This window comes from Mesorhizobium sp. M0437 (assembly GCF_040321335.1).
Lineage (GTDB): Bacteria > Pseudomonadota > Alphaproteobacteria > Rhizobiales > Rhizobiaceae > Mesorhizobium.
In genome coordinates this window covers 54,177-162,500 of the sequence record NZ_JAMYRK010000006.1, presented here as the reverse complement: position 1 = coordinate 162,500, position 108,324 = coordinate 54,177, and the positions used below count along the sequence as shown (strand labels likewise).

94 protein-coding genes, 1 tRNA gene and 3 pseudogenes (2 of these 98 running past the window's edge) are annotated in these 108,324 nt (G+C 63.3%); 37 read left to right on the top strand and 61 right to left on the bottom strand.

The genetic code is table 11. The annotated features are described in order from the left end of the window. Nucleotides 1-1,908: the 3' portion of a M23 family metallopeptidase gene (locus NKI72_RS06450; protein WP_352831730.1), read on the top strand. It extends 51 nt beyond the left edge of the window; only the last 1,908 of its 1,959 coding nucleotides appear in the window; the start codon falls outside the window, past its left edge; its stop codon occupies nucleotides 1,906-1,908. 17 nt (nucleotides 1,909-1,925) lie between these two features. Here NKI72_RS06450 and NKI72_RS06445 read toward each other — a convergent pair. Next, a pseudogene (locus NKI72_RS06445) lies at nucleotides 1,926-2,267 on the bottom strand (MFS transporter); the annotation flags it as partial. 172 nt (nucleotides 2,268-2,439) lie between these two features. Further along, nucleotides 2,440-3,645: pseudogene (locus NKI72_RS06440) on the bottom strand (MFS transporter); the annotation flags it as partial. A gap of 168 nt (nucleotides 3,646-3,813) precedes the next feature. On the opposite strand from NKI72_RS06440, the gene NKI72_RS06435 reads away from it, so the two are divergent. After that, nucleotides 3,814-4,446 (top strand): TMEM175 family protein, encoded by a 633-nt coding sequence (locus NKI72_RS06435; RefSeq protein WP_352471308.1) that lies wholly within the window; start codon nucleotides 3,814-3,816, stop codon nucleotides 4,444-4,446. Nucleotides 4,447-4,467: 21 nt separating this feature from the next. Here the strand turns inward: NKI72_RS06435 and NKI72_RS06430 are convergent, their stop codons facing one another. The 10 genes from NKI72_RS06430 to NKI72_RS06385 form a co-directional block, all read right to left on the bottom strand. Continuing rightward, nucleotides 4,468-5,937: a L,D-transpeptidase family protein gene (locus NKI72_RS06430; RefSeq protein WP_352816560.1), complete on the bottom strand. Its 1,470-nt coding sequence runs from the start codon at nucleotides 5,935-5,937 to the stop codon at nucleotides 4,468-4,470. 238 nt (nucleotides 5,938-6,175) lie between these two features. Further along, a complete protein-coding gene (locus NKI72_RS06425; RefSeq protein WP_352456638.1) occupies nucleotides 6,176-6,541 on the bottom strand; it encodes an MmcQ/YjbR family DNA-binding protein in 366 nt (121 codons plus the stop codon). Between the two features lie 147 nt (nucleotides 6,542-6,688). After that, nucleotides 6,689-9,295, bottom strand: coding sequence for an ATP-dependent chaperone ClpB (clpB, locus tag NKI72_RS06420; RefSeq protein WP_352831724.1), 2,607 nt, complete (start codon nucleotides 9,293-9,295; stop codon nucleotides 6,689-6,691). Nucleotides 9,296-9,533: 238 nt separating this feature from the next. Further along, a complete protein-coding gene (locus NKI72_RS06415; protein WP_352831722.1) occupies nucleotides 9,534-10,508 on the bottom strand; it encodes a DUF4167 domain-containing protein in 975 nt (324 codons plus the stop codon). 340 nt (nucleotides 10,509-10,848) lie between these two features. Beyond that, nucleotides 10,849-11,718 (bottom strand): peptide chain release factor N(5)-glutamine methyltransferase, encoded by an 870-nt coding sequence (gene prmC, locus NKI72_RS06410; RefSeq protein WP_352491801.1) that lies wholly within the window; start codon nucleotides 11,716-11,718, stop codon nucleotides 10,849-10,851. Next, entirely contained in the window at nucleotides 11,711-12,790 is a 1,080-nt protein-coding gene (gene prfA / locus NKI72_RS06405; RefSeq protein WP_352849989.1) for a peptide chain release factor 1, read from the bottom strand. Before prfA ends, prmC begins: the two co-directional genes overlap by 8 nt. Nucleotides 12,791-12,798: 8 nt before the next feature. Beyond that, nucleotides 12,799-15,069, bottom strand: a complete 2,271-nt coding sequence (gene ptsP / locus NKI72_RS06400; RefSeq protein WP_352453081.1) for a phosphoenolpyruvate--protein phosphotransferase — start codon at nucleotides 15,067-15,069, stop codon at nucleotides 12,799-12,801. 182 nt (nucleotides 15,070-15,251) lie between these two features. Further along, nucleotides 15,252-16,505: an aspartate kinase gene (locus NKI72_RS06395; RefSeq protein WP_352471486.1), complete on the bottom strand. Its 1,254-nt coding sequence runs from the start codon at nucleotides 16,503-16,505 to the stop codon at nucleotides 15,252-15,254. Between the two features lie 163 nt (nucleotides 16,506-16,668). Beyond that, nucleotides 16,669-18,900 (bottom strand): sensor domain-containing diguanylate cyclase, encoded by a 2,232-nt coding sequence (locus NKI72_RS06390; protein WP_352471316.1) that lies wholly within the window; start codon nucleotides 18,898-18,900, stop codon nucleotides 16,669-16,671. Nucleotides 18,901-19,022: 122 nt separating this feature from the next. Next, nucleotides 19,023-19,592, bottom strand: a complete 570-nt coding sequence (locus NKI72_RS06385; RefSeq protein WP_352542483.1) for a putative glycolipid-binding domain-containing protein — start codon at nucleotides 19,590-19,592, stop codon at nucleotides 19,023-19,025. Nucleotides 19,593-19,806: 214 nt separating this feature from the next. Between NKI72_RS06385 and ubiG the strand changes: the two genes are divergently transcribed. Beyond that, entirely contained in the window at nucleotides 19,807-20,556 is a 750-nt protein-coding gene (gene ubiG / locus NKI72_RS06380; protein ID WP_254816707.1) for a bifunctional 2-polyprenyl-6-hydroxyphenol methylase/3-demethylubiquinol 3-O-methyltransferase UbiG, read from the top strand. Nucleotides 20,557-20,575: 19 nt separating this feature from the next. Here ubiG and NKI72_RS06375 read toward each other — a convergent pair whose 3' ends face one another. Next, entirely contained in the window at nucleotides 20,576-21,466 is an 891-nt protein-coding gene (locus NKI72_RS06375) for a DMT family transporter (RefSeq protein WP_352849988.1), read from the bottom strand. A gap of 101 nt (nucleotides 21,467-21,567) precedes the next feature. Here NKI72_RS06375 and NKI72_RS06370 point away from each other — a divergent pair, with 101 nt between their 5' ends. Then, nucleotides 21,568-22,053, top strand: coding sequence for a MarR family winged helix-turn-helix transcriptional regulator (locus tag NKI72_RS06370; protein WP_352633862.1), 486 nt, complete (start codon nucleotides 21,568-21,570; stop codon nucleotides 22,051-22,053). Between the two features lie 40 nt (nucleotides 22,054-22,093). Here NKI72_RS06370 and NKI72_RS06365 read toward each other — a convergent pair whose 3' ends face one another. Both NKI72_RS06365 and NKI72_RS06360 read right to left on the bottom strand, forming a co-directional pair. Then, a complete protein-coding gene (locus NKI72_RS06365) occupies nucleotides 22,094-22,747 on the bottom strand; it encodes a Vgb family protein (RefSeq protein WP_352849987.1) in 654 nt (217 codons plus the stop codon). A gap of 9 nt (nucleotides 22,748-22,756) precedes the next feature. Continuing rightward, entirely contained in the window at nucleotides 22,757-23,977 is a 1,221-nt protein-coding gene (locus NKI72_RS06360; RefSeq protein ID WP_352831719.1) for a winged helix-turn-helix domain-containing protein, read from the bottom strand. 152 nt (nucleotides 23,978-24,129) lie between these two features. On the opposite strand from NKI72_RS06360, the gene NKI72_RS06355 reads away from it, so the two are divergent. Then, complete coding sequence (locus NKI72_RS06355; protein WP_352831717.1) at nucleotides 24,130-24,930, top strand: SDR family NAD(P)-dependent oxidoreductase; 801 nt, start codon at nucleotides 24,130-24,132, stop codon at nucleotides 24,928-24,930. Nucleotides 24,931-25,003: 73 nt separating this feature from the next. Here NKI72_RS06355 and NKI72_RS06350 read toward each other — a convergent pair whose 3' ends face one another. Genes NKI72_RS06350 through NKI72_RS06330 form a run of 5 tightly spaced genes read right to left on the bottom strand, consistent with a single transcriptional unit; the run spans nucleotide 25,004 to nucleotide 28,114 of the window. Further along, nucleotides 25,004-25,699 carry a hypothetical protein gene (locus tag NKI72_RS06350; protein WP_352849986.1) on the bottom strand — a complete coding sequence of 232 codons (696 nt, stop codon included), beginning with the start codon at nucleotides 25,697-25,699 and terminating at the stop codon, nucleotides 25,004-25,006. Nucleotides 25,700-25,707: 8 nt separating this feature from the next. Next, entirely contained in the window at nucleotides 25,708-26,133 is a 426-nt protein-coding gene (locus NKI72_RS06345) for a DUF1178 family protein (protein ID WP_352743859.1), read from the bottom strand. Next, the gene (locus tag NKI72_RS06340; protein ID WP_352831715.1) at nucleotides 26,130-26,996 is read right to left on the bottom strand and encodes a carbon-nitrogen hydrolase family protein; all 867 of its coding nucleotides are present in this window, start codon (nucleotides 26,994-26,996) and stop codon (nucleotides 26,130-26,132) included. The genes NKI72_RS06345 and NKI72_RS06340 overlap by 4 nt, the downstream gene beginning before the upstream one ends. A gap of 10 nt (nucleotides 26,997-27,006) precedes the next feature. After that, on the bottom strand, nucleotides 27,007-27,276 hold the full coding sequence (gene grxC, locus NKI72_RS06335; RefSeq protein WP_352577153.1) for a glutaredoxin 3: 270 nt from the start codon (nucleotides 27,274-27,276) through the stop codon (nucleotides 27,007-27,009). Between the two features lie 37 nt (nucleotides 27,277-27,313). Then, nucleotides 27,314-28,114 carry a ComF family protein gene (locus tag NKI72_RS06330; protein ID WP_352831713.1) on the bottom strand — a complete coding sequence of 267 codons (801 nt, stop codon included), beginning with the start codon at nucleotides 28,112-28,114 and terminating at the stop codon, nucleotides 27,314-27,316. 54 nt (nucleotides 28,115-28,168) lie between these two features. Between NKI72_RS06330 and NKI72_RS06325 the strand changes: the two genes are divergently transcribed. Continuing rightward, nucleotides 28,169-29,041, top strand: coding sequence for a methyltransferase domain-containing protein (locus tag NKI72_RS06325; RefSeq protein ID WP_352577157.1), 873 nt, complete (start codon nucleotides 28,169-28,171; stop codon nucleotides 29,039-29,041). Nucleotides 29,042-29,091: 50 nt separating this feature from the next. Here NKI72_RS06325 and NKI72_RS06320 read toward each other — a convergent pair whose 3' ends face one another. The 5 genes from NKI72_RS06320 to argJ all read right to left on the bottom strand — a co-directional run bounded on the left by NKI72_RS06320 (nucleotide 29,092) and on the right by argJ (nucleotide 32,270). Next, nucleotides 29,092-29,271, bottom strand: coding sequence for a Flp family type IVb pilin (locus NKI72_RS06320; RefSeq protein WP_023677981.1), 180 nt, complete (start codon nucleotides 29,269-29,271; stop codon nucleotides 29,092-29,094). Nucleotides 29,272-29,397: 126 nt separating this feature from the next. Further along, nucleotides 29,398-29,703 (bottom strand): hypothetical protein, encoded by a 306-nt coding sequence (locus NKI72_RS06315; RefSeq protein WP_023677980.1) that lies wholly within the window; start codon nucleotides 29,701-29,703, stop codon nucleotides 29,398-29,400. A 127-nt stretch (nucleotides 29,704-29,830) separates the two neighbouring features. Further along, nucleotides 29,831-30,253, bottom strand: a complete 423-nt coding sequence (locus tag NKI72_RS06310) for a (deoxy)nucleoside triphosphate pyrophosphohydrolase (RefSeq protein WP_023677979.1) — start codon at nucleotides 30,251-30,253, stop codon at nucleotides 29,831-29,833. Further along, the gene (locus tag NKI72_RS06305; RefSeq protein WP_352471332.1) at nucleotides 30,250-31,029 is read right to left on the bottom strand and encodes a GNAT family N-acetyltransferase; all 780 of its coding nucleotides are present in this window, start codon (nucleotides 31,027-31,029) and stop codon (nucleotides 30,250-30,252) included. Before NKI72_RS06305 ends, NKI72_RS06310 begins: the two co-directional genes overlap by 4 nt. Beyond that, a complete protein-coding gene (gene argJ / locus NKI72_RS06300) occupies nucleotides 31,029-32,270 on the bottom strand; it encodes a bifunctional glutamate N-acetyltransferase/amino-acid acetyltransferase ArgJ (protein WP_352831709.1) in 1,242 nt (413 codons plus the stop codon). Before argJ ends, NKI72_RS06305 begins: the two co-directional genes overlap by 1 nt. Nucleotides 32,271-32,449: 179 nt before the next feature. Between argJ and NKI72_RS06295 the strand changes: the two genes are divergently transcribed. Next, nucleotides 32,450-33,676 carry a caspase family protein gene (locus tag NKI72_RS06295; protein ID WP_352831707.1) on the top strand — a complete coding sequence of 409 codons (1,227 nt, stop codon included), beginning with the start codon at nucleotides 32,450-32,452 and terminating at the stop codon, nucleotides 33,674-33,676. A 3-nt stretch (nucleotides 33,677-33,679) separates the two neighbouring features. On the opposite strand, the gene NKI72_RS06290 is transcribed toward NKI72_RS06295, so the two are convergent. Next, nucleotides 33,680-33,916, bottom strand: a complete 237-nt coding sequence (locus NKI72_RS06290; protein WP_352471336.1) for a putative antibiotic biosynthesis monooxygenase — start codon at nucleotides 33,914-33,916, stop codon at nucleotides 33,680-33,682. Nucleotides 33,917-34,025: 109 nt separating this feature from the next. Between NKI72_RS06290 and NKI72_RS06285 the strand changes: the two genes are divergently transcribed. Next, on the top strand, nucleotides 34,026-34,682 hold the full coding sequence (locus NKI72_RS06285) for a TetR/AcrR family transcriptional regulator (protein ID WP_352821662.1): 657 nt from the start codon (nucleotides 34,026-34,028) through the stop codon (nucleotides 34,680-34,682). A gap of 49 nt (nucleotides 34,683-34,731) precedes the next feature. Here the strand turns inward: NKI72_RS06285 and NKI72_RS06280 are convergent, their stop codons facing one another. Continuing rightward, the gene (locus NKI72_RS06280) at nucleotides 34,732-35,649 is read right to left on the bottom strand and encodes a peptidylprolyl isomerase (RefSeq protein WP_352456658.1); all 918 of its coding nucleotides are present in this window, start codon (nucleotides 35,647-35,649) and stop codon (nucleotides 34,732-34,734) included. Between the two features lie 252 nt (nucleotides 35,650-35,901). Here NKI72_RS06280 and secA point away from each other — a divergent pair, with 252 nt between their 5' ends. Further along, nucleotides 35,902-38,634, top strand: coding sequence for a preprotein translocase subunit SecA (gene secA, locus NKI72_RS06275; protein WP_352617241.1), 2,733 nt, complete (start codon nucleotides 35,902-35,904; stop codon nucleotides 38,632-38,634). A 162-nt stretch (nucleotides 38,635-38,796) separates the two neighbouring features. Here the strand turns inward: secA and NKI72_RS06270 are convergent, their stop codons facing one another. Further along, complete coding sequence (locus NKI72_RS06270) at nucleotides 38,797-41,451, bottom strand: helix-turn-helix transcriptional regulator (RefSeq protein WP_352849985.1); 2,655 nt, start codon at nucleotides 41,449-41,451, stop codon at nucleotides 38,797-38,799. Nucleotides 41,452-41,593: 142 nt separating this feature from the next. On the opposite strand from NKI72_RS06270, the gene NKI72_RS06265 reads away from it, so the two are divergent. The 3 genes from NKI72_RS06265 to NKI72_RS06255 all read left to right on the top strand — a co-directional run bounded on the left by NKI72_RS06265 (nucleotide 41,594) and on the right by NKI72_RS06255 (nucleotide 42,818). Beyond that, entirely contained in the window at nucleotides 41,594-41,866 is a 273-nt protein-coding gene (locus tag NKI72_RS06265; RefSeq protein ID WP_023677971.1) for a DUF4242 domain-containing protein, read from the top strand. Between the two features lie 67 nt (nucleotides 41,867-41,933). Continuing rightward, the gene (locus tag NKI72_RS06260) at nucleotides 41,934-42,155 is read left to right on the top strand and encodes a hypothetical protein (RefSeq protein WP_352683007.1); all 222 of its coding nucleotides are present in this window, start codon (nucleotides 41,934-41,936) and stop codon (nucleotides 42,153-42,155) included. Between the two features lie 162 nt (nucleotides 42,156-42,317). Further along, nucleotides 42,318-42,818 carry a hypothetical protein gene (locus tag NKI72_RS06255; protein ID WP_352831704.1) on the top strand — a complete coding sequence of 167 codons (501 nt, stop codon included), beginning with the start codon at nucleotides 42,318-42,320 and terminating at the stop codon, nucleotides 42,816-42,818. 145 nt (nucleotides 42,819-42,963) lie between these two features. Here the strand turns inward: NKI72_RS06255 and NKI72_RS06250 are convergent, their stop codons facing one another. Continuing rightward, on the bottom strand, nucleotides 42,964-46,881 hold the full coding sequence (locus tag NKI72_RS06250; protein ID WP_352849984.1) for an ATP-binding protein: 3,918 nt from the start codon (nucleotides 46,879-46,881) through the stop codon (nucleotides 42,964-42,966). Between the two features lie 381 nt (nucleotides 46,882-47,262). Here NKI72_RS06250 and NKI72_RS06245 point away from each other — a divergent pair, with 381 nt between their 5' ends. The 3 genes from NKI72_RS06245 to NKI72_RS06235 all read left to right on the top strand — a co-directional run bounded on the left by NKI72_RS06245 (nucleotide 47,263) and on the right by NKI72_RS06235 (nucleotide 50,762). Further along, nucleotides 47,263-48,663: a lipopolysaccharide biosynthesis protein gene (locus tag NKI72_RS06245; protein WP_352831738.1), complete on the top strand. Its 1,401-nt coding sequence runs from the start codon at nucleotides 47,263-47,265 to the stop codon at nucleotides 48,661-48,663. Continuing rightward, a complete protein-coding gene (locus NKI72_RS06240; protein ID WP_352831697.1) occupies nucleotides 48,663-49,943 on the top strand; it encodes a GNAT family N-acetyltransferase in 1,281 nt (426 codons plus the stop codon). The genes NKI72_RS06245 and NKI72_RS06240 overlap by 1 nt, the downstream gene beginning before the upstream one ends. 210 nt (nucleotides 49,944-50,153) lie before the next feature. Further along, entirely contained in the window at nucleotides 50,154-50,762 is a 609-nt protein-coding gene (locus tag NKI72_RS06235) for a hypothetical protein (protein ID WP_352831695.1), read from the top strand. A gap of 267 nt (nucleotides 50,763-51,029) precedes the next feature. Here the strand turns inward: NKI72_RS06235 and ssuD are convergent, their stop codons facing one another. The 10 genes from ssuD to NKI72_RS06185 all read right to left on the bottom strand — a co-directional run bounded on the left by ssuD (nucleotide 51,030) and on the right by NKI72_RS06185 (nucleotide 60,841). Further along, entirely contained in the window at nucleotides 51,030-52,178 is a 1,149-nt protein-coding gene (gene ssuD / locus NKI72_RS06230) for an FMNH2-dependent alkanesulfonate monooxygenase (RefSeq protein ID WP_352831693.1), read from the bottom strand. 42 nt (nucleotides 52,179-52,220) lie between these two features. Then, entirely contained in the window at nucleotides 52,221-53,069 is an 849-nt protein-coding gene (locus NKI72_RS06225; RefSeq protein ID WP_352542466.1) for an ABC transporter permease subunit, read from the bottom strand. Next, nucleotides 53,066-53,860, bottom strand: coding sequence for a taurine ABC transporter ATP-binding protein (locus tag NKI72_RS06220; protein ID WP_352471351.1), 795 nt, complete (start codon nucleotides 53,858-53,860; stop codon nucleotides 53,066-53,068). The genes NKI72_RS06225 and NKI72_RS06220 overlap by 4 nt, the downstream gene beginning before the upstream one ends. A gap of 69 nt (nucleotides 53,861-53,929) precedes the next feature. Further along, complete coding sequence (tauA, locus tag NKI72_RS06215; RefSeq protein ID WP_352471352.1) at nucleotides 53,930-54,937, bottom strand: taurine ABC transporter substrate-binding protein; 1,008 nt, start codon at nucleotides 54,935-54,937, stop codon at nucleotides 53,930-53,932. A gap of 254 nt (nucleotides 54,938-55,191) precedes the next feature. Further along, nucleotides 55,192-55,782, bottom strand: a complete 591-nt coding sequence (gene msuE, locus NKI72_RS06210; protein ID WP_352471353.1) for an FMN reductase — start codon at nucleotides 55,780-55,782, stop codon at nucleotides 55,192-55,194. A gap of 73 nt (nucleotides 55,783-55,855) precedes the next feature. After that, a complete protein-coding gene (locus tag NKI72_RS06205) occupies nucleotides 55,856-56,911 on the bottom strand; it encodes an aldo/keto reductase (protein ID WP_352471354.1) in 1,056 nt (351 codons plus the stop codon). Nucleotides 56,912-56,930: 19 nt separating this feature from the next. Further along, the gene (locus tag NKI72_RS06200; protein WP_352471355.1) at nucleotides 56,931-57,878 is read right to left on the bottom strand and encodes an ABC transporter ATP-binding protein; all 948 of its coding nucleotides are present in this window, start codon (nucleotides 57,876-57,878) and stop codon (nucleotides 56,931-56,933) included. Continuing rightward, entirely contained in the window at nucleotides 57,856-58,854 is a 999-nt protein-coding gene (locus NKI72_RS06195; protein WP_352471356.1) for an ABC transporter ATP-binding protein, read from the bottom strand. Before NKI72_RS06195 ends, NKI72_RS06200 begins: the two co-directional genes overlap by 23 nt. 2 nt (nucleotides 58,855-58,856) lie before the next feature. Continuing rightward, nucleotides 58,857-59,855, bottom strand: coding sequence for an ABC transporter permease (locus tag NKI72_RS06190; RefSeq protein WP_352471358.1), 999 nt, complete (start codon nucleotides 59,853-59,855; stop codon nucleotides 58,857-58,859). Beyond that, on the bottom strand, nucleotides 59,855-60,841 hold the full coding sequence (locus NKI72_RS06185) for an ABC transporter permease (RefSeq protein ID WP_352449708.1): 987 nt from the start codon (nucleotides 60,839-60,841) through the stop codon (nucleotides 59,855-59,857). Before NKI72_RS06185 ends, NKI72_RS06190 begins: the two co-directional genes overlap by 1 nt. Nucleotides 60,842-61,155: 314 nt before the next feature. Between NKI72_RS06185 and NKI72_RS06180 the strand changes: the two genes are divergently transcribed. The 5 genes from NKI72_RS06180 to NKI72_RS06160 are packed head-to-tail and all read left to right on the top strand — an operon-like array spanning nucleotide 61,156 to nucleotide 67,561. Then, nucleotides 61,156-62,766, top strand: coding sequence for an ABC transporter substrate-binding protein (locus tag NKI72_RS06180; RefSeq protein WP_352540160.1), 1,611 nt, complete (start codon nucleotides 61,156-61,158; stop codon nucleotides 62,764-62,766). Nucleotides 62,767-62,825: 59 nt separating this feature from the next. Continuing rightward, nucleotides 62,826-64,010, top strand: a complete 1,185-nt coding sequence (locus NKI72_RS06175; protein ID WP_352471360.1) for an LLM class flavin-dependent oxidoreductase — start codon at nucleotides 62,826-62,828, stop codon at nucleotides 64,008-64,010. A gap of 9 nt (nucleotides 64,011-64,019) precedes the next feature. Further along, nucleotides 64,020-65,057 carry an ABC transporter substrate-binding protein gene (locus tag NKI72_RS06170; RefSeq protein WP_352820131.1) on the top strand — a complete coding sequence of 346 codons (1,038 nt, stop codon included), beginning with the start codon at nucleotides 64,020-64,022 and terminating at the stop codon, nucleotides 65,055-65,057. Between the two features lie 18 nt (nucleotides 65,058-65,075). Further along, complete coding sequence (locus NKI72_RS06165; RefSeq protein ID WP_352820148.1) at nucleotides 65,076-66,293, top strand: acyl-CoA dehydrogenase family protein; 1,218 nt, start codon at nucleotides 65,076-65,078, stop codon at nucleotides 66,291-66,293. Between the two features lie 5 nt (nucleotides 66,294-66,298). Then, nucleotides 66,299-67,561 (top strand): FAD-dependent oxidoreductase, encoded by a 1,263-nt coding sequence (locus NKI72_RS06160; RefSeq protein WP_352616956.1) that lies wholly within the window; start codon nucleotides 66,299-66,301, stop codon nucleotides 67,559-67,561. A 36-nt stretch (nucleotides 67,562-67,597) separates the two neighbouring features. Here NKI72_RS06160 and NKI72_RS06155 read toward each other — a convergent pair whose 3' ends face one another. Together NKI72_RS06155 and NKI72_RS06150 are read right to left on the bottom strand one after the other, a co-directional pair. Beyond that, nucleotides 67,598-68,689: a rhodanese-like domain-containing protein gene (locus NKI72_RS06155; RefSeq protein WP_352616960.1), complete on the bottom strand. Its 1,092-nt coding sequence runs from the start codon at nucleotides 68,687-68,689 to the stop codon at nucleotides 67,598-67,600. Beyond that, on the bottom strand, nucleotides 68,686-70,047 hold the full coding sequence (locus tag NKI72_RS06150; RefSeq protein ID WP_352616995.1) for an LLM class flavin-dependent oxidoreductase: 1,362 nt from the start codon (nucleotides 70,045-70,047) through the stop codon (nucleotides 68,686-68,688). The genes NKI72_RS06155 and NKI72_RS06150 overlap by 4 nt, the downstream gene beginning before the upstream one ends. 181 nt (nucleotides 70,048-70,228) lie before the next feature. Here NKI72_RS06150 and NKI72_RS06145 point away from each other — a divergent pair, with 181 nt between their 5' ends. Next, nucleotides 70,229-71,668 carry an FAD/NAD(P)-binding protein gene (locus NKI72_RS06145; protein ID WP_352831690.1) on the top strand — a complete coding sequence of 480 codons (1,440 nt, stop codon included), beginning with the start codon at nucleotides 70,229-70,231 and terminating at the stop codon, nucleotides 71,666-71,668. An 80-nt stretch (nucleotides 71,669-71,748) separates the two neighbouring features. Here NKI72_RS06145 and NKI72_RS06140 read toward each other — a convergent pair whose 3' ends face one another. Together NKI72_RS06140 and NKI72_RS06135 are read right to left on the bottom strand one after the other, a co-directional pair. Beyond that, complete coding sequence (locus tag NKI72_RS06140) at nucleotides 71,749-73,344, bottom strand: ABC transporter substrate-binding protein (protein ID WP_352820129.1); 1,596 nt, start codon at nucleotides 73,342-73,344, stop codon at nucleotides 71,749-71,751. Between the two features lie 94 nt (nucleotides 73,345-73,438). After that, a pseudogene (locus tag NKI72_RS06135) lies at nucleotides 73,439-75,033 on the bottom strand (ABC transporter substrate-binding protein). A gap of 342 nt (nucleotides 75,034-75,375) precedes the next feature. Here NKI72_RS06135 and gcvA point away from each other — a divergent pair. Then, complete coding sequence (gcvA, locus tag NKI72_RS06130) at nucleotides 75,376-76,386, top strand: transcriptional regulator GcvA (protein ID WP_352471368.1); 1,011 nt, start codon at nucleotides 75,376-75,378, stop codon at nucleotides 76,384-76,386. Nucleotides 76,387-76,417: 31 nt separating this feature from the next. Here the strand turns inward: gcvA and NKI72_RS06125 are convergent, their stop codons facing one another. The 9 genes from NKI72_RS06125 to NKI72_RS06085 form a co-directional block, all read right to left on the bottom strand. Further along, nucleotides 76,418-77,278 carry an NADPH-dependent oxidoreductase gene (locus NKI72_RS06125; protein ID WP_352831687.1) on the bottom strand — a complete coding sequence of 287 codons (861 nt, stop codon included), beginning with the start codon at nucleotides 77,276-77,278 and terminating at the stop codon, nucleotides 76,418-76,420. 68 nt (nucleotides 77,279-77,346) lie between these two features. Further along, nucleotides 77,347-78,423 carry an LLM class flavin-dependent oxidoreductase gene (locus NKI72_RS06120; protein WP_352831685.1) on the bottom strand — a complete coding sequence of 359 codons (1,077 nt, stop codon included), beginning with the start codon at nucleotides 78,421-78,423 and terminating at the stop codon, nucleotides 77,347-77,349. A 73-nt stretch (nucleotides 78,424-78,496) separates the two neighbouring features. Next, entirely contained in the window at nucleotides 78,497-79,852 is a 1,356-nt protein-coding gene (locus NKI72_RS06115) for an LLM class flavin-dependent oxidoreductase (protein ID WP_352683050.1), read from the bottom strand. Then, nucleotides 79,849-81,030, bottom strand: a complete 1,182-nt coding sequence (locus NKI72_RS06110; protein ID WP_352616976.1) for an acyl-CoA dehydrogenase family protein — start codon at nucleotides 81,028-81,030, stop codon at nucleotides 79,849-79,851. Before NKI72_RS06110 ends, NKI72_RS06115 begins: the two co-directional genes overlap by 4 nt. 4 nt (nucleotides 81,031-81,034) lie before the next feature. After that, nucleotides 81,035-81,376, bottom strand: coding sequence for a DUF3088 domain-containing protein (locus NKI72_RS06105; protein WP_352616979.1), 342 nt, complete (start codon nucleotides 81,374-81,376; stop codon nucleotides 81,035-81,037). A gap of 7 nt (nucleotides 81,377-81,383) precedes the next feature. Next, nucleotides 81,384-82,739, bottom strand: a complete 1,356-nt coding sequence (locus NKI72_RS06100; protein WP_352471376.1) for an LLM class flavin-dependent oxidoreductase — start codon at nucleotides 82,737-82,739, stop codon at nucleotides 81,384-81,386. A 13-nt stretch (nucleotides 82,740-82,752) separates the two neighbouring features. Beyond that, entirely contained in the window at nucleotides 82,753-83,928 is a 1,176-nt protein-coding gene (locus NKI72_RS06095) for an acyl-CoA dehydrogenase family protein (protein ID WP_352540175.1), read from the bottom strand. Between the two features lie 24 nt (nucleotides 83,929-83,952). Continuing rightward, entirely contained in the window at nucleotides 83,953-85,392 is a 1,440-nt protein-coding gene (locus NKI72_RS06090) for an NAD(P)-binding domain-containing protein (RefSeq protein WP_352831683.1), read from the bottom strand. 643 nt (nucleotides 85,393-86,035) lie between these two features. Further along, nucleotides 86,036-86,120, bottom strand: a tRNA-Leu gene (locus NKI72_RS06085). Between the two features lie 456 nt (nucleotides 86,121-86,576). Here NKI72_RS06085 and NKI72_RS06080 point away from each other — a divergent pair. Together NKI72_RS06080 and NKI72_RS06075 are read left to right on the top strand one after the other, a co-directional pair. Next, a complete protein-coding gene (locus NKI72_RS06080; RefSeq protein WP_352471381.1) occupies nucleotides 86,577-87,164 on the top strand; it encodes a YqaA family protein in 588 nt (195 codons plus the stop codon). Nucleotides 87,165-87,193: 29 nt separating this feature from the next. Continuing rightward, a complete protein-coding gene (locus NKI72_RS06075; RefSeq protein ID WP_352471383.1) occupies nucleotides 87,194-87,712 on the top strand; it encodes a disulfide bond formation protein B in 519 nt (172 codons plus the stop codon). Between the two features lie 151 nt (nucleotides 87,713-87,863). Here the strand turns inward: NKI72_RS06075 and NKI72_RS06070 are convergent, their stop codons facing one another. Then, nucleotides 87,864-88,421 carry an HNH endonuclease gene (locus NKI72_RS06070; protein ID WP_023677956.1) on the bottom strand — a complete coding sequence of 186 codons (558 nt, stop codon included), beginning with the start codon at nucleotides 88,419-88,421 and terminating at the stop codon, nucleotides 87,864-87,866. Nucleotides 88,422-88,550: 129 nt separating this feature from the next. Then, complete coding sequence (locus NKI72_RS06065; RefSeq protein ID WP_352471385.1) at nucleotides 88,551-89,192, bottom strand: DNA-3-methyladenine glycosylase family protein; 642 nt, start codon at nucleotides 89,190-89,192, stop codon at nucleotides 88,551-88,553. Nucleotides 89,193-89,314: 122 nt separating this feature from the next. Here NKI72_RS06065 and gluQRS point away from each other — a divergent pair, with 122 nt between their 5' ends. Further along, nucleotides 89,315-90,190, top strand: coding sequence for a tRNA glutamyl-Q(34) synthetase GluQRS (gene gluQRS, locus NKI72_RS06060; protein ID WP_352768048.1), 876 nt, complete (start codon nucleotides 89,315-89,317; stop codon nucleotides 90,188-90,190). Nucleotides 90,191-90,317: 127 nt separating this feature from the next. After that, complete coding sequence (locus tag NKI72_RS06055; protein WP_352831681.1) at nucleotides 90,318-91,208, top strand: DMT family transporter; 891 nt, start codon at nucleotides 90,318-90,320, stop codon at nucleotides 91,206-91,208. Here the strand turns inward: NKI72_RS06055 and NKI72_RS06050 are convergent. Beyond that, nucleotides 91,175-92,029 (bottom strand): YihY/virulence factor BrkB family protein, encoded by an 855-nt coding sequence (locus tag NKI72_RS06050; RefSeq protein WP_292656768.1) that lies wholly within the window; start codon nucleotides 92,027-92,029, stop codon nucleotides 91,175-91,177. The two genes, NKI72_RS06055 and NKI72_RS06050, sit on opposite strands and share 34 nt — an antisense overlap. Nucleotides 92,030-92,086: 57 nt before the next feature. Here NKI72_RS06050 and NKI72_RS06045 point away from each other — a divergent pair, with 57 nt between their 5' ends. From NKI72_RS06045 to NKI72_RS06015, 7 genes are all read left to right on the top strand, one after another. Beyond that, nucleotides 92,087-92,953: an SDR family oxidoreductase gene (locus NKI72_RS06045; protein WP_352831679.1), complete on the top strand. Its 867-nt coding sequence runs from the start codon at nucleotides 92,087-92,089 to the stop codon at nucleotides 92,951-92,953. Between the two features lie 23 nt (nucleotides 92,954-92,976). Then, nucleotides 92,977-93,168, top strand: coding sequence for a twin transmembrane helix small protein (locus NKI72_RS06040; protein ID WP_023677950.1), 192 nt, complete (start codon nucleotides 92,977-92,979; stop codon nucleotides 93,166-93,168). Nucleotides 93,169-93,193: 25 nt separating this feature from the next. Further along, nucleotides 93,194-93,775 (top strand): cob(I)yrinic acid a,c-diamide adenosyltransferase, encoded by a 582-nt coding sequence (locus tag NKI72_RS06035; RefSeq protein ID WP_352540181.1) that lies wholly within the window; start codon nucleotides 93,194-93,196, stop codon nucleotides 93,773-93,775. Between the two features lie 25 nt (nucleotides 93,776-93,800). After that, nucleotides 93,801-94,604 carry a rhomboid family intramembrane serine protease gene (locus NKI72_RS06030; RefSeq protein ID WP_352831677.1) on the top strand — a complete coding sequence of 268 codons (804 nt, stop codon included), beginning with the start codon at nucleotides 93,801-93,803 and terminating at the stop codon, nucleotides 94,602-94,604. A gap of 208 nt (nucleotides 94,605-94,812) precedes the next feature. Continuing rightward, the gene (locus tag NKI72_RS06025) at nucleotides 94,813-95,562 is read left to right on the top strand and encodes an electron transfer flavoprotein subunit beta/FixA family protein (RefSeq protein ID WP_352831675.1); all 750 of its coding nucleotides are present in this window, start codon (nucleotides 94,813-94,815) and stop codon (nucleotides 95,560-95,562) included. Nucleotides 95,563-95,716: 154 nt separating this feature from the next. Next, nucleotides 95,717-96,646 (top strand): electron transfer flavoprotein subunit alpha/FixB family protein, encoded by a 930-nt coding sequence (locus NKI72_RS06020; protein WP_352831673.1) that lies wholly within the window; start codon nucleotides 95,717-95,719, stop codon nucleotides 96,644-96,646. Nucleotides 96,647-96,760: 114 nt separating this feature from the next. Continuing rightward, nucleotides 96,761-97,639, top strand: coding sequence for a 3-hydroxybutyryl-CoA dehydrogenase (locus NKI72_RS06015; protein WP_023677945.1), 879 nt, complete (start codon nucleotides 96,761-96,763; stop codon nucleotides 97,637-97,639). 8 nt (nucleotides 97,640-97,647) lie between these two features. On the opposite strand, the gene NKI72_RS06010 is transcribed toward NKI72_RS06015, so the two are convergent. Beyond that, nucleotides 97,648-98,286 carry an NrsF family protein gene (locus tag NKI72_RS06010; RefSeq protein WP_352831671.1) on the bottom strand — a complete coding sequence of 213 codons (639 nt, stop codon included), beginning with the start codon at nucleotides 98,284-98,286 and terminating at the stop codon, nucleotides 97,648-97,650. 1 nt (nucleotide 98,287) lies between these two features. Beyond that, a complete protein-coding gene (locus NKI72_RS06005) occupies nucleotides 98,288-98,830 on the bottom strand; it encodes a sigma-70 family RNA polymerase sigma factor (protein ID WP_023677943.1) in 543 nt (180 codons plus the stop codon). A gap of 202 nt (nucleotides 98,831-99,032) precedes the next feature. Between NKI72_RS06005 and NKI72_RS06000 the strand changes: the two genes are divergently transcribed. The 3 genes from NKI72_RS06000 to NKI72_RS05990 all read left to right on the top strand — a co-directional run bounded on the left by NKI72_RS06000 (nucleotide 99,033) and on the right by NKI72_RS05990 (nucleotide 102,872). Next, entirely contained in the window at nucleotides 99,033-100,040 is a 1,008-nt protein-coding gene (locus tag NKI72_RS06000) for an iron ABC transporter substrate-binding protein (protein WP_352831736.1), read from the top strand. Between the two features lie 169 nt (nucleotides 100,041-100,209). Continuing rightward, entirely contained in the window at nucleotides 100,210-101,793 is a 1,584-nt protein-coding gene (locus NKI72_RS05995) for an ABC transporter permease (protein ID WP_352831669.1), read from the top strand. Further along, on the top strand, nucleotides 101,790-102,872 hold the full coding sequence (locus NKI72_RS05990; RefSeq protein WP_352615997.1) for an ABC transporter ATP-binding protein: 1,083 nt from the start codon (nucleotides 101,790-101,792) through the stop codon (nucleotides 102,870-102,872). Before NKI72_RS05995 ends, NKI72_RS05990 begins: the two co-directional genes overlap by 4 nt. Before the next feature lie 22 nt (nucleotides 102,873-102,894). Here the strand turns inward: NKI72_RS05990 and ugpC are convergent, their stop codons facing one another. The 4 genes from ugpC to ugpB all read right to left on the bottom strand — a co-directional run bounded on the left by ugpC (nucleotide 102,895) and on the right by ugpB (nucleotide 107,103). Beyond that, complete coding sequence (ugpC, locus tag NKI72_RS05985) at nucleotides 102,895-103,962, bottom strand: sn-glycerol-3-phosphate ABC transporter ATP-binding protein UgpC (RefSeq protein WP_352831667.1); 1,068 nt, start codon at nucleotides 103,960-103,962, stop codon at nucleotides 102,895-102,897. Nucleotides 103,963-103,969: 7 nt separating this feature from the next. After that, on the bottom strand, nucleotides 103,970-104,818 hold the full coding sequence (gene ugpE / locus NKI72_RS05980; protein ID WP_352540185.1) for a sn-glycerol-3-phosphate ABC transporter permease UgpE: 849 nt from the start codon (nucleotides 104,816-104,818) through the stop codon (nucleotides 103,970-103,972). 8 nt (nucleotides 104,819-104,826) lie between these two features. Beyond that, nucleotides 104,827-105,711, bottom strand: a complete 885-nt coding sequence (ugpA, locus tag NKI72_RS05975; protein ID WP_352678081.1) for a sn-glycerol-3-phosphate ABC transporter permease UgpA — start codon at nucleotides 105,709-105,711, stop codon at nucleotides 104,827-104,829. 81 nt (nucleotides 105,712-105,792) lie between these two features. Beyond that, nucleotides 105,793-107,103, bottom strand: a complete 1,311-nt coding sequence (gene ugpB, locus NKI72_RS05970) for a sn-glycerol-3-phosphate ABC transporter substrate-binding protein UgpB (RefSeq protein WP_352489428.1) — start codon at nucleotides 107,101-107,103, stop codon at nucleotides 105,793-105,795. Between the two features lie 297 nt (nucleotides 107,104-107,400). Here ugpB and NKI72_RS05965 point away from each other — a divergent pair, with 297 nt between their 5' ends. After that, nucleotides 107,401-108,324 carry the 5' end (the start) of a bifunctional diguanylate cyclase/phosphodiesterase gene (locus tag NKI72_RS05965; protein ID WP_352849983.1) on the top strand. Its footprint extends 1,509 nt past the window's final position, so 924 of the gene's 2,433 nt are visible here — the first part of the coding sequence; the start codon lies at nucleotides 107,401-107,403; its stop codon lies off the right edge, out of view.

Genomic DNA, 108,324 nt, shown 5'->3' with positions numbered 1-108,324 from the left:
ATCGCGGACGGCCGCAGCGGCCCTCCCGACCGGCGCGAGGTTTCGGCGCGCTGGCTGTCGGGCACCTTCCTTACCGGCGTGACCTCGAGCGTGCTGATGGGCGTGGCGCTGTTTGCAGCGCTTGACGGCCGCCAGCAGTTGGCGACGCCACCCGAGATCGCCGAACTGATCAGCCTTGCCAGTGGCGACGATTCCGGTGAGATCGCCAAGACGACCAGGCTGGTGGCGCTGCGCCAGATCGCCAAGGCCAAGGATCGCCGGCGCATGGAAGTGTCGATGGTGACCAAGGTCGGCGACCGCGATGTCATCCACACCATGCCTTTCGTGCAGATCAAGATGGCGCTTGCCGCCGGTCACACGACCAGCCGGGCCTATCCGCCTTTCGACCCGATGCAGGTGTTTGGCAATGGCGACGATAATGCTGCCCAGCCGGCAGGCGCCGCCGCCAGCCAGATCTATGGCGCCAAGGTCGAAAGCGAGATGAGCTTGAAGACCGTCGATTTCCCGATCGAGACGGCGGCCTTCGACGAAAAGAGCGACCTTTCTGCCGACGAGGTGGAAAAGGTCGTGCGCGAGGCCGGCACCGATCTGAGCGACGGCGCTGTCCAGGTCGCTTCGCTGCATTATGTCGACCCACAGCGATTCGGTGACGGCTTCGCCGAAAGCATGGCTGGCTCCTATGACGTCAAGATCGTCCCGGAAAACGTCTCGGTGTCGCCGCGTGCCGCCATCGACGACCATGCGCCGGCTTTCGCCGAGGAAATCATCCCCTTCACCAAGGATCTCGACATTGCCGAGGCCTTCGCTGATTCGGGCTATACCGGCGAGGATGCCACCGGAATGGCCGAGGCGATCGCCAAATTGCTGAATGCGACGGCCCTCAAGGCAGGAACCGTGCTGCGCGTTGGGCTCGAGGTCCATGGCGACGCCGCCAAGATCGTTCGCACCAGCGTGTACGACAGGACCCAGCACATCGTCACCATCGCGCTCGACGACCACGACCAGTACGTGCCGGCGCAGGAGCCGGAGCCAAATCCCGAATTGCTGACGGCGTTCGACGATTCGCCTGCGCCCATAGTGCGCGGCAATCTGCCGAACATCTATGACGGCATCTACCGCACCGCCTATTCCTACGGCATGTCCAAGGCGATGACGCAACGGCTGATCAAGTTGCTGGCGTCCGGTGTCGACTTTCAGTCGCGCCTCAATCCCACGGACCGCATCGAGGTGCTGTTCTCGCAGCCCGATGGCGACGACCAGGCGTCTGACGAATCCGAGCTGCTTTACGTCTCCGCGACTTTCGGCGGCACGACGCGAAATTTCTACCGTTTCCAGACGCAGGACGGCAGCACCGACTACTTCGACGAAAATGGTAGCAGCGCCGAGCAGTTTCTGCTGCGCAATCCGTTGCCCAATGGCCGATTTACGTCAGGGTTCGGTGCCAGGCGCCACCCCATTTTGGGGTATGTGAAAATGCACACCGGCACCGACTGGGCAGCTCCCGTGGGATCGCCGATCATTGCCGCAGGCAATGGCGTCGTCGAAAAAGCCGGCTGGGCCGGCGGCTATGGCAAGCAAATCATCTTGCGTCACGCCAATGGCTACGAGACGTCCTACAATCACCAGAGCGCCTTTGCAAAAGACATCGAGCCGGGAGTTCGCGTTCGCCAGGGTCAGGTTATCGGCTATCTCGGCTCAACCGGCCTCTCCACCGGTCCGCATCTTCATTACGAACTGATCGTCAACGGCACAAAGGTCGATTCGATGCGCGTCCGCCTACCGGTCGGCAAGACGCTGAAGGGCGACGACCTCGTCGCCTTCAAGCGCGAGCGCGAACGCATCGACGACCTGCTCAAGCAGGAAGACGGCAATCAGTTGAAGGTCGCGAGCGCCAAGATCGAAGGCTGAGCCGACGTTTTTCGTCGTCAGCCGTGCTGATTCGCCGTGTCGCGCGCCCATGGCAGCCGCTCGCCGGAAACCGTCGTCCACGCGGTGATTGCCGAAAACAGGCAAAGCAGCGCGGTCACCGCGGCAACGGCGGCGAATGCCGCGTCGCTGGCGGCAAGTCGTGCCGCATCGAGGCCGGGCGCCAGGCCGGCTGGCGGCGGTTCGCCGAAACCCGGAATGCCGGAGCCGGCAGCGGTGCCGAGCACGCCAGCATAGACCCAGGCCGCCAGCGATCCCATCGCCGCCACGGCAATCAGGCCGCCGATGCGCGAGACGGCGTTGTTGATGCCCGAGGCCGCACCCGTATCCTTGTCCTCGCCCCCCCGGCTGACGGCGGTGGCCCCCGGCGCAACCCCCCGCGGGGGGGTTTTACCCACTCCGCGCCCCCGGGGCCCGGGCCGCGTGGGGCTGGGGGGGGGGGGGGGGTGGCGTCTTTTTTTTTTACCCCCCGCCCCGGCCCGCGCCCCCCCCCCCGCCCCCCCCCCCCCCCCCCGACAGCGGCGATACCACCAGTGCCATGCCGAGCCCCATCAGAGCCATCAGCGGGAATACCCCCAGCCAGAAATTGTGGATGCCCCGATAGGCCAGCAAGGCAAGTCCGGCAAAGGCAAGAGCCACAACCAGACTGCCGCTGGCGATCGGAAAGCGAGGCCCGATGCGGTCGGACCACTGGCCGACTGGTCCGGACAACACTGCGATCAATGCCGACAGCGGCAGGAAGATGAAACCGACCTCGGCCGCGCTCAGCCCCCATCCGGTGATCATGAGCATCGGCAGATAGAACAGATTGGCCGACAGCGCGAAATAAAGGAAGAAGGTCGCCACATTGGCGCCCGCGAACGCGCCGATCCGAAACAACGACAGATCGATCATCGGCTCGCGCCGCCGGCGCTCGAAGACGATGAACACGACGAGCAAAACCGCACCGGCGGCAATACTCGGGCCGGACATCAGCCCCTCCCCGTCGCCGCTCATCGAGGTCAGACCGTAAGCGAGAGCTCCGAACGCCATTATGGCGAGTGCAGCGCCGCCGAGATCGAGGCTGCGCTTTTCCGCCGGCGCGTCGGCAGGGACCTTGGCCAGCAGAAGATAGACCGAGATAAGGCCGAGCGGCAGATTGATGGCGAAGATCGCCCGCCAGATGCCGTCGCCGAACGCCGACAGCACGAAGCCGCCCAGCACCGGGCCGAGCGCCGTCGTCAGTGCTGATGCTGCGGCCCAGATGCCGATCGCCCGGCCGCGTTCCTTTTTCGGATAGGCTTTGGCGATAATGGCCAGGCTGCCCGGCACCATGATGGCCGCTCCGACACCCTGGATAGCCCGAAACGCAATAAGCACCGCCGGGTTAGGCGCCAGCGCGCAGGCAAGCGAGGCGGCAATGAACAGGACGATGCCGGCGACGAAGGAGTGGCGCAGGCCGAAGCGATCGCCGGCGGCGCCGCCGACGAGAATGAGGGCTGAGAGTGTCAATGCGTAGGCATTGGAAATCCATTGTGCCTCGGCGAGGCTGGCGCCGAGGTCGACGCGGATCGCCGGCGTCGCAATGGCCAGGACCGACCCGTCGATGAAGCCGAGCGCAGAAGCCAGGATCGCGGCGATCAGCACGAACCGCCGCTGCGCCTGCGGACAGAACGTATCGGCGGGAAGTGAGCCGGTCAGGGGAACGGCGCCGGTACCGACTTTGGTTGGCGTGTGCATGCCGCCTTACCTAGATCGCCGGCGCGCCGGCGACAACCGGCCAGTAAGCTGTTCTCGTTGAAACCAGGCCCAAACTGGCCACACAGGCAGGATCACGCCGCTCAGGGTGCAAACGGCAAGTGCCGTGCTAAGCTTCTCGCAGCGCTACAGACAAGGGGGAAATACCGCATGAAACGACCGCTCGAACCCTCGGCGGAAGGACGCGGGCGCGTCGTCGGCATCACCGACGGCGTGTTCGCCATCGCGCTCACCCTGATCGTTCTCGAGATCAGGGTGCCGGCGCATGAAACGGTGCATTCCGAACGCGAGTTGATCACAGCGATCACAGCACTGGCGCCGCGCTTCCTGACCTATGCGCTCAGCTTCCTGACGCTGACCATCTTCTGGTTCGGCCAGCAGGCGCAACACGGGCTGATTGCAAAATCCGACCGGCGGCTTGCCACGCTGAACCTCTGCTTCCTCGGCTTCATCGCCTTGCTGCCGTTCTCGACCGACCTTCTCGCCGACTTCCTCGAATTCAGGACTGCGGTGCTCGCCTACTGGTTCAATCTTTTGATGCTCGGACTGACGCTGCTCGCCAGTTGGCGCTACGCGGACAAAAACGGATTTCTGGCCGAAGGTGTCGACGCGGAGACCACCCGAACGGTCTATCTGCGCATCGTCAAGGCACAGATCCTGTGGGCCGTCGGCGCTGCACTTTGCCTGATCAGCCCGTTGCTCAGCGTCGGCTTCATCCTGGTGGTGCAGCTGATCTATGCCGCAGCGCCGCGCGCGCCACTGCTGCGCAAGGTCATCGGGTGATCCGGGCGCGGGCGTTGCGCTTTAATCGACGAACTCCACGATAACGCCGGGCGTCACGATCTTGGCAAGCTCGCGCGCGTCCCAATTGGTCAGCCGCACGCAGCCATGGCTTTCGGTCTTGCCGATCTTGGACGGATCCGGCGTGCCGTGGATGCCGTAGGTCGGCTTGTCCAGCGCAATCCAGACCGAGCCGACCGGGCCGTTCGGCCCCGGCGGGATGGTCAGGATCCTGTCGTTTTCGCCCTGCTTGAAATTGATGTTCGGGTTGTAGGTGTAGTTCGGGTCCAATGCGACACGCGACACCGCATGCGTGCCGGACGGCGACGGCGTGTCGGACGAGCCGATAGTCGCCGGATAGGCTGCGACCAGCTTGCCCGCCGCATCATAGGCGCGGACCTGCTTATTGGACTTGTCGGCGATGATGCGCGCCACCGGCGTCGCCACCAGCCTGCCGAAATTGGCGACCTTGATGATGGTGCCCGGACGATTGAAATTGGCGTCCGGATTGAGCTTGTTCAGATAGGTTTCATCCATATGGAAGCGCTCGGCCAGCGCTTCGGGTACCGACGTGTAGCCCATCCGATCGAGCTGGGCCTTTTGGCTGTAGTCCTCCGGTATCGAGGCGACATAGGGACCGGCCGCATCCTCGGGCGTGATCGTATATGAGGCGAAGGCATCGCCGCCGGATTGCGCCAGGGCCGCCTGGATGCCGATTGCGTCGGTCGATTTCAGATTGCTGCCGGTGATCTCATTATAGGCGGCGAGCGCCTTGTCGACATTCGAGCCGAAGCGTCCGTCGATGACGCCGGGCGATGCACCGGCACGGTCGAGCAGCACCTGCAGTGCCGCCACGTCCTCGCGGGCGCCGAGCGCAAGCGACGGGTCGACCGCCGTCTTGCCGCCAGTGCTTGGCGGCGGGGCTGTATCTGGCGGTAAGGCCGCCTGCTCGTTCGGCCCCGTCGGCTCGACCGGCTCGATCGAGGCCTCGTTGAGCGGCTGGCGCTCGATGGTGCGCGGCTTTGCCTCCGGATAACCATTGCCGTAGCCGTCATCCCGTGGCGCTTCGGGGAAGGCTTCCACCGAATTGTCGCCATTAAGATCGTAGTCGTCGGCCGGCGGCACGATGATCCTGCCCTCGTCTTCCAACTGCCTGCGGCGGTAGCGCGCCATGTCCTGCGGGTCGTCGAGATAATAGCGGTCGTCCTCGACCGGTCCGAGATTGCGCAAGCGCTCGCGGCGCAAGGCACGGCGGTCGAGCCTGGTCTGCGGCGGCTGGATGGCGATAACCTTGCCGGTCTCCGCATCGACGATGACGCGGTTTCCCCTGGCGTCGTAATAGATGTCGAGATTGCCGTTCTGGGCGACAAGAATGCCGCCGCCATTGGCGGCACGAACCACCCGTGGCGCGGTATCCACTATTGGCGAGGCCATCGCATTCGACGCCAGCAGCCCGGCAGCAAGCGCTGAAAGGGTGAAGATGGTGCGCAACATGATGGCCAAATTCTCCGGTCCGTAATTGCCGCCGCCGGCATTGTCTCTTCAAAGCGCCGCGCGTCTTTTTCGACGCGCAAAGGACGCTCTAACGCTTTAAATCTCCGCATCGTGCTTTGCGAAAATCAAAACTCGATTTCGGGCCGATGTGGTAGGCGAACCCCTTCGCCAGCAAATCAGTTGCCAACGATAAGGTTCCAATATGAACCGGGCATGAAGATGGCGGATTTCTGACCGATTAACCGGCAGCGAGTCCCAATTCCTTGCGCGCCTGCTTCGTCAGCTTCAGCACGACAAGACGGTGGCTTTCGCGCAGGTAATCCTTCAGCGCGCCATCATCCATGCTTTCGCCGGTCTGGCGCTGGATCCATTTCATGCCGCGTGAGGCAAGATAGGGCGCGGGCCGAAGGCCCGGCTGCTCCCTCAGCACGTCATAGGCGATGTCGGAGCATTTGAAGGTAACGAACGGCTCCTTGCCCTCACTCCAGCCGCCGATCGCGAAGACCTTGCCGCCGACCTTCCAGACATGGGCGCCGCCCCACTGCACGACATGGGTCGCCGAAGGCAGCGAGGCGCAGAAGCTGTTATAGTCGTCCAGCGTCATCTGCGCCCCGCCAGTGATGTTGGACCATGAACCGAAGGCCGGCGTAACAAAAGGGTATGCCGGTTTTTCGGAAAGGATCATGGTCGAGATTGAAGATAGGAATTCCATCCCGATTCGATCGGGATGGAACAGGTCCTTGGCTTGAGCTCAGGCGGCCGCCTCGGTTGCCACGACCGCGGGCTTCGAGCGGAAGTTCAAGCGGTCGGAGCCAGCGGTGACCTTGACGGTTGAGCCGTCGAGGATCTCGCCGAGCAGGATCTTTTCCGCCAGGGGGTCCTGCAATTCCTTCTGCATCACCCGCTTCAGCGGCCGCGCGCCATAGGCCGGGTCGTAACCCTTGGCCGCCAGCCAGTCGATCGCCTCCTGATCGAGCGAAAGCGATATCTTGCGGTCAACAAGCAGGTTTTCCAGCCGCTTGAGCTGGATTTGGACGATCTGGCCCATATCCTGGCGGCGCAGCCGGTGGAACAGGATCACCTCGTCGATGCGGTTGAGGAATTCCGGCCGGAACGAAGCCCTGACGACATTCATCACCTCGTCGCGCACGACGTCGACATCCTGGTCCTCGCCGAGATTGACCAGATATTCGCCGCCGAGATTGGACGTCATGATGATCAGCGTGTTGCGGAAGTCGACCGTGCGGCCCTGCCCATCGGTCAGCCGGCCGTCGTCGAGCACCTGCAGCAGCACGTTGAAGACATCAGGATGCGCCTTCTCGATCTCGTCGAACAGCACGACCTGATAGGGCCGGCGCCGCACCGCTTCGGTCAGCGCGCCGCCTTCCTCATAGCCGACATAGCCGGGAGGCGCGCCGATCAGCCGGGCGACCGAGTGCTTCTCCATGAACTCCGACATGTCGATACGCACCATGGCGCTCTCGTCGTCGAACAGGAAGCTGGCCAGCGCCTTGGTCAATTCGGTCTTGCCGACGCCCGTCGGTCCGAGGAACATGAACGAGCCGAGCGGCCGGTTCGGGTCCTGCAGGCCGGCGCGCGCACGGCGCACGGCTTTCGACACTGCCTGCACCGCCTCGCCCTGGCCGACGACGCGCCTGCCGATCTCGTCTTCCATGCGCAACAGCTTGTCGCGCTCGCCTTCCAGCATCTTGTCGACCGGGATGCCCGTCCAGCGCGAGACGATATGGGCGACGTGATCGGGGCCAACCACTTCTTCGACCATGCCGGCCTTGCCATCCCTGGCTTCGGCCTGCTTCAGCTGCTTTTCGAGTTCCGGGATCTTGCCGTAAGCAAGTTCGCCGGCGCGCTGGAATTCACCCTGGCGCTGGGCGATGGCAAGTTCGTTGCGCGCCTCGTCGAGCTGTTTCTTGAGGTCGGCGGCAAGCCCGAGCTTCTGCTTCTCGGCCTGCCATTTCGAGGTCAGCTCGGTCGATTCCTCCTCGAGGTTCGAGAGTTCCTTCTCGAGCCGCGCGAGCCGGTCCTTCGAGGCATCGTCCTTCTCGACCTTCAGCGCCTCGCGCTCGATCTTGAGCTGCATGATGCGGCGGTCGATCTCGTCCAGCGCCTCGGGCTTCGAATCGACCTGCATGCGGAGCCGCGACGCGGCCTCGTCGACCAGGTCGATCGCCTTGTCCGGCAGGAAGCGGTCAGCGATGTAGCGGTTGGACAGGGTTGCGGCCGCGACCAGTGCCGAATCCGAGATGCGCACCTTGTGGTGCTGCTCGTATTTCTCTTTCAGGCCGCGCAGGATCGAGACAGTGTCTTCGACCGTCGGCTCATTGACGAAGACCGGCTGGAAGCGGCGGGCAAGGGCCGCATCCTTCTCGACATGCTTGCGGTATTCGTCGAGCGTGGTTGCGCCGACACAATGCAGTTCGCCGCGGGCGAGCGCCGGCTTCAGCAGATTCGACGCGTCCATGGCGCCATCCGCCTTGCCGGCACCGACAAGCGTGTGCATCTCGTCGATGAACAGAATGATGCCGCCGGCGGCAGACGTGACTTCGGAAAGCACCGCCTTCAGCCGCTCCTCGAACTCGCCGCGGTATTTGGCGCCGGCGATCAGCGACCCCATGTCGAGGGCCATCAGCTGCTTGTCCTTGAGCGATTCCGGCACATCGCCATTGACGATGCGCAGCGCCAGCCCTTCGGCGATCGCCGTCTTGCCGACGCCGGGTTCGCCGATCAGCACTGGGTTGTTCTTGGTGCGGCGCGACAGCACCTGGATGGTGCGGCGGATTTCGTCGTCGCGGCCGATGACCGGATCGAGCTTGCCCGCGCGGGCGTCCGCCGTCAGGTCGCGCGCGTATTTCTTCAGCGCGTCGTAGCCCTGCTCGGCGCTCGCCGAATCGGCAGTGCGACCTTTGCGTACGTCGTTGATGACCTGGTTCAGCGCCTGCGGCGTGACACCCGCCTTGGACAGGATGTCGGCGGTCTTGGCCGATTTTTCCATGGCCAGCGCCTGCAATAGCCGTTCGACGGTAACGAAGCTGTCACTGGCCTTCTTGGCCAGTTCCTCGGCGGTCGAAAACACCTTTGCCAGCGGCTGCGCCAGATAGAGCTGGCCATTGCCGCCCTCGACCTTGGGCATTGCCTCCAGTGCCGTTTCGACGCCGAGCTTGACGTCACGGACATTGCCGCCGGCGCGCTCGATCAGCGACGCAGCCAGGCCCTCGTCGTCATCGACAAGGACCTTGAGGATATGCTCGGGGGTGAATTGCTGGTGATTGCGGGAAAGCGCCATGGTTTGTGCGGACTGGATAAAGCCGCGCACGCGCTCGGAATATTTTTCAAGATTCATGCCTGTCTCCTTCCGTCACCGGCCCGCTTCGCGGCACCGGATCAGATTGCGGTGACGGACCCGCCCGTTCGAGCCGGATCCTGTTCACGCAAGATATGGGACGCAAACCACGGACCCTCAAGACGCCTCGACACTGGCGAATGCATAATATTCCGAGCGCGCAAAGCAAAAACGGCGGAGATTTCTCTCCGCCGCCTGGGGTAAAGGATGCGCTAAGATCGACTGAACGTTTTTCCGATCAATTCTCGACGTCTGCGATCACAGCTTGACCGCCGGGGCCTTCAGCCGGCGCTGCATCGACATTGCCAGCGTCGGTATTGCCAGTCTCGGCATTGCTTGTCTCGGCACTGCTTGTCTCGGCACTGCCAGTCTCGGCACTGTCAGGGCCGGCGTTGTCGTTGCCGCCATTTGCCTGTTCGACATCGAGGCGCGGGCGACGCGGACGCCTGGGGCGGCGGGCCGGGCTGTTTTCGGCCGCGGCTTCGTTGAGCTCGGCCTGGGCGGCGAGACCCGCCGGCGAAAGGTTGTCGAATTGCGGTGCGGGCTCGCTCACAAAGACCGGCCCAGCGGCCGGCACGGGCTCCGCCTGCGCCGGCGTCTCGTCGCGCCGTGGCTGTTCGGCGCGCTGGCCACCCTGCTCGCCGCGCGCGCCATACTCGCCGCGCTGGCCGTTCTGGCCGTAACCGCCATTGGGGCGACGGTCGCGGTGGCGTCCGCCATTGTTGTCGCGGCCGTCACGGTTGTCGCGGCCGCCCCGATTGTCGCGGCTGTTTTCCTGGTTCAGAGCCAGCTCGGCCGGCGTGCCATCGATGACCGGCTGCGGGCCGGCACCGTGATTGGCCGCCGAACCCGACGTCTCGTTGGCATTGTTGTTGCCGGCATTGTCGAACTCGTCGCGATCCTCGTCGCCGTCATCGTCGAAATCATCGCGATTCTGCTGCGCGTTCTGGATCGGCATCTGCGCCTGAGCGGCTGCGATGATGCGGTTATAGTGCTCTGCATGCTGGAGATAGTTTTCCGCCATCACCCGGTCGCCGGAGCTTTGCGCGTCACGGGCAAGGGTTGCGTACTTCTCGGCAATCTGCTGAGCCGATCCGCGGATCTTCACGTCCGGGCCGTTGCTCTCGTAGTTGCGCGTCAGGGGATTAGGCCCCTTACGGTTGTTGTTGTTATTGTTGTTGCCGCCGCCGCCATTGTTGTTGCGACCGCGCATGCGCCTGTTTTGCTGTTGTGGCCTCATTAGACTCTCTTCACTTTGAAATTTTCGAAAAACTCTTCACGAACGGAGGCGCTCATGCGGCCAGCCGTTTCGTTCCTTCACCGGCGTTCGCCCGCATCAATTGCGTTGGCGCCACGTGCCATCCTGTTCCGGTTACTTCACTTGCCGGACGATTCCCGCACGAAGCTTGGGCGTCGTTTGCGCAAGAAGGCAGCTATTTCCAAGGAAAACCGAATCGCTAAGAGCACTGCCTGCTTCGTCTCATCCGGTTAAGGCGACCCTAGCCGCATTCCCCGGTATTGCCAAGCGCTTTTTTCGCACTGCATCACGGCTTTCACCGTTCGAACACAAGAACTCTGTCGTTTCCGCCGAGATCACGAAACACCCCGACCGAACGGTACCCGGCCGCGGAGAATATCTCCGTAACCTGTTGGTGCTGCGTATGGCCGATCTCGACCGCAATCCTGCCTTGGACTTCCAAATACGCTGCCGCTCCCGCGGCGATCTTCCTGTAGGGGCTCAGACCGTCCACACCGCCATCGAGGGCCTGGCGTGGATCGAAACCGCGGACCTCGTCCTGCAGATTTCCAATGTCGTCTGAGGGTATATAGGGAGGGTTTGCGACAATTACATGGTACCGGCCAGAAACTTTTTCAAACCAGTCGGATTTGAGCGGCGTGAACCGGCCGGCGAGCCCCAATTCCCCGGCATTACGCATGGCTGTGGCCAGCGCCTCCTGCGAAATGTCAACGCCGGTGGCGGTCGCGGCCGGAACGGCGCTGAGCAGCGCCAGCGCGATGGCACCGGTACCGGTCCCTAGATCGAGGATGCGGCAGCAGCCCTCGCGTGCCGCCATTGCCTTGACGAAGGGCAGTATAGCCTCGACCAGCGTTTCGGTATCCGGCCGCGGCTCCAGCGTTTGCGGCGAAAGCGAAAGGCGCAAGCCGTAGAATTCGCGGTAGCCAAGGATTCGGTGTACCGGCTCGCCGGCGATGCGCCGCCGCAAGGCGGCTTCGATTACCGCCGTCACGTCCGTATCGACAGCGCGCCCGGGATCGGCGATGGCCTGCGTGCGACTGGTGCCGGAAAAATGCTCGACGATCAGCCTGGCATCGAGCGCCGGATCCGCGATCCCGGCTGCGGTGAGCCGGTTTCGCGCCTCCCGCAGCAGCGGCGCCAGCGTGGCGGGCAGGCTGTCAGCCATCGATGCCGATATCGGCGAGCAGCTTCGACTGGTGATCGGCGATCAGCGCGTCGATGATCTCGTCGAGTTCGCCCATCATCACCCGGTCGAGCTTATAGAGCGTCAGGTTGATACGATGATCGGTGACGCGACCCTGCGGAAAATTATAGGTGCGGATGCGTTCCGAGCGGTCGCCCGAGCCGACCTGCGACTTGCGCGATTCGGAACGTTCCTCGTCCGCCTTGCTGCGCTCGAGGTCGTAGAGCCTGGCGCGTAGGATCTGCATGGCCTTCGCCCGGTTCTGGTGCTGCGACTTTTCCGCCTGCACCACCATGATGCCGGTCGGCAGATGGGTGATGCGCACGGCCGAATCGGTGGTGTTGACGTGCTGGCCGCCGGAACCCGAGGCGCGCATCGTGTCGATACGGATGTCTTCGGCCCTGATGTCGATGTCGACCTCTTCGGCTTCCGGCAGCACCGCGACCGTCGCCGCCGAGGTATGAATGCGTCCGCCCGCCTCGGTCGTCGGCACGCGCTGCACCCGGTGCACGCCGGATTCGAACTTCAGATGGGCAAAGACGCCCTTGCCCGAAACGGTGGCGATGATTTCCTTGTAGCCGCCGACCTCACCCTCGCTGGCCGACACCGTCTCGAAACGCCAGCCATGCGCCGCGGCATAGCGCTCGTACATGCGAAACAGGTCGCCGGCGAAAAGCGCCGCCTCGTCGCCGCCGGTGCCGGCGCGGATCTCGAGGATGGCGTTCTTGTCGTCGGCGGCATCCTTGGGCAACAGCAGGATTTGGATGTCCTTCTGCAGCGCCTCGATGTGATGCTTGACCCCTGGCAGGTCGGCCTCAGCCAAGGCCCGCATCTCGGCGTCGGTGCCCTTGTCGGCGAGCATCGCCTCCAGATCGCCCTGTTCGTGCTCGGCGGCGCGCAGCGCCCTGATCTTTGCCACCATCTCCTGGATGTCGGCATATTCGGAGGCCATCCTGACATAGGCGTCCGGCGCTGGCCCGGCCGACATCTGCGCTTCGAGCATGTCGAAACGCTTGACGACTTGATTCATACGGTCGCGGGGCAGGTTGATCATGGCGAAGTCTATAGCGGTATAGAGCGGTCGTCGGCAAAGGCTTGCAGCAGCGCCCGCATCGGCAGGCCATGCGCCGGCGCCATCAGATTGTCGTCGAAGAACGCTTCCAACTCGCTGAGCGGCAGTTCCGTCAGCATCGCCTTGACCGGGCCGATCGATGCCGGCGACATCGAGATCGAGCGGTAGCCAAGGCCGATCAGCGCCATCGCCGAGATCGGCTTGCCGGCAAGTTCGCCGCACAAGGTCACCGGCGTCTGGTTGCGAGCCCCGGCATCGGCAATTTGCTTCAAAACACGCAGGAACGGCGTCGACAGCGGGTCGAAGCGGTCGGACAATTGGGTGTTGCCGCGGTCCACCGCCATGACGAACTGGAACAGGTCGTTCGAGCCGACCGAGACGAAATCGACCGCCTTCATCAGTTCGTCGAGCTGGAACAGCAGCGACGGCACCTCCAGCATCGCCCCCACCTTGAGGCTGGTCGGCAAATGATGGGCAAAGCGCGACAGATGCCGGACCTCGCGGTCGATGATCTCGCGCGCCTGCGCGATCTCGCCGAGTTCCGTCACCATTGGCAGCATCAGTTTCAGTTCGCGTCCGCCGCACGCCTTGAGCAGCGCGCGGATCTGGGTGCGCAGCAATCCTGGCCGGTCGAGCGTCAGGCGGATGGCCCGCCAGCCGAGAGCCGGATTTTCCTCCTGGATCGAGCCCTTGAAATAGGGCAGCACCTTGTCGCCGCCAATATCGATGGTGCGGAACGTCACCGGCTTGTCGCGCGCCGCCTCGAGCACGTCACGGTACAAGCGCTCCTGGGCTTCCGCGCGCGGAAAGGTCGAGGCGACCATGAATTGCAGCTCGGTGCGGAACAGGCCGATGCCGGCCGCGCCCGCTTCGGCCAGTTGCGGCAGGTCGACCGCCAGCCCGGCATTCATCAGAAGGTCGACCTGGACACCGTCCTTGGTCACCGACGGCTTCTTGCGCAGCTCGCGGTAGACCTCCTGCCGGCGCGCCCGGAAACGCACTTTCTCGGCATAGGCCGCCTCGAGGTCGGGCTGCGGGCGCAGATGGATCGCGCCTTCCTCGCCGTCGACGATGATGGCATCGCCGTTTTCCGCCATGGAAACGGCGCCCTTCATCTGGCCGGCGACCGGTATGCCCATGGCCCGCGCCACGATGACGACATGGCTGGTCGCGGCGCCGTCCTCCAGCACCAGCCCGCGCAGCTTGTCCCTGGGATAATCGAGCAGCTCCGCAGCACCCATCGAGCGGGCGACGATGATGGCGTCCTTGGGCAGCGAGGCCGCGACGTCCTCCGGTCCGCGCCCCATCAGCTGCCGCAGCAGCCGATTGGCGAGATCGTCGAAATCGCTCATCCGTTCGCGCAGATACGGATCGGTCATGTGCAGCATGCGGGCACGCATGTCGCTCTGCACCTTTTCGACCGCCGCTTCGGCCGTCAGGCCGTTGCGGATCGCCTCCTCGAGCCGGCGCACCCAGCCGCGGTCGTTGGCGAACATGCGATAGGCTTCGAGCACCTGGCGATGCTCGCCCTCGAAGGCGACGTCGCGGCGCTCCAGCATGTCGTCGATGGAGAGCCTGAGCGAGCCGAGCGACGCGTCGAGCCGCCTGACCTCTTCCTCGCTGTCCTCGTTGAAAAGATTGGTGACGACGATGCGCGGCTCGTGCAGCACCACATGGCCGAGACCGACGCCTTCGTTGAAGGACAGGCCGGTAAAGCTTACCGGGCGGCGCAGATCGAGCTCGAGGCCGGGCCTTGTCAGCCGCTCCAGATCGCCGGTGGCGATCATCTCGGCGATCACCATCGCCGTTGTTTCCAGCGCCTCGACCTCGTCGTCGCGATAATGGCGCATGGTCTTGTTCTGCACGACCAGGACGCCGAGTGTCCGCCCTGCCCGCAGCACCGGCACGCCGAGGAAGGAATTATAGATTTCTTCCCCTGTCTCCGGCAGGTAGGCGAAGGCAGGATGCTCCTGCGCGTTGGAGAGGTTGAGCGGCCGCGCCGAGGCCGCGATCGTGCCGACCAGGCCTTGGCCCAGCCTGAGCTGCGCCAGGTGGACGGCGTTCGGGTTCAGGCCTTCGGTGGCGTAGAGTTCGAGCACCGAATCGGCGCGCAGCACATAGAGCGAGCAGACCTCGGCAACCATGTTGGAGGCGATATCGCGCACGATTCGGTCAAGCCGCTCCTGCGGCTCCAGCGGCTCTTGCATGAGCTCGCGGAGCCGTTTCAGCAAAACGCGCGGGCCACTGGCCGAATCACGCATCGCGGCTTCTTCCTCCAATAGCATTTCAACCGGTGCAGGTTGCCCTGCACAGCGGCACAAACGCAACAACTCAATTAGAGCGCTGTCGTCCAATTGGACGCATAAAGACCGCTCCAAGATTTTCGATCCGCTGCATCCTGCCTTCCGAAAATCGATTCCGATTTTCGGGCCGATGCAGTCTGCTACTGCTTATCCAGACCGTACACGGAATGCAAAGTGCGAACTGCTAGTTCCGTATAGGGACCGTCGATCAGGATCGAAATCTTGATTTCGGACGTCGTGATGGCGCGGATGTTGATCGCGCGGTCGGCCAGCGCCTTGAAGGCGGTAGCGGCGACGCCGGCATGGCTGCGCATGCCGATGCCGATTACCGAGACCTTCGACATGCCGGCTTCCGACTGCACCACGTCGTAGCCGATCGTCGCCTTCAGCCGCTCGAGCACGGCGAGCGCCTTGTCGACGTCGCCGGATGGCACGGTGAAGGTCATGTCGGTGAACTTGCCGTCCTCGGAAATGTTCTGGACGATCATGTCGACGTTGATATTGGCCTCGGCCAGCGGCCCGAAAATGCCGGCGGCGACGCCCGGCCGGTCGCCGACGCGGCGCAGCGAAATCTGCGCCTCGTCCTTGGCATAGGCAATTCCGGTGACGACCTGCTGTTCCACGATCTCTTCCTCGTCGCAAATAAGCGTTCCCGGCGGATTGAGCAAATCCCCCATTCCGGGTGCATCGGGATCGTCGAAGGACGACCGCACGAAAGTACGCACCCTGTGCACCATGGCAAGCTCGACCGAGCGTACCTGCAGGACCTTGGCCCCCAGCGAGGCCATTTCGAGCATTTCCTCGAACGAAATCTTGGCCAGCCGCCGCGCTTTCGGCTCGATGCGCGGATCGGTCGTATAGACCCCGTCGACGTCGGTGTAGATGTCGCAGCGGTCGGCCTTGACCGCTGCCGCGATGGCGACAGCGCTGGTATCGGAACCGCCGCGGCCGAGCGTTGCGATCCGGTTGTCCGGCCCGATGCCTTGGAAACCGGCGACCACCGCCACCTGGCCTTCGCCGAAGCGCTTGATCAGGAATCCGCCGTCGATATCGAGAATGCGCGCCGCGCCATGCGCGTTGTCGGTCTTGATCGGGATCTGCCAGCCTTGCCAGGAGCGGGCATGCACGCCGATATTCTGCAGGGCGATCGCCAGCAAGCCGGCGGTGACCTGCTCGCCGGACGCGACCACGGCGTCATATTCGCGCGCATCGTGCATCGGCGAGGCCTCGCGCGTCCATTGCACGAGCTCGTTGGTCTTGCCGGACATCGCCGAGACCACGACGGCGACCTCATGGCCGGCGTCGACCTCGCGTTTGACATGACGCGCCACATTGCGGATGCGGGCGATGTCGGCGACGGAGGTTCCGCCGAATTTCATCACGATGCGCGCCATAGAAGCGAAATGCCTTTGACTGGATGCCGGACCGGAGGCCGAAAAGCGGAAAAATGCGCCAAGCTGTGGCCGGGCGCTCAATGCGCGGCCTCCTTAGCCAAATGATAGCGGTTTCGCAAGGCGGTGAGGATTCCGTCGCCTTGCCCCGTCCATCAACCAGATTTCAAGCCACGCTCTTGGTGAGTTTTGGCTTTTGCTGCTCGACACGGGCGAGACCCGCTCCGGCGATGACGCGGTCACGGCCCTCAGCCTTTGCCTGATACAAAGCGCGATCCGCGGCATTGACGATCTCCGCCCATGAGGCGCCGAGCTCCGGGAAGGCGGCGACCCCGAACGACGCGGTGATGGTGCCGAGCGTGCGGCCGCGATGCGTGACATGCAGCTGCTTGATCGCCTTTCGCAGAGCTTCGGCGCGATCGGCGCCATCGGCCAGTGACGTTCCCGGCATCATCAAGGCAAATTCCTCGCCGCCGTAGCGCGAAACCACGTCGCTTTCCCTGACATGGTCGACCAGCGTGGCGGCCACCTGCTTGAGGACGAGATCCCCAGCTTCATGGCCGAACGTATCGTTGAACTGCTTGAAATGATCGACGTCGAGCATGATCAACGTCAGCGGCTGCTCGGCACGTTCCAGGCGCCTGAGCTCGCGGCTGCTGGTCTCCTCAAGGTAGCGGCGATTGTAGAGCCCGGTGTTGGGATCCCGGATCGACTGCTGCCGCAACGTCTCGCGCAGGCGCAGATTGGCAAGCGCCAACGCCAGCGTATCGACGACGCCACGCAGTATCTGCTGCCGTTCGGCAAGCCACTCCGGCTTGTCAACGGCATTCGGCTCGCACAGATGCAGGATGCCAAGTGTCTCTCCCTGCGCTGCTAGAGGCATACAGACATAACCGCGGCCGCCATTTTCGGTGATGTGGTTGCAGCGCGGCGTCAGCATGCCTGGACCGGCGACGTGCTCCTGGCCGCGCCGCAGCGCCCAACAATCTTCCGGTCCGAACTGGCCGACGCTCGACCGGATGGTGCCCCAATGCGCCATCTCCTCCACCAGGTTGCGCGACGCACTGGTCAGATGAACGGTTCCGCTCAATCCGCCGAAGAAATCAGGCATGGCGGAGCCGACGACGGAAAATGCCTCGTGAAAAGTGACGCAGGCCTGAAGCAGTTCGCCGAGCTTGACCAGGCGGGTCGTGGCCTCCGATGTCTCTTTCAGTTCACGATTGAGCCTCGCCAGTTCTTCGGCACGATCGTGCACCGCCCGCTCGGCACTGCGCAGGTCGCTGATGTCGCTGAGCGTCAGCACGATGCCGCCATCGGCGCGGTTGAGCGGATTGCAGCTGACGACCACGGGCAAGGAGGTCCCATCCGGCTTTGCCAGCCTCACCTCATTCTGGTGGCGGCGGCCGGTGGTCATGGCCAGTTCGACCGGAGATGTTCCCGACGCGGGCTTGTCTCCCGACGGCCCCCTGATATCCAGGGCCGACTGCCAGTCCTGCCCCACGACCTTGTCGCTGCGCCGCCCGATGATCTCGGCTGCCGCCGGATTGACGGACACGACCTGACCCTTGCCGTCGATGACGGCGATGCCTTCGGCAACGGTCTGGACGATGTCTTCGATGTAGGCCTTCTGATCGACAAGTTGAGCGCGCGAGGCTTCGATTTCGGAGGCCATAGTGTCGAACCCTTGCGCCAACTGTCCGAACTCGTCATCGGAGGTGCGGCCGATACGGGCCCCGGCGTCGCCGCGCGCCAGCGATTCGATGCCGCGGTTGAGACCAGCAAGGCCTTTACTGAAGCCTCGCAACAACAGGAAGGCGGAGGCCGCCGCGATCAGCACGGCTGCCGCGGTACACAGGCCCACAAGCCACAGCATATCGTTCGTGCGCTGCTGCGCGGCACGCAGCAGCGGCGTATACTCGAACAGGACGGCGCCGACGATCTTGCCGGGTGCATCCTCGATCGGCACCGCAACCAGGTCAATCGGATCGGCCACGTCGGCACTGGCCTCGACGAAGTTGCGCGGCACGCCGTCGTCAATCGTCCGGGCGATTTCATTGCCGGGATCGTAGTCGAACGTCGTGCCGATATTTTGCTCTTCTCCCGGAACGTCGGCGAAAATAACCTTGTTTTTGTCTACGATGACGAGATCGCGTTTCGAGCGGCCGTGCTGCAAAGTCACGAATTCGCGGAGCCCATCGGGTCTCTCGAATAATGAACGCGGCGCGTCCGACGCCCTGAAGGCAATAGTTTCGGCCAGCTGCCGTGCGACGCTTGTCGCCTCGGCCAGCGCCACGGATTTGGTCAGCGATATCTGCGAGACGATCGCAACGCCGCCGACCAGGCCGATCAAGGCCACGGCGCTGAACAATGTCGCGACTATCTGGGTTCTTATGCGCACCGGGCTGCCCCTACTCGGACAGCAATCTAAATGCCAAACACTGACCCAACGTTAAGAAACCGCCAATATCGTAAATTTGCCGTTAAGCCACACCGGCCAGCTGCACTCCCAACGCGGGCGGTTCAGCCCGTCCGCACGATGGCCTGCCACAGGCGCGGATAGTCGAGGACGAAACCGAGCGGCGAGACCTCCAGTGTCTCGTGGTAGCCGAACATCGGGGCGGCATAGGCGTAATGTGCAGCATCGACGCGCTGATAGGTTTGCTCGAGGCGAACGAGCCTGAGTTCGGGAAATGTCAGATAGGCTGCCGGCGCGGGCGTCGCCATACCGACATCGAGGGCAAAGCGGCGAAGCGCCAAAAGGTTTGTGGCGGGCGTGAAGCCGAGATCGACATCGATGAGACCGTCGACTTCCGCTTGATGCTCGCCGTTCAGCGTCCATTGGCGCTCGGTCAGCCGGTCGATCCTGTAATGCAGCTGTTGCGTGCCGAAAAAGCCGTCGGCGCGCGCCGATCGTGTATGCCAATCGGCGTCGCAGTCCGCCTCGTAGGCGATGCTGCACGGCTCGCCGTCCTGGACGAAAAGCGCGTGTCCCCTGAGGTTCCACCCGGAACTCGCTTCCGACAGAAGGCAAGCGTCGTGGCCTTCCTGGTCAAGCCGGCGCCAAAGAATGGAAGCAACCGCTCGCATCATTGCGCACTCCTCCGAACCCGATGTCTCTGCTTCGTCCGCCAAAGCCTAGGCGTTTCCTTCCGGCACACCATCAACTGACACGTGCTGACACAAATGCAGCCGGCAAAAGGCGGCGCCGGAAGGCATCGCGCGCATCGCACCGCCGGCGGTGAATTTCGCGCCTTGACATTCGCAGCCTCGCGCCCGACTTCCTAGCGTCCGAGGAGACCACGCCATGCCTGAGCCCCGACGATCGACGATCGATGCCGGAGAGGTGGAACGCTTTTCCGCCCTTGCCGCCGAATGGTGGAACCCGAACGGCAAGTTCCGCCCGTTGCACAAGTTCAACCCGATCCGGCTTGCCTATATCCGCGACCAGGTGGCGGCCCGCTTCGGCCGCGATCCGCGTGCGGCACGGCCGTTCGAAGGCCTGCGCTTCCTTGACATCGGCTGCGGCGGCGGGCTCTTGTGCGAGCCGATGGCGCGGCTTGGCGCCGAAGTGGTCGGCGCCGATGCCTCCGCCACCAACATCGAAGTGGCCAAGCTGCATGCGGCGGAAGTCGGCGTGAGCGTGGATTATCGCGCCACGACCGCGGAAGACCTTGCCGATGCCGGCGAAAAATTCGACGTCATCCTCAACATGGAAGTGGTCGAGCATGTCGCCGATGTCGATCTGTTCCTGGCCAAATGCGGCGAGATGGTAAAGCCCGGCGGCATCATGTTCGTCGCCACCATCAACCGCACGCTGAAGGCCCTGGGGCTGGCCATCATCGGCGCCGAATATGTGCTGCGTTGGCTGCCACGCGGCACCCACCAGTTCGGCAAGCTGGTGCGCCCCGAGGAACTGGAAAAGGCGCTTGCCGGCGCCGGCCTGACCGTCATCGACCGCACCGGCGTCACCTACAACCCGCTCGCCGACCGCTGGCAGCGCTCGAAGGACATGGACGTCAACTACATGGTGCTGGCGGAGAAGGCATCCGTCTGAAGCTTACGCCTTCTGGCCTCTATGGCCTCTGGCTTTGCGCCTTGGTGGTGATGAACACGCCGGCGGTGATGATGACGGCACCGGCCCAGGTCAGCAGTTGATAGCGCTCGCCGAGGAAGAGGGTCCCGGCAAACAGCCCGACCGCCGCCGCGACATAGCCGATCTGGCTGAGATAGACCGGGCCGCCGACCGCTTGCAGGCGGAAGAAGAAGGCGAACATCGCCGAGGCTGCTGCCACCTGTGCCGCGGCCCCCAGCGGCCCGCCGCCGAGCGAGCCGAATGCATTGCCGCCAAGCAGGACCAGAATGCCGGCAAACAGCATCAAGGCTGCTGCCAGGTGGCTGCCGACGGCGAGCTCGATCGGGCCGGTGCCTTCGGGCCAGTCGACGGTACGGTAAATGTTGCCGGCGGCGAGGCTGACCGGGATGAGCAGGCCCATCGCAACCCAGAAAAATTCGGCCGGCTGGCCCGCTTCGCCGCGCGTCACCGCCACCATGACTGCGCCGACGAAACCGACGACTATGCCGACGATGCCCAGCATGGTCGGGCGCCTGACGCCGAGCAGCATCGAGAACACCAGCGTGACGACCGGCGACAGCGTGAACATGATGCCGCTGTAGCCGGCGCCCAGATGCGGAATGGCTGAAAACATCAGCAGATTGGGGATTGCATATGAGACGGCCGCGGTGACGAAGAAATAGCGCAGCCTGTGCGGCGTAAGCCGCATGCGCTTCCCGTTGAGCAGCAATGCGCACAAAAGCACGCCGCCGGCACCAAGCGAGATGACGAAGGCCCAGACCATGGCGGCCACGCCGGCCGCCGTCGCGATCTTGCCGAACGGCAGCGTCAGGCCGAGCAGTCCACCGGTGACAACCAGAAGGCCAAGCGCCGAGTCCCAGAGAAATTTCATCGCACCGTCCCGTCGCCCGTTCGCGGCACTTGGCCAATATCGCAAGCTGAGGTAAGATAAGGTAAAGATTCTTCACGTCAAGATACATAACGGTGAGAGACATGGATCGCGCAGCAAAAGCGATCGGGCAATGGAAAAAGGAACGGCCGGATCTCGATGTCTCGCCGATGGCCGTGCTCGGACGGTTGAACGAGGCCGCCTCGCTGATCGCACGAGAGCGGCTGGCGCCGCTGTTTGCAAGTTACGGGCTGCAATCCGGAGAATTCGATGTGCTGGCGACGCTGCGTCGTTCCGGGCCGCCATACGCGCTGACGCCGACGGCTCTCTACGAGGCGACGATGGTAACGTCGGGCGCGATGACCAACCGCCTCGATCGGCTCGAGAAATCCGGCCTGATCAAGCGCGGGCCGCACCCCGACGATCGCCGCGGCATTGTCGTGCAGCTGACTAAAAAGGGTCTGGCGTTGATTGACGAGGCGGTTACCGCTCACGTCGCCAACGAGCACCAGATACTTTCCGGCCTGATACGCCCGGAGCAGATCATGCTGGCTCGCCTGCTCGAAAAACTGATAGCGAGCCTAGGCTAACCCAGGGCGGCCAAGAGGGCCGGCCGAGAGGGTGGAAAGCTTAAATCCTGGTCGCCGAGCCTCGTTTGGGCCGGCGAACAGCTCTGATCTTGCCGCTGTTTCCGCCGCCACAGAAAAACTGGTCGCCGCCATCGGATTCGAGCCCCGACACGCCTGTTCCCGGCGGCATATCGAGCTTCTCAAGGACCTTTCCCGTTTCAGGATCGATCCGTCTGACATCGCTCTCCTCACCCTCCCAGGTGCCATGCCACAGCTCGCCGTCGACCCAGCTGACGCCGGTGACGACGCGGTTGGAAACGATGGTGCGAAGGATTGCCCCTGTCTCGGGATCGACCTGATGAATCTTTCGGCCCCGATGCTGGCCGACCCAGAGTGTTCCTTCGGCCCAGGCGAGCCCGGAATCACCGCCATTGCCGGGCGCCGGGATCGTCGCCAGGACCTGGCCATTCTTCGGATCGATCTTCTGGATGCGATCCTCGGCGATCTGATAGAGGTGCTGGCCGTCGAAGGCCGTTCCGGCGTGTGCCGCGACGTCGATCGAGCGCACCACTTTGCCGCTCGCCGGATCGAAGGCGTTCAATCTGTCGCCTGAGGCAAACCAGACATGCTCACCGTCGAAGGTAACGCCGCCCACGTGGTCGACACCCGGAAAGGGTCCATATTCTCGAAGGATTTCGGCTGCGGATCGTTCCATAATTCCATCCTAGTAGCCCGGCAGTGGGCCGGGGAGTAACAAGATTGTCGGGAAACCCGTCAGCGGCGGGGTCATCCAGCGACGCGCCCGTCCGCGGCCGAACGACTGCACCTTGCCGGCCTGGGCGAGCTGCTCGAGCGCTCGCTGCACGGTACGCGAACTGGCTCCAAGCGCAATCGCCAGGGCCGAACTCGACCAAGACTCGCCGTCCGCGAGGAAGGCGAGCACGGCGGCATGCTCTTCTTCGACGGGTGGCGCCAGCACGACGACCTCACCTGCGCGGCGCGGGGCCAGCGCAAAGCCCCGCTTCGTCGCGCTCACATCCGCCAAGCTCCGAAGCTCCGCGCGAAGCCGCCCGACTTCGACGCGCAATCGTGCGCGATGTGATTCGTCCGCGTCCTTTCCGCGGAAAGCGCGCGCAATGAGCGTCGCTCTTGCCACGTCCCCCGGCCAGGCTTCGGCCAGCGCGCGGGCCAGCGCGAACAGCACCGGGCGGGTCGCCAGCGAGACGACGGTGTCTGCGACACGCACGACATTGCGGCATGCATCCACCACGAGCGCCCCCGACGCCAGGAGCGCTTCGACTTCATCGAGCAGGAGGGGCCGTTCCCCGCCACGCGCGACACGGCGCGCGGCCGGCGTGTCCAGCACCAGCGATGCGCTCTCCACCTCCGCGATCAGCGCGGGGATGCCCGCCGCGCGCGCCGCCCGCGCCGCCAGCCCGAGCGCGGCGCGCGCAGGACCGGTCCGCAAGCGGCGGATGGCGATGCCGGCGACAGCCAGCTCGTGGGCGGCCCGCGATGCCGGCGGCAGCGGCGAGGGATCGAAGCCGTCCAGCCTGCGCTCGGCTTCGTCGAGATGGCCGATCAGCAGCAGGCGCCGAACGTCGAGGTTGCGCGCATGCGCGGCGTTGACACGGTCGCCATGCTTTTCAAGCGTCGCCCGTGCGGCGTCGAGTGCCTTGGCCGGCCAGGTAAGGTCGCGCGAGACGAGCGCGATCTCGGCCTCGGCGACGATACACCGCGCGCGGGCCACGGCCTCCCTCGGGCTGAATGCGCGCGCCGCCCTCTTGAGAAGAACCTTCGCCCGAACCAGGTCGCCAAGCTGCGCCATCGCGATACCGCGCAACGCCAGTGCCGGCGCATCGTCGCGCAGCGCAACCCGCTTCAAGGCGCCGAGCGGATCGCCCGCCGCAAGCGCATGCGCCGCGGCGGTGATCAGCGAGTCCATCGGAATCCCGTCACACTTGTCACTCCCATGGCTTCGACATCCGGCGCTAAGTCCATCTCACCAACCAGTCGTATCGACAACGGCGACTGTAGCCAACCTGAGTTGCGGCGCGCCAACGCTCGAACACAACGATAAGCATTAGGAGAGACGCAATGAAGATCGAAGGTACAACCATCCTGGTGACTGGAGCCAATCGGGGCATCGGTCGGGCACTGGTCGAGGAAGCCCTGAGCAGAGGCGTAAAGCGCGTCTATGCCGCAACCCGCAAACCGATGGCTCATCCGGACCGGCGTGTGACGCCCCTGACCATGGATGTGACCAACGCTGCGCAGATCCGGGAGGCCGTCGAGAAGATCGATGCTCTCGATATCCTCATCAACAACGCCGGCGTATCGCCCATCGATGACCTCAGCGACCGTCGTGTGCTCGAACAACAGCTCGCCGTAAACCTCTTCGGCTCGTACGACGTTACCCAGGCTCTGCTGCCGTTGCTCGCCCGGTCGCGGGGAGCCATCGTCAACATTCTGTCGCTGGCCTCGATTGCCGCCGTGCCGTTCAGTCCGGCTTACTCCATCTCGAAGGCGGCCTCGTTTTCGCTGTCGCAGTCGTTGCGCACCCTTTTGGCCGGACGGGGTGTCAGCGTCCACAGGGTCCTTCCCGGCCCGGTGGACACGGACATGACACGGGGCCTGGACATCGCGAAAGCCTCTCCGGAGTCTGTCGCACGAGCGATCCTGGACGGCGTGGAGAACGGCGAAGAGGAAATCTTCCCCGATCCCATGTCGGAATCCCTGGCGGAGGGCTGGCGCAGCAGTGCAGTCAAGGCGCTTGAACGCCAGTTTGCAGCCTATGCGGAAGCAACTCCGTCAAGTGAAGCAAGCCCGTCAGGCAGTGGGCATGAAAGAAGCAGCGAAACGGTTGCCCGCGAGCCCCATCCTTGCTGCTCGGCCTGAAATTGCGGACGCTTGTGCAGGGGGCGGCATCGCCGCTCTGGGCGGAAGCGAATCCCACAAGCGAAACGGAGCATCATTTTCGCTTGTCGAAATGCGCTTCAGCTTCTTGTCGCCTGATACGCCTCTGATATCGCCGCCGGGCGAAAAAGACGATCAAGTCTGCCAGCCAACCTGGAGCATTGAGATGGAGCAAGGCATCACGCGCGCTATCAATTTGCCGACCATTCATCGCTACATTGGAAAAATCCGAGGGTTCCGTTTGTCGAGCTTCGACCCATTGACGAATACTCGCCCCGTCCGGCAGTTTCGCCGCAAAAGCCAGTTCACGTCTCATGCAAACCCACTCCACCCGGTAGCGCAATTCCTCCTCATAGCCAATGCCTCGCTGATGGAGACGCGCATGCGTCGCCTCATGCACTATCGCGCTGGCGATCTGGTCGCTCAGCGGGTGCTCGCCTAGAACAAATCGCCGATCGAGCTCGCAAGTCGAAGTCGATTTCACAAATTGCGCAGCGGCACCTGGATTGATTGTAATCCAGATCCGTTTGAGATCGCGGACCAGACGGCTGTATCGAACAGGGTCAAATTTCTGAATCAACCGCAGCGCGGCGGCAACCTTATCTGCATCTTTCCCGCCGCTCTCGCCATTATAGAAAACTGGCAACCCATCGATCGTCCTCTTGTCGATCGACTTTATAGCCAACCAGCTGAAAACACGGATCACTACCTCTGAACCACGCCGCTTTTCAGTCTTCTCCGGATGGGGCAAGACTTTCCTCAGTTGCGGTCGTCGGGGAAGCTTGGAATAGGCATGAACTCGACACCGTCTTCGGCGAGGCTCTTGGCCTCGTCCAGCGTCGCCTCGCCATAGATACCGCGCGGATCGCTTTCGCCGAAATGGATCTTGCGCGCTTCCTCGGCGAATTTGTCGCCGACATAGTCGGCATTCTCGCGCACCTTGTCGGCCATGGCCTTGAGCTGCACCAGCGCCTGCTTCTGCGCCTCGCCCATGGCCAGCGCGATGCTTTCGCGCTTGCGCCCGGTGGAGACGGCAGGCGCCATCAGCGCCTTGTCGACCTTGTGCGAGCCGCAGGCCGGGCAGTCGACGAAGCCGCGCTTCTTCTGGGTGTCGAAATCGTCGTTGCTGCGGAACCAGGCCTCGAATTCGTGCTCGTGTTCGCAGATCAGGGAAAAGCGGATCAAGAGGCGGCACCCCTGAGCGGCATTGCCTCCGCCGAACCGGCGTTTACCGCAAAATCGCGTGCGTTCTTGAGATTCGGTATCTTCTTGCGCGCGGCGACTGACTCCGCCGGGTCGATCTCGGCGACGATCACTGCCGGCTCCTCATGCGCCGCCTCGGCGATAATGCGGCCCCAGGGATCGACGATCAGCGAATGGCCATAGGTTTCGCGGCCGTCCTCGTGCACTCCGCCTTGCGCGGCGGCGACCACATAGGCGCCGTTCTCGATGGCGCGCGCCCTCAGCAGCACATGCCAGTGCGCTTCGCCGGTCTGGCGGGTGAAGGCGGCGGGCACCGAAAGCAGATCGGCGCCGGCCAGCGCCTCGGCACGGAACAGTTGCGGAAAGCGCAGATCGTAGCAGACGGCAAAGCCCAGCTTCGCGCCCTCGATTTCGGTGACGACAGCCTCGGTGCCAGGCTCATAGGCGGCGGATTCGCGCCAGCTCTCGCCATTGTCGAGATCGACGTCGAACATGTGGATCTTGTCGTAGGTGGCAATGGTGGCACCGTCCGGCCCGAACAGAAGGGCGCGGTTGGCAAGCTTGCCGTCGGCGCGCAGAATGGCGGTCGAGCCGATATGCAGGAAGATGCCGAGCTCCTTGGCCAGCTTCCGCGAAATCGAGACGATGACGTCCTTGTCTTCGGAGGTGAAGGAAGCGGCCCGCGCCTGGCTGTCGCGGATCAACGCGCCGGTCATTTCCGGGGTCTGGATGTAGCTCGCGCCAAGGCCTGCCGCCTCGCGCACCAGCCGTTCCAGATCGACCGCATTGCGCTCCGGGCTGGTTCCCGAACGCATCTGGATCGCCGCCGCCTTGAAAGCACCCATCGTCATGTCCTTATCTGGTCGAGCCGTTGGCGAGCAATCTGTCCAGCCGTCCTTCCGCCTCCAATTCGTGGAGATCGTCGGAGCCGCCGACATGCGTGTCGCCGATGAATATCTGCGGAAAGGTGGAACGGCCGTGGGCCCGGGAAATCATTTCCCGGCGCAGTTCCGGCGAGAAGGAGGCGTCGTGCTCGGTATAGGCGACACCCTTCCTGTCGAGCAGCCGCTTGGCCGCGGTGCAATAGCCGCACATCATCCGCGTGTAGATCGTCACATCGACCATCGGTCAGCAACCCTGCCTCGTTCCGCTGTCATCTAGGCTATATAGGCGCCGATTCGTCGGCCCGAAAGTCCCCCGGCAGCACACGCGCGAAGGTCAGTACGTCGACCGCGCCGGCACCGCCCTTCTTCAATGCCCTGGCGACCGCGCGGACGGTGGCGCCGGTGGTGTAGACATCGTCGATCAACAGCACCCGGCGGCCGGCGATTTCGATCTCCGCCTCATCAGGCACTTTGAATGCGGCGCGAACATTTTCCTCGCGTTCCCGCCGCTCCAGCCCGACTTGCTGGCGCGTGAGTTTGATGCGCTTGATGGCTGATGGCGCGAAAGGCCGCTCCCCGAGCTGCGCCACCGCCCGCGCCAGTTCCGCCGACTGGTTGAACTGCCGTCGGAAGAAACGCCGCCAGTGCAGCGGCACCGGCACGACCACGTCGGCCTCGGCGATGAGTTCGGCACCGGCGCGAAGCATCCAGCGCGCCATCCACGGCGCCAGATCGGTGCGGTCCTGGTATTTCAGCCCTTGCACCATCTGGCGGGCAACGCCGGAATAGGCAACCGCCGCCCGCGCGCGCTCGAACGGCGGCGGGTCGGCTATCGCCTCCGCCGAAAGGAACCCTTCACCCATATTGTGGGTGAACGGCGTGCCCATCACCGGGCACCATGGCCGTTCCAGCAACCTGAGTTTCGGCCAGCAGGCACCGCACAACACGCCGGGCTGCGAGACATGGCGGCGGCAGCCGGCACAGACCGGCGGGAACAAGAGGCGCGCTGGCCAGCCCAATGCCTTGCGGGCAATGCTCTTGATCGCAATACGCTTGATCTCTGGCATGGGATCGGCCACGTGGTTGGTCCTCCGCATCACTATATCAGAGAGCGAAGCACAAGGACCTGCCCATTGCAGCCTGTAATCGACACCTCGCTCTGGCTGGCGCGCAAGCGCCGGGCACTGGCCCGTCCCATCGCCGGCGCGGATTTCCTCATGCGGCGGGCGGCCGAGGATCTTGCCGACCGGCTCGGCGCCGTCGAACGCAGGTTCGGCAAGGCAGCCTCATTGTTTTGCCAGACGCCGGCAGCAGCAGAGGTGCTCGCCGAAAGCGGCAAGGTGACGGAAAACGTGCGCGTCGAGGCCGACGCCGCTTTCCTGGGTGGCCAGCCAGGACTGTTGGCGCCGTTGGAAACCGTGCCATTCGAGCCGGAAAGCCTCGACCTCGCAGTCTCGCTGCTGTCGCTGCAGGCGATGAACGACATTCCCGGCATGCTGGTGCAGGTCCGCCGGGCGCTGAAGCCGGACGGGCTTTTCCTCGGCGCCTTCGCCGGCACAGGCACACTCTCCGAACTGCGCGAAAGCCTGCTTGCCGCCGAGACCGAGCTCTATGGCGGCGCCAGCCCGCGTGTGATCCCGTTCACCGACGTCCGCGACGCCGGCGCGCTGCTGCAGCGCGCCGGCCTGGCACTGCCAGTTGCCGACGTCGAGACGATCACGGTGCGCTACGATTCGCTATTTGGCCTGGTCGCCGATCTGCGCGCCATGGGCGAGACCAGCGCGCTTGTCGACCGCAGCAGGCGGCCGGGCACGCGAGCGCTGTTCGCGCGCGCCGCCGAAATCTATGCGGAGCGGTTTTCGGATGCCGATGGCCGCGTCAGGGCGAGTTTCTCGGTGGTCTGGATGTCAGGCTGGGCGCCCGATGCCTCTCAGCAAAAGCCGCTGAAGCCGGGCTCCGCAAAAATATCGCTGAAGACAATCCTGGAAAACCCCGGCGGCCCCTGAGCGCATCCTTGCGCAAAAGCTAAGCGTATCCCACGCAAAAGCTAAGCAGGTCACTGTGCAAAAGCGTTGGCAAGCTTGCTGCTGTTGTCGCTGAACAACCACTGGATGGCGCCGGCAGCCTGGCCAATACCAGCGACAATGGCAAGCGACAGCACGGCGACGATCAAACCATATTCGATAGCCGTCGCACCCCTCTCGTCTTCTAAAAATCGTTGCAGCAACATTTTCATGGGCGCCTATCCCTCTTGCCCGAACCTAGCGCCGACCCGTTAAGAAAGGTTAATGCGACAGGCTTAACGCGCGGTGAACCAGCTGCATTCTAGGAAACAGCCGAATCCTAGAGATCTGTTGAGGAGTCAGCAGTCGCCGCTGCTTCTGCCATCGGCCCGTATAACGCAGACCGAACTGGGCAGCGGCTGCAGCACGCTCTTGCGTAGCGTATAGCTGTCGCGCTGGCCGATCGAGCCGGTGCTCATCGTATCCAGCCCGTCGCGGGCAAACTGCGAGCGGGTCCGGCTGTCGAGGTAGGGCGTCGCGATCAAGGCCAGAGCCACCGCGGCCGAGCCGAACAAGAGAGCGATGCGCAATATTCCCATGCCGGCATTGGCGGCGCCAGGAAGGCGGTCGGGCCAAGGCGAGTCCCAGTCCTTTTCAAGGCTCATGCAAATCGCTCCCCAGCGGTGGAATCGGCGAAACCGCCTAGCGTCAATTTTTCACGGTCAGATAAATCTTTCATTAACGCTGCTGCCGGCGCGTTGCGGCGCTGCCCGATTTACGGCAGGTCGGCGGCTACAGCAGATCGATGAGGAACTGGATCAGCGGGGCATCGGCCGGCGGCATTGGAAAATCGCGCATCTGGCGCGGCCGCACCCATTTCAGCACCTGGCCTTCCTTCGGCTGGGCAATGCCGCGGAACCGACGGCAGACGAACAGCGGCATCAGCAGGTGAAAATCATCGTAGGAATGGCTGGCGAAGGTGAGTGGCGCCAGGCAAGGGATGTCGGTTTCGATGCCGATCTCCTCGTACAATTCGCGGATCAGGCATTGTTCCGGCGTCTCACCGGGCTCGACCTTGCCGCCCGGAAACTCCCACAGGCCGGCGAGTTGCTTGCCTTCGGGCCGCTGCGCCAAAAGCACGCGCCCGTCGGCGTCGACCAGCGCGCACGCCGCGACCAGGAGCAGGCGTTTGCCGATCGTATCCAAGCCGCTCATGCGCCGGGTGGCCGGCGATAGCGATAGCGATAGACTTCGTCGAATCCGAGCGAACGGTAGAGCGCCAGCGCCGGCGCGTTGTCCGCCTCGACCTGCAGCCAGGCTTCCCGCGCCCCACGCAGCCGCGCCCATTTCAGCGCCGACCGGATGAGATGGCGGCCATGGCCCTGGTTGCGCACCGACCTGTCGGTGGCGATCTCGAACAGGCCGGCAAGGTCGCCGTCATGCACGCAGATCAACGTTGCCAGCGGTTCGCTGCCGGCCTCCAGCGCAAACAGCCCGGCCTCCGGCTGGATGGCGCCGATGATCTCCGACAGGCCCGGCCGCAGCGACACATCCGAGCCGCTCACCTTGAGCGCCGCGCCGATGAAACGGCTGATGTCCTTCAACGGAATCTGGTCCATGGCGTCGTCGAGCGCGGCGTCCGCCAGCGGCAGCCGCATGACCAGCGACTCCGCGAACGTACTCCAGCCTTCGCTGTCGAGGTACTTCGAAAGATCAGGCCCCGACAGCGGTGAGATGCGAAAGGTCAGCGGCCTGCCATAGGCGTCGAAGCGGCGGCTGGCGCGACCGATGCGCTCGGCAATGTGCTGGATGTCGCCCGGATCGAGCGGATTGACCGAGTTCAGCCGCTTGGCCGGGTGGCCGGCCGTCAGCCGCACCACCCAGGTGCCGTCATAATGGACGGCGGCCGCCGGCCAGGCGCGAAAGCCGGCCGCCTCATAGCGGCGCACGATCGCCAACACGCTTGCCGGATGTCTGGAAGCCAACGCCATCAGCTCCGATAATCGCCGTTTATTGCGACATATTCCTTGGTGAGATCGCAGGTCCACACCGTCGCCTTGCCGCGGCCGATGCCGATATCGGCGCGGATGCGGATCTCGTCGCGCTTCATATACGCCGAAGTCGCCTCCTCGGAATAGGCGGCGTCGCGCTCGCCCTGATAGGCCAGGCGGTTGTCGCCGAACCAGATCGACAGAAGGTCGCGGTCGGCCGGTTCGCCGGCCTTGCCGACAGCCATGACGACGCGGCCCCAATTGGCGTCCTCGCCGGCGACTGCCGTCTTGACCAGCGGCGAATTGGCGATCGACAGCGCGATGCGCTTGGCCGAGCGGGCCGATTTGGCTCCGGTGACGGTGACCTCGACCTGCTTGCGGGCGCCCTCGCCGTCGCGCACCACCTGTAGTGCCAGCGATTTCAGCACCTTGCCGAGGGCACGGCGGAACGCGCCGAGGCGCGCATCCTTGGGGTCGGAAATTGCCGGCGCGCCGCGCCTGGCGGCAGCACCCGTGGCGAACATCAGCAGCGTGTCGCTGGTCGAGGTGTCGCTGTCGACGGTAACCGCGTTGAAGGTCTTGGCCGTGCCGCGCGACAGGAGGTCCTGCAGCACCGGTGCTGCGATCGGCGCATCGGTGGCGATGAAGGAAAGCATCGTCGCCATGTCGGGCGCGATCATCCCGGCGCCCTTGGCGATACCGTTGATGGTGACGTCGGCATCGCCGAGCTTGACCGTCGCGGTCGCCAGTTTGGGATAGGTGTCGGTAGTCATGATCGCCTTGGCGGCTTCGGTCCACAATTCCGGCTTGCCGTCCTTGACGAGACCGGCCAGCAGATGGCTGAACTTGCCGGCGTCGAGCGGTTCGCCGATCACGCCAGTCGAGGCCAGGAACACCTCGCCCGCTGTGCAGTCGGCCGCTTTCGCCGCCACCTCGCCCGTGAGTGCCGTCGAGGCGCGGCCTTTCTGGCCGGTAAAGGCATTGGCATTGCCGGAATTGACGACCAGCACGCGTGCTTTGCCAGCCACGAGGTTCTGCCGGCAGAAATCAACTGGCGCCGACGGGCATTTCGACCTGGTGAACACGCCGGCGACGGTGGTGCCGGCGTCGAACACCATGGCCAGCAAGTCGGTGCGGTTCTTGTATTTTATGCCGGCCTCGGCGGTGGCGATGCGCACGCCCTCGATCACCGGCATCTTGGCATATTTCTTCGGCGCGAGCGGCGAAACCTGTGTGGACATGGAAGACCCCGGGCGGGAAAAATCGCGAAATGAACGCCGGTTTGCCCGATAGCACGCGCCGGCGCAAGGCGTTTCACAGCCATTACGGGTGCCGGAAGCCTGACACCGCCTCATGCAGCAAGCAGGCTGTTGCAAATTTGTTGGCGTCGCTGCGACCGATAGCGCTATGATCCTACCCCATGGGCAGGCTTGTGGTCTTGGCACTGGCGTTTCTGGGCTTTCTGCTGCTGCGCGCCGATGCGCAGACGGCGCGGCGCGTGGCGCTTGTGGTCGGCAACGGCAGCTACGCCGAAGCCGGCACGCTGGCCAATCCCGTCAACGATGCGCTCGACATCGCCGACAAGCTGCGCGCCATCGGTTTCGAGGTGATCGAAGGCAACGATCTCGGCAAGCGCGAGCTCGAACGCAAGATCGGCGAATTCTCCGATGCGCTGCAAGGCGCCGGTGCCGGGCTGTTCTACTATGCCGGCCACGGCCTGCAGGTCGACGGGCGCAACTTCATCGTGCCGGTCGACGCCCGGCTGGACATGCCGGTCAAGCTGCAGCTCGAGGCGGTGCCGATCGACGAGGTTCTCGACATCATGGAGCAGCAGACCAAGGTCAGCCTGGTCTTCCTCGATGCCTGCCGCAACAACCCGTTTGCCCGAAGTCTCAGCCGCAGCACCACGACGCGCTCGGCGACGGCTCTCGCCGGTCTTGCCCAGTTCGAGTCGACACGCGGCTCGTTCATCGCCTTCTCGACGGCGCCCGGCGCCGTCGCAATGGACGGGACGGGGCGCAACTCGCCCTTTGCGGCGGCACTTTTGCGGCATATGGCCGAGCCCGGACAGAGCATCAACGACATGATGATCGCGGTGCGCCGCGACGTCGTTTCCGCAACGCGCGAGGCGCAGCGTCCCTGGGAGCAGGGGTCGCTGCTCGAGCGTTTCGAATTCGTTCCGGGCGCAGACACTGCCCAGCAACCGAAACCGGCTGTCAGCCCGGCTCCCGCGTCGCAGGTGGCTGCGCTCGAACGCTCCGTCGGCGACAAGAGCGCCATCGAGCAGTTTCTGCGCGAGGACTATCTGGCGCCTGATGCCAAGAGAATGCGCGAAACCGTCAAGCGGCTCTACGGTGCGTCGGCCATCATCTACGGCACGCGCTACGACAGCGAGGCGATCGTCAAGGTCAAGACCGACTGGTTCGCGCAATGGGCGTCATGGTCGTTCGGTCTCGAGCCCGGCAGCCTTGAGGTGACGCCGCACGGCAAGGACCGTGCCGATGCGGTTTTCGCCATGCGCTACGACTATGTGCCGAAGGACAAATCGGCGCAGCGCCTGACCGGCAAGGCGCGGGTGACGCTGGAACTCGTGCTGGCCGATGGCGCGTGGCGCGTTGCGTCGGAAACGTCGCAAGCGCTGGAATGAACATCAGCGGACCGCTGGGTTGATGAACCCGCGAAACGCCCGCTGCACGCCCGGAATCAGTCCCCAGATCATGATCGAGACCATCAGCGGCGCGATGACCAGCGTACGCTGCCAGATTTGCCATTCCTGCGTCAGCGGAAAAACCACATACAGAATGGCAGTGATCAGCGGATACACGCCGAGCAGCACAAGCAGGGCGAAGCGCAGGCGCGAAAAGCGGGTCACGGCGGTCGAGTTCATCAAACTCTCCTTATCGTTACGGAACGTTCCGTTACATATAAAACGGATCGTTCCGTTTCGTCAAGAGTTGTATATGATGGCTGCTGAAATCGCGGGTAAGGAAGAAAAGATGGGCGAAATCACCGATCCCGGGCGCAAGTCGGCTGGCGCACGGCGCAGCCCGGAAAGCGCCGATGCCATTCTCGATGCCGCCGAGGCGGTACTGGTCGAAGCTGGCTATTCCGGCTTCTCGATCGAGGCGGTGGCGCGCCGCGCACGCGCCGGAAAACCGACGATCTATCGCTGGTGGCCAAGCAAGGCCGCCCTGCTGCTCGACGTTTATCAACGGCAAAAGCGCGTCGACAATCCCGACACCGGGAACCTTGCGGAGGATCTCGTCGGCTTCCTGAAGAGCTTGTTCGCGCATTGGCGCGACACGTCGTCGGGTAGCGTGTTCAGATCGCTGATTGCCGAGGCGCAGTCGGACGAAAAAGCCGCCGCCGCCCTCGCCGAATACGCAAGAGGGCGTCGTGTCCACACCGGCCAGATGGTCGAACGCGCCAAGGCAAGGGGAGAGGTGGCAGCCGACGTCGATGCCACTGTCGTCGCCGACCTGATTGCCTCGTTCGCCTGGACGCATCTTCTGACGAACCGCCTGGACGAGGACGAAGCAACGCTGCGCAGGGCGGTCGGCTATGTCTTGAAAGGCATAGTCGCTGACGATGCCGGCGACGCCACGGCGGTCCGGCGGCGGCGTCGACGCATCATCGCTCGCCCTACCAAATAGAAGCGACAGGGCGGCAGCGCGCCCTGTCGTAGCTCAATCTAGTCTAGCCCTATTTGGCGCTTTCCAGTGCGTCGACCGTCTTCTTCAGGTTCGCATCGGGGATGTCGACCTTGGCGTTGGCGCGCAGCGACTTGACCAGCGCGAAATACTTGTCGCGGATGACCGCCTGGCGCGCCTGGTCCTTGACCTGGTCGAACGCCGGCGGCTGCTTGGTGCGCTTGTCCTCGACCTTGATGACATGCCAGCCGAACTGCGACTGCACCGGCTGGTCGGTATATTTGCCGACCGCCAGCGCAAACACGGCCTTGTCGAATTCCGGCACCATCTGGCCAGGTCCGAACCAGCCGAGATCGCCGCCGCTGGTCTTGCCGCTCGGATCGCTGGTGTGCTCGTTGGCAAGCTTCTGGAAGTCGGCGCCGCCGTCGAGCTGCTTGATGATGGCGTCTGCCTCTTCCTTCGTCTTCACGAGGATGTGACGGGCGTGCACCTCATTGGTGGGCGGCGTGTTGGCGATTTCCTGGTCGTAGCGGGCGCGGACCTCGGCATCGGTAACCTTGTCGACGACGCCCTTCTCGACCATTTCGCCATGCAGCGCGCGCTGCTGCAGGAAGGCCATGCGGCGCTGGAAGTCGGGATCCTTGTCGAGGCCGGTGGTCACCGCCTGGGCCGCCATCACGCGGATTTCGATCGCCGCCGACAGCGCCGCGGCGCGGCGCTGCTCGGGCGGAAGCTGCGCGAATTGCTGCGACAGCTCGCCCTCGGCAAGCCCAAGGTCTGCCTCGGTCAGCGTCTGGCCGTTGATGGTGGCGACCACGGCGTTCGGATCGACCGGCTTGGCCGCCGGAGCGGGTGCTGCCGGCTGGGCAGGGGCGGCCTCCTGTGCCATCAGCGGCGACAGCGAGAGGGCCGATAGCCCGAATGCCAGACCAAGGCTGGCGAGCGACGCGCGGCGGAACAATACTGACATTACGATTATCTCCAAAGCGGGGTAGCTAGAGCGGAATGGCTTCCAGACCAGCAAGATTGTGGCGGAATTTGGCGCGGTCGACAGGGCGAGCGCGGCGTTGACATCGAATGAGCCCCCTCTTATCTGTCCAACGACTTTGCGTCCAGAACCGTTTTCCGGGCGCTTTTTGCGTTTGTCCGCGTTCACGTGGAGTTGATGGGGCCAGCCGGCGCCTGTCGCAACGACTTGGAATGCTATCGAAAGGGCCATTGGATGGTCAGTCTCGGCGGTCTCGCCCGTAAGGTTTTCGGCTCCTCCAACGATCGTCGGGTCAAATCGACCCGGCCGCGCGTCGAGGCGATCAATGCCATGGAAAACGAGATGCGGGCGCTTTCCGACGCCGAGCTTCAGGCCCGCACGGACAAATTCCGCCAGGACATCGCCAACGGCGCCAGTCTCGACGACCTCCTGGTGCCGGCCTTCGCCACCGTGCGTGAGGCCGCCCGCCGCGTGCTCGGCATGCGGCCGTTCGACGTGCAGCTGATCGGCGGCATGGTGCTGCACAATGGCGGCATCGCCGAGATGCGCACCGGCGAAGGCAAGACGCTGGTGGCGACGCTGCCGGTCTACCTCAACGCGCTCGCCGGCAATGGCGTCCATGTCGTCACCGTCAACGACTATCTGGCCACGCGCGACTCCGAATGGATGGGCCGCGTCTACAAATTCCTCGGCCTTAAGGTCGGCGTCATCGTCCACGGCCTGTCCGACGAGGAGCGCCGCGTCGCCTACGCCGCCGATGTCACCTACGCCACCAACAACGAGCTCGGCTTCGACTATCTGCGCGACAACATGAAATACGAGCGCGCCCAGATGGTGCAGCGCGGTCACAGCTACGCCATCGTCGACGAGGTCGATTCCATCCTGGTCGACGAAGCGCGCACGCCGCTGATCATTTCCGGTCCGCTCGAGGACCGTTCGGAAATGTACAACACCATCGACACCTTCATCATCCAGCTGCAGCCGCAGGACTACGAGATCGACGAGAAGCAGAAGACCTCGATCTTCACCGAGGAAGGCACCGAGAAGCTGGAGAACATGCTGCGCGATGCGGGTCTGCTCAAGGGCGAGTCGCTCTACGACGTCGAGAACGTCGCCATCGTCCACCACGTCAACAACGCGCTGAAGGCGCACCGGCTGTTCCAGCGGGACAAGGACTACATCGTACGCAACGGCGAGATCGTCATCATCGACGAGTTCACCGGCCGCATGATGCCCGGCCGCCGCTATTCGGAAGGCCTCCACCAGGCGCTCGAAGCCAAGGAGCATGTGGCGATCCAGCCGGAGAACCAGACGCTCGCCTCGGTCACCTTCCAGAACTATTTCCGCCTCTACAAGAAGCTCGCCGGCATGACCGGCACGGCGCTGACCGAGGCCGAGGAATTCGCCAACATCTACAATCTCGACGTCACCGAGATCCCGACCAACCTGCCGGTCATCCGCATTGACGAAGACGACGAGGTCTACCGGACGGTCGAGGAGAAATACAAGGCGATCGTCAAGGAAATCAAGGAAGCCCGCGCCAAGGGCCAGCCGACGCTGGTCGGCACGACTTCCATCGAGAAGTCCGAGCAGCTGGCCGAACGCCTGCGCAAGGAAGGTTTTAAGGATTTCGAGGTGCTGAACGCCCGCCACCACGAGCGCGAGGCGGCGATCGTCGCCCAGGCCGGCAAGCCCGGCGCCATCACCATTGCCACCAACATGGCCGGCCGCGGCACCGACATCCAGCTCGGCGGCAATGCCGACATGCGCATCGCCGAGGAGCTTGGCGACATGCCAGCCGGCCCCGAGCGCGAGGCCAGGGAAAAGGAAATCCGCGACGACATCGCCCGGCTGAAGGAAAAGGCCCTCGCCGCCGGCGGCCTCTACGTGCTGGCCACCGAACGCCATGAATCGCGCCGCATCGACAACCAGTTGCGCGGCCGCTCGGGCCGCCAGGGCGATCCCGGCCGGTCGAAATTCTTCCTGTCGCTGCAGGACGACCTGATGCGCATCTTCGGTTCCGAGCGCATGGACGGCATGCTGCAGAAGCTCGGCCTCAAGGAAGACGAGGCGATCATCCATCCGTGGATCAACAAGGCGCTGGAAAAGGCGCAGAAGAAGGTCGAGGCGCGCAACTTCGACATCCGCAAGAACCTCTTGAAATACGATGACGTCTCGAACGACCAGCGCAAGGTGGTGTTCGAGCAGCGCATCGAGCTGATGGACGGCGAGGGCCTGTCCGAGACCATCACCGAGATGCGCGAAGGCGTCATCGAGGAGATCGTCGCCAAGAACATTCCCGAAAATGCCTATGCCGAGCAGTGGAACGTCGCCGGCCTCAAGGCCGAGATCGCCGAATTCCTCAACCTCGATTTGCCGGTCGAGGACTGGGTCAAGGAAGAGGGCATCGCCGAGGACGACATCCGCGAGCGCGTCAGCCAGGCAGCCGAGGCCGCCGCCAAGGAGCGCGCCGAGCGTTTCGGCCCCGACGTGATGACCTATGTCGAGCGCTCGGTGGTGCTGCAGACGCTCGACCATCTGTGGCGCGAGCACATCGTCAATCTCGACCATCTGCGCTCGGTCGTCGGCTTCCGCGGCTATGCGCAGCGCGATCCGCTGCAGGAGTACAAGGGCGAAGCGTTCGAGCTGTTCCAGGCGATGCTGGGCAATCTGCGCCAGGCCGTCACCGCGCAATTGATGCGCGTCGAACTGGTCCGCCAGGCGGCGGAAGCGCCGCCGCCCGAGGCCCCCGACATGTTCGGCAGCCACATCGACGGCTTCACCGGCGAGGACGATTTCGAAGGCGGCGAGACGGCCGTGCTGGTCCGCCAGGAGACCAACGCCATCGTCGCCCCCGAAGACCGTGACCCGAAGAACCCGGCGACCTGGGGCAAGGTCGGCCGCAACGAGGCTTGCCCGTGCGGGTCAGGGAAAAAATACAAGCATTGTCATGGGGCGTTTGCGTAAGGCACTGCTTTCCTTCGCCCCGTTCACGGGGAGAAGGTGCCCGAAGGGCGGATGAGGGGCAGCGCCGGCGCTTGCGACTAGCCGATCTCCCCACCTGAGGGGGAGATGGCCGGCAGGCCAGAGGGGGGGCGCTGTCCCGCCGGCCTTTGATTTATTCGCTTCTCAAATCAACCCCGAATCGCGCGCCGCGGCGGTGGCTTCGCCGCGCGAAACCGCCTCCAGCTTGCCCAGAACCGCCGAGACGTGGTGATCGACCGTCTTCGGCGAGATGGTCAGCTGCTCGGCGATCCGCTTGTTGGAGAAGCCGCGCTCGATCAGTTGCAGCACCTCCATCTGGCGCTGGGTCAGGCCGGCGCGATTGGCGCGCGTAGTTCGGCGCGGCCCCCTTGCGATGCCGTTGACGCCGTTGCGGCGCATGATATCGCGCAGGTGAAGGGCGACGGGCCGGGCGCCGAGGCTTTCGAAAATCTCCAGCGCCAGACGCTGCGCGGTCTCGTTACCCTGCGCCAGCGCAAGCCCGCGTTCGTAGGGCGCGTTTATCTCGGCCCATAGTTCTGCCGCCGCCCGCCAGTCGCCGGCGAGCAGCAGCCGGTAGGGCGCAGCCATGCCGATGGTGTCGCCTGGATCCATGTCCGGCGCCAGCTTCTGCCGCCACGTCGCCAGCTCGCCGAAACCCGCCCGCGTCGTCGACAAGCTCTCAGCCAGTGCGATCAGGCCGAGCGCCTCATCCTTGTCAGCCTGGCCGAGCCACGCCCGTTCGGCCATCAGCGCCGCATAGGGCGCCAGCCGCTGCAATTCCAATCCCTTGTCCAGGAACTGCGTCATTTCGGCAAAAAGCGGCTCGGCGGACGGGTCGCCGCGCCGTATCCGCAGCTTTGCCAGGGCGACCACGGCGGGATAGCGGACCAGCATCGTCGCCTGGTCGTTGGCGATCACCTCGAGTGCCTCGCCGGCAGCCTCTTCCCATTGCCCCTGGCGCAGCAGCAACTGGGCCAGCACGCCGCGCATATAGTCGCGCCAGGTGACGAGATCGTTTTCGACGCAATAGTTGATGCCGCGATCGAGGAACGACCGCGCCTCAGCGAAGCCGAGCTGGTTCATCTCGCTGCAGGCGCTGTTGGTGAAGGCGCGCGCCGCATGTTCCTGAAAATTCTGCTCCAGCGCGATCTCCAGGCTGCGAGCAAGGTGCAGCCGTCCGTTTGCCAGATCCAGCCACTGCTCGGCGCTGCCGACATTGTTGAGCGCGTGGCAGACGATGTCGGGCCGGTTCAGTTGTTCGGCGAGCGCAATCGCCTTGTTGCCGAGCCGCAGCGTGTCGTCGAGCCTTTCGGCCAGCATCGCCAGTTGCGAGAGGTTGGAATAGGCCATGGCGAGCTCCGGCCCGGCCGGCGCGGTCTCCAGCAGCTGAACCGCCTGCTCGCCAAGGGCATCGGCAGCCATGCGGTCGCCAAGCAGGTAAGCAAGGCGCGACAGCCACCTGAGGCAATCCCCTTCCTTCGCCGTGTTCCCCTGGGCCTGATGCAGCCGGCGCGCCTGGTCCTGCGCGGCGATGGCCTCGTCGATCTTGCCGATGAGGTGGCACTCGAAGGCATATTTCTCATGGAGCGCCGTGCGCTCCTCCACCGGCAGGCCGTCGGCCTGCCGCAACACGGCTTCATAGAAGCCGGCCGCATCGCGATGGGCGCCGACGCGGGAGGCCTCGCGCGCCGCAACCGGGGCCAGCTCGCGCACTGCCTGCAGATTGTGCGCCTCCACCGCGTGATGCACCAGGCGGCCGGTGGAAACCTCACTGTTTTCGAGCAGGGCGGCCAGGGCGCGCTGGTTGAACTGCCGCCGGTGGCTCGTCGTCAGCATCGCCTCGATGGCGCGGCGGGCGATCTCGTGCCGGAACGCATAGCCATCGCCCAGATCCTCCAGCAAGCCGTTGGCGACGCATTCGGCAAGCTGGCCGGCGCTGGCGACGCCGCATAGGCCCCGCAACGCCCAGGCATCGGCCCGCCGCGGGAACACCGACACCGCGTCGAGCATCGCGCGGGCGCCGGCCGACAGGCGCTCGGCGCGCGCCAGAACCGCGTCGCGCACGCTTGCCGGCAGCGCCGTTTTTTCCTCGCATCCGCTGCACAACAGTTCGGTGACGAAAAAGGCGTTGCCCGCCGTCGCCCGGTAGATGGCGTCGCCATCACGCCCCGCCGCCTCGGCCAGCGACAGCACCGCCGACTCGCTGAGCAGCGGCACGTCGATGCGCGCGACGCTGCCTGCCGGTATCTCGCCGAGCGCGCGGCGCACCCGCATCTGTCCCTCGCTGCGATCGGTGCGCGCCGTCAGCAGCAGCAAGAGATGCCTGTTGGCAATGCGCCGGCCGAGAAAGCGGACGAAATCGAGCGTCGCATCATCGGCCCAGTGCAAGTCCTCGATCACCAGCAGGGTCGGCTGCGCCTTTGTCTCGAAGATGTCGAGCGCATCCGAAAACAGCGGCAGCCTCTGTCCCTGCCGATGATCGATCGCCTGCGGCAGCGCCCATTGCGCGTCCCGCGCCAGATCGTAAAGCGGCCCGAGCGGATCGGGTATCGACAGATCCTCGCAGGCGCTGCGGAATATGCGCGTGGCTTGCGCAGTCCGGTCGATGAAGGCCTCGACAAGCGCGGTCTTGCCGGCCCCGGCCTCGCCAGCAAGCACCGCGACGCAGCCACGGCCGCGCCCGGCATCGGCCAGCAGCCCGTCGAGTCGCTCCAGCTGTTTCTGCCGTTCCAGAAGCATCATTCGCTCACGCAGATCGAGTTCGCCGAAAAGGCGGACCCGCGATGGACCCGCCAACATATCCCCCGCTCATAACGCTGCCAACATAGGGAATCGTCCCGCCAAAAATGGGGAAAGGCTCCGATGTGCGCTCTTGCCGGGCGTGATCAATGTCGAGCCGCGCTCAAACCGGGCGTGACCCACTGGAGAAAGGAAGGCTTCCATGCCTCGCTATCTGATTGAACGCACATTCCCGGACGGCCTCAACGTGCCGATGAACGAAGCCGGCGCCGACGCGCTGGGCGGTGTCGTCATGCGCAATGCCGAAAAGGGCGTTACCTGGCTGCAGTCCTACGTGTCGCCGGACAAGAAGCGCAGCTTCTGCATCTACGACGCGCCCTCGCCCGAGGCGATCCGCAGCACCGCCCAGAAGAATTCGCTGCCTGTCGACAAGATCACGGAGGTGCGGGTTCTTGACCCCTACTTTTACCGTTGATGGCAGGCAAACCCCAAGTGGCGGACAAAAGGATGAGTATCAAACTGCCATTCGCGGCAATTGCGACATGCCTGATGGCATGCCGGTCGGCGAACCGGCGCCTGTCGTGGGAAACCCCGGCGGTTCCCTGCTTGGCCGTCTATGGCGGATCGCGGCGGCGCTGCCTTCGCGTCTGCTGGGCAGGCGGCGCCGGCTGCCCCCGCAAGACGATTATCTGAGGCAGGACATCGGACTGCCCGAACGCGAGCAGCGGCGCGAATACTGGGAATATTATTGGTGGGACTATTAGTACGCCGCGCCGTTTGGACGGGCTGAGACAAGCCGTGCAACCGGCCGCATCATTGCGGCCGACATGAAAACAGGACGAGCGACCTGTTTCGCAAAGTTCCAACGGACGCCGCAGCGTTGAGCAGACCCGATCGGTGCGCGTCCTCAAACAACCGGAGAGAACATGAACATCAATCTTTGCACCGGGCGCCTTGCCGCCCTGGCCATCCTGTCGATCGCCGCCACCGCTGCCCAGGCAAAGGACGGCAATCCGCTGGCCGACAAGGTACGCGCCGCCAACAGCCGCTTCGAGAATGTGGCGGCGGCGACCGCTGAGGGCTACGCGCCAATCCCCTGCGCCAGCGGCATCACCGGCGGCGCCATGGGCATCCATTACGTCAATCCCGGCTACCTCAAGGACGACGCTGTCGATGTCGCCAAGCCGGAAGCGGTGATGTACGAGCCGATGGCCGACGGCACGCTAAAACTGATCGCGGTCGAATACATCACCTCGAAAGGCCCGGCCTCGCTCGATGGACATCTGTTCAACTTCAACAGCGCGCCCAATCGCTATGGCCTCGGTCCGTTCTACGAGCTGCATGTCTGGGCCTGGAAGGGCAACCCGACCGGCGCCTTCGCCGACATGAACCCGAATGTTTCATGTGATGCGATGAAGGGGACGTAGGCGGGGCTCTTCCTTCTCCCCGTTCTACGGGGAGAAGGTGCCCGACGGGCGGATGACGGGCAGCACCGGCGTTGGCCAATCTCCCCACCTGAGGGGGGCGGCTGGCCGGAGGGTTTTTTGGCCAAGCGGATCTCACGCACCAGCTTCAACCGTTATAGATCACACCGATTATTCGGCGCACGTGTTGCACTTGTGGGACGCCAGGTTGCGCCTTTCCTACAGATAGGACTTCCGATGAACCAAGACCGCCTATGCTCTCGAATTGACGCAGATGAGCGAGATTTCCGGGGAGAGCGGACCCTATCCGCTTGAATATACCGGCTCCGCTATCGAGAGCCAGCGCAACCAACGTTCCCTCATGGTGCCCAATTTCGGCAAGACTGATTGAAGGCCCTCCGAGCACTATCTGCTTTGGAAGAGCAAGCGGCACAGCGCTCTCATCTACAACGCGAAACCCGACCTCAACGCGAGCCAGAACTTTAGATGCATCAACGAGAACGGCCTCATCCTGCCCTTGATCTACTTTGATGTCGTGATCGAACAAAACACCCGCAACCTGATGGACGGAAACTTCTGCTTCAGGAAAAAATACTGTGTAAGGACTTTTTGCGCTAGGATCCGGAACTTCCGCTGTTAACCCAATAAAGTCCGAGCCCTTCGAGCGAAGGAACCGGCGCGCGAAGATCGACTGACCGTGACGCGCGATGACGAGACGGCGGTCGAGGACCGGACCGGGCTGCGCTTCGACAATTGCTAGAGATCCTTGGGGAGCCGCAAAGCCAAAATTATGGCGACGTAGATAGAATACAGCCTTTCCAACCAATAGCTTAGGATCGAACGGTTCTGTGGCCTCTTGCGAACCCATGGCGGGAGAGTGTTGGGTAAATGCCGCAAGATCAGGGTAGACTATCAGGTTAAGTGACGGCGGCGTCATCGGATCTAAGGCCGGCGGCACGTCAACTGCCCCAGTGGGGGTTGGTGAAATGGCCGCGCGGCGCTTCCATCGATCGCATTCCTCGTACATTCGCCCGGTAAGCACAACGAGTTGCCCAAGATCATCGGCACATTGCGCAACCTCCCCCGGACGAATTTCCTGACGATTCCCATGATGCGCTTTGTTCATCAATTGCAGCACGAGCGAGCCTTCGGCCAACGCTGGGTGCGAGATGAAGTCTGAAAACACCTGCATCGCAAACATCCCTTGCGGACCGGCTTTTATGCAAGATCGCAGGCGATCTGCAAAGGTTCTCAATGTTGGATCGGGATTTGCTTTTGCCCAAACCAAATGAGCGGGATCATCGAACACATCACCCAACGCTGCTTCAAAGAAAACTCTGCAACCGTCCGCATAAGATCGAGCAGGCTCTTCAGCATTTCGGTCTCTATCATACAATTCCTTGCGAGCCTCGATCTCTGCCTGATGGGGTGTTGTTCTAACTACAGGTTGGTTCAGCGTAGCCGGATGAACGGCAAGGTGTTCCACAGCGGGACGAACCGGCAGCCGGGCAACCACGCCGGCAAAGCGCCTATCGTAAGACGTAACAATTAGCTGTGCGCCTAGCTCGATAAGGGTTCCAAAGGAGTTGGCTAGCTGTTGCCGATTTTCATCATCGAGCAATTCCTGCGGATCATCGAGCAAAAGGGTCTTAAGACCCCCACGGGTTTTCAGCACATGCTCCCAAAAGGCAAAGAAGAAACCAACCAAACTAGCCCGCAGCGCCGACGCATTTGTCACGTGCTGTGCAGGCGCAGACACACCACCTGCACGAACAACAAGATCGAGTTTGCCCTTCCGTCCCATAGAAGCGTCGACCAACTCGTGTGCGGTGCTGGGGAACGTGCTGACATAAATTCGCGACCGCCATAGCGCTGCTTCGGTGCGGAGGGTCTTACGCAGTTGATCGACTTGCCGATCCGCCAACTCGCCTAACTTTGAAAGATTTACGAGCGCGGTGCCCGCGGTTTCGTACTCGGCGATCCGTTTTTCGGCAGCACGCCGAAGTTTGATTTCATCTTTCAAACGAGTGCACTTTGCTAGGGCCTTGGTAATTGGCTCCGCGCCTTTCACAGTGACATCAAGCTCTAAGAGCTTGCCCATGAGTGTGACCTTTTCTGGAAGCTCACCCGTTTTGCGCCTACGACCAACGACGTTTTCAAAGACTTGACGTGCGAAGACCTCGTTTTCTTGTCGCCATCGGGCAAAACGCAATGCCAAGTCGAGACGCTTCAATCCCTCCGTGAGGGCCGCACAAGTCGCAGGAAGCGAGATCGGGGTAGCGGCAGGGAGGTCGGGGCTCTGTTTGACGACTTCGTCAAAGGCTTTGGCCGTCTCACTTTTGAGAGCGACCAATTCGCCTCCGAACGCGTCAAGAGCGAAAAGTTCATCGACCAGAGCCTTGCGTATGAGGTCGATGGGATGAGTCGGCAGATCGCGTTTGAGTTCAGCTTGCAATGCTTCGGGTAGAACGCTGTTAAGTTCACCTAGAGCGATCTGTGACCAGCGATTTAGGGTTTGGGCAATCAGCGAGGCGTCCAGGCTAGCCTCGTGAATATGCGTCTTTACAAGCCGGCCACTGACGGGGTCCTGGGCTTCGACCAGAGAGCCGCCACACACAACGCACTGATCTTCAGTGCGGACAGCGTCGGGATGTTCTTCGATCCAAGTAGCCACATGAGCGTAAAGGCGCGAACGAGCCGCAGACGATGGATCTCGCGCCAAAGCGTCGAGTAACTTTGCCTCACGTACTATCTCGGCAATTTTGGTCTCGGCGGTGCTTAGCTGCTCCGACGAGAGTTCGCGAAAACCCCGCAACCTTGCCATCGAGGGAAGTCGTTGGGGCTGACCTACTTCGTTGAGTGCGGGCGCAATCGAAGTCTCAAGATCGGCGCTCCGTTTGGGGTCAACGGGATCGAACCCTTCACCAAGGATATCGCGAACGGACTCATAGGCTGTCGCCTTTGTGGCTTCAAAATACCCGGTGATTTCGTCAAGGGTTTCTTCAGCAGTCGCATCACTAGAAGGTTCCGGCATCGCCTTTGGCGGCACGAGCGCCGGATAGGGCTTTAGCTCCGCAGTAAAGTCGTCCCGCGCAGTTCTGTAAATCCGATCAATTCCCTCCAGTTCCTTAGTTTTGGCCTTAATAAACTCCTTTATCTTGTTCTTGGCGCGCAGAGCGTGCCCGGCGAGGTCTACCAGCGCCGATAGGCCCGTTAACTCGGCGACGGCCCGGCCTAGTTCGGATTCACTTCCAACTTTGATGAGTGGGAGAAGGCCTGGCATAACTGTCCCGATCCGCACGGCTATCGGATCAATGGCGAGGCCAGCTAGCTCCGGCGGAATCTCCTCAAGGACACCTCGCGCGGTTCGCCTCTGAATGCGGCGGACAGGGGGCAATATTTCCCCTTCTTCGTCAGCAAAGGTCAACTCAACCCATGTGTCAGCTGGAACCCACCCCTGATCAGGCCGAAATTGAGAAACATCTGGCATGGGGGTAACTGGGGAGAGCCGGTGCGCCGTTTCACCGTCCTCTCCATCTGCATTTGCTATCCAGCAATCGAAGTCTACATCCGCCCTTTCTGGCTCGCGCTGTGGGCGAAGGATCTCACCTGTTAGACCCCAAATAATGGCATTTGCTAGCGAGGTCTTTCCGGAGCCGTTGCGGCCCTCGAACAGGGTCACCGGCGCTGTAAATTCATGAACATAGTTTTGCGGAGGCGCGCCAGGAGTTCCAAATTTGTGAAGCCCCGCAAACCTATGAGCTTCGAGCTTTACCAACGTCAGACGCCTATTGTTGGTATTAGCCGCGCGCGCCGGAATTGCCGCCACTTCTGGCGGCTCAGCGAGAATTGCATCCACCAATTGTTCAGCGTGCGCAGCACTTACGTTGGCTATCCAATTTGCCGCGCCTCGCGTCCGGTACCATTGTAGAGCGCTGCGTGCCCGGTTATCGGCCAACGCAAATAATACGTCACCGTCAATAGCAACCGCCCGATCACTAACCAGATCTGTCAACAGAGACTCTAGGGTATGGAGGTGGAGCAGTTGCGGCGTAAATTCAATCATTTCCCCGCCAAATATTTTTTCGCGAATGTTGTTCGATCTAGACATCTGGCAGTCGGGTGAACTAAGCGGATGAGCTCAACTGATTTTTTCAGAAAAACGTCGCACAATCCAAAATTGGGCAATGAACTTTGTCCCCTAAAGCAAAATTTGTCTATACCTTTGCGACTCCCTACCTTCGTTAGTAAGCTTTATTTTGAGAACGTCTGCAACAACGGTAGGGCAAGGCAAATTTTCGAAAGCCAGCGCCGCCCCTCATCCGCCTGCCGGCACCTTCTCCCCGTATAGAGACGGGGCGAAGGGAACTCCCCACCCAACCGTTTCTTAATGTGTCTCCGCTACACCCAACCCCTGTAAATTGGCGGAAAACGGAGTGTGATCGGGGTGCGCTTTTCCGCGGCGACGACAGCCGGGCGGTTCCTGCCGCAGCGCCTTGCGCTGCGCATCAGGCCGCTGCTTGGCCTGATCGATGCCGTCCTGTTCAGCGCCGGCGCGCGCGGCGAGGCCGGCCGCATGTCGCTGATCGCCTTTTCGGTCCGCATCGTCAGCGCCGTCATCGCCTTCGTCAGCCAGGTCCTGATGGCGCGCTGGATGGGCTCGTTCGAATACGGCATTTTCGTCCTCGTGTGGGTGACGATGGTCATCGTCGGCAATCTCGCCTGCCTCGGCTTCCACACCTCGATCATCCGCTTCATTCCCGAATATCGCGAGCGCGGCATGATGGCCGAACTGCGCGGCATCGTGCGGGCCAGCCGGCTGTTCGTGCTGATTGCCTCCACCGTGATCGCCGGCCTCGGCGCGCTCGGCGTCTGGCTGCTGTCGGCCTATATCGAAAACTACTATGTCGTGCCGTTCATCCTCGGCATCATCTGCCTGCCGATGATCGCCATGTCCGACCTGCTGCAAGGGCTGGCGCGGGCCAATTCCTGGGCGCTGTTTGCGCTGTCGCCGACATTCCTGGTGCGGCCGCTGCTGATCCTGGCGTTCATGGCGCTGATGCTCCTGGCGGGCTATGCGCCCGACGCCAGAACGGCGATCTTCGCCGCGATCACCGCCACCTATGCCACCACGCTCGGCCAGCTTATCGGCGTGACGTCGCGCATCGACAAAAGGATCCCGGCCGGACCGATGAAATTGCATTTCGGCCACTGGTTCATCGTCTCGCTGCCGATCTTCCTGGTCGAGAGCTTCTTCTTCCTGCTCACCAACGCCGACGTGCTGATGGTCGGCGCCTATCTCGATCCCAACGACGTCGCCGTCTATTTCGCCACGGTCAAGACGCTGGCACTGGTGCATTTCGTCTATTTCGCCGTCAAGGCCGGCGTTGCCCAGCGCTATGCCCAGTTCACCCATGGCGAGCCGCAAAAGCTCGCCGCCTTTGCCCGCGAAACCGTGTCGTGGACCTTCTGGCCGTCGCTGGTCATGGCGCTGCTGGTGCTGGCCCTGGGCGAGCCGATGCTGACCCTGTTCGGCCCCGAATTTTCCGCCGGTTATCCGCTGCTGTTCCTGCTGGTGTTCGGCGTCGTCGCGCGGGCCGCCGTCGGCCCTTGCGAAAGCCTGCTCACCATGAGCGGCAACCAGAATATCTGTGCCGCCGTCTATGCCATGACGCTGGCCTTCAACATCGCGCTTAGCGTCGTGCTGATCCCGCTCTTCGGCCTGTGGGGCGCGGCGATGGCCACCGTCTTCGCCATGATCTTCGAGGCCGGCGCGCTGTCCTTTACGGTCTGGCGCAAGCTCGGCATCGCCATGGTCATTTTCGTGCCCGCCAAAGGAGCCGCCTGATGGCTGCCGTCCCCTTGCTCGAGGAAACCAGCGGCGGCCCGGCCGGCGCCATGGTGTCCGGCCTTGCCGGGCTTGCCCGCGAAGCCGATCCCGCCCATGTCGAGATCCTCGCCAACAACCGGCCCGAGCGCAAGCTTGCCATCTATCCGGCCTCCGCCGGCTTCGACCTGGTCGAGGAGCTCGACTATCTCTGTACCCGCACGATCGAGCCCAACGTCTTCTTCAATCCGCGCTTCCTGGCGCCGGCCATGCCCAGGCTCGAGGACCGTGAGGTGCGGCTGGCCGTCATCCGCGACGGCGACCAGTATCGCAACCGGCTGCGCCTGCTGGTGCCGTTCTCGGTCGAGCGGCCGGCGGTGCCGCTCGGAGTTCCCGTCATGCGCACCTGGTCGAGCCCGTTCGGCCCGATCGGCACGCCGCTGGTCGACCGCGACGATCCGATCGGCGTGATCGAGGATTTCTTCTCGATGCTGTCCAGGCCGCATCTCAAACTGCCGAAAGTCTTCGTGCTGCCCGACATAAGGCTGGATGGCCCGGTGGCGAGCCTGCTCGCCAGCGTCGCCGAAACGCGCGGCCTGACGCTGGTCACCACCGGCAAGGCCGAGCGCCCGGTGCTCGAAAGCGAGCTCAATGGCGAGGAATATCTGAAAGCTTCGCTGCGCGCGCACCATTATCGCGAGTTCCGCCGCCTGAAGCGCCGCCTTGCCGACCTCGGCCGGCTGGAGCATGTCGTGGCGCGCGGGCCGGACGAGATCCGCCATGCCATCGAGAATTTCCTGACACTGGAGGCCGCCGGCTGGAAAGGCCGCGAGCGCACCGCCATGGCCATCGACCGCTACCGCGCCGCCTTCGCCCGCGAAGCGGTGCACCGGCTGGCCGAACAGGATCTTTGCCGCATCCATTCGCTGACGCTCGACGGCCGCACCATCGCCTGCCTGGTCGTCTTCGTCGAGGCCGGCGTCGCCTACACCTGGAAGACCGCCTATGACGAGACGCTCGCTGCCTATTCGCCGGGCACGCTGCTGATGATCGAGGTGACCAGGCAGCATCTCGACGACCCCAACATCATGATGACCGATTCCTGCGCGGTGCCCGACCATCCGGTGATGAGCCGGCTGTGGAGCGAACGCAAGCCGATGGGCACGCTGGTGATCGGGCTGACGCCGGACGCCGACCGCCCCGCCCGCCAGGCGGCGTCGCAGCTTCACCTCTACCGCGAAACCCGCAACATGGCGCGCCTGCTGCGCAACCGGATGAGGAGCCTGCTGCGCCGGCGCTAGTGCATGGGGTCCAAAGTGGGCCCGACCGTCCGTCTCCGCACCGTCGGCTCTCTCGGGCCTAGGTCGTCAGGGTTAATTCTCCCGATCAGCGGAAAGGATTAGCATCGACGCAGTCCCAACCGGGATGAGGCGATCAATTACGGCCGCGCGTCCAGCATCACTGCCGCCTCGGTCCTGCACGGCCAGAAGAAAAAAATCTGGGAGGAATGCATGATGAAAACAACTCACCTCAGGCGTGTCGGTATCCTCACCTTGGCAGGTCTCGTTGGCGCGTGTCTGAACGCCGCCACGCCTCGGGCGGCCGAACCCGACAAAGCCGAGATCGATGCCCTGCGTAAATCGCTGTCCAGGTATGAAGACTACAAGGTTGCCATTCGCGAGCTTTATCTATCGACGGTAGGATGCGTCTTCTACAGCGGTGAAAAGGTAGAGGGGGCGATGGACTACCCGAAGGGCGCGATGGGCATCCATTTCGTCAACGTCACGACTGTCGGCCCGACCGCGGATCCGACGCGCCCCAATGTGCTGATCTATGAGCCGGTCGGCGGCGAATTGCGCCTGGTCGGCGCGGAATGGCTCGTGCCCTTGACGCCCGACACCAAGGAGCCGCCGAAGCTCTTCGGCCAGACATTCCAGGGGCCGATGGAGGGGCATTATCCGCTCATCCCGAAGGAGTTCCACCACTACGACCTTCACGCCTGGCTGTTCAAGGACAACCCGCTCGGAATGTTCAGCCCGACGAACCCGGACGTGAAATGCGACAATTATGCGTTCCCGATGCCGGAGCAGCCCACCAAGATGGTGCCGGGGCCGATGTGAGCGACCTCGTTACCGCCTGAGGCTGTCGGAGGGACCGGCCGCGGCCTCAATAGCAGTTATCCCAGGAGGGCTCCTGGGATAACGCCAGCCGAGCTCGCTTGAGCGGCCGGATATGGCCTATCCTAACTTTATCCGGCGGTTAGCCAGGACGCTCGTTGCTCTCGGTCGATTCCCGAAAGCCATGTCATTGGACCTGGCCGCAGCCTCGCTCCGATCGCCGTCGCGAAGCGAAAGGACATCGCTCTGGCCAACGCTGTCGGCAGGTCGTCACGAAGCGGACGCGGTGACTTTGGGGCGTCCGAACTCGACGTCCCAGCTGCGCTCCTGGGGTGCGGCTTCGCCATTCAGGCCGAGTTTGGGGAAAAGCAATTCAGCGACGTTGAACGCCTCTTCCAGATGCGGATAGCCGGACGCGATGATGGTTTCGATGCCGATCTCCTGATACTCGCGAATGCGCGCGGCAACATTGTCGGGATTGCCGACCAGGGCCGTTCCCGCACCGCCACGCACCAGCCCCGGTCCCGCCCACAGGTTCGGGCCGACGATCAGCCGGTCGCGGCGGCCCTGATGCAGCGCCGACATGCGCTTTTGGCCGACGGATTCCGAAATATGGACAAATCCCTTCTGGGCTTCGGCGATCAGGTCGTCGGTGACGTGGCTGATCAGCCGGTCGGCCGCCGCCCACGCCTCATCCTCCGTTTCGCGTACGATCAGGTGAATGCGAAGGCCGAAGCGGATCGTTCGGCCTTGCGCCGCTGCTGCCTGTCTGACGCGGCCGATCTTTTCGGCAAGCTGGTCCACCGGTTCACCCCAGCTCAGATAGGTGTCCACGTGCTTGGCGGCGATCGCGATGCCGGCATCCGAAGAGCCTCCGAACCAGAGTGGCGGATGCGGCCGCTGAACCGGCGGGAAGGAAATGTCGATGCCGTGGGCGGAAAGATATTTGCCGTCGAAATCCGCCGGCTCACCCGAAAGGATCCGCCGCCAGATCGTCAGGAACTCGTCGGTCTGTGCATAGCGCTCGTCATGACTGAGCTTGTTGCCGTCGCCGGCGAGATCGGCCGGGTCGGCTCCAGTGACGACATTGAGCAGGACACGACCACCGGAAATGCGGTCCAGAGTGGCCGCATGACGCGCAAACAGCGCCGGTGTTCCGCTGCCCGGCCGAAGTGCCACGAGGAACCTCAGCCGTTCGGTGAGCGGGATCAGCCCGGCCGCCACGATCCAGGCGTCTTCGCAACGCGTTCCTGTCGGCAGGAGCACGCCCTTGAAGCCAAGCCGGTCCGCAGCCTGGGCGATCTCCCTGAGATAGCCGAAGGTTGCCGGGCGGTGCCGCTCGTCCGTGCCGAGATACGGTCCATCGCCATGGGTCGGCAGATACCAGTAGAGGTCGAGCGGACGGGTGTTGCTGGACATCGGATTGTTTCCTTCAGCGATTGCGGAATGTCTAGGCAAGCGTCAGATCTTGCCCTTCCAGGGGATGAGGCGATGCTCCAGCCAGCGCATGCCGCTGGTAAAGGCGAAGGCAAGGATGGCGATGACGATGAGGCCGACGAAGACGACGTCGGTGGCGAGGAAATTGGCCGCCGACATGATCATGTAGCCGAGGCCCGACTGGGCCGCGATCAGCTCGGCCGCTACCAGCGTGGACAATCCGGCGCCGATGGCAATCTTCAGGCCGGTCATGATTTCCGGCAACGCGGACGGCAGGATGATGCTGGTGAAAAGTTGCAGCCGGCTCGCACCGAGCGACAGCGCGGCATTGATGCGTTCGGCCGGCACCGACCGGACGCCGGCCTGTGCGGCAAAACAGATCGGGGCGAAGGTCGACAGCGACAGGAGCACGATCTTGGACGTTTCGCCGATGCCCAGCCAGATGATCAGCAGCGGCAGGTAGGCCAGAGGCGGCAGACCCCAGTAGAGATCGATCGGAACGCTGAAAATGCCCTTGACCCAGCGATTGAGTCCCATCAGCAGGCCGAGCGGAATGCCCAGGAAAATGCCGACACCGAGCGCCGCGGCGATGCGGCCGAGGCTGGCGAGTGTGTGCTCGAGGAGCGTACCGTTGGCATAGCCATCGGCCCAGACGGCGCTGAACTGGGTCAGTACCTCGGCGGGCGACGGCAGGAACAGCGGCGACGCCCAGCCGAAGCGCGTGGCCAAAAACCACAAGGCGATGAGCGACGCCAGGGTGACCAGGCTGATGCCGAGCGTGCTTGTCGAAGCGGACCGGCGCGTCTTGGGAGACGGCGCGCGCTGAGCTATCGAAGACGAAAAAGAGGTTCCGGAATTGGCGGCGAGCGTCATTGCAAGGTTCCTGTGCGGGCGCCTTCCGGCTGGTGGATGAGCGAGCGGATTTCCTGCCGCAGTTCGATGAAACGCGGGTGGGACTGGATCGGCCCGATGTCGCCGCTCTCAGCGAAGTCGCGAACGAAGTCGGCGTCGAACCGGGCAACGATGCGGCCTGGTCGAGGCGACATCACAACGATGGTGGTGCCGAGCGTGAGGGCTTCCTCGATCGAATGGGTAATGAACAGGATCTGCTTGCCGGTCTTGGCCCAGACCGAGGCCAGAAGCTGCTGCATCGTCTCGCGCGTCAGGCTGTCGAGGGCGCCGAACGGCTCGTCCATCAGCAGGATCTTCGGATCGGTGGCCAGCGCCCGCGCGATGCCGACTCGCTGGCGCATGCCGCCGGACAGTTCATAGGGCGGCTTTTCGGCGAAATCGGCGAGCCCGACCAGTTCCAGCAGACGCCTCGATCGCTCATGGCGTTCGCCGCGCCGCACGCCTCGGTATTTCAGGCCGAGAGCGACATTGTCCAGCACATTGGCCCAGGGCAGCAAGGTATCTTTCTGGAAGACGACGCCACGATCGCCGCCGGGCGCGACAATTTCTTTTCCGTCCAGTGTGATCGTGCCTTCGGTGAGCGGCAGGAAGCCGGCGATCGCGTTGAGCAATGTCGACTTGCCGCATCCGGAAGCACCAACCGCGACAACGATGGAATCTGGAGCGATATCGAGCGAGACGTGATCAAGCGCGTGTACGTCCTGGCCATCCGAGGCCGGAAAGGTCACGCTGGCATCGCGGATCCGAAGCATGGTGGGCCTCCAAGCAGTCTGGCTGGCGAGAATTCCGCCAGCCAGAACCTGAATTTCGTCAGGTGATTTCTAGTTCGAGGCCTTGGCAGCGTCTGCGTATTCCGGATCGGCGAACGCGGCGTAGCTGTCCTTGATGGCGGTGATCTTGTGCTGGTCCTTCAGGAAGCCTGCGGTGTCCTTGAGGATTTTCGCAACGGCGCTCTTGTCGCCACCGCCCAGCCATTTGTCGGACACCTGCTCGTCGAGCGGCGGAACCACAGTCGTCTTCAACTGCTCCGAATTCTCGGCCGCCGTGCCGCCCTGCAATTTGGCGATCAGCTTGGCGCTCTCTGAGTCCGGTCCCCATGCGGCCGGGTTGCTCAGGTAGGCGGTGTTGTAGCCGTCGATCAGCCGGACATACTGGCCGAGGAAGTCGGGATTGGCCTTGGCGAACTCGCCGGTCACGACCAGCGCGCTGAAGGTCGGCGCGCCACGGTCGGCGACCTGGCCGGCTGTGAGCAGAACCTTGCCGTCCTTTTTGAGTTCAGAGAGTGCCGGATCCCAGACGAAGGCCCCGTCAATGTCGCCGCGCTTCCAGGCAGCGACGATTTCGGGCTGCGGAATGGCGATGACCTGGGTTTCTTTCTCCGAAATGCCTTCCTGCTTGAGGACGGCGAGAAGCTGGTAATGGTCCGTCGATACTGGCGCGGCCGCGAGCTTCTTGCCCCGCAGGTCGGCCGGCGACTTGATATCGGGCCGCACCACCAGGGCTTCTCCGTCACGGGAGACCGAGGAGATGTAGAAGGCCTTCACGTCGATGCCCCTGCTGACGGCTGCGGCGAACGGGCTTGATCCGACATCGCCGATCTGGACGTCGCCGGATGCGATGGCAGCAAAGATGTCAGCACCGGAATTGAAGCGGCGGTATTCGATGTTCCAGCCGGTTTTCTTGGCAAGATCGCCGTTGGCAATACCGAGGTTGTAGGGATTGGCACCGGTCTGGTAGGCGATGACGACTTTCTTGTCGTCGGCATGCGCTGCAGCGGATGTGGCCGCTATGGCAAGCCCGACAAGGGCGGCGGAAATAAGTTTTCGCATGGAGCCTTAATCCTTTTGAACAGAGGGCAAACCCCTCGACCGCCCTATTCAAAGAGCGTTGGATTAAAGTCCACTGATATTATAGACTTAGATAGCAATGGAATTCTTAAAATCAGCTCGCGCTTAAAAAAGAATTCGGATTTAGACGGCACCCTGTCGCCCGCGGGATTATTCAGGCGCAAAATGCGGAGTGCTTACGGGCCGCGCCTTGGCCATATATCGCCTATCAGGCACTTGCCTTGGCACTTTATCCGTCAGCCCGAAGCCGCCCGGACCGGTTGGCTCTTCGGCTGGCGCGCTGAAAGCAGGGCAACGAATTGATCCACGGCCTGCCCGGCCCGCGCCAGAACCAGCGAATCTACGAGCTTGCCGTCGGCAAAGTCGCTGTCACTGCCATAGACGGCGCTCGGCACCGTCAGGGCGGAGTAAAAGCCAAACAGCGGGCGAAGCTGATGTTCGACTACCAGCGCGTGGCGCTGGCCACCACCCGTCGCGCCGATCAGGACCGGCCGGTCGACGAGCGCCAGTGGATCGATGAGGTCGAACAGATGCTTGAACAGGCCAGCATAGGAGCCGTTGTAGACCGGCGTCGTGACGATCAGCGCGTCGGCCTGTTCGACCGCGTTTACCACATTCAGCGCCTCCGGCGTCAATTCCCTTCGCGTAAACGCAGCACCCAGACCACGGCCGGCATCGACAAGATCGAGGAAATTTACTGTGACAGACAATCTTTCGCGCAGCGCCTCGCCGAGATGATGCGCCAGCGTCCGCGACTTCGACGGCCTGTGGGTGTTGCCCGAAAGCACGACGATGTTCTGGCGCAGCCGTTCGACGTGGAAATTCATGGGCTCTCTCATCTGTCCAAAGCAATTGGAAACGCGGGCGGGGCCGCCGGCCCCGCCATTTCGTCGGCGACCGTCAGGCGGCGCGCAGAGGCCGTGTCAGCGGGATCGGCGCGGCCGGCTCCGAACGCGGCACGCGGCCTTCGACCGGATGGCTCGGATCATTGAACCCATGCGTTGAGGCATGACCGGCAGTGACGAGGCGGTCGACAAAGGCCTCGTCCTCGGCGCTCAGCCTGAAGTCCAATGCCTTCGCATAGCTGTCCCACTGTTCCTCGGTACGCGGGCCGGCGATCGCCGCCGTGATCAGCCGGTTGTTCAACACCCAGGCCAGCGCGAAATCGGCGGCCGAGACGCCGCGTGACTTTGCGTGCGCCGCGATCTGCCTGGCGATCTCGATCGATTCCGGGCGCCACTCGGTCTCGGCGATGCGCTTGTCGCCACGGCCGGCCCGCGTGTCGGCGGCAGGCGCCTGGTTCGGCTCGTATTTGCCGGTCAGCACGCCGCGCGCCAGCGGGCTGTAGGAGACGACGCCAAGACCGTAGTAGGCGGCCGCCGGCAGCTGTTCGGCCTCGGCGGTGCGGTTGACGATGTTATAGAGCGGCTGGCTGGCTACCGGCCGGTCGATGCCGAGTTCATCGGCCAGATGCGCGACTTCGGCGATGCGCCAGCCACGAAAGTTGGAGACGCCGAAATAGCGCAGCTTGCCCTGGCGGATCAGGTCGGCGATCGCCCGCACCGGCTCTTCCAGCGGCGCATCGAAGACGGCGCGGTGGAAGTAGAACAGGTCGATATAGTCTGTTCCCAGGCGCCGCAGGCTGTTCTCGACCGTCTGGATCACCCATTTGCGCGAATGGCCGCCGAGATTAGGCCCCTTGTCATGCGAGTTGACGAACTTGGTCGCCACGACCCAATGATCGCGCGTCACCTTGATACCGCGACCGACGACTTCCTCGGACTTGCCGTTGTGGTAGACGTCGGCGGTGTCGATGAAGTTGATGCCTTGCTCGCGCGCCTTGTCGATGATGCGATGCGCGACCGTCTCCTCGGTCGGCCCGCCGAACATCATCGTGCCCAGGCTGAGCGGCGAAACCTTCAGGGCGCTGCGGCCAAGATAGCGGTAGTCGGACATTTTTCTGCTCCGTTGAATTTCAGTTGATGGTTGGTTCGGCGTAGTGGCAGGCGACATGGTGTCCCGGCGCGATCGCTCGGAACGCCGGTTCCTGCGAACGGCACAGATCGGTCGCCAGCGGGCAGCGGGTATGGAAACGGCAGCCGCTGGGGATGTTCTGCGGGCTTGGCAGATCGCCATGGATCGGCGCGGCCTGACGTCGGCGCGCCGGGTCCGGCACGGCATCCATCAGCGCGCGCGTGTAGGGATGCTTTGGCGAGGTCCACAGCGCCGCATTGTCGGCGCTTTCGACAATGCGTCCGAGATACATCACCAGCACCCGGTCGGCGAAATAGCGAACGACTGATAGATCGTGCGAAATGAAGAGATAGGACAGGCCGAGCTGACGTTTCATGTCGACCAGCAGGTTCAGAATCTGCGCCTGGATCGAAAGGTCGAGCGCCGACACCGGCTCGTCGCACACAACCAGTTCCGGATTGAGGATCAGCGCCCGGGCGATGCCGATGCGCTGGCGTTGCCCGCCGGAAAATTCATGCGGGTAGCGGCCAAGCGAATCCCTCGGCAGACCGACACGCTCGATGATGTCCTCGACGATGGTGCGCCGCTCGGCCGTGTTGCCGATGCCATGGACCTTCAGTGGTGCTGTCAGGATGTCGCCGATCGTGTGGCGCGGATTGAGCGATGCGAACGGATCCTGGAAGATCATCTGGATATTACGGCGCGCCGCCTTCAGCCGGCGCGTGTCGAGAACGGTGATGTCGGTGCCGTTGAACTCGATCCTGCCGCTAGTCGGGTCGACCAGCCGCATGATGGTCTTGCCTAGCGTCGATTTTCCGCAACCGCTTTCGCCGACGAGACCAACCGTCTCGCCGCGTCCGACTTCGAGGGATACGCCATCGACGGCGCGCAGCGTGCCGCCCTGGGCGTGGAAATGGGTGGAAAGGTCAGAGACCGAGAGCAGCGCCATGCGCAACCTCCGGAATGAAGCTGTAGGGGCAGGCGACTAGACGATCCTCGCTCACCTCGACGAGGTCGGGTACGAAATGGGCGCAGCTGTCGCGCGCCACCGCGCAGCGCGGGCGGAACGGGCAGCCCTTTTCGCCGGCGGCCGAGACGATACTGCCGGGAATCTCCGTCAGCCTGGCGTCGCGGTAGTGGAGATTGGTCTTCAGCCGCGGCGACGCCGCCAGCAGGCCGCGCGTATAGGGGTGAAGGGGTGTTCTGAACAGTGCGTCCGGCAGCGCCTGTTCAACCTTGCGGCCGGCATACATGACGACGACCTTGTCGGCCCATTGTGCCACGACACCAAGATCGTGGGTGATGAGCATGACAGCCATCGACAGTTCGCGGCGCAGCGTATCGAGCAGGTCGAGCACCTGCGCCTGGATGGTCACGTCGAGCGCCGTCGTCGGTTCGTCGGCAATCAGCAGGCGCGGCCGGCAGGCGACGGCGATGGCAATCATGATGCGCTGGCGCATGCCGCCGGAAAGCTGGTGCGGATAGTCATCGATGCGCCGCTGCGGATCGGGAATGCGAACCAGATTGAGAAGCTCGATGGCACGGTTCCGCGCTGCCTTGCCGCGTATGCCTTCGTGCAGCGTCAGCACCTCGGTGATCTGCCGGCCGATGGTCAGCACCGGATTGAGCGACGTCATCGGCTCCTGGAAGATCATGGCGATCTCGCGTCCGCGCAGGCTCCGCATAGCCTTCTGGTCGAGACCAAGCAGATCCTTGCCGGCGAATTCGATCCTGCCATTGGGTATTTTCGCCGAGCGCGGCAGAAGCTGCATCAGGGCGAGCGCGGTCAGCGACTTGCCGGAGCCTGATTCACCAACGATCGCCAGCGTCTCGCCCTCACCGACCTCGAAGCTCAGCCGGCTGACCGGCTCGGCGGTCGGGAAGCGAACCGTCAGATTGTCGATCCTGAGCAAAGGAGCCGCCATCTCTATCGCTCCTGTGAGAAGCGCGGGTTGAGCGCGTCGTTGAGGCCGTCACCGATCAGGTTCAGCGCCAGCACGGTAAAGACGATCGCCAATCCCGGAAGCGCTGTCAGATACCAAGCGGTGCGGATCAATTCCCTGCCCGCTCCGATCATCGAGCCCCAGCTGACGACGTTGGGATCGCCGAGGCCCATGAAGGACAGCGCCGATTCCATCAGGATCGCGGTCGCCACCATCACCGACGAGGTCACGATCAACGGCGGCAGCGCATTGGGCAGGATCTCGCGGAAGATAATGCGGACATGGCCGTAGCCGAGGCTGCGGGCGGCCATGACGAAATCCTTCTCGCGGATGGCCCGGAACTCGGCGCGGGTCAACCGCGCCACCGTCGGCCAGGTGATGACGGCGATCGCCACTGTCACGACAGGCGCGGTCGGCTGCGCGATCGCCACCATGACGACCAGCAGCACGAAGCTCGGTATGGTCTGAAAGATCTCGATCAGGCGCACCAGCAGGTCGTCGATCCAGCCGCCGAAGTAGCCGGCGGCGGCGCCGACCAGGATGCCGAAGCTGAGGCCGAGCGCGGTCGCCACCAGGCCGACGAACAGCGAAATCCGTGCGCCATGCAGAATGCCCGAAAGCACATCGCGGCCCATGGAGTCCGTGCCCAGTGGGAAGGCTGGGTTCTGGCCCGGCCACAGGAAGGGCCGCGCCACCATCGATAGCGGATCGGCCGGATAGAGGACTGGTGCCAGCAGTGCGGCCAGCACGACCAGTGACAGGAACACAACGCCGAACATGGCGTTGGGATTGCGCAGGAAAACCTTCAGCGCACGCCCGCCAGCGGCTATCGGCACCGACGCTGCCGAAGCGGAGCGTGCGTCGGGCGCGTGGAGATTGCTCCAACTCTTTGCCTCGGGTTCAGGCGGTGCCGCGGGCCCGCGGGCATCGGCATGGAGACGGCGGGAACGGGCATCGCCCGCGGCGAAATCGGTGGAAGCCATCAGCGTACTCCGATGCGGGGATCGAGCCAGGCGTGCAGAAGATCGACGGTCGCGTTGGCGATGATCACCAGCAGCGACGACAACAGAAGGATGCCGAGCAGCACGGTGAAATCGCGGCCCATGACCGCTTCGAAGGCGAGACGCCCGAGGCCGGGCCAGGAATAGACAGTCTCGACAACCACGGCGCCGCCGAGCATGCCGCCGACATGCATGCCGGCCATGGTGGTAATGGGGATCAGCGCGTTGCGCAGGACATGGCGAATGGTGATGATGGCCGGCGGCAGGCCCTTGGCTGCGGCGGTGCGCACGTAGTCCTGCGACTGGACCTCCAGCATCGCCGCTCGTGTCAGCCGCGCATAGATCGCCACGTAGAACAGCGCCAGCGACAGTGCCGGCAGGATCATGTAGCGCGCCCTGTCCCAGAGCCCGGCAAGGCCGGTCAGGTTGCTGCCGATGGTTCCCGAGCCGCCGCTCGGCAGCCAGCCGAGCTTGACCGAAAACAGCACGATCAGCATCAAGCCGATCCAGAAACCCGGGATTGAATAGAACAGCAGCGAAATAACGGAGAGCACACGATCCGGCAGGCGCCCGGCAAACACCGCCATCACCGATCCAAGGGCGAGGCCGAGCACAATGGCGACGGCCAGAGCCACCGCCATCAGCACTAGCGTGCCGGGCAGCCGCTGGCCGATCAGGTCGGCGACCGGCATGCCGTAGCGCGGCGAAAAGCCGAGGCTGAAATGCGCCAGATTGTAGAGATAGTTGAACAGCTGGACGAGAAGCGGATTGTCGAGCCCGAAGCGCTGGCGAAGCGCCGCCATCGTTTCGACAGTGGCCGAGCCAGCCTCGCCGGCCATGACATCGGCGGCATCGCCGGGCGCGAGCTGCAGCAGGAAGAAGTTCAGGATGACGATGCCCAGAACGGTCGGCACCGCCTGGATGGCGGTGCGCCGGAAGGTTCTGCCAATGCGCGTCAGGGTCGACATCGTTTTCGCTATCCCGGCTGTGGCTGACGATGCGGGTTTGCTGTTTCCCGGAAAGTTCCGCGCTTTTTAGTTGACAAGATTTATAGACATTGTCAAACCTGATTTAAGAAATTTTATCCTGCAAATGGCTTCATTGCAGAATAGAATTTTATTTCATACTACAAACTTAGCTGTTTGAAGTATGAAATCTTAAGCGCGGGAGCAGGTCGGCCAAATCTTTTCGCAAACGGGCCCGCTCTTGGAACGACGGATTTTTAGCCTGGCGGCCGACGATCGGCCGATCGGGTCCGGCAGCAAAAAAGGACCAGGACGCTATGTCTCATTTCCTCAGTCCGAACCGCCGCAGGTTCCTCGGCATCTCGGCGGCCGCGCTCGGAGCGACCCTGTTGCCTGCATCGCGCAGCGCCTACGCCGCCGAGCCGAAACAGGGTGGAACGGCGACGCTGGTGCTCTCGGCTGAGCCGCCTGTGCTGACGACCATCGCCCACACGGCATTCAATTCGGTCTACGTCTCTGCAAAGACCACCGAGGGCCTGCTGACCTATGATTTCGATCTCACGCCGCGCCCATCCCTGGCCAGACAATGGTCAGTCAGTGGCGATGGGCTGCAATACACCTTCAAGCTGCGCGAAGGCGTGAAGTGGCATGATGGCCAGCCGTTCACCGCCGCCGACGTCGCCTATTCGATCACCACGATCAGAGAGGTTCATCCGCGCGGCCGCAACACCTTCCTCAACCTTGTAGACATCCAGACGCCGGATCCGCTGACCGTAGCGCTGGTTCTGTCGAGGCCGGCGCCTTACTTGATCACGGCCCTGGCTGCGGCCGAAACGCCAATCGTGCCGAAGCACCTCTATGACGGCACAAAGGCAGCCGAAAATCCGGTCAACGTCGCTCCGGTCGGCACCGGCCCGTTCGTCTTCAAAGAATGGGTGCGCGGCAGCCACATCGTTTACGAACGCAATCCTGACTACTGGGACGCACCGCGCCCCTATCTCGACCGGTTGATCGTGCGCTTCATCCCGGACGCTTCGGCGCGCGCGCTGGCGCTGGAGACCGGCGAGATCGATCTGGCGCCGGCAACGCCGATTCCGTACAGCGATTTGCAGCGTTTTGAGACGCTGCCGCATATCGGCTTCGAGAAGCAGGGCTACCAATATTCCAATGGCATCAGCCGGGTCGAATTCAACCTGGAGAAAGCCTATTTCCAGGATGTTCGCGTCCGCCGTGCCTTCGCCCATGTCATCGACCGCAACGTCATCCGCGAGACGATCAACTATGGCTATGGCGAAACCATTCCAGGCCCGATCAACCCCAATCTGAAGAAGTGGTTCGTCGCCGACCTGAAGACCTATCCGGTCGACACGGCCGCCGCCGATAAACTGCTCGATGAAGCAGGCTTGCCGCGCGACGCCAACGGTACCCGGCTCAAGCTTGTCCACGACTATGTCCCGAGCGGCGAAACCTACAAGCGCGGCGCCGATTACATCAAGCAGGCATTGGCCGCGGTCGGGATCGAGGTCACCGTGCGCAGCCAGGATTTCGCCACCTACACCAAGCGCATCTACACCGACCGCGACTTCGACTTCACCTTCAACGGCATGAGCAATCTGTTCGACCCGACGGTAGGCGTACAGCGCCTCTACTGGTCGAAAAATTTCAAACCCGGCGTGCCGTTCTCCAACGGTTCGAAATACAGCAATGCCAAGGTCGACGAACTTCTTGAAGCGGCCGCCGTCGAGGTCGACCACGAAAAGCGCTTCGAGCAATGGGCCGCGATCCAGCAGATCCTTGTCGAGGACCTGCCCGATATCGGCATCGTCAGCCAACCGGAAATCACCCTCTACAACAGGCGCATAGCCGGTCACACGGTGGGCGCCGAGGGCAATGCCGGCTCCCTCGCAACCGCCCATATCGTCGCCTGAGCCTGACCCGTGCGCGGTCCTTCGCACGGGTTCCCTTCCTCCACCCGAGAAAGTTCGCCATGACGCTCGCCCACAAGCCTGGTTCCATCGTCGGCACGCCCTTCTTCAAGGCGCCGACCGACTATCCGGACAGCCCGCTGTCGAAAGCGCTTCAGCAGCCGGTGCTGCTCGGGCTATTCTTGCCGATCCAGGCCGGTGGCTGGACCAACTCGACCTTGCCGCGCTCGACCGACTGGCGCTTCGACTACAATCGCGACCTGACGTTGAAGGCCGAGGAGCTTGGCTTCGACCTCGTCTTCGCGCTCAGCCAGTGGCTGCCCAAGGGCGGTTATGGCGGTGTCTTCAACGGCCAGGCGCTGGACAGTTTCGTCTCCGTCGCGGCCATGGCCGCGATCACCAAGAAGATCATGCTGATCTCGACCATGCATGTTCTCTACGGTCCCTGGCATCCGCTGCATCTGGCGAAATTCGGCGCCACGCTCGACCACATCTCCGGCGGCCGCTGGGGCATCAACGTCGTCACCGGCCATCGCGCCGTCGAACATGAAATGTTCGGCTGGAACCGCATCGAGCACGACCGCCGCTATGAACTCGCCGCCGAGTTCGTCGAAGTGCTGCAGCGACTGTGGCAGGACGACGAGAATTTCTCATTCTCCGGAGAATCGAGCTGGAAGCTCAATGGCGGCTTCGTCACGCCCAAGCCGAATTACGGCCGGCCGATCCTGGTCAATGCCACCGGCTCCGACGCCGGCATTTCCTTTGCCGGCCGCTATTCCGACATCGTCTTCGTCACCAGCCCGGCCGGCTCCGACATCGCCAGCGCGCTGGAAGCGCTGCCGGCGCATACGAAGAAGGTGAAGGACGCAGCCCTCGGCGTCGGCCGCACCGTGCGCACGCTGCTCAACCCGCTGGTCATCAGCAGGCCGACCGAGAAGGAGGCCTGGGCGGTCGCCGATGAGATCGTCGCTCATGCCGACAGCCGCACGCCGAAAGGCTTCCAGACCTTCAACAGCGATGCCCAGGCCTGGAAAGGACGCGAGGGCCGCGACGATCCCTACGCCAAGGTCGGCGGCAACATCTATCTCATCGGCACGCCCGAACAGATCGTCGACCAGTTCGTCAAGTTGAAGGACGCCGGCATTGACGGCCTGCAGCTGTCCTTCTTCGATTTCAAGCCTGACCTCGAATTCTTCGGCGAGAACATCCTGCCGCTGATGAAGCAGGCCGGCCTGCGCAACACCTAAGGAGCCATCATGACCGCGACTGCGATCTCCGAAATCTGGTACACACGCTGCCCGGTGCCGACGCCTGTCGGGCTCGCCGCACAGCTCGGGCTTCTCGACGAGACCTTTCGCAAGGAGGGGATCGAATTGAAGTCGATCATCGATTCGCCCAATCGCGACATCCGCCAGAGCCATTTCAACCATACGCTCGACTGGTCGTTCCGCCACGGCGGCAACGTGCCGCCGATCCGCGCGCGGTCCGAAGGGCGCAAGACGCGTCTCGTCGGCATCACCTGGACCGACGAATTCCAGGCAATCATCGCCCTGCCCGGTTCCGGCATCAGGACAATCCAGGACCTGAAAGGCCGTCGCTTCGGCATCGCCCGGCGCCCCGAGGGAATCGTCGACTTCATGCGAGCGACGGCGTTGAAGGGACTGGTCTCGGCGCTCTCGCTCGAGGGCCTTGGCTATGGCGACGTCGAGATCGTCGACATAGCGCTGGCCGACAGCGTGCTCGACGGCCAGGAAGGACCGTCGCTGTTCGGCCTCAAGCGCAAGCAGCCCTATGGCGAGGAAGCCGCAGCCCTGATCCGCGGCGAGGTCGACGCCATCTATGTCAAGGGCACGGCCGGCATCAATGTCGCCAATCTGATCGGCGCCATCCAGGTCGTGGAATTCGGCTTCCACCCCGACCCGAACATCCGCATCAATTCCGGTTCGCCGCGCGTGCTGACCGTCGATGAACTGCTGGCGGAACAACGCCCCGATCTGGTCGCGCGACTGATCGAGACCATCCTGCGCGCCAGTGCCTGGGCCGAGGCGCATCCGGAAGAGACGCAGCGCTTTGTTGCCCGCGAAGCCGGGGCCACCGAGGAACAGGTGCTGGCCGCCAATGGCCCGGATGTCCATAAGCATCTCGGCCTCGGACTGCAGCCTGAGCTCGTCGCAGCGGTTTCCCACTACAAGGATTTCCTGCGCGACTGGGGCTTCCTCGCCGGCGATTTCGACGTCGAGCACTGGGTCGATCGCCGGCCGCTCGATCTGGTGAACATTCGGGCCGCCGCCTGAGAGAAAGCCAACGTCATGATGTCGACAATTGCCGAGTTTCCGCAACTCCTCGAGAAAGTGGCCGGCCTCGCCGACGACTTCGCGCTGACCGCCGCGCATCACGACGCGACCGGGGAATTCCCATTCGCCAATTTCGACCGGCTTCACCAGGCGGGGCTGCTTGGCCTGGTCACGGCGCGCGAACATGGCGGCTTCGGTGGCGGGCTGACGGAAGCACAGGCGGTGATCGCCGAGATCGGTCGTGGCGAGCCGTCGACAGCGCTGGTGCTGGCCATGCACTACAACAGCCAGTATGCGATGCGGAAATCCGGAAAATGGCCGCGCCATCTGGTTCAGCGGATTGTCGAGGCCGGGCGCCTTGGCCCTGCCCTGATCAACGCCGCCCAGGCCGAGCCCCGGATCGGCTCGCCAGCTCATGGCAAGCCGCCCGAAACCATTGCCCGGCGGGACGGCAACGTCTGGCGGATATCCGGCCACAAGAACTACGTCACCGGCATTCCTATTCTGAAATGGGTGAACTTGCTGGCGCTGACCGACGAGCCGCAGCCGCGTCTGGCTTCATTCCTGGTGCCGACCGACGCGCCTGGATTTCGCGTCGAAAAGACATGGAACGCCGCCGGCATGCGGGCGACGGCCAGCGACGACATCATTCTGGATAATGTTGCGGTTCCTGCCGAAGACATCACCGAGGCGCAGCCGGCATCCGAGCCGCTGAGGCGCGAGGAAAGCGCGACGGCGTTCTTCTTTTCGCTGATCGGCGCTGTCTACCACGGTGCCGCCCGTGCTGCCCGTGACCGGCTGGTCTCCTTTGTCAGCACGCACGCGCCGGCAAGTCTTGGTGCGCCGCTGTCGACCGTGCCGCACATCCAGTCAGGGCTGGGCGACATAGAGGTTCGGCTTGCGAGCAGCGCGCGGCTGCTGCGTTCACTCGCCGAAGATGTCGACGCCGGCCGGCCTGTGGGCACCGACGGCATGACGGTCAGGCATGTCGTCATCGACAATGCCGTTGCCGTCACCTCGCTGGCGCTGGAGCTTGCCGGCAATCCAGGCCTTAACAGAGATTTCCAGCTTGAGCGCCACCACCGTGATGCGCTGACCGCCCGTTCCCACGCACCGCAGAACCACATGATCCGCACGATCGCCGCCAAGGCGACGCTCAGCCGCCATATCGCCCGGCAGTTGGCCGAGACGCCGGCTATTGCCGCGGGCAAGCCCAAGCTCGCGGCGGTCGGTTGAGCGCCATGACAACAGAACATGTCGAAGTCGCCATCATCGGCGGAGGCCCCGGCGGCCTGACACTGGCGCAAGGCCTGAAGAAGAACGGCATCAGTGTCGCGGTCTTCGAGAAGGACCGCGCCCGCACCGACTATGTCCAGGGTTTTCGTCTGCGCATCCGCCAGCGCGGCATCGATTCCCTGATCGCCAATTTGCCGCCGGAACTCTACGACGCTTTTGTCGCCACGCTCGGCCAGGCGCCGGATCGCAACATCCTGCTCGACGAGAATTTCAACATCCTGGGCGAGGATGCCTGGGGCGGCGGCAACGCGCCGGGCGAGGCCGACGACACGCATATCGAAAAATCGGTAAGCCGTATCACGCTGCGCCAGGTGCTGTTGTCCGGCCTCGACGGCATCATGCGCTATGGCAAGGTCTTCTCTCGCTACGACGAGCAGCCGGATGGTTCGGTCGTCGCGCATTTCGAGGACGGCTCGGCAATCCATGCCGACGTGCTGGTCGGTGCCGACGGCGCCCGCTCGCGGGTGCGCCAGCAACTGGTGCCGCATGCGCGAAGCTTCGACACCGGCGTCAGGCGTCTGGCCGGCAAGATGACGCTGCATGCCGCAGCCCTTCACCAGATCTCGCCGCTGCTACTCGACTACAATGCCGGCGTCAGGCCAACCGAAGGTCATGGGCTTATGGTCACCAGCCACAGGGTCAATGTCGACGCATTCCGAAAGCATGGACTGATCGGGCTGGACGACGCCACCCACAAGGATTTTTCCGGCTTCCATTTCAACAACACCACCAGCTATGTCTGGTGGAACACCGCCTATGAAAAGGACGAACTTGCCACAGACGACGCGCTGGCAAAGCTCTCCGGTTCAGAACTGATTGACCTGCTGATCTCGAAGATCGCCCACTGGCACCCGGAAATCCTCAACCTCATCCGCTACACCGACCCATCGACGGTGGCGCTGCTTCATGTCCACAGCTCCGAACCTGTCGATCCCTGGCCGACGAAACCGGTGACGCTGCTTGGCGATGCCATCCACGCCATGACCTATTTTCGCGCGCTTGGCGGCAACACCGCGATCTACGACGCCGGGCTGCTGGTGCCAGAGCTGGTGGCCGCCAAACGCGGCGACAAGCCGCTTCTCCAGGCGCTGTCGGAGTATGAGGCCAAGATGCTGGAGCACGGCGCCAAAGCCGTGCGGTCTTCGCTGACGGCGATGCAGAAGAACGTGCTGGCGGGCCGTCGCCGCCAATCGGAAGCCGCCGAATAGTGGCCCCCGAAAAAATCGCCTGACAGTGCTCCTGCCCTACGCCGCTTCCACCAGGCTGGTCGACTGGAAGTCGTACAAGAGGATCGCGATCTCGAAGCCGCGCCGCTGCAGCCAATGCGCCGTCGTCGCCGCGCGGACACCGAGCAGATCGTCGATCAGCACGACGCGGGCGCCGCGCACGGCGATGGTGCGATAGGCGACACCGAGCAACTGCCCGCCCTCAGACGCGATCGACCCCGGAATATGCGCTTCGGCGAACTCGTCGGGCGTGCGCACGTCAAGCAGGTAGGTCGTCCGCGTTTCGTCCTTCGCCCAGTTTGCGGCCGTGGCCGCATTGATGCGGGGAAAGCTGTCGCCTTCGGCAAGCTTTGCGATGTGCTCCCCGGCGAAACGCTTGGCATCCTCGCTTGCCGGACCATAGATTGCGGTCTTGCCGGTTTCGAGTGCAAGACCGGCCTCGCGCCATGCCCTGGTGCCGTCGTGCAGATAGGCGACCCGGTTGGGCACGCCGGCATCGATCAGTGTCTGCGCCCCGATGATGGCGCGCGGCAGGCCGGCGCAGGAGACGACAACCTTCGTCTCCGGTGAACGCACCAGGTCGGCGAAGCGTAGCACCAGCTCGGCGCCCGGCACGCTGATGGCGCCCGGCACATGGTCCTTTTCGAACTCCGCCACCGTGCGGCTGTCGAGCACCACCACGTCGGCGCCTCGGCCTCTGAGCACCGCGAGCTCTTCAACGCTGACGACCGGGGTTCCCTTCTCGTCGCGGATCGCCAGCGAAAAATCGACGCCCGGCGTATCGAAGGTCGGCAGGTCTTCAACGCCGCTTTGCGTCCATTCCGGAATTCCACCGTTCAGCGAAAACAGCTGAGTACGGCCATACCCCACCAGTCGTTCGACAAGTTGCTCGGCAACGCCGCTGCCGTCGTCCGCCAGCACGGTGCGCACCGATTTGCGCGGGATGAAGCGGTCGATCTCGGCCTCGACCTGAGCCGCGGGCAGGTTGGTGGCGAACAGCGGCGATGCGTATCCGACAGTCGCGCTGTCGCGAATGTCTAGTACCGCCAGTTCTTCGCCATCCGCCAGCCATTGGCGAAACATTTTCGAATCGATCGTCCTGTCGCTCATGATGCTTTCCTCTCTTGCTGTTCAGCGGCGCCACGGATCGGACGCGCAAGGCCGAGGTTCTCGCGCAACGTCCCGCCTTCGTAAGCAGTCCGGAACAGACGCCGCCGCTGCAGCTCCGGAATGACGAGGTCGACAAAATCGGTGAGGCCCGTCGGCAGGATCGGCGGCATGACGTTGAAGCCGTCCGCCGCGCCACCGGCGAACCACTCCTCCATCATGTCGGCCACATCCTTTGGCGTGCCGACGATCTGGAAATGGCCGCGCGCGCCGGCAACGGCGAGATACAATTGGCGGATGGTCAGGTTCCGGCTCGCGGCCAATTCGGAAACGACTTTCAGGCGGCTCTTCACGGCATCGGAACTGCCCAGTTCCGGCAACGGTCCGTCGAGTGAATGGCCGGAAAGATCGACACCGCCGAGCAATCCTGAAACCAGCGCCACACCAACCACAGGATCGACCAGGCGCTGGATCGCATCGAACTTGTCCTCGGCCTCCGTGCGCGTCGGCGCGACGACCGGGAAGACACCGGGCATGATCTTCAAAGAATCGGCAGAGCGACCAAAGGAGCCCAACCGGCCTTTCAGCTCGCTGTAAAAACCTCGGGCCGATTCGATGGTCGGATGGGCGGTGAAAACCACCTCCGCCGTCTGCGCCGCCAGCTGCTGGCCGGCATCGGAAGAGCCGGCCTGAACGATGACGGGATGGCCCTGCGGCGGGCGGGCGACGTTGAGCGGCCCTTTGACGCGGAAATGCCGGCCGACATGGTCCGGGGCGTGGATGCCGCGCCGGTCGATGGCGATCCCCGAAGCCTTGTCGGCGACGAAGGCATCGTCGTCCCAGCTGTCCCAAAGCTTCTGCGCGACAGCGACGAATTCCTCGGCGCGGGCGTAACGGTCGGCATGAACGGGATGCTGGTCGAGGCTGAAATTCGCCGCCGCCGGCGCATCGGCTGAGGTGACGACATTCCAGCCTGTCCTGCCGCCGCTGAGATGATCGATCGAAGCGAACAGCCGCGCCAAGTGGAACGGCTCCCAATAGGTGGTCGAGGCGGTCGCAACGAGCCCGATCCCTTGCGTGATGGTCGAGAGCGCCGACAAAAGCGTCAGCGGCTCGAAATGCACGACATGGCCGGTGCGCTCGAAGGTCTCGATCGGCTGCTCGCCATTGCGCGCGCTGAGGCTGTCGGCCAGAAACACCATGTCGAACAGGCCACGCTCGGCAGTGCGCGCGGCGTCCGCATAGTGCTGGAAGCTCAGGCCCGGATTGGCAGGCACATCGGGATGGCGCCAGGCAGCGACATGATGGCCCGGTCCGCGAACAAAGGCTCCAAGCCTTATCTTTCGATTTTCAGTCATCAGCGGTTCTCGGGCTGGTCGCAAAGGGCGTTCCTATCTAGCGCCTGCCAAACCCGCTGAGTGAAAGAATGCCTTTCGCCAGCTGGCAATTATTGTTTTTTGACATCGGGTTACGGGAAAGCACGATGATCGTTGCCGGGGCGATGGGCTGGAGCCACGACCACCGGCGTCGCAAAGGTTCTTGATGCTTCATACCCCTTCCTCCCCGCTACGCTCGATCCCTCGTTCAATCATCATCGTTGGCGGCGGCTTTGCCGGCGCGGTTACCGCGATCAAGCTGCTCGACCGTTCAACTGAGCCGCTGGCAATCACCATCATCGAGCGCCGGGCCGAGCTTGGTCGCGGCGTCGCCTATAGCACCGTCGATCCACAACACCTCGTCAACGGCGCGGCGCGCATCTTCTCGCTGCATCCGGACGATCCCGATCACCTCGTTCGCTGGCTTATGGCGAATGGGCCGGAGCACGGCTGGACACCGCCCGAGGATGTCCCGGACTCAAGCCCGCCGCGCTGGCTGTTCGGCAGCTATGTCCTGTCGGAACTGACGAGAGCGATCAGAGAAGCAGATCCGCGTTCTTCGCTGCGCCACATCAAGGCATCCGCCGTCGACATGCTGACGGGTCCGTCCGGGGTATGCGTCGGCACCAGCGATAGCCAGCAATTGCTGGCGGATGAGGCGGTACTGGCAACCGGGGTGTTCCAGAGCCAGCCGTCCACCACGGAAGCAGCCGTCGTCGGCGATCCCCGTTATATCGCCAATCCCTGGGATTCGGCGGCGCTCGATCGGCTCGCTGGCAGCAAGGAACTGCTGCTGATCGGCTCCAGCCTCAGCATGGTCGACGTCGTCGCCAGCATGGAAGCGCGCGGCTTCAAGGGCGGTTATCGCGTCGTGTCGCGGCGCGGACAGATCGTCGAACCTCGGCGCAACGTGGAAGCGTGGCGCGATTTCCTCGCCGGGCGGCCGCTGCCGAAAACCACCAGGGCGCTTCTCGCACTGGTCAAGGCCGAACGCCGGGCAATCGAACCCACCGGCCTGGACTGGCAAGGGCTGCCGCTGACGATCCGGCCGTGGATCCTGGCCTTGTGGCAAGGCGCCACCGACAAGGAGCGCTTGAAGTTCGCACGCCATCTGCGCGCCTTCTGGGATGTCACCGCGCACCGCGCGGCGCCACCGAGCTTTGAGCGCGTGGCACTGGCGCGAAGCCAAGGCCGTTGGACGGGTCGAGCGGGACGGGTGCTGGCACTCCATCCGCAGGCAAATGGCATCGTCGCTGAAATCCGCTGGCGTGATACCGGCGCGGTCGAACGGCTGCGCTTCGACGGCGTCGTCAACTGCCGCGGCCATCAGGAGCATGATTGGCGGCGGATCGCCGATCCATTCGTCCAGAACCTGCTCGAGAACGGCATCGTCAGGCCGCATGCGACCGGCTTCGGCATCGACGCGACGCATGACTGCCAGGTGATTTCCCGTGATGGCGAGACCCATGGCAATCTGTTCGCCATCGGCCATCCGCTGCGCGGCGTCGCCTGGGAATCGAGCTCGATCGGCGAACAACTGGCGCAGGCCATAGCCCTTGCCGGCCTTCTGGTCGGCGCCAGCCCAAGGCTGCGTGCTTTGGCCTGAAGTTACCAGCTTTGCGAAATGGAAGAAACGAAAACGGCCGCAGCTCTATGCGGCCCTTCTCTCATGATTGCCCGGCAGATTTAGGCGTTCGGGTCGAGATAGGCGTCGGCGAAATTCGCTGACAGGCCTTCGGCGCCAGGCGCGTAGTTCTTGACGGTTTTGCGGGCGATGATGATGGTCGGTGGCGCGATCAGATTGATGATCGGCAACTCGTCGGCGATGATCTCCTGGAACTTGAAGAAGAGCTGCTTGCGCTTGGCCTCGTCTAGCTCGACCGATGCGGCTTCCAGCAACCGGTCAACCTCCGGGTTCTCATAATGCGCGCCGTTGGAGAACGGCAGCCCTTTCTTGATGTTCTTTGACCAGTAGAGCCGCTGCGCCCCGGCGCTCGGGTCGAAGATGTTGCCGCAAGATTCGGTCGACAGGTCCCAAGTGCGGTCGGTGTAGATGGTTTTGACATAGGTGCCGAAGTCGAACTTCTGGATCTCGGCGTCGATACCGATCTTGGCCAGCGCCTGCTTGAGGAAGTCGGCATAGCCCCACGGATTGTAGGGATTGTTGGTGAGCCTTAGCTTGAAGCGGATGCCGTCCGCTCCTCGCTTGAAACCGGCCTCGTCTAACAGTTTTTCCGACAGCGCCGTATCGACGGTCGCAGCCTTCACGTCGGGATCGAAATACTTCTTGTTGACGACGCTGATCGGTGTCGGCGACACTTGGCCATAGCCGTAGAACACGATGGCGTTGACCGCATCGAGATCGATCGCATGTGCGATTGCCTGGCGGACTTTTTTCTCCTTCAGGATCGGGTTTTCGAGGTTGATGATCAGTTGGTGCAGCGGGCCGCTATAGGCGAAGACCGTGCTGTCGACGACGAATTGCGGCAGCGCCTTGAAACGCTCCAGATCGGCGAAGGCCACCGGGTTCGGTCCGATGTCGACCTCGCCCGTTTCGAGCGCCGCGGCGCGCGCGCCCGGATCGGTGATGAAGCGGAAAATGATCCGGTCGAGATAGGGTTTAGGCGCATCCCAATAGGTCGGATTCTTTTCGACGAGGATGTGGCTGCCCTTTACCCATTCCTTCAGCACGAACGGCCCGCTGCCGATGATCTGCTCGAAGGACGGATCGTCGGCCGGCTTCAGCTTCTCGTAAATGTGTTTGGGCACGACAGGCGATTCCGTCGCGGCCAGCCCCGAAATCAGGGCGGCGGACGGCTTCGACAATTTGATCTTCACGATATGCGGGTCCGACGTGTCGATGTCGGTGACGTTCTGGAAGGTGATGCGACCGCGCGGATGCGCTTCGCGCAGCCGGGAGATAGAAAAGGCCACGTCCTCGGAGGTCAAATCATGGCCATCGCTGAACTTCACTCCCTGGCGCAGCTTGAAGACGTATTCGAGCCCGTCGTCGCTGATCGACCATTCGGTGGCCAGTTGCGGTCGCGGATTGAGATCGTAGTCGTAGGCGAGCAGGCCGTCGAAAATCTTCGGACCGATGGTGGCCGGTCCGCCAGCGCTGGTGTTGATGGAAACGATCTGGTTCGGCTCGGGATAGTAGACGAAATTGAGCGTGCCGCCGGCCACCGGCTTTGCGTCTTCTGCGAATGCCCCGGCGGGAAGTGCAGCACTCGCGCCGGCCAGCAGCAGGAACTGATTGAACAGGCGTCGGTTGATGGTCATGGTCGGTACTCCGAATTGGCGCGATTTGTCTTCATGGAGAAAGTCGGGACCGGAGTTTCACGTGCCGATCCCAACCAGAGGGCTTGCAGAACGCTTAGGCGTTTGGCGCGAGCCATATCTGCGCGAAGCTGTTGTTGATCCCCTGAGCGCCTGGCGCGAAATCCCTGACCTTCTTGTTGGCAACAATCTGGGCGCCGGCGGCGACCAGATCGACCGACACCACGTCGTCATGGATGATGTGCTGGAATTTGTACCAGAGCTCGCGCCGCTTGGTCTCGTCGGGCTCGATCGCCGCCGCTTCGAGGATCTGGTCGACCTCGGGGTTTGCATAGTGGCTGGCGTTGGAGAAGACGAGGCCGATCTTGAAGTTCTTCGACCAGTAGGCGCGCTGGACACCGAGCGTCGGATCGAAGGTGTTCGACAGCGACTCGACGACCAGGTCCCAGGCGCGGTCGGTGTAGACGGTCTTCAGGAACGTCGACAGGTCAAGCTTGAGGATCTCGGCATCGATGCCGACCGTCGCCAACGACTGCTTGATGAAATCGGCATAGGACGCCGGCAGGAACGCGTTGTAGGCAAGCCGGAGCTTGAAGCGCGTCCCATCGGCGCCACGCGGATAGCCGGCGTCGTCGAGCAGCTTCTCCGCCAGTTTGGTATCGGGCTCGCGCGCCTTGATGCTGGGGTCATACCATTTGGGCAGCGCCGTGCTGATCGGGCTCGGCGATACCTGCGCATAGCCGTAGAGCGCGATGTCGACCAGCTTCTGCAGGTCGATTGCGTGGGCGATGGCAAGGCGCACATCGCGCTTGGTCAGGATTTCGTTCTCGTAATTGAAGAACAATTGCTGCTGTGGGCCGGAATAGGCGTAGGTGTTGGTGTCGACGACCAGAGCGGGGTTTGCCTTCAGCCGTTCGATGTCGGCCAGCGGCACGGGATTGGCGCCGATATCGATCTCGCCGGTTTCAAGAGCCGCCGAACGCGCGGCCGGGTCGAGGATGACGTGCAGGACGATGCGGTCGAGGTAGGGCCGAGGCGCGTCCCAATAATCCGGATTGCGGTCGAAGATCAGATGGCTGCCGGGCACCCATTCCTTGAGAATGAAGGGACCGGTGCCGATCGTCTGTTCGAGCTTCGGCTGTTCCGCCGGCTTGAACGTTTCGTAGACGTGCTTCGGCACAATCGGTGATTCCGAGCTGCTCAGTGCCGTGATCAGATAGGGCGCCGGCTTTGAAAGCACGATGATGGCGGTGTGCGGATCGGGCGTCTCGACCGCGGTCACGTTTGGTAGGTGATGCGGCCGCGCGGATGCGCCTCCTTCAGCCGGAAGATGGTGAAGGCAACGTCTTCCGACGTGAAGTCCTTGCCGTCATGCCATTTGACGCTCTCGCGCAGCTTGAAGGTGTAGCGCAGGCCGTCATCGCTGATCGACCACTCCGTCGCCAGCAGCGGTTTCGGGCTGAGGTCATAGGCGAAATCAAGCAGACCTTCATTCACCTTGGGACCGATCGCCTGGCCGGTGCCCGACGAGGTGTTGATGGCAATCAGCGAGGTGGGGTCGGGATAGTAGGCCCAGTTGAGCGTGCCACCCTGGACCGGCGTTCCTTCGGCAGCGAAGGAAACCCCGGGCAATGCGAAGCTCGCACCGCCAAGCAACAGCAGCTGGTTGAAATGACGACGATTGACAGACATGGCCTTGAGCTCCGGAAAACGGCTACGATGGCATCCGGCGGCCGAACACACTCCGGCGCCTCGACGCGATGATCCCTGCCACGCCGCAAAACCGGAAGAATGATTTTCTATCGTCTGCCGAAAGCACTGCTTCGCACGACCGTTTCATTCCAGGATCTGGCAAAGCTGCTCGACGCCCAAATCAGCGCTCCGATCTTATTTCTACAAGAATTGTAGACATTACGATTTTTTAGATTTCCGTTCCCGCTGCCGCGACGCTGCGGCAAACGAAATTTTCCACCGGGCACTTTGGCGCAAAGCCCGCCCTCGTCGCGCCCGGCCTGAACGTGTTGAATGCGCTCCATGGTCGATCTCATTCGCGCAAAATCAAGGAAGCTGCGGCCGACGCTGGCGAGGCTTCCGCCGCTGACGTCGCTTCGAGCTTTTGTCGCAACCGCCCGCCACCTGAGCTTTACGCGGGCGGCCGAAGAACTCCATGTGACGCCTGCCGCCATCGGCCAGCAGATCCGCCTGCTCGAGGATCACCTCGGTCAACCGCTGTTCCATCGCAACCGTGGCGAGCTTCTGCTGACGTCGGCCGGCCAGGCGCTGATGCCCGGCCTCACCGAGGCTTTCGACGTCGTTGTCGAGTCGGTCGCGCGGATTTCCGGCGACGAGGAGGATGCGCCGATCAAAGTGTCGGTTGCGCCCTCCTTCGCCAGCAAATGGCTGATCCCGCGCCTCGACGCACTGCGCGACGCGGTACCCGGCCTAGAAGTGCTGGTCGACGCATCAACCAGGCTTGCCGACTTTGCCAGCGAAGACGTCGACTGCGTCATCCGCTACGGGTCGGGCGCCTATAGCGGCCTGCTGACGGAACGGCTGTTTTCGGAAGCGGTGCTGCCCGTCTGCAGCCCGGAATTTGCTCGCATGCACGGTCTCTATCGCGGGCCGGAGGGGCTGCGTGACGCACCGATCCTGCATGAGGACGGTCCGGAACGCGATCCAAGCTGCCCTGACTGGAAGGGCTGGCTGAGATCCAACGGCCTGTCCGGCCGCTTTGTCGAGGGCGGTATACGGCTTAGCCAATCGTCACTGGTGCTCGACGCAGCTGCTGCCGGCAAGGGCATCGGTCTCGGCAAATTCCGGCTGGCCGAGCCTGACCTCGCCGCGGGGCGTCTGGTCAGTCCATTCGGCTCACCGCAGCCGGTCGAGTTTTCCTATTATTTTGCGACGACGCCGCACAAGGCGAAGCTGGAGACGGTCGAGCGCTTTCATGGCTGGCTGAAGGCCGAGGCGCGCCAGCTCGGCGCTCTCGACGTCCCACCGCCGGCGGCGCTTCCGGCGCGCATCGCAATTATCGCGGCCGAATAGCCTCGCCGCGGTCTCGCGAGCAGGCGCGCGCCTATTTGAGCTTGAAGCCCAGGGCCTTCAGCACTTCGCCCAGGCGATCACGGCCTTTCAGCGCTACTTTGCTACCGATACGGTTCGAAACCAACTCTGTCCAGTCGACCACAGGCATCGCCTGCTCCTGCTGGAATGAACGAAGCCTCTGGTTGTAGGCTGCAAGATCGTCCGGATCGGGCTCTGATCGATAGCGCTCGCGGTACAGCACCGCAGCCTGCGGCAGTCTGGGCTTGATGTCAGTCGCAGCCAGGAGATCGGGATAGCCGACGGTCAGGCCGAACACCGCCACGGTTTCCGGCGGGAGGCCGAGTTCGCGCGCCACCTCCTGCGGATGATTGCGCATCGCGCCGATGTAGCAGGAGCCGAGCCCGAGCGCGTCGGTCGCCACCACGGCGTTCTGTGCGGCAAGTGCGGCGTCGATCACGGCCAGCAGAAAACTCTCCTGATAATCGAGCCCCTCGCCCACCCGGCCGTTTGCCTCGGCAATGGCGCGCAGCCGCGACAGGTCGGCCAGCCAGACCAGCAGCAGCGGCGCCTGCTCGATATGGCGATTGATCGCCGCCAGTTCGGCAAGCCGCGCCTTGCGCGCCGGATCCTCGACTGCGATGACGCTCCACGCCTGGAGATTGGAAGAAGTCGGCGCCGACTGGGCGGCGGCGACGATCAGTTCCAGCGTCCCTTCGGGAAGAGGCTTGGCGAGATAATTGCGGACCGAGCGATGCGAAAGGATCGCCTCGAGGGCTTCGTTCCAGGTTCCGGTATGCGCGCTTTGCGGCGCTCGATAACGCCGCCGTAGCGCCGCTTCACCACGCAGGTCAGCGTCGGAAGGGCGGATGCTGAAGGCGGCCGGCTGTGACATCGTCTTCCCTACTGGCAATCTGGCTTATCCGGTGTTCTGACGACCCCAGGTCATTCAAGAAGCGCGGCTTAGGCCCCGTTGCGCAAAAGCGGAAGCAACTGATCGCCTTGCCGCTTGATCTCGGAAAGATACGGCGTGTCCGAGAGCACGAAATGCGTGATGCCCAGATCCCGGTATCTGCCGAGCGAGCGGGCGACGTCGGCGGCCGAGCCGACCAGCCAGGTGGTGCCAGCGCCGCCGCCGCCATATTTGCCCGGCGCAGTATAGAGATTGTCGTCCAGCACCTCGCCGCGCGCGTGAAGATCGAGCAGACGCTGCTGGCCCACCGCTACCGCCCGACCGTGATCGTTCCAGCCGGCTCCCTGGCCCTTGGCCATCTCGTCGACCTTCGCCTCGGCGTCCGCCCAGGCCTGCCCAGCGGTGTCGCGGACCAGCGTGGTGACCCGCAACCCGAACTCCAGAGGCGGGAGGTCTCGGTCGAGTTCCCTGCTCAAGGCTTTGAGCCGCTCGATCCGCTCCCGGACACCGTCGAGCGGCTCACCCCAGAAGAGCTGGACATCCGCGTCGCTGGCCGACACCCGCTCCGCCGCCTCCGACGCGCCGCCGAAGTAGAGCTTGGGATGGCGACGATCGCCACGGACATGGATGCGGGGCATCACGGTAGAGCCAGTGACCTGGAAGTGCTCGCCCGCAAAGGTCACGTTCTCTTCAGTCCAAAGTCTGCGAACCAGGCGCATGAACTCTCTGGTACGGGCATAGCGATGTATCTGGTCACCTTCGCTGTCGCCATAAGCAGCAAGGTTGTCCTTGCCTGACACTATGTTGATACGCACGCGACCGGCGGTCAGCTGGTCGAGCGTGGCTACGGCGGATGCGAAGTGCGCCGGCCGCCAGTACCCCGGGCGGATCGCGATGAGCGGCTCGAAGGAGGTGGTCCGCGCGGCGAGCGAGGCCGCGACAGTAAAAGTGTCGGGCCGACCCCAGCCGGTACCGATCAGCGCGCCCTTCCAGCCGTATTCCTCAAGCGCCTTCGCGTGGCTGGTCAGCGTCTCCAGGCTGTTGTGGTCCTCGACGGCCGAGTCGCCGCGGTGACCGGGATCGACTTGGTTCGGGATGTACCAAAGAAACTCGGTATCAGCGCTCATTGTCGGGCCTGTATTTTGGCCGGGCATGAGGTCAATGGCAGGACCTTCCCCTCCGTTGTATTTTGATGACCATTCAATGGGTGGCCTCATGCAGCGCTGGCGCCTTGTGCGGCTGCGGTGCAAAGCGGCTTTCGGGTCTGGCAAGCCCGAGATGGTCGCGCAGCGTGCGCCCCTCATAGTCGGTGCGGAACAGGCCGCGCCGGCGCAGGATCGGCACCACCGTATCGACAAAGACCTCCAGTCCGGTCGGCAGCACGTCCGGCATCAGGTTGAAGCCGTCGGCGGCGCCGGCGACAAACCATCTTTCGATATCGTCGGCGATCTGCTCGGGCGTGCCGACGATGGTGCGGTGGCCGGTGCTGCCGTTCAGCGCCCGGATCAGCTGGCGAACGGTGAAATCGTTGCTGCGCGCGAGCGCGAGCGTGGCCTTGAAGAAGGTGTGGCCGCCATTGGGGGGCAGTTGAATCCCTTCTGGCAGCTTCTCGTCGAGCTTCAGCCGCTCGCGATCGATGCCGAGCACGCCGGACAGCCGGCCAAGGCTGTAGTCGAGCGGGATGCGGTCCCAGAGCTCTCCTTGCCGCCGCTCCGCTTCGGCCTCGGTGCTGCCGATGATGGTGGCTAGGCCGGCGAGGTTGAGCGGCACGCCGCCGGTGCGGCCATAGGCGACGGCACGCGCCTTAAGTTCCCGCGCATAGCCGAGCGCTTCCTCGAAAGACTGCGATGCGGAAAACACAGCTTCGGCGTGGCGGGCGGCGAGGTCCTTGCCGTCATCGGACCCGCCGGCCTGGACGACCACCGGATGCCCTTGCGGCGAACGCGGCACATTGTGCGGCCCGTGCACCGAGAAATGTGCGCCCTTGTGGTCGATGGCGTGAACCTTGGTGGCATCGACGAAGCGCCCGCTGGCGACATCACCGATGAAGGCATCGTCCTCCCAGCTGTCCCACAATGCCTTGACGATGTCAGCGAATTCCGCCGCCCGCTCGTAGCGCCGGCCATGATCGATGGCACCGTTGAGGCCGAAATTGCGGGCCGAGGCGGGATCGGCCGTGGTGACGATGTTCCAGCCGATGCGTCCGCCGCTGACATGGTCGAGCGTCGCGAAGCGCCTGGCGATATTGTAGGGCTCGTTGAAGCTGGTTGAAGCGGTGGCGATCAGGCCGATGCGCTCGGTTGCGGCGGCTACCGTCGCCAGCACGATGGTCGGCTCCAGCGACGTGATCGGACGATAGTCAATGCGGTCCGATATCGCCGCCTGGTCGGCAAGGAATACGGCGTCGAGCTTTGCGCGCTCTGCGATCTTCGCCACCTGCACATAGTGGTCAACGGTGAAGGCGGCATAGGGGTCGACGCCGTCCATCCGCCATGCCGCCGGCGAGAAGCCGGCATGCAGGATGTTGACGTTGAGATGGAGCTGCCGGCCGCTCATCGAAAGACGCCGGGCTCGGGATAAGCGCCGGTCAGATACCAGGTGCCGACAGTGCGGGTCTTGTATTCGGCAGGGTTGTGCAAGGTGTGAATGCGTGCGTTGCGCCAGAAGCGGTCGAAGCCGTATTTGCGCACTGCGGAGCGGGCACCCATCACCTCGAATATCTCGGTCGTGACTTCGAGCGCAACATCGCCTGCCAGCACATTGGCCGCGGCGACGGCAACCGCCGCCTCACCGCGTTCTTGCTCGGTCAGCGCCTTGCCGCGCGCGATCGCATGATCGATCGCCGCCGCCGCGCGATCGGCCAGCGCCGTCGCCGCCCGCGTCTTGACCCAGAGCTCGCCATACTGCCGCTTGATCCATGGATCGTCGATATGGCGCTCGACGCCGGAATACATCCACGGCCGCGAACTGTTGAGCGTATAATCTCGCGCCGCCAGCAGCGCGCCCTGGGCCGTGCCGACAAAGACATTGAGCAACACGCTCTGCTGCTGCAGCGGGCCGATGGTGCGGATTGGCAACGACGCGTCGACCCAACCGCGCACCAACTCGCTGTCGTGGATCCTGACGTCCTTGTAGGCGACCTTGCCGCTGCCGGTCTGCGTCTGGCCGATGCCGTCCCAGTCGTCGAGAACGGTGATGCCTTCGCGATTTGCGGGGATCGCCGCGAATTTCCTCTCGCCGCTGACCTCGTCTTCCCACGAGGTCGAAAGATAGTCGGCGACATGCGAGCCGGAGGCGAAGGGTTTGAAGCCGTTTACGATCGTCCACTCGCCATCTTTGCGGCCGAACAGCGTTTTGGAAAAACTGTTGCCGGTGTTGCCCCAGAACCAGTCGCCGGCAGCCGAACGCCGCAGCAGATCGGCTGAGCGCGGTTCGTCCGAATTGAGCCTGGCGGCGATCAGTGCGCTGAAATGGTAGCCGTAGATATGGCCGATCGAGCCGTCGACCTTGGCGAACTCGCGCCCGATCTTCAGCGCCGTCGAATAGGGTTCCCCGGCGCCACCGAATTCCTTGGGGATCACGATGGTGAGTAGGCCGCTTTGCTTGAGAAGACGTATCTGTTCGGTAGGCCTGCCGCCAAGCTGGTCGCGCTCGACCGCATCGCGGGCAAAGATGTCGCGCAGCTCGACCGCCTTGGCGATCCATGGATTGGACGTATCGGGATCGAAGGTCATCGTCTCACTCATGCAGCTGCGGGAAGCCGTGGCGCTCGGCAAGCAGTGCAAGAATGCGCCTGGTGTCATCGGCGAAGACCTTGCCCTTGGCCGTCGGCAAGTCGGCGGGCGGATCGCTGCCGATGATCAGCACCGGCAGCGACTGGTGCCGTTCGCCGAGCGCGTCGATCACCTTGCCTCTCGGCCTCGAAAACGGCACGCGCTCAACGTCGAGTCTGGCGGCGAGATCGGGAAAGGCTGCGAGCAATCCCTCAACCTGGTTGCAATAGGGGCAGACGAACGTCTGGCCCGGCTGATTTGGGTCGGCGAAACCCGGCTGGATGAGAAAGAGCGTGTCGCGCGCCATTGCCGGCCTATTCCGCAGCTGCCGCGGCATGCCGCGAAAAACGGTTTGCCGGTCGCTTCAGGCCGAGATTGTCGCGCAAGGTGCTGCCCTCATACTCGTCGCGGAACAGGCCACGGCGGCGCAGTTCCGGCACCACCAGCTCGATGAAATCCTTCAGGCCGCCGGGCATGATCGGCGCCATGATGTTGAAGCCGTCGGCGCCGTAATTCTCGAACCGCTCTTCCATGGTGTCGGCGATCTGTTGCGGCGTGCCGACCACCTGCCAGTGGCCGCGGGCGCCGGCGATGCGCAGATAAAGCTGCCGGATCGTCAGGTTCTCGCGCCACGCCAGATCGATCACCAGCGCTTGCCGGCTCTTGCCGGCATTGGTCTCCGGCAAATCCGGCACCGGCCCGTCGAGCGGATAGGCGCTGAGGTCGAAGCCGCCGGCCAGCGCCGAGACCAGACCGAGGCCGACTTCCGGCTGGATGAGATCCTGCAGCTGTTCGAACTTCCCCCGCGCCTCGGCTTCAGTGCGGCCGACGACCGGGAAAATGCCTGGCAGGACTTTCAGGTCATCCTCCGAGCGGCCATATTTGCCGAGCCTGCCCTTGACGTCGGCATAGAAGGCGGTGGCTTCGTCGAGCGTGATCTGCGCGGCGAAAATCGCTTCCGCGGTCCGAGCCGCCAGCTCTTTGCCCGGACCCGACGCGCCGGCCTGGACCACGACCGGACGACCTTGCGGCGTTCGCGGCGTGTTCAGGGGACCACGCACCTTGAAGTGCTGGCCCTTGTGGTTCAGCACATGCAGTTTGTCCTTGTCGAAATAGCGCCCGCTTGCTCTGTCGCGCGGGAAGGCGTCATCCTCCCAGCTGTCCCACAGGCCGAGCACGACATCGGCGAATTCCTCGGCGCGGTCGTAGCGCTCGCCATGCTGGATATGCGTCTCGTGACCGAAATTGAACGCTGCCTCCGGATCGGAAGAGGTGACCAGATTCCAGCCTGCGCGCCCGCCGCTCAGATGGTCGAGCGACGCGAACTGGCGGGCCAGATTGTAGGGATCGGAAAAACTGGTCGACGCCGTGGCGATGAGGCCGATGTTCCTGGTCACAGCCGACAGTGCCGACAGCAGCGTGATCGGCTCGAACGGATAGACGCCGCTATGCGCCTTGCGGCTGGCGGCCTCGAGGTTGCTCAGCCGCGCCGCGACGCCATCGGCAAAGAAGATCGCGTCGAATTTGGCCGCTTCCGCCAGCCGGGCAAGTTCGACGTAGTCGCCGAGGCTGGTCCCCTCGCCTGCCGCTGGATGGCGCCAGGCCGCCACATGGTGACCGGTGAAGAGCAGAAACGCTCCCAGCTTGAGCTTGTCCTTGCGCCTGGCCATTTTTTTCGCCTCCTCAGCGGTACAGTCCGCCGGCCGGGAATTCCCCGGTCAGCAACCAGGTGCCGATCGTGCGCTTCTTGTATTCGGCCGGATTGTGCAGCGTGTGCGTGCGCACGTTGCGCCAGAACCTGTCGTAGCCGTTGGCCTTGGTGGCTGAGCGGGCGCCCATCACCTCGAAAACCTCGCTCGACGCGTCGAGGCCGACTTGTCCGGCGTAGACATTGGCGGTGGCGAGATCGATCGCCGTCTGCCCGCGCTGCTCCAGGGTCAACGCCTCGCCCTGGCCATAAGCGGCATCGAGGCTGCATGCTGCTATATCGGCCAGTTCGGCCGCGGCGAGCGTGCGGATATAGAGGTCGCCATATTTGCGTTGCACGAACGGATCGTCGGTATGTTTCTCATAGCCGGAATAGACCCAGGGGCGCGATTGCGAGACCGTATAGTCCCGGCCTTCGCTCAGCGCTCCTTGCGCGCTGCCGACGAACAGGTTGAGCAGGACCGCCTGCTGGAACAGTGACGTCAGCGTCTGGAACGGCGTCAGCGGCACCGCGGGCGAGCCAATCAGTTCGTCGTCGCCGACATGCACGTCCTTGAACGTCACCTTGCCGCTGCCGGTCTGCCGCTGGCCGACACCATCCCAGTCATCCTCGATGACGATGCCCTCACGGTCAGCCGGGATCGCTGCCGCTAGTCTATCCTGGCCGTCCTCCCAGGCAACCTGGATGTAGTCTGCGATGTGGGAACCGGAGGAGAACGGCCGAAAGCCGCTCAGGATCCAGCCCGTGCCGTTGCGCCTGGCCGTCGACGTCTTCGACATGGCGTTGCCGGAATTGCCCCAGACCCAGTTCTCCCTTGCCGAGCGTGTCAGCAGCCGGTCCCTCTGCGCCTGCGTGCCACGGAACAGCACGCCATTGAGCGGCAGATGATGGTATCCGTAGAGATGGGCGAGCGAGCCGTCGGTGCGGGCGAATTCGCGCACGACGCGAAGCACCGACAGCCAGGGTGCGCCCTTGCCGCCATAGCGCTTGGGAATCTGCGCCGACGGCAAACCACTTTCCTTCAGCAGGCGGATCTGTTCGACGGGCCGGCCGCCGGCCTTGTCGCGCGCCACGGCATCCCGATCGAAGATTTCGCGCAGTTCGACCGCCGTGGCGACGAACGGGTCGGAAAGGTCAGGGCTGAAGGTCATCGGCGTTTGTCCATGGAAATGCGTCTATTCCACCGCGATGGTCTGCGCCGGCCGCGAGACGGAAGCGGCATAGGCGTCTTCGCCGAACTCGGCCGGATGGCTCCCGGTTATGCGGCTCTCATGGCTGTCGAGATCGGCGAGGAAGAGATCGCGGCTGATGCGCGCGACAACGGCCGGCACATCGCGCCTGATCGACGGCACATCGCCGATCGGCAGGCCGAAACTGACAAAGCCGCCGGGATTGAAGACATGGATATTCCTCAGGAATGGCGCCTCCCCCGGCGCCTTCTCGAGAAATTCATGGCCGAGGCCGAGATAAGGATGGGCGCCGAAAAATTCATCCAGCTCTGCTTCCGGCGGCGCGTACTGGTCGCGCCATAGCCGGATGGTGGCGGCGAAATCGGCGAACTCAGGCTTGCGCGTCGGGTCGGCGAAATAGCCGGTGCCGGCGACGACGAAGTCGAACGCAAACGTCTCGCCTGCGATATCGGTGACGACCTTGCCGTCTTCGACATCCGCATTTGTCCAGGGGGCACCGAGATGGAGATGAAAATTCTGGTGCCGCACCGCCCGCTCCACCGCATCGAGCGGCGGCGTTGAACCGGCCTCGCGGAAGCGCAATGCCTGGCGCCAGCGCACCGCATCGGGCAGCCGAGGATAATTGTCATAGGCGCCGGGATAGCCGCGCACGCGGTTGATCGGCACACTGGCAATGCTGTTGCGGCGGGCAAAGAGACGCACCGATTTCGCGCCGGCCTCAAGGGCAGCTCCGGCCGCATCGAATGCCGAAGCCGCCGACCCGACGACAGCCATTGCCTTGCCCTTGAGCGAGGCAAAATCGATTGCCGCCGAACTGTGTGCGACAAGGCCCCGCGGCAAGGCGGCAAGTACCGCCGGTATCACTGGACCGCCGCTGCCGCCAAAGCCATTGGCCAGAATGATCTTGCGCGCCGTTTCGACCGATGGCGTGCCGTCGGCTTCGAGGTGGAGGCGAAAAAGCCCGCCGGCCGGCTCGATGCGAATGAGACGCGTGCCGTAACGGATGCCGATACCGAGGAACGCGCGATACCATTTCAGGTAGTTCGCCCAATCCGTCCGTGCGATGCGGTCGAATCCGGCATAGGCTTCCGCACCGTGGCGGGCTTCGTACCAGGACTGAAAGCTCAAGCCCGGCAAGCCGAGTTCCGGCCCCGGCAAGCCCTTTGGCGTTCGCAGCCGGTTCATCCGTGCATGAGTGAACCAGATGCCGGCCTTGCTTTCATCCGATGCCGCGTCGACGACAGTAACCTTGCCGATGCCGGCACGCCTCAACGCGAAGGCAAAGGTCGCCCCCGTCTGCCCACCGCCAACGATGAAGACATTGTGGTCGATGCCTTCCCGGTCCGGCACCCAGTTCTGCGGATCGGGGCCGATCAGCCGGAGCGTCTCCCGGGCGTGGTGATCTGGATCGGTCGGTAAGGCCATTTCGGTCCCGGCTGAAGTTGAGCCTCATCAAACTCCGCCTCGGTCGGCAAACAGTCCAGAAATGTTCGCTTTGATTGGCCGGTAGTTTTTTTCACTTGCATTGCAACGACGCGCTTTCACAGCCGACGAATGGGCGGCGCGTGTGGCCTCCCTGAAGCCGGGGCATCTTTTTGATATTGCAGCGGGCTCAAGCGCACTGGTCATTTTATTTCTTACGGCTCACGCGTAATGCGCCGACGCAGTCGGGCATTGGTGTCGAGCACATCAGCGGCGTCGCGTGGTCAGCGGGATCAAGCTTGATCTTGGTCGACCGACATGGGTGACGTCCGCCATCTGAAAGACGGCAGATCGCGGATACACCAGCAACGGTCCTCGCAGGATAGGACAGCGCAGCTACTCAACAGGCGTCCCAAGAGGCCCGTCGGCTACTCCATCGCAGGAACGAAAACCAGAAGAGTAGCGGACCTTTCGTGTGCAGTTTTTGCACACGATCTCTCATAACATATTGATTTTATGTGTTGATCTGTCCCATCCATCACCGGACATTGCGGAGTATCCTGGTGGAGGTGGGCGGCCGACACGATTCGAACTCTGGCGCGACAGGTGAAATGACTGCCGTTCTCAAAGTTTGTTGGCCGATAGTTGGTGCGGGTGGTCGGGCTCGAACCGACACTCCTTTCGGAACTGGATTTTGAATCCAGCGCGTCTACCAGTTTCACCACACCCGCAAGGCGCTAACTCATTTACCTCTCAACGCTCTCATGCTGCACCTACGCAGAGGGTGGCAGTTCGAGAATTAAGCGGCTCTTAACTCCTAACCCATTGACCTCCAATCCTATTACCCTGCGGGCTGACGGTAGACGCATCCTGATTTTGAGTCGAGCGCGTCTACCAATTCCGCCATAGGGGCTCAGGCCGGGCGGCCTGGATGGGCGCGGACTATACGGTTGGAGGCCTGTTCGTCAACTGGCCAAATCCCGACATCTGGGCTCGCTCAAGCCTCAGCCTTTCGATTTCGTGAAGCAGCTGCCATTGTGCAGCGCGGAAAATCTTTCTAGACAGGCGGCGCATGTCATTGAAGCGCACCTCGTCCGACGAGGTTGATGCTGGGCGCTTCCAAGTCTTGTTTGTACATGTCGTGATCCCAAGACCGCTTCTGGTTTGGGCGTGCATTAGGAGTGCCGATGCTTCGCGGACTTTACGACTGGACCTTGTCGCTGGCGGCGAGCAAATCCGCCGAATGGTGGCTGGCCTTCATCGCCTTCGTCGAGAGCTCGGTGTTCCTGGTGCCGGCCGACGTCCTCTATCTGCCGATGGCGCTGTCGCGGCCGGATCGCGCCTATCGTTACGCGCTGGTCGCCACCGTCGCCTCGGTGCTGGGCGGCATCGCCGGCTGGTTCATCGGCCATTATGCCTATGATGCGATGGCGCGGCCGATCCTCGAATTTTATGGCAAATATGACGAGTTCGAGGCGATGCGCGTCTCATCGGGTGTTGGCTTCATCATCCTGATGCTGGTCACCTCCGGCCTCGCCCATCTGCCGCCGATCAAGGTTGTGACGATCCTGTCGGGCGTCATCGGTGTTCCTTTGCTGCTGTTCATCGTGCTGGCAATCGTGGCGCGCGGTGCTCGCTTCCTGTTTCTCGCGTGGCTCTTGCGCCGCTATGGCGAGCCGATCCGCCACTTCATCGAAAAGCGCCTTGGCCAGATTGCAGGCGCCGCCGCCGCCGCCCTGATTTTGCTCTATATCGTCGTCAAATACGCCGTCTGAACGGCATCGAACCGAATGGACTGAGCCCGATGACAGCGACCGTGAATACCGATACCGGACGCCAGCGGCTGCGCACCGCCCTGTTCCTCGCTGTCGCCATGGCCGCCACGGTCGGCTCGGCGCTGGCCTTCCAGTATCTCGGCGGCTACATCCCCTGCAAGCTCTGCCTCGAGCAGCGCACGCCTTACTACGTCGGCGTGCCCTTGATGCTGCTGGCGGTGCTTGCGTCGGCTCTTCAGGCGCCAGCCTGGGTAAGCCGTGGCCTGCTGGCCATTGGCGGCCTGCTGATGCTCTACGGCGGCTATCTCGGCGTTTATCACTCCGGCGTCGAATGGGCGTGGTGGCCAGGCCCGACCGATTGCACCGCAGCCGCCGGGCCGGTGGACACCGGCGGCAAGGGCGTGCTCGATGCGCTCGACAAATTCGTCCCGCCCTCCTGCGACAAGGCGGCGCTCCGCATCCTCGGCCTGTCGCTGGCCGGCTGGAACGCCATCGCCAGCTTTGTCCTGGCAGTCGTAGCCTTCCGCAGCGCCTTCGCCCGCGACTGATTTAGCGCGACACGAGATCATCCAAGAATTCGGCAGGCTGAGTCGGGTGGAGTGATTGCCGAGAACCGAAGCGGAGCGGACATTGGTCCGTGAGCATCGGAAGCGCAGAAAATCGCTTCAGACGGCCAGCCTCCCGAATTATCGGATGATCTCACGGCTCGAGTTCGACATCCCAGTACAGATAATCCATCCAGCTTTCGTGTAGATGGTTGGGCGGGAACAGCCGGCCGTTATTATGCAAATCATGCACCGTCGGCTGGTAGGGCTTCTGCAGCGGCCACATCTTGGCGTGGGCCGGCATCATGCCGCCCTTCCTCAGATTGCAGGGCGAGCAGGCAGCGACGACATTCTCCCAGGTCGTGGCGCCGCCGCGATGGCGAGGAATGACATGGTCGAACGTCAGATCGTCCGGCGTGCCGCAATATTGGCATTGGAAACGGTCACGCAGGAAGACGTTGAAACGGGTAAACGCCGGATGCCTCGACGGCTTCACATAAGCCTTCAGGCTGACGACGCTCGGCAGCTTCATCGAAAAGGTCGGTGAAGAGACGGCGTGTTCGTATTCGGCGACGATGTTCACCCTCTCGAGGAACACCGCCTTGATGGCATCCTGCCAGGACCAGAGCGACAGGGGGTAATAGCTGAGCGGACGGTAATCCGCGTTCAGCACCAGCGCTGGAAGCCCATCCGGAGATACGGCAACCGTCACGTCGTTGACCTCCTTCACCCTAGAACCGGTCGGCGCGGATACTGTAAGCCCGACATGACAGGGATGTGAAGCGGATTGTCGATCATGCCGGGTCTCAAAAACGCATGATTTCAATGCTTTTTTGCGGATTCAGGCCGGAGGCGCGGCATCCCTGCCCTTCAATTCGCGATAATAAGCCCAGAAAAGCCGCGATGCGACACCGCGCCACGGGCTCCATGATTCGGCAAGCCGGATCAGCATTTTCTCCGGCGGACGCGGGTCGATGCCTAGTGCATGGCCGACCGCGCTCTGCAATGCAACGTCGCGCGCCGGAAAGATGTCCGGGTGTCCGGCGGCAAACAAAAGGTAGACTTCAGCCGTCCACGGGCCGATCCCCGGCACCCTGGTCATGGCCGCGATCGCCTCGCTTGCATCGAGCCGACAGAGGTGATCGAGGTCGAGCCCGTCGGCCACCGCCCGGGCGACGGCAAGCAGGCCGCGCTGTTTGGGTCGCGACAGCCCGGCCTCGCGAAAGATCACCTCGTCGGCGGCAAGTATCGCCTGCGGCGTCAGCGGATCGAGCAGTCTCGTCAGCCGGCCGAAGATGGCGTCGGCGCTCGCGCGGGACACTTGTTGCGAAACGACGATGGAAGCAAGGCTCCTGAACCCCGGCTCCGATAGCCTGAGCGGCACCTCGCCGGCCATGCCGCGCACTCTTTCCAGGCGTGGGTCGAGTAAGCATAGCCTATCCAGCCCTTGCGCAATGTCGTCGAGACTGGCGATGCGTTGCATGTCTGCTTGTTCCAAAATCAAAAGTGCCGCACGCTTCGTCACGTGTCCCTCTGGACGCACGACGCCACCGGCGCAAAGTAGCAATTGGCGAAAGCGCCACACAACCCGATTGCCGCCGGACAATGACACTGCTGACATTCCGCTTCGCGCCGAGCCCGAACGGCGAACTGCATCTCGGCCATGCCTATTCGGCGCTGCTCAATCAGAAATTGGCAAAGGCGACGGGCGGACGCCTGCTGCTGCGCATCGAGGATATCGACACGACACGCTGCACGCCGGAATTCGAGGCAGGCATTTTTCGCGACCTGAAATGGCTGAGGCTTGGCTGGGAGGAACCGGTGCGCCGCCAGTCCGAGCATTTTGCCGAATATCGGGCGATGCTCGAGCGGCTGATCGAGGAAGAACTTGTCTACCCGGCCTTCATGAGCAGAAGTGAGATCCGCGCCTTTATCGCCGACAGCGAGAAGCGTGGCCGCGACTGGCCGCGCGACCCGGACGGCGTGCCGCTCTATCCTGCCGCCGACAAGGCGTTGACGGCGAGCGAACGCAAGCGGCGCCAGGCCGAAAATGTGCCATTTGCCTGGCGGCTGGACGTCGATGCGGCAATAGCGCGCGCCGGCAAGGACCTGTCATGGGCCGAATACACGAACGAGACGCTCTCCGCGACGCGTCGTGTCGAAGCCCATCCGCAGGATTGGGGCGACGTGGTCGTGGCGCGCCGCGAAATCCCGACCAGCTATCACCTCGCCGTCACCATGGACGACGCGCTGCAGGGCGTCAGCCATGTCGTGCGCGGCCAGGATCTCTATTCCGCGACCAGCGTGCAGCGGCTGCTTCAGCAACTGCTTGGCCTGCCGCAGCCGGCCTATTTTCACCATCGCCTGATCCTCGGCCCGGACGGACGAAAACTGTCGAAGAGTCTTGGCGATACCGGCCTTGCCGCCCAGCGTAAGACGGGCGCATCGCCGGACGATGTGAGGCGGCTGGTCGGTCTCTAGCGGCGCCAAAGGCATTCCTTGAATGGAAATGAGCCTATGGATCAACGGTTTGGTTTTGCCTTCCGCTCGGAACGGCATTAGAGCAAGCGCGACAATCAGTCCTCACCGACGCGTGGCCTCCGGAAAAATGCACAGCCTCAAGCGGTTCATCCCCGCCTCTTTCGTCGTCCTGTGGGCGACCGGCTTCATCGGCGCGCGTTATGCCACGCCGTGGGCGGAGCCCTTTACCTTCCTGGCCGCGCGCTTTGTCCTGGCCGCAATCCTGCTTGTCGCTTTGATGGCCGCGCTTGGTTCGAGCCGTGCCACCCGCGACGAGGCGCTGCACGCGACCGGCGCCGGCATCCTGATGCATGGGGTCTATCTCGGCGGCGTGTTCTGGGCCATCCACCGGGGCATGCCCGCCGGGCTTTCAGCCCTGATCGTCGGCCTGCAGCCGCTGATCACGGCAGTGCTCGCCGGCAGGCTTCTCGGCGAGGCCATCCTGCCGCGCCACTGGGCCGGTCTCGGCCTCGGGCTGATCGGTGTGGTGATCGTGCTCTGGCCGAAGCTCGGCGCGCTCGGCGGCGGGGTGACGGCCGAAACACTGGGCGCCTCACTTGTCTCGGTGCTCGGCATGAGCGCCGGCACGATCTGGCAGAAGCGCTTTGCTTCCGGCGGCGATCTGGTGGCTGCCACGTTCTGGCAATATGTCGGCGGCGCATCTGTAATGGCCTTGGCCTCGCTAGCCTTCGAGACGCGAACGGTCATCGTCAATGGCGAACTGATCTTCGCCATGGCCTGGCTCGTGCTGGTGCTGTCGATCGGCGCCATCTTCCTGTTGATGGTGATGATCCGCGACGGCGAAATGTCGAAGGTCGCCTCGCTGTTTTACCTCGTGCCGGCCGTCACCGCGGTCATCGCCTGGGCATTGTTCGGTGAGCACTTGAGCCCGCTCCAGATCGCCGGCATGGCGATCGCGACGCTCGGCGTCGGGCTGGCGACGGCTCAGCCGCCGACGCGGGCACGCGCCTCTAAATAGCGGCTGATCGCGGCGTTGAGCTCGCCACCGAGGATGAAGATCGCTGATACGATGTAGAGGAAGACGACGGCGATCATGATCGAGGCGAGGCCGGCATAGGTCGTCACATAGGACGAGAAATGATCGAGATAGGCGGCGAAGATGGTCGACCCGATGAGCCAGCCGACCAGCGTGAAGATGATGCCAGGCACGATCGAAACGAAGCGGCGCTTGCCGGCTGGCAACCAGAAATGCACGGCGAACAGGCCGCCGATGATGACGACCGAGGCGATGACGTAACGCCACAGCGTGATCGTGCCCATGTAGGGCTTTATCCATTCGAAATGCGACTCGGCCAGCCGTGCCAGCAACGGCGCGAAGACCAGCAGCACGCTGATGGCCAAAAACCCGGCCGTCGCGATCAGCACGAAGATGATGCTCTGCACCCGCCGGTAGATGATGCCGCGCGTTTCCGAGACACGATAGGCCCGGTTGAGCGAGGTGCGCAGCGCCTCGATGCCGTTCGAGGCGAAATATCCGGCAAGCACGATACCGTAGGTCAACAGGTCACTGCGCCGGACGGTAAGCACGTTGAGTACCTCGCGCGCGATCGGTTTGGCGATCTGCTCGGGCCATGTGTCGAACACAAGGTGCACGGCGGTGTCGGCGAAAGCCTGCGCGCCGAAAAAACTCGCCAGCGTCGTGGCGAAGATCAGGAAAGGAAAAAGCGCCATCAGCGCGGTGATCGCCAGATGGCTGGCCATTGCCCAGCCGTCGTCGGTGTTGAAATGGCCGAGCGCGTCGTAGAGGACGCGTTTGAGGGCTACGATCTTCCGCAACAAGAACCGCGTTCCCTTCGATTGTCCCGACGCCGCGAATATGGGAAGGGTTTGCGGTAAATGACAACCCTAGGTCAAACCACCATTCCTCCCGGAGAAGAGTTGCGCACCATCATTGTCACAGGTGCCTCTTCCGGTATAGGCGCCTATTGCGCCCATGCTCTTAAGAGGGAAGGCTGGCGGGTGTTCGCAACGGCCCGAAAGCCCGAAGATATCGCCGCGCTCGAGGCCGACGGCATCGAGGCCTTTTATCTGGACTACACCGAGCCCGGATCGATCGAGGCGCTGGTGGCGTCGGTGCTGGAACGGACCGGCGGCCGGCTCGGTGCGCTCTTCAACAATGGCGCCTACGGACAACCCGGCGCCGTCGAGGACCTGCCGGTCGAGGCTTTACGGCAGCAGTTCGAAGCCAATGTCTTTGGCTGGCATGATCTCACTCGCCGCGTCGTACCGGTGATGCGCCGTCAGGGCCATGGTCGTCTCGTTCATTGCTCATCGATCCTCGGCCTCGCGCCGGTGCCTTTTCGCGGCGCCTACTCGGCATCGAAGCACGCTATCGAAGGGCTGATGCTGTCCCTCTATCAAGAACTCCGGGGTAGCGGCATCCATGTTTCGCTGATCGAGCCGGGGCCGGTGAAATCGAAGATCGCCAGCAACAGCCTTGCGTGGTTCCTGGCAAATATCGATCACGAGAATTCCGTTCATCGCCTTGCCTATGCGGCGCAACTCAAACGGCTGCGGGCCGGCGGCAGCACATCGCGGCTGAAGCCCGGGGCGGAGGTGGTTTATGCCGCCTTGCGCCATGCGCTTCTGTCGCGGCGCCCGCGCCCGCATTATGTGGTAACAGTGCCGGCCAGGATCGGTGTGATCCTTAAACGCATCCTGCCGGCTTCTGCACTCTACCGTCTGCTCGCCAAACGCGCCTGAACGCAATTCAACTGGAACACACCATGGCAACCGTCTTCAACATCCTCGCCGTTCTTGTCATGGTCGCAGTGGTGATCGTGCTGATCCGCGGCCTCATCAACATGATGCGCGGCGGCTCCAGCATGACCTCCAACAAGCTGATGCAGACGCGCGTGCTCTTGCAGTTCGTGGCCTTGGTGCTGATCATGCTGGCGGTGTATTTCACCCGTAAGTGACCCAGCACCAGCCGGGAGGTACCCCGTGGTCAAACTCAACAAGATCTACACCCGCACTGGCGACGATGGCACCACCGGTCTCGGCTCCGGCGAGCGGCGGCTGAAATCCGACCTTCGCATCGACGCCTACGGCACGGTCGACGAGGCCAATGCCTGCATCGGCATGGCCCGCATTCATACCGCGGCAGTAAATCCGGCGATCGATGCGATGCTCGGCCGCATCCAGAACGACCTTTTCGACCTCGGCGCCGATCTGGCAGTCCCCGATAATGGCAAGCCGCTCGACTACGAGCCGTTGCGCATCATCGCCTCGCAGACCGACCGCATCGAACAGGATATCGATCTCCTCAACAAGGACCTTGAGCCGCTCAAATCCTTCGTGCTCAACGGCGGTACGCCGGCAGCGGCTGCCCTTCACCTCGCCCGCACGGTGGCCCGCCGCGCCGAGCGCGTCATGGTTGCGCTGTCGCAAGATCCAGACGAGCAGGTCAACCGCGAGGGGATAAGATACATCAACCGTGTCTCGGACTTTCTGTTCGTCGCCGCACGCGCGGTCAATGACAACGGAAATGCCGACGTGCTATGGGTTCCCGGCAAGAACCGCTGAATCTGCCGGAACCGGGAGAGGCCTGATGTTTATCCCGCTTTACGACACCAACAGGCTGCGGCACATCAAGCTGCAATATGTGACCATCGGCCTGATCGCGCTCAATGTGTTGATCTACCTTATCACTACGCTTGGCGGTGAGGACTTCTCCAACGCCGCGGTGCTGGGCCTCGGCTTCATCCCGTCGGTCGTGCATGACAGCGTCGAGCTCGCTCCGCAATTCGTCGTCATTCCGGAGAGCCTGAGCTACCTGACCTATTCCTTCCTGCACGCAGATATCTTCCACCTCGGCGGCAACATGCTGTTCCTGTGGGTGTTCGGCGACAATGTCGAGGATGCACTCGGCCACATCCGCTACCTCGTCTTCTATCTGCTTTGCGCCATTGCCGGCGCTTTCTTCCAGGGTCTGGTTGCCTGGGATTCGCGGGTGCCGCTGATTGGCGCGTCGGGCGCCATCGCCGGTGTGGTCGCCGCCTATCTGATCCTTTATCCGCGGGTGAAGGTATGGGTGCTGGTCTTCGCGCGCATCCCGTTGCGCATCCCGGCCTTCATCCCGCTGATCCTGTGGATCCTGTTCCAGATCTTCATGTTCTCCCAGGGGGGCGAGGATCAGGTTTCCTGGGCCTGCCATATCGGCGGCATCATCGCTGGAGCCGTGCTGGTGCTTGTCTTGCGCAGCCGCGGCGTACCGCTACTCGCCGGCGCAGACGAGGAGCCGGCCGTGGTCGCCGGTCCGGCGCCCGTAGCCGGGGAGCCGGCGCCAAGCGACCCACAACCTGCGCAGCCGGCGCCGCGCTGGGGCCGGGGAAGCGTTTCCGGTCCGGACTGAACCGATTTGAGTGCTTCGCCGAGGATCCGAGTGCGCCTCGGATATTGACGCGCGGGGTCGCCGCAACTACGGAAGCGCCACCCTACTGGCGTGGCGAAGACCAGAATTCCGTCCGGAATGTCGGCTTTCGACAACTATGAAGAGGTGCACGCTGCTATAGCGCGCCCGACGAGCGTGAAAAGACTATCGTGAAAGAGGTGGCAGGCAAATGAAGATCCTTGTGCCCGTGAAGCGGGTTGTGGATGCGAACGTCAAGGTCCGGGTGAAGGCGGACGGTTCGGCGGTGGAACTCGCCAACGTCAAGATGGCGATGAACCCGTTCGACGAGATCGCGGTCGAAGAGGCGATCCGGCTGAAGGAAGCTGGCAAGGCCGAAGAGATCATCGTCGTGTCGATCGGGCCGCAGCAGGCACAGGAGACCTTGCGCACGGCGCTCGCCATGGGCGCTGACCGCGCCATCCTGGTCAAGACCGACGAGCAGACTGAGCCGCTGGGCGTCGCCAAGGTGCTGAAGGGCGTCGTCGAGGCAGAACAGCCCGGCCTTGTCATTCTCGGCAAGCAGGCGATCGACGACGATTCCAACCAGACCGGCCAGATGCTGGCCGCACTTCTCGGCTGGGCGCAGGGCACCTTCGCCTCCAAGATCGTGCTCGACGGTGACAAGGCCACGGTGACGCGCGAGGTCGATGGCGGCCTGCAGACGCTGGAACTGAAGATGCCGGCGATCGTCACGGCCGATTTGCGGCTGAACCAGCCACGCTACGCTTCTCTGCCCAATATCATGAAGGCCAAGAAGAAGCCGCTCGACGAGAAGAGCCCTGCCGATTACGGCGCCGACGTCAAGCCGCGGCTTAAAGTGATCAAGACCGAGGAGCCGGGCGGCCGCAAGGCGGGCGTCAAGGTCGAGAGCGTCGCCGAACTGGTAGACAAGCTGAAGAACGAAGCCGGCGTGCTCTAAGGAAATCCGATGAGGCCGGCCTGCAAACGGCCGGTTCTCCGCTTCCGGTGCTCACGTACTGAAGTACGCTCCGCTCCGGTTCTCGAAACCAACCGTTTTCGACTCGGCCTGACCGGATTTCAGGAGCCTCGAAGACGAAAGTCAGGAAAACATCATGGCTATTCTTCTGATTGCCGAACACGACAACGCTGCGCTTTCCGACCAGACCGCCAAGGCGCTTTCGGCGGCGCTCCAGATCGGTTCGGACGTGCATGTGCTGGTTGCCGGCAAAGGCGCCAAGCCGGCAGCGGACGCCGCCGCCAAGCTCAAGGGCGTCACCAAGGTACTGCTCGCCGACGCCGACGAACTGACCGAGCGTCTCGCCGAACCGCTGGCGGCACTCGTCGTTTCGCTTGCTGAGCCATACGAGACGATCATCGCGCCGGCGACCTCGTCGGGCAAGAACGTCGCGCCCCGCGTGGCGGCGCTGCTCGATGTCGCCCAGATATCTGAAATCATCGAAGTCGTGTCGCCCGACACCTTCAAGCGCCCGATCTATGCCGGCAACGCCATCCAGACGGTGCAGTCCAGTGACGCCAAGAAGGTCATCACGGTGCGTACCGCTTCCTTCCAGGCAGCGCCCGAGGGCGGTTCCGCGTCGGTCGAGACGGTCCAGGCGGCGGCCAATCCCGGCCTGTCGAGCTTTGTCGAGAACAAGCTCTCCGAGACCGACCGTCCAGAGCTGACCTCGGCCAAGATCATCATCTCGGGCGGCCGTGCGCTGGGCTCCTCCGAGAAGTTCCAGGAGGTCATCCTGCCGGTCGCCGACAAGCTCGGTGCGGCGGTTGGCGCATCTCGCGCCGCCGTCGATGCCGGCTATGCGCCGAACGACTGGCAGGTCGGCCAGACCGGCAAGGTGGTAGCGCCCGACCTTTATATTGCCGTCGGCATCTCCGGTGCCATCCAGCACCTTGCCGGCATGAAGGATTCGAAGGTGATCGTTGCCATCAACAAGGACGAGGAAGCGCCGATCTTCCAGGTCGCCGACTACGGTCTCGTCGGCGATCTCTTCGTCATTCTGCCGGAACTGCAAAAGGCGCTTTGACGCCTTCTGCCAAAGCGTATTAAATTCTGAGGGGTGGGGTAGACGAAGTCGCCCCGCCCTTTTAGTTTGCACTGCACAAAAAACGGGCCGCAAAGGCCTCGACGGGATCGGGTAATGAGCAAGATCGAGACGATCGGCATCATCGGCGCGGGCCAGATGGGTGGCGGCATCGCCCATGTGTCGGCGCTGGCGGGCTATAAGGTGCTGGTTTACGATATTTCGCCCGACCGCATCGAAAAGGGCATCGCTACGATCAGCGGCAACATGGCCCGTCAGGTCGGCTCCGGCAAACTCGAGGAAAAGCTGCGCAATGAGGCGATGGCGCGCATTTCGGCGGCACCGGCCATGGCCGACCTTGCGGGCGCCGATCTGGTGATCGAAGCAGCGACCGAGGACGAGACGGTCAAGCGCAAGATCTATGCCCAGCTCTGCCCGCAGCTCAACCCCGAGGCCATCCTGGCGACGAACACGTCATCGATCTCGATCACACGGCTGGCTTCGCAGACCGACCGGCCGGAACGCTTCATCGGCATACATTTCATGAATCCGGTTCCGGTGATGAAGCTGGTCGAACTGGTGCGCGGCATCGCCACCGAGGACCAGACCTTCGAGGCGGCAAAAACCTATGTGAAGCAGCTCGACAAGACGATCACCGTCTCGGAGGATTTCCCGGCCTTCATCGTCAACCGCATCCTGCTGCCGATGATCAACGAGGCGATCTACACGCTCTATGAAGGTGTCGGCTCGGTCGACGCCATCGATACCGCCATGAAGCTCGGCGCCAACCATCCGATGGGGCCGCTGCAGCTTGCCGATTTCATCGGGCTCGATACCTGCCTGTCGATCATGCAGGTGCTGCATGACGGGCTGTCGGATTCGAAATACCGCCCCTGCCCGCTGCTGGTCAAATATGTCGAGGCCGGCTGGCTCGGCCGCAAGACCGGGCGCGGCTTCTACGACTATCGCGGCGAGCATCCCGTTCCGACACGCTGATCGCCTCGCTACCAGCGCACAAAAAATCGTCCGCCGAGCGCCCCGAGCACGGCAAGGATGGCGACCGCGATCGTATACCAGGTGCCGACGAAAAGCGGCGAATCGTCAAAGCAATGAGCCGCATAGAAGGTCGCCGCCAGCCCGCCGGCAAGCAGGCCCGCGGCCGCACCGGCAAGCACCGGCCTTGTCGGCGCGCCATGGCGCAGCACCGCGAGAAAGACGGCAAGCGGGCCGATCCCGATCAACGGAATGAAGGTCAGGCAGATGACCATGTTCGTGCCGACCAGGCGCGTGCCCCAGTCGGACGCAGGCACGGCGAAGAGTTCGAGAATCACAGCCACAATCACCAGCAGCGGCGCGGCGACCATCCAGCTCACCGCCCGGCCGGTCGATGCACCGGGCGTCGACAGCCCACGCACCAGGACAAAGGCGCTGGCGGCAAGAGCAATCGTGAAGACGAATTTGGACAGGAACCGCATCGTGTGCATGGCGATCGCAATGTCGGGGCGCGGGCCGATCGTCAGCCAGAAAACCGCGGCCGCGATCACGATGGCCGCGCCGGCGGCAAGCCACCAGGCGGTGCCTAGCGGCAGCGCCTTGCTGCGGGCATCGGCGTCAAGCGCCTTGATGAAATCTTCGGTCCTCATGTTATTCCCGCCCCGCCCTGAACCGTTTGGCAATGGCGGCAAGCCCGCGGTGCAGTGACACCCGCACAGCCGTCTCGCTGATGCCGAATTTGGCCGCGGTCTCACCGATTGACCGGCCTTCGACCGATACGGCCGAGACGACGGAACGCTGTGCCGGCGGCAGGCTGTCGAGCGCCCGGTTGACGTCGCGCTCGCTCACCGTCTCCGATTCCGGCTCGGCAAAGGTCTCGGCGATTTCGTCGATCTCGATCTCGATCCGCCGACCGCGCCGCCGGAACGCATCGATCAGCTTGAAGCGGGCTATTGCATAGACCCAAGGCAGCACCGGCGCATCATGGCGCCAGGTGTGTCGTTTCACATGAATGGCCAGCAAGGTTTCCTGCACGACATCCTCGGGATCCACCCCGCCCTGCACGATCTTGCGCCGGGCAAAGCCACGAACGAGCGCGGCGATCCGGTGCAGAAAGTCGGCATAGGCCCTTTCGTCTCCGGCGATCGCGGCCCGCAGCAGCCGTGAAAGCTCGGCTTCGTCCTTGCCGCTCACAAGAGTTCACTCCCCGATATTCGCGTCTCGGCGCTGATTTGTTACGGGGCCGGCGAAATAATGTCCAAGGCAAATTAGCTGAGCATCACGAAAGTTTGCTCCTTTTGAGCGATTGAGTGGGTCAGCAATGTTGACTGCACCAGTCAGGTATTGGTAGGTGCAGCGTGCCAAGCCAAAGACCATCGAAATCGAGGACGACGCCATGAAATATGCTCTTTCCGCCCTTGCCGGCGCGACAGCACTTGCAATCAGCCTGATCGCCGGCCCGGCAATAGCAGAGGACGAGGGCATCGTCGTTTACAACGCCCAGCACGAAAACCTGACCAAGGCCTGGGCGGAGGGATTCACCAAGGAAACCGGCATCAAGGTTACCGTCCGCAATGGCGGCGACAGCGATTTCTCCAATCAGATCGTTGCGGAAGGCACCGCTTCGCCCGCCGATGTATTCCTGACGGAGAATTCGCCGGCAATGGCATTGGTCGAGGCGGCCGGCCTGTTCGCACCGGTCGACACCGAGACGCTGGCCCAGGTTCCGCAGGAGTACCAGCCGGCGAGCGGCAAATGGGTCGGCGTTGCCGCGCGCAGCACCGTCTTTGCCTACAACAAGACCAAGCTGAGCGCCGACCAGCTGCCCAAATCGCTGCTCGATCTCGCCGATCCGAGCTGGAAGGGCCGCTGGGCCGCTTCGCCCTCCGGCGCCGATTTCCAGGCGATCGTCAGCGCGCTTCTGCAGCTCAAGGGTGAGGCGGCGACGGCCGAATGGCTGAAGGCGATGAAGGAGAATTTTACCGCCTATAAGGGCAACAGCACGGTGATGAAGGCGGTCAATGCCGGCGAGGTCGAAGGCGGCGTGATCTATCACTATTACTACTACGGCGATCAGGCCAAGACCGGCGAGAACAGCAAGAACGTCGAGTTGCACTATTTCAAGCATCAGGATCCCGGTGCTTTCGTCTCGATTTCCGGCGGCGGCGTACTGGCCTCGAGCAAGCACCCGAAGGAAGCGCAGGCTTTCCTGAAATGGGTCACCGGCAATCGTGGCCAGGACGTGCTGAAAACAGGCGATTCGTTCGAATACGCAGTCGGCAAGGGCGCCGAGTCCAACCCGAAGCTGGTGCCGCTGGCCGATCTGCAGGCGCCGAAAGTCGACCCGACGACGCTGAACTCGAAAAAGGTGACCGACCTGATGACGGCGGCCGGCTTGCTTTAGCCGGCGTTCGTCCTAAAAGGGCAACCGACTGCGCTCCTGTGGGAATTCGCTTTCCACAGGAGCGCTCTGTTTTCAAGATGGCATTTGCCTATGACCACAAGCTACCCGCGAGATTATCCGCCGCCGATCGTTTCCGCCTCCGGGCGGAGCTGGCGCAACGTCTGATCTGATGCAATCCGCGATCGATCTCGCACGCCCAGGCTTGCCGGCCGACGCCACGGCCGTGCGGGCACGTCGTTGGTCGGTCTCATGGATTGCGTTGGCTGCCGTCTTTGTCTCGCTTTTCGCGCTGCTGCCGCTTGCCTTCATCGTCTGGGTGGCGGTGCAGACCGGCTGGGAAACGGTGGCGGCGCTGGTGTTCAGGCCGCGCGTCGGCGAACTTCTGGTCAACACCAGCCTGCTGGTGGTTCTGGCGGTGCCGATCTCGATCGTGCTGTCGGTCACGCTGGCCTGGCTGACCGAGCGCAGCGATCTGCCGGGTGCCCGCCTATGGTCCTGGCTGTCGGTGGCGCCGCTCGCCATTCCCGCCTTCGTCCACAGTTACGCCTGGATCACCATGGTGCCCAGACTGCACGGCCTGTGGGCCGGCGTGCTTGTGTCCGTCATCGCCTATTTCCCGTTCCTTTATCTGCCGGTGGCGGCGGCATTGCGACGGCTTGATCCCGCTCTCGAGGATGCAGCGGCAGCCCTTGGTCTCGGCCCGTGGCGTGTGTTCAGGCGTGTCGTGCTGCCGCAGCTCCGGCTCGCCATTTGCGGCGGCTCCCTGCTGGTCGGCCTGCATCTCCTGGCCGAATACGGGCTCTATGTCTTCATCCGCTTCGACACCTTCACCACCGCGATCGTCGACCAGTTCCAGTCGACCTTCAACGGTCCCGCCGCCAACATGCTGGCCGGCGTGCTGGTGACCTGCTGCCTTGTGCTGCTCGGGCTGGAGGTGCTGGTGCGCGGCGAGGAGCGCTATGCCCGCGTCGGTTCGGGTGCTGCGCGCCAGCAGCAGCGCACGGGCCTTGGGCGCGCCACCATTCCTTGCCTGCTGCTGCCTGCCATTACCACGCTGCTGGCGCTCGGCGTACCGTTCGCCACTATCGGCCGCTGGCTCATGGCCGGCGGCGCCGATGTCTGGCGGCTCGACGAGATCGGCCTGGCGCTTGGCCAAACGCTGTTCCTAGCAATTGCCGGCGCGCTGCTTGCCACCGTCGCGGCAATGCCGATGGCGTGGATTTCGATCCGCGCGCCGGGGCGGCTGCAACGCGTCCTGGAGGGCTGCAACTATATCGTCGGCGCGTTGCCCGGCGTTGTCATCGCCCTGGCGCTGGTCACCATCGCCGTGCGTATCGCTATGCCGCTCTACCAGACCCTGTTCACCATCCTGGTCGCCTATGCGCTGATGTTCCTGCCGCGCGCCCTGATTAGCCTCAGGGCGTCGATCGCACAGGCGCCGGTCGAGCTCGAACGCGCCGCCTCCAGCCTCGGCCGGTCGCCGCTCAAGGCGCTGTGGTCGACGACCATCCGCCTGTCGGCGCCGGGCGCCGCAGCCGGCATGGCGTTGGTCGCGCTGGGTATCATGAACGAATTGACCGCAACCCAGATGCTGGCGCCCAACGGCACCCGCACGCTGGCCATGGCGTTCTGGTCCTATAGCGGCGAGATCGACTATGCGTCGGCGGCGCCTTATGCCCTGATCATGGTGGCGATGTCGCTGCCTTTGACCTGGTTGCTCTACGTCCAGTCGAAGCGGATGGCCGGGCGATGAGCTTTCTCGAGCTGAGCGGCATCCACAAGCACTACGGGCCCGTGGCAGCACTTGCCGGCGTCGACCTCAGCGTGGCCAGCGGCAGCCGTACGGCAATCGTCGGGCCGTCCGGTTGCGGCAAGACCACCTTGCTGCGGCTGATCGCCGGCTTCGAGGCGCCGGACCAGGGCCGCATCGTGCTTGATGACGAGGTGCTGGCCGATGGCGACACGGCCGTGCCGGCGCATCGCCGCGGCATCGGGCTGGTGGCGCAGGACGGCGCTCTATTCCCGCATCTGAGCATCGCCGCCAATATCGGCTTCGGCATGGGGCGTCACGAGGAAAAGCGCAGTGAGCGCATCGCCGAGCTCGCCTATGTCGTCGGGCTGGACAAAGGTATCCTGAAGCGCCGTCCGCACGAACTCTCCGGTGGCCAGCAGCAGCGCGTCGCGCTCGCCCGCGCCATGGCCATGAAGCCGCGGCTGATGCTGCTCGACGAGCCGTTCTCGGCGCTCGACACCGGCCTGCGCGCCTCGATGCGCAAGGCCGTGGCCGAGCTCCTTGAAACCGCCGGCATCACCACCATCCTGGTCACCCACGACCAGGCCGAGGCGCTGTCATTCGCCAGCCAGGTCGCGGTGATGCGCGACGGCAAATTCTCGCAGGTCGGCACGCCGCGCGAGCTCTATTTCAAGCCGAAGGACAGGATGGTCGCCGAGTTCCTTGGCGACGCCATCGTCCTGCCGGCAAGGATCGCCGATGGCTTCGCCATCTCGCCGCTCGGCCGCATCGCTGTCGACAGCTCGGAGCGGCGCGACGTCGCCCGCATCATGCTGCGGCCGGAGCAGGTGTTGCTTAAGCGCACATCGCGTGAAGGCATGTCCGGCACGCCGGACATGCTGTTCGGCGAGGTGACAGAATCGGAGTTCGCCGGCTCGATGTGCACCATCGCGGTGCGTCTGTTGAACAGCCCCGATCCGCCCGACGCCGCCGCTATCGGCAATACGCCGTTGATCCTGCGCAAGCCGGGCATGGACGCGCCGGCGATCGGCGAGATCGTCCGGCTGACCGTGTCGGGCAAGGCGCATGTGTTTGCCTGAACGGTTTTGCGCAAGGCCGACTTCAATCGACCCGTTTGCCCGCCTGATCGAACCAATGCAGCTTTTCGGACCTGGCCACGACGCGCAATTGGTCGCCTGGCTTGGCGCTGGCGCGGCCTGAGACGCGCACGACGATGCGGTTGCCGGCTGCCACGCAATGGAGAAAGCTTTCGGCACCGACCGGTTCGACCGCTTCCACTGTTGCCGGCAGCGCGAGCGCGCCGGCCGGCGCCTCTGCCGCGAAGGTGATGTCGGCGTCCTCCGGACGAAAGCCTAGTGTCACTGCCTTGCCCTGTCGAGGCGCCAAGCCAATCACAGTACCGTCCGCCAATACCGAGCTTGGGGAGGCCCCTGTGAGCGCCAGCAGATTCATCGGCGGTGCGCCTATGAACGAAGCGACGAAGGTCGAGGCCGGTTTCTCGTACACATCAAGCGGCGCGCCGGTCTGCTCGACCAGGCCGGCGTTCATGACGACGAGGATGTCGGCCAGCGTCATCGCCTCAAGCTGGTCGTGCGTGACATAAACCGAGGTGACGCCAAGCGAGCGCTGCAGATTCTTGATCTCGATGCGCATCTGCCCGCGCAATTTCGCATCGAGGTTGGACAGCGGTTCGTCGAACAGGAAGACCTTCGGGTTGCGCACGATGGCGCGACCCATGGCGACGCGTTGGCGCTGACCGCCGGAAAGCTCGCGCGGGCGCCGGTCGAGCAGCGCCGAAAGCTCCAGCACCTTGGCAGTCGAGCGTACCCTGCTGTCGATCTCGTCATTCGGCGTGCCGCGGTTGCGCAGGCCATAGGCCATGTTGTCATAGACCTTCATATGTGGGTAGAGCGCGTAGTTCTGGAACACCATTGCGATGTCGCGCTCGGTCGGGCCAATGGCGTTGACCACCTTGCCGTCGATGGCGACTGTACCGGCAGAAATCGTCTCCAGCCCGGCGATCATCCTCAGCAGCGTAGACTTGCCGCAGCCGGAGGGGCCGACCAGCACGCAAAGCTCCTTGTCGGGAATGGCGATGGAAACGCCCTTCACGGCCTCGACGCCGCTGGGATAGATTTTCCTGACATCCTTCAGATCCACGGTCGCCATCGGCTTCTCACTTTTCGGATTCGACCAGACCGCGCACGAACCAGCGTTGCATCAGCACGACCACCAGGATCGGCGGCACGATGGCCAGCATTGCCGTGACCATCACCAGGTGCCATTGGGTGTCGGCATCGGCGAAGGAAACCATCTTTCTCAGCGCGATGACGATGGTATTCATGTCGTTGCTGTTGGTGACGAGCAGCGGCCAAAGATACTGCGTCCAGCCATAGATGAAGAGGATCACGAACAGCGCGGCGATGTTTGTCCGCGACAGCGGCACCAGAATATCGAAAAAGAAGCGCCATGGCCCGGCACCGTCGACACGCGCCGCCTCCACCAATTCGCCCGGTATGGTCATGAAGAACTGGCGAAACAGCAGCGTTGCGGTGGCTGAGGCGATCAGCGGGACGATCAGGCCGGCATAGGTGTCGATCATGCCGAGATCGACCATCACCTTGTAGGTCGGCAGGATGCGCACCTCGACTGGAAGCATCAAGGTGATGAAGATCAGCCAGAAGAAGGTCATGCGCAGCGGAAAGCGAAAGAACACGATCGCGTAGGCCGACAGGATCGAGATGAAGATCTTTCCCACCGCAACGCCGAGCGCCATGATCATGGTGTTGAGGAGCAGCCTGCCGACGCTGACCCCGCCGATACGACCGATGCCGCCGAACAGCGCCTCGCTGTAATTGTTCCATAGCTGGCCGCCGGGCAAGAGCGGCAGGGGCGGCCTGAGGATCGTTTGCAGCGTGTGCGTCGAGGCAACGAAGGTGTAGTAGATCGGAAAAGCCACGATCAATATGCCGAGGATGAGCACGGCATGGGCGATGAAGGTGCGGAGCGGGGACTGGCCGATCATCGCTGCCCTCAGCCGTAATGGACTTTGCGTTCCACATAGCGGAACTGGATCGCTGTGAGCGCAATGACGATGGCCATCAGGATGACCGACTGCGCCGCCGAATCGCCCAGGATCAGATTGACGAAGCCGTCATTGTAGACCTTGTAGACCAGCGTCTCGGTCGTCTTGCCCGGCCCGCCGCCGGTGACGGCATGAACGATGCCGAACGTGTCGAACAGGGCATAGACGGTGTTGACGACCAGCAGGAAAAAGCTTGTCGGCGCAAGCAGCGGGAAGACGATGGTCCAGAAGCGCTTGGTTTCGCCGGCGCCGTCCATGGCCGCCGCTTCGATCAGCGTTTTCGGCACCGCCTGCAGGCCGGCGACGAAGAACAGGAAGTTGTAGCTGATCTGCTTCCAGGCAGCAGCCGACACCAGCAGGATCATGGCGTGGGTGCCGTTGAGCAGCGGGTCCCATACGATGCCGAGGCTTCTCAGCAAATAGGCCAACGAGCCGATCGAGGGATTGAACAGGAAAAGCCAAAGCATGCCGGCAATCGCCGGCGCCACGGCGTAAGGCCATATCAACAGTGTGCGGTAGAGGCCTTTGCCGCGCACGGCCTTCTCGGCCATGACCGCGAGCAGCAGGGCCACAACCATGGCAACGATCGCGGTCGCAAGAGAGAACACTACGGTGACCTTGATCGAGTTGAGGTAGGCCGGATCGGCCAGCACCTTCCGGAAATTGGCAAACCAGACGAACCTGCTCTTCAGCCCGAACGGGTCTTGCCTGAGCATCGACTGGTAAAGCGCCTGACCGGCCGGCCAGTAGAAGAAAACCAGGGTGATGGCGAGCTGTGGCGCCACCAGCAGGTAGGGCAGGATCTTGTTGGGAAATACGACGCGTGGAGACAGGCTGATTTCCCTCGCTATCCAGGTGTCGCCCACGCGAGCCCGCGTGGGCGATATTCCAACCGACTAACCGAGATAATCCCGTCAGTTCTCCAGCGCTTCCTTGATCGCGACGTTGCCGCGCGCAACCGCATTGTCGAGTGCCTGCTGGGCGGTTTGCTGGCCGGCCAGCATCTTCTCCAGCTCCTCGTTCTGGATATCGCGCACCTGCGGCAGATTCGGCAGGCGCACGCCCTTCGAGTTGTCGGTCGGCGCCTTGCCCGTCATCTGCAGGATGGGTGTCTCGCGGCCGGGGTTTTTGTCATAGAAGCCTGATTTCTTCGTCGCCTCATACGCGGCGAGCGTCACAGGCAGGTATCCCGACTTCTGGTGCAGATATTCCTGCACATCGGTCTTGGACAGATAGGCAAAGAAGGCGGCGACACCCTTGTATTCCTCGTCCGACTTGTTGCCGAACACCCACAGGCTGGCACCACCCGGCGTCGTGTTCTGTGGTGCGCCCTTGGCGTCGGTATCATACGGAAGCTGGCCGATGCCATAGTTCATGCCGGACTTGACGATATCGCCGAGGCCGCCCGACGATTCGGTGAAGATGCCGCATTCGCCGGCGAGGAATATCTGCTTGGCTTCGGAGGTGCGTCCGCCATATTTGAACGTGCCGTCCTTGGCCAGGCCAGCGAGCGCCTGGAAGTGGTTGACGAAAATCGGCGCATTGATCTTGAGTTCGACATCACCTCCAGCCAGGCCATTCTGCTGGGTGGCCCAAGGCACGTCATTCCACGCCGCGAAATTCTCCAGGTGGATCCAGGTCAGCCAGGTCGAGGTATAGCCGCAAGGGGCGGCGCCGCTCGTCTTGATCTTCTTGGCAGCTTCCCACACCTCGTTCCACGTCTTGGGCGGATTGTTCACGTCGAGGCCTGCCTTCTGGAAGATGTCCTTGTTGTAATAGAGGATCGGCGAGGAAGAGTTGTAGGGGAACGATAGCATGGTGCCGTCCGGCTTCGAATAATAGCCGACGATGCCGGGCAGATACTGGCTCTTGTCGAAAGTCATCCCGGCGCCGGTCATCACATCGGCCACCGGCTTTATCGCACCCTCGGCCGCCATCATCACGCCGGTGCCGACGTCGAACACCTGGAGGATATCGGGCGCTTGCCCGGCACGAAAGGCAGCGATGCCGGCATTCAGCGTCTCCGGATAGGTGCCCTTGAACACCGGAACGAGCTCATAGTCGCTCTGGCTGGCGTTGAAATCCTTGGAGATCTTGGCGACGACCTCGGCGTTGGCGCCGGTCATGGCGTGCCACCAGCTGATCTGCGTGACGGCGAAGGCGGAGGTGGTGGAAAGCAGGGTCACGGTGGCGGCGATACCGGCCGCAAAGCCGAAGAACTTCATGTTTCATCTCCCGTTTGTCATTGGCGAAAGGGGCACTTCCGCAAAGCCAATATGTGGCGCTGATGACAATCGGACAACGGTTTTATTGCGGATCAATGAACATCATTCCTTCCTAAAGTGCACTCGCTACTGAAACCGGGCGCCAGAAATCACATCACCGTCTTTTTGGGCGCAGCGGCGTCGGTTTTCCCCCGAAAAGACCCGCCGCATGGCCCACGGGTTAACCATTCGTTAAAATCTCCAAGAGCTAATCAGTCACACCTCCCCTGTTAATTTTGGCAGACCGAGTGAACCAGGATGCTGACGGTCTATAATTGTATTGTAAGTCAGCACGATCCGAGACTGGTTGCGCTTGCCGCACTCATCTGTGGAATTTCTTGCTTCTCGGCGGTTAATCTCCTTAAGCATGTCGGCCGATCGACCGAGCGAAACCGGCTTGTCTGGCTGATGATCGCCGCGGCCTCGACCGGGTTCGGCATATGGGCGACGCATTTCATCGCCATGACCGCGTTTACGCCGGGAATACCGAATGCATACAATCCGGGATTGTCCGCCTTTTCGCTTGCCGCCGCCATTATCATGACCGCGCTTGGGATGTGGGTCGCCACCTTGCGCCGCGGCATCGACCATTTCCTCGTCGGTGGCGCCATTCTGGGCGGCGCCATCGCGACGATGCACTACATCGGCATGGCAGCTTTCGAGGTCGAAGGCCGGGTCGCATGGAACCTGCTCCTTGTCGCGATATCGCTTCTGGCCGGCGTGACCCTCGCGGCACTGGCGCTCCTTGTCGTCTTGCGCCGTCCGTCAGCGCTCGCGACTTTCGGCGGCGCCGCGCTTTTGACGCTGGCGATTTGCAGCTTGCATTTCATCGCGATGGCTGCGGTGTCGATCATTCCGGATTCCTCGATTGAAATATCCGAACATTCCATCGAGCCCATTTCCCAGGCCTTTGCCGCAGCGGTCGCCAGCCTGATAATCCTTGTGCTATCGGGTGCCGCGCTGTGGATCGACCTGCGCTTTCGCCGCCAGAAGCTCGAGGCCGATCGCATGCACGATCTCGCCAATGCGGCGGTGGAAGGTCTGATCGTTTGCGATGGCACCCGCATTGTCAGCGCCAATGACAGTATGGCGAAGCTGACCGGAACAGCGACAGCCACCCTGAACACGATGCAATTCGGCGAGCTTTTCGACGGACAGAGCGCAGCCGATATGTCCGGCTTC

Bases quoted from the DNA above. Each gene is read 5' to 3' on its own strand.
- NKI72_RS06435 (WP_352471308.1), top strand. From the start codon at position 3,814: ATGAAACGACCGCTCGAACCCTCGGCGGAAGGACGCGGGCGCGTCGTC.
- NKI72_RS06430 (WP_352816560.1), bottom strand. From the start codon at position 5,937: ATGTTGCGCACCATCTTCACCCTTTCAGCGCTTGCTGCCGGGCTGCTG.
- NKI72_RS06425 (WP_352456638.1), bottom strand. From the start codon at position 6,541: ATGACGCTGGACGACTATAACAGCTTCTGCGCCTCGCTGCCTTCGGCG.
- clpB (WP_352831724.1), bottom strand. From the start codon at position 9,295: ATGAATCTTGAAAAATATTCCGAGCGCGTGCGCGGCTTTATCCAGTCC.
- NKI72_RS06415 (WP_352831722.1), bottom strand. From the start codon at position 10,508: ATGCGCGGTCGCAACAACAATGGCGGCGGCGGCAACAACAATAACAAC.
- prmC (WP_352491801.1), bottom strand. From the start codon at position 11,718: ATGGCTGACAGCCTGCCCGCCACGCTGGCGCCGCTGCTGCGGGAGGCG.
- prfA (WP_352849989.1), bottom strand. From the start codon at position 12,790: ATGATCAACCTGCCCCGCGACCGTATGAATCAAGTCGTCAAGCGTTTC.
- ptsP (WP_352453081.1), bottom strand. From the start codon at position 15,069: ATGCGTGATTCGGCCAGTGGCCCGCGCGTTTTGCTGAAACGGCTCCGC.
- NKI72_RS06395 (WP_352471486.1), bottom strand. From the start codon at position 16,505: ATGGCGCGCATCGTGATGAAATTCGGCGGAACCTCCGTCGCCGACATC.
- NKI72_RS06385 (WP_352542483.1), bottom strand. From the start codon at position 19,592: ATGATGCGAGCGGTTGCTTCCATTCTTTGGCGCCGGCTTGACCAGGAA.
- ubiG (WP_254816707.1), top strand. From the start codon at position 19,807: ATGCCTGAGCCCCGACGATCGACGATCGATGCCGGAGAGGTGGAACGC.
- NKI72_RS06375 (WP_352849988.1), bottom strand. From the start codon at position 21,466: ATGAAATTTCTCTGGGACTCGGCGCTTGGCCTTCTGGTTGTCACCGGT.
- NKI72_RS06370 (WP_352633862.1), top strand. From the start codon at position 21,568: ATGGATCGCGCAGCAAAAGCGATCGGGCAATGGAAAAAGGAACGGCCG.
- NKI72_RS06365 (WP_352849987.1), bottom strand. From the start codon at position 22,747: ATGGAACGATCCGCAGCCGAAATCCTTCGAGAATATGGACCCTTTCCG.
- NKI72_RS06360 (WP_352831719.1), bottom strand. From the start codon at position 23,977: ATGGACTCGCTGATCACCGCCGCGGCGCATGCGCTTGCGGCGGGCGAT.
- NKI72_RS06355 (WP_352831717.1), top strand. From the start codon at position 24,130: ATGAAGATCGAAGGTACAACCATCCTGGTGACTGGAGCCAATCGGGGC.
- NKI72_RS06340 (WP_352831715.1), bottom strand. From the start codon at position 26,996: ATGGGTGCTTTCAAGGCGGCGGCGATCCAGATGCGTTCGGGAACCAGC.
- grxC (WP_352577153.1), bottom strand. From the start codon at position 27,276: ATGGTCGATGTGACGATCTACACGCGGATGATGTGCGGCTATTGCACC.
- NKI72_RS06320 (WP_023677981.1), bottom strand. From the start codon at position 29,271: ATGAAAATGTTGCTGCAACGATTTTTAGAAGACGAGAGGGGTGCGACG.
- NKI72_RS06315 (WP_023677980.1), bottom strand. From the start codon at position 29,703: ATGAGCCTTGAAAAGGACTGGGACTCGCCTTGGCCCGACCGCCTTCCT.
- NKI72_RS06310 (WP_023677979.1), bottom strand. From the start codon at position 30,253: ATGAGCGGCTTGGATACGATCGGCAAACGCCTGCTCCTGGTCGCGGCG.
- NKI72_RS06305 (WP_352471332.1), bottom strand. From the start codon at position 31,029: ATGGCGTTGGCTTCCAGACATCCGGCAAGCGTGTTGGCGATCGTGCGC.
- argJ (WP_352831709.1), bottom strand. From the start codon at position 32,270: ATGTCCACACAGGTTTCGCCGCTCGCGCCGAAGAAATATGCCAAGATG.
- NKI72_RS06295 (WP_352831707.1), top strand. From the start codon at position 32,450: ATGGGCAGGCTTGTGGTCTTGGCACTGGCGTTTCTGGGCTTTCTGCTG.
- NKI72_RS06290 (WP_352471336.1), bottom strand. From the start codon at position 33,916: ATGAACTCGACCGCCGTGACCCGCTTTTCGCGCCTGCGCTTCGCCCTG.
- NKI72_RS06285 (WP_352821662.1), top strand. From the start codon at position 34,026: ATGGGCGAAATCACCGATCCCGGGCGCAAGTCGGCTGGCGCACGGCGC.
- NKI72_RS06280 (WP_352456658.1), bottom strand. From the start codon at position 35,649: ATGTCAGTATTGTTCCGCCGCGCGTCGCTCGCCAGCCTTGGTCTGGCA.
- secA (WP_352617241.1), top strand. From the start codon at position 35,902: ATGGTCAGTCTCGGCGGTCTCGCCCGTAAGGTTTTCGGCTCCTCCAAC.
- NKI72_RS06270 (WP_352849985.1), bottom strand. From the start codon at position 41,451: ATGTTGGCGGGTCCATCGCGGGTCCGCCTTTTCGGCGAACTCGATCTG.
- NKI72_RS06265 (WP_023677971.1), top strand. From the start codon at position 41,594: ATGCCTCGCTATCTGATTGAACGCACATTCCCGGACGGCCTCAACGTG.
- NKI72_RS06260 (WP_352683007.1), top strand. From the start codon at position 41,934: ATGCCTGATGGCATGCCGGTCGGCGAACCGGCGCCTGTCGTGGGAAAC.
- NKI72_RS06255 (WP_352831704.1), top strand. From the start codon at position 42,318: ATGAACATCAATCTTTGCACCGGGCGCCTTGCCGCCCTGGCCATCCTG.
- NKI72_RS06250 (WP_352849984.1), bottom strand. From the start codon at position 46,881: ATGATTGAATTTACGCCGCAACTGCTCCACCTCCATACCCTAGAGTCT.
- NKI72_RS06240 (WP_352831697.1), top strand. From the start codon at position 48,663: ATGGCTGCCGTCCCCTTGCTCGAGGAAACCAGCGGCGGCCCGGCCGGC.
- NKI72_RS06235 (WP_352831695.1), top strand. From the start codon at position 50,154: ATGATGAAAACAACTCACCTCAGGCGTGTCGGTATCCTCACCTTGGCA.
- ssuD (WP_352831693.1), bottom strand. From the start codon at position 52,178: ATGTCCAGCAACACCCGTCCGCTCGACCTCTACTGGTATCTGCCGACC.
- NKI72_RS06225 (WP_352542466.1), bottom strand. From the start codon at position 53,069: ATGACGCTCGCCGCCAATTCCGGAACCTCTTTTTCGTCTTCGATAGCT.
- NKI72_RS06220 (WP_352471351.1), bottom strand. From the start codon at position 53,860: ATGCTTCGGATCCGCGATGCCAGCGTGACCTTTCCGGCCTCGGATGGC.
- tauA (WP_352471352.1), bottom strand. From the start codon at position 54,937: ATGCGAAAACTTATTTCCGCCGCCCTTGTCGGGCTTGCCATAGCGGCC.
- msuE (WP_352471353.1), bottom strand. From the start codon at position 55,782: ATGAATTTCCACGTCGAACGGCTGCGCCAGAACATCGTCGTGCTTTCG.
- NKI72_RS06205 (WP_352471354.1), bottom strand. From the start codon at position 56,911: ATGTCCGACTACCGCTATCTTGGCCGCAGCGCCCTGAAGGTTTCGCCG.
- NKI72_RS06200 (WP_352471355.1), bottom strand. From the start codon at position 57,878: ATGGCGCTGCTCTCGGTCTCTGACCTTTCCACCCATTTCCACGCCCAG.
- NKI72_RS06195 (WP_352471356.1), bottom strand. From the start codon at position 58,854: ATGGCGGCTCCTTTGCTCAGGATCGACAATCTGACGGTTCGCTTCCCG.
- NKI72_RS06190 (WP_352471358.1), bottom strand. From the start codon at position 59,855: ATGGCTTCCACCGATTTCGCCGCGGGCGATGCCCGTTCCCGCCGTCTC.
- NKI72_RS06185 (WP_352449708.1), bottom strand. From the start codon at position 60,841: ATGTCGACCCTGACGCGCATTGGCAGAACCTTCCGGCGCACCGCCATC.
- NKI72_RS06180 (WP_352540160.1), top strand. From the start codon at position 61,156: ATGTCTCATTTCCTCAGTCCGAACCGCCGCAGGTTCCTCGGCATCTCG.
- NKI72_RS06175 (WP_352471360.1), top strand. From the start codon at position 62,826: ATGACGCTCGCCCACAAGCCTGGTTCCATCGTCGGCACGCCCTTCTTC.
- NKI72_RS06170 (WP_352820131.1), top strand. From the start codon at position 64,020: ATGACCGCGACTGCGATCTCCGAAATCTGGTACACACGCTGCCCGGTG.
- NKI72_RS06165 (WP_352820148.1), top strand. From the start codon at position 65,076: ATGTCGACAATTGCCGAGTTTCCGCAACTCCTCGAGAAAGTGGCCGGC.
- NKI72_RS06160 (WP_352616956.1), top strand. From the start codon at position 66,299: ATGACAACAGAACATGTCGAAGTCGCCATCATCGGCGGAGGCCCCGGC.
- NKI72_RS06155 (WP_352616960.1), bottom strand. From the start codon at position 68,689: ATGAGCGACAGGACGATCGATTCGAAAATGTTTCGCCAATGGCTGGCG.
- NKI72_RS06145 (WP_352831690.1), top strand. From the start codon at position 70,229: ATGCTTCATACCCCTTCCTCCCCGCTACGCTCGATCCCTCGTTCAATC.
- NKI72_RS06140 (WP_352820129.1), bottom strand. From the start codon at position 73,344: ATGACCATCAACCGACGCCTGTTCAATCAGTTCCTGCTGCTGGCCGGC.
- gcvA (WP_352471368.1), top strand. From the start codon at position 75,376: ATGGTCGATCTCATTCGCGCAAAATCAAGGAAGCTGCGGCCGACGCTG.
- NKI72_RS06125 (WP_352831687.1), bottom strand. From the start codon at position 77,278: ATGTCACAGCCGGCCGCCTTCAGCATCCGCCCTTCCGACGCTGACCTG.
- NKI72_RS06120 (WP_352831685.1), bottom strand. From the start codon at position 78,423: ATGAGCGCTGATACCGAGTTTCTTTGGTACATCCCGAACCAAGTCGAT.
- NKI72_RS06115 (WP_352683050.1), bottom strand. From the start codon at position 79,852: ATGAGCGGCCGGCAGCTCCATCTCAACGTCAACATCCTGCATGCCGGC.
- NKI72_RS06110 (WP_352616976.1), bottom strand. From the start codon at position 81,030: ATGACCTTCGATCCCGATACGTCCAATCCATGGATCGCCAAGGCGGTC.
- NKI72_RS06105 (WP_352616979.1), bottom strand. From the start codon at position 81,376: ATGGCGCGCGACACGCTCTTTCTCATCCAGCCGGGTTTCGCCGACCCA.
- NKI72_RS06100 (WP_352471376.1), bottom strand. From the start codon at position 82,739: ATGGCCAGGCGCAAGGACAAGCTCAAGCTGGGAGCGTTTCTGCTCTTC.
- NKI72_RS06095 (WP_352540175.1), bottom strand. From the start codon at position 83,928: ATGACCTTCAGCCCTGACCTTTCCGACCCGTTCGTCGCCACGGCGGTC.
- NKI72_RS06090 (WP_352831683.1), bottom strand. From the start codon at position 85,392: ATGGCCTTACCGACCGATCCAGATCACCACGCCCGGGAGACGCTCCGG.
- NKI72_RS06080 (WP_352471381.1), top strand. From the start codon at position 86,577: ATGCTTCGCGGACTTTACGACTGGACCTTGTCGCTGGCGGCGAGCAAA.
- NKI72_RS06075 (WP_352471383.1), top strand. From the start codon at position 87,194: ATGACAGCGACCGTGAATACCGATACCGGACGCCAGCGGCTGCGCACC.
- NKI72_RS06065 (WP_352471385.1), bottom strand. From the start codon at position 89,192: ATGCAACGCATCGCCAGTCTCGACGACATTGCGCAAGGGCTGGATAGG.
- gluQRS (WP_352768048.1), top strand. From the start codon at position 89,315: ATGACACTGCTGACATTCCGCTTCGCGCCGAGCCCGAACGGCGAACTG.
- NKI72_RS06055 (WP_352831681.1), top strand. From the start codon at position 90,318: ATGCACAGCCTCAAGCGGTTCATCCCCGCCTCTTTCGTCGTCCTGTGG.
- NKI72_RS06045 (WP_352831679.1), top strand. From the start codon at position 92,087: ATGACAACCCTAGGTCAAACCACCATTCCTCCCGGAGAAGAGTTGCGC.
- NKI72_RS06040 (WP_023677950.1), top strand. From the start codon at position 92,977: ATGGCAACCGTCTTCAACATCCTCGCCGTTCTTGTCATGGTCGCAGTG.
- NKI72_RS06030 (WP_352831677.1), top strand. From the start codon at position 93,801: ATGTTTATCCCGCTTTACGACACCAACAGGCTGCGGCACATCAAGCTG.
- NKI72_RS06025 (WP_352831675.1), top strand. From the start codon at position 94,813: ATGAAGATCCTTGTGCCCGTGAAGCGGGTTGTGGATGCGAACGTCAAG.
- NKI72_RS06020 (WP_352831673.1), top strand. From the start codon at position 95,717: ATGGCTATTCTTCTGATTGCCGAACACGACAACGCTGCGCTTTCCGAC.
- NKI72_RS06015 (WP_023677945.1), top strand. From the start codon at position 96,761: ATGAGCAAGATCGAGACGATCGGCATCATCGGCGCGGGCCAGATGGGT.
- NKI72_RS06010 (WP_352831671.1), bottom strand. From the start codon at position 98,286: ATGAGGACCGAAGATTTCATCAAGGCGCTTGACGCCGATGCCCGCAGC.
- NKI72_RS06000 (WP_352831736.1), top strand. From the start codon at position 99,033: ATGAAATATGCTCTTTCCGCCCTTGCCGGCGCGACAGCACTTGCAATC.
- NKI72_RS05995 (WP_352831669.1), top strand. From the start codon at position 100,210: ATGCAATCCGCGATCGATCTCGCACGCCCAGGCTTGCCGGCCGACGCC.
- NKI72_RS05990 (WP_352615997.1), top strand. From the start codon at position 101,790: ATGAGCTTTCTCGAGCTGAGCGGCATCCACAAGCACTACGGGCCCGTG.
- ugpC (WP_352831667.1), bottom strand. From the start codon at position 103,962: ATGGCGACCGTGGATCTGAAGGATGTCAGGAAAATCTATCCCAGCGGC.
- ugpE (WP_352540185.1), bottom strand. From the start codon at position 104,818: ATGATCGGCCAGTCCCCGCTCCGCACCTTCATCGCCCATGCCGTGCTC.
- ugpB (WP_352489428.1), bottom strand. From the start codon at position 107,103: ATGAAGTTCTTCGGCTTTGCGGCCGGTATCGCCGCCACCGTGACCCTG.